Origin of the sequence: Flammeovirga agarivorans (assembly GCF_012641475.1) — a bacterium.
Classification (GTDB): Bacteria; Bacteroidota; Bacteroidia; order Cytophagales; family Flammeovirgaceae; genus Flammeovirga; species Flammeovirga agarivorans.
The window spans coordinates 230,686-316,005 of sequence record NZ_JABAIL010000007.1 but is presented as its reverse complement, the minus strand read 5'-3'; the positions used below and the strand labels follow the sequence as shown (position 1 = coordinate 316,005).

At 33.1% G+C, this 85,320-nt stretch carries 67 protein-coding genes and 1 riboswitch (1 of these 68 only partly in view); of the genes, 17 read left to right on the top strand and 50 right to left on the bottom strand.

Annotated features, from left to right (window positions below; translation table 11 throughout):
• From HGP29_RS21345 to HGP29_RS21315, 7 genes are all read right to left on the bottom strand, one after another.
• A partial coding sequence (locus tag HGP29_RS21345) for a hypothetical protein (RefSeq protein ID WP_168884468.1) occupies positions 1-220 on the bottom strand: 220 nt, incomplete at its 3' end.
• A 423-nt stretch (positions 221-643) separates the two neighbouring features.
• Positions 644-1,297, bottom strand: coding sequence for a hypothetical protein (locus tag HGP29_RS21340; RefSeq protein ID WP_168884467.1), 654 nt, complete (start codon positions 1,295-1,297; stop codon positions 644-646).
• A 599-nt stretch (positions 1,298-1,896) separates the two neighbouring features.
• Complete coding sequence (locus HGP29_RS21335; RefSeq protein ID WP_168884466.1) at positions 1,897-2,325, bottom strand: hypothetical protein; 429 nt, start codon at positions 2,323-2,325, stop codon at positions 1,897-1,899.
• Positions 2,326-2,576: 251 nt separating this feature from the next.
• Positions 2,577-3,137, bottom strand: coding sequence for a hypothetical protein (locus tag HGP29_RS21330; RefSeq protein WP_168884465.1), 561 nt, complete (start codon positions 3,135-3,137; stop codon positions 2,577-2,579).
• A 324-nt stretch (positions 3,138-3,461) separates the two neighbouring features.
• Positions 3,462-4,229 carry a hypothetical protein gene (locus HGP29_RS21325; RefSeq protein ID WP_168884464.1) on the bottom strand — a complete coding sequence of 256 codons (768 nt, stop codon included), beginning with the start codon at positions 4,227-4,229 and terminating at the stop codon, positions 3,462-3,464.
• 84 nt (positions 4,230-4,313) lie between these two features.
• Positions 4,314-5,165, bottom strand: a complete 852-nt coding sequence (locus HGP29_RS21320) for a patatin-like phospholipase family protein (RefSeq protein ID WP_168884463.1) — start codon at positions 5,163-5,165, stop codon at positions 4,314-4,316.
• A gap of 166 nt (positions 5,166-5,331) precedes the next feature.
• Entirely contained in the window at positions 5,332-6,735 is a 1,404-nt protein-coding gene (locus HGP29_RS21315; RefSeq protein ID WP_168884462.1) for a sulfatase-like hydrolase/transferase, read from the bottom strand.
• A 163-nt stretch (positions 6,736-6,898) separates the two neighbouring features.
• Here HGP29_RS21315 and HGP29_RS21310 point away from each other — a divergent pair, with 163 nt between their 5' ends.
• Positions 6,899-7,885, top strand: coding sequence for a helix-turn-helix domain-containing protein (locus HGP29_RS21310; RefSeq protein WP_168884461.1), 987 nt, complete (start codon positions 6,899-6,901; stop codon positions 7,883-7,885).
• Between the two features lie 67 nt (positions 7,886-7,952).
• Here HGP29_RS21310 and thiD read toward each other — a convergent pair whose 3' ends face one another.
• The 10 genes from thiD to HGP29_RS21260 form a co-directional block, all read right to left on the bottom strand.
• Positions 7,953-8,759, bottom strand: a complete 807-nt coding sequence (gene thiD, locus HGP29_RS21305; RefSeq protein WP_168884460.1) for a bifunctional hydroxymethylpyrimidine kinase/phosphomethylpyrimidine kinase — start codon at positions 8,757-8,759, stop codon at positions 7,953-7,955.
• Complete coding sequence (gene tenA / locus HGP29_RS21300) at positions 8,747-9,400, bottom strand: thiaminase II (RefSeq protein ID WP_168884459.1); 654 nt, start codon at positions 9,398-9,400, stop codon at positions 8,747-8,749. The genes thiD and tenA overlap by 13 nt, the downstream gene beginning before the upstream one ends.
• Before the next feature lie 351 nt (positions 9,401-9,751).
• Positions 9,752-10,042: a transposase gene (locus tag HGP29_RS21295; RefSeq protein WP_168884458.1), complete on the bottom strand. Its 291-nt coding sequence runs from the start codon at positions 10,040-10,042 to the stop codon at positions 9,752-9,754.
• Positions 9,987-10,193: a transposase gene (locus HGP29_RS29130; protein WP_168884457.1), complete on the bottom strand. Its 207-nt coding sequence runs from the start codon at positions 10,191-10,193 to the stop codon at positions 9,987-9,989. The genes HGP29_RS21295 and HGP29_RS29130 overlap by 56 nt, the downstream gene beginning before the upstream one ends.
• A 178-nt stretch (positions 10,194-10,371) precedes the next feature.
• A complete protein-coding gene (locus HGP29_RS21285) occupies positions 10,372-11,295 on the bottom strand; it encodes a helix-turn-helix domain-containing protein (protein WP_168884456.1) in 924 nt (307 codons plus the stop codon).
• A 1-nt stretch (position 11,296) separates the two neighbouring features.
• Positions 11,297-11,806, bottom strand: coding sequence for a hypothetical protein (locus HGP29_RS21280; protein WP_168884455.1), 510 nt, complete (start codon positions 11,804-11,806; stop codon positions 11,297-11,299).
• A gap of 32 nt (positions 11,807-11,838) precedes the next feature.
• On the bottom strand, positions 11,839-12,783 hold the full coding sequence (locus HGP29_RS21275; protein ID WP_211093365.1) for an SDR family oxidoreductase: 945 nt from the start codon (positions 12,781-12,783) through the stop codon (positions 11,839-11,841).
• A 502-nt stretch (positions 12,784-13,285) separates the two neighbouring features.
• Positions 13,286-14,071, bottom strand: coding sequence for a hypothetical protein (locus HGP29_RS21270; RefSeq protein ID WP_168884454.1), 786 nt, complete (start codon positions 14,069-14,071; stop codon positions 13,286-13,288).
• Positions 14,072-14,132: 61 nt separating this feature from the next.
• Positions 14,133-14,438 carry a 2Fe-2S iron-sulfur cluster-binding protein gene (locus HGP29_RS21265; protein WP_168884453.1) on the bottom strand — a complete coding sequence of 102 codons (306 nt, stop codon included), beginning with the start codon at positions 14,436-14,438 and terminating at the stop codon, positions 14,133-14,135.
• Between the two features lie 98 nt (positions 14,439-14,536).
• Positions 14,537-16,288 carry a sulfatase-like hydrolase/transferase gene (locus tag HGP29_RS21260; protein WP_168884452.1) on the bottom strand — a complete coding sequence of 584 codons (1,752 nt, stop codon included), beginning with the start codon at positions 16,286-16,288 and terminating at the stop codon, positions 14,537-14,539.
• A 383-nt stretch (positions 16,289-16,671) separates the two neighbouring features.
• On the opposite strand from HGP29_RS21260, the gene HGP29_RS21255 reads away from it, so the two are divergent.
• Positions 16,672-17,652 (top strand): helix-turn-helix domain-containing protein, encoded by a 981-nt coding sequence (locus tag HGP29_RS21255; RefSeq protein WP_168884451.1) that lies wholly within the window; start codon positions 16,672-16,674, stop codon positions 17,650-17,652.
• Positions 17,653-17,718: 66 nt separating this feature from the next.
• On the opposite strand, the gene HGP29_RS21250 is transcribed toward HGP29_RS21255, so the two are convergent.
• Positions 17,719-18,123, bottom strand: coding sequence for a hypothetical protein (locus tag HGP29_RS21250; protein WP_168884450.1), 405 nt, complete (start codon positions 18,121-18,123; stop codon positions 17,719-17,721).
• A gap of 229 nt (positions 18,124-18,352) precedes the next feature.
• Here HGP29_RS21250 and HGP29_RS21245 point away from each other — a divergent pair, with 229 nt between their 5' ends.
• From HGP29_RS21245 to HGP29_RS21235, 3 genes are all read left to right on the top strand, one after another.
• Positions 18,353-19,684: an MATE family efflux transporter gene (locus tag HGP29_RS21245; protein WP_168884449.1), complete on the top strand. Its 1,332-nt coding sequence runs from the start codon at positions 18,353-18,355 to the stop codon at positions 19,682-19,684.
• A gap of 67 nt (positions 19,685-19,751) precedes the next feature.
• Positions 19,752-19,849, top strand: a riboswitch (SAM-I-IV-variant riboswitch).
• 59 nt (positions 19,850-19,908) lie between these two features.
• Entirely contained in the window at positions 19,909-20,163 is a 255-nt protein-coding gene (locus HGP29_RS21240) for a hypothetical protein (protein WP_168884448.1), read from the top strand.
• Between the two features lie 33 nt (positions 20,164-20,196).
• Positions 20,197-20,364, top strand: a complete 168-nt coding sequence (locus HGP29_RS21235) for a hypothetical protein (RefSeq protein ID WP_168884447.1) — start codon at positions 20,197-20,199, stop codon at positions 20,362-20,364.
• 42 nt (positions 20,365-20,406) lie between these two features.
• Here the strand turns inward: HGP29_RS21235 and HGP29_RS21230 are convergent, their stop codons facing one another.
• The gene (locus tag HGP29_RS21230) at positions 20,407-20,841 is read right to left on the bottom strand and encodes a hypothetical protein (RefSeq protein WP_168884446.1); all 435 of its coding nucleotides are present in this window, start codon (positions 20,839-20,841) and stop codon (positions 20,407-20,409) included.
• Positions 20,842-21,063: 222 nt separating this feature from the next.
• Positions 21,064-22,389 carry a dicarboxylate/amino acid:cation symporter gene (locus HGP29_RS21225; RefSeq protein WP_211093364.1) on the bottom strand — a complete coding sequence of 442 codons (1,326 nt, stop codon included), beginning with the start codon at positions 22,387-22,389 and terminating at the stop codon, positions 21,064-21,066.
• A gap of 316 nt (positions 22,390-22,705) precedes the next feature.
• On the opposite strand from HGP29_RS21225, the gene HGP29_RS21220 reads away from it, so the two are divergent.
• The 3 genes from HGP29_RS21220 (at position 22,706) to HGP29_RS21210 (ending at position 28,460) form a co-directional block, all read left to right on the top strand.
• Positions 22,706-23,410 carry a cytidylate kinase family protein gene (locus HGP29_RS21220; RefSeq protein ID WP_168884444.1) on the top strand — a complete coding sequence of 235 codons (705 nt, stop codon included), beginning with the start codon at positions 22,706-22,708 and terminating at the stop codon, positions 23,408-23,410.
• An 85-nt stretch (positions 23,411-23,495) separates the two neighbouring features.
• A complete protein-coding gene (locus HGP29_RS21215) occupies positions 23,496-26,180 on the top strand; it encodes a cation-translocating P-type ATPase (protein ID WP_168884443.1) in 2,685 nt (894 codons plus the stop codon).
• 99 nt (positions 26,181-26,279) lie between these two features.
• Positions 26,280-28,460, top strand: a complete 2,181-nt coding sequence (locus tag HGP29_RS21210) for a TonB family protein (RefSeq protein ID WP_168884442.1) — start codon at positions 26,280-26,282, stop codon at positions 28,458-28,460.
• A gap of 117 nt (positions 28,461-28,577) precedes the next feature.
• Here HGP29_RS21210 and HGP29_RS21205 read toward each other — a convergent pair whose 3' ends face one another.
• Positions 28,578-28,970, bottom strand: a complete 393-nt coding sequence (locus HGP29_RS21205) for a hypothetical protein (protein ID WP_168884441.1) — start codon at positions 28,968-28,970, stop codon at positions 28,578-28,580.
• A 395-nt stretch (positions 28,971-29,365) separates the two neighbouring features.
• On the opposite strand from HGP29_RS21205, the gene HGP29_RS21200 reads away from it, so the two are divergent.
• The gene (locus tag HGP29_RS21200) at positions 29,366-30,787 is read left to right on the top strand and encodes an MBL fold metallo-hydrolase RNA specificity domain-containing protein (protein ID WP_168884440.1); all 1,422 of its coding nucleotides are present in this window, start codon (positions 29,366-29,368) and stop codon (positions 30,785-30,787) included.
• Complete coding sequence (locus HGP29_RS21195) at positions 30,788-31,669, top strand: Rossmann-like and DUF2520 domain-containing protein (protein ID WP_168884439.1); 882 nt, start codon at positions 30,788-30,790, stop codon at positions 31,667-31,669. It abuts the gene before it with no gap.
• A 39-nt stretch (positions 31,670-31,708) separates the two neighbouring features.
• Here the strand turns inward: HGP29_RS21195 and HGP29_RS21190 are convergent, their stop codons facing one another.
• Positions 31,709-32,560, bottom strand: a complete 852-nt coding sequence (locus tag HGP29_RS21190) for a mechanosensitive ion channel family protein (protein WP_168884438.1) — start codon at positions 32,558-32,560, stop codon at positions 31,709-31,711.
• A 272-nt stretch (positions 32,561-32,832) separates the two neighbouring features.
• Here HGP29_RS21190 and HGP29_RS21185 point away from each other — a divergent pair, with 272 nt between their 5' ends.
• Entirely contained in the window at positions 32,833-33,762 is a 930-nt protein-coding gene (locus HGP29_RS21185) for a sulfite exporter TauE/SafE family protein (protein ID WP_168884437.1), read from the top strand.
• A 40-nt stretch (positions 33,763-33,802) separates the two neighbouring features.
• Here the strand turns inward: HGP29_RS21185 and HGP29_RS21180 are convergent, their stop codons facing one another.
• The 9 genes from HGP29_RS21180 to HGP29_RS21140 form a co-directional block, all read right to left on the bottom strand.
• Positions 33,803-35,362, bottom strand: coding sequence for a sulfatase family protein (locus HGP29_RS21180; protein ID WP_168884436.1), 1,560 nt, complete (start codon positions 35,360-35,362; stop codon positions 33,803-33,805).
• A 10-nt stretch (positions 35,363-35,372) separates the two neighbouring features.
• On the bottom strand, positions 35,373-36,848 hold the full coding sequence (locus tag HGP29_RS21175) for an arylsulfatase (protein ID WP_168884435.1): 1,476 nt from the start codon (positions 36,846-36,848) through the stop codon (positions 35,373-35,375).
• 428 nt (positions 36,849-37,276) lie between these two features.
• Positions 37,277-38,821 carry a RagB/SusD family nutrient uptake outer membrane protein gene (locus HGP29_RS21170; protein ID WP_168884434.1) on the bottom strand — a complete coding sequence of 515 codons (1,545 nt, stop codon included), beginning with the start codon at positions 38,819-38,821 and terminating at the stop codon, positions 37,277-37,279.
• Positions 38,822-38,823: 2 nt separating this feature from the next.
• Positions 38,824-41,817: a SusC/RagA family TonB-linked outer membrane protein gene (locus HGP29_RS21165; RefSeq protein ID WP_168884433.1), complete on the bottom strand. Its 2,994-nt coding sequence runs from the start codon at positions 41,815-41,817 to the stop codon at positions 38,824-38,826.
• Positions 41,818-41,886: 69 nt separating this feature from the next.
• A complete protein-coding gene (locus tag HGP29_RS21160) occupies positions 41,887-43,350 on the bottom strand; it encodes a hypothetical protein (RefSeq protein WP_168884432.1) in 1,464 nt (487 codons plus the stop codon).
• 354 nt (positions 43,351-43,704) lie between these two features.
• Entirely contained in the window at positions 43,705-48,567 is a 4,863-nt protein-coding gene (locus tag HGP29_RS21155; RefSeq protein ID WP_168884431.1) for a sulfatase-like hydrolase/transferase, read from the bottom strand.
• Between the two features lie 353 nt (positions 48,568-48,920).
• The gene (locus HGP29_RS21150; protein ID WP_168884430.1) at positions 48,921-50,804 is read right to left on the bottom strand and encodes a biotin/lipoyl-containing protein; all 1,884 of its coding nucleotides are present in this window, start codon (positions 50,802-50,804) and stop codon (positions 48,921-48,923) included.
• A 415-nt stretch (positions 50,805-51,219) separates the two neighbouring features.
• Positions 51,220-55,221 carry a two-component regulator propeller domain-containing protein gene (locus tag HGP29_RS21145; RefSeq protein ID WP_168884429.1) on the bottom strand — a complete coding sequence of 1,334 codons (4,002 nt, stop codon included), beginning with the start codon at positions 55,219-55,221 and terminating at the stop codon, positions 51,220-51,222.
• A 362-nt stretch (positions 55,222-55,583) separates the two neighbouring features.
• Positions 55,584-56,108: a DinB family protein gene (locus HGP29_RS21140; RefSeq protein ID WP_168884428.1), complete on the bottom strand. Its 525-nt coding sequence runs from the start codon at positions 56,106-56,108 to the stop codon at positions 55,584-55,586.
• A gap of 82 nt (positions 56,109-56,190) precedes the next feature.
• Between HGP29_RS21140 and HGP29_RS21135 the strand changes: the two genes are divergently transcribed.
• Positions 56,191-57,030, top strand: a complete 840-nt coding sequence (locus tag HGP29_RS21135) for a sulfurtransferase (RefSeq protein WP_168884427.1) — start codon at positions 56,191-56,193, stop codon at positions 57,028-57,030.
• Between the two features lie 347 nt (positions 57,031-57,377).
• Here HGP29_RS21135 and HGP29_RS21130 read toward each other — a convergent pair whose 3' ends face one another.
• From HGP29_RS21130 to HGP29_RS21115, 4 genes are all read right to left on the bottom strand, one after another.
• On the bottom strand, positions 57,378-62,066 hold the full coding sequence (locus HGP29_RS21130) for a sulfatase-like hydrolase/transferase (protein WP_168884426.1): 4,689 nt from the start codon (positions 62,064-62,066) through the stop codon (positions 57,378-57,380).
• A 270-nt stretch (positions 62,067-62,336) separates the two neighbouring features.
• A complete protein-coding gene (locus tag HGP29_RS21125) occupies positions 62,337-63,422 on the bottom strand; it encodes a glycoside hydrolase family 53 protein (protein ID WP_168884425.1) in 1,086 nt (361 codons plus the stop codon).
• Positions 63,423-63,526: 104 nt separating this feature from the next.
• Positions 63,527-64,300, bottom strand: a complete 774-nt coding sequence (locus HGP29_RS21120; RefSeq protein ID WP_168884424.1) for a sporulation protein — start codon at positions 64,298-64,300, stop codon at positions 63,527-63,529.
• 53 nt (positions 64,301-64,353) lie between these two features.
• Positions 64,354-65,607, bottom strand: coding sequence for an MFS transporter (locus tag HGP29_RS21115; RefSeq protein ID WP_168884423.1), 1,254 nt, complete (start codon positions 65,605-65,607; stop codon positions 64,354-64,356).
• Between the two features lie 421 nt (positions 65,608-66,028).
• On the opposite strand from HGP29_RS21115, the gene HGP29_RS21110 reads away from it, so the two are divergent.
• Positions 66,029-66,841 (top strand): DUF2490 domain-containing protein, encoded by an 813-nt coding sequence (locus HGP29_RS21110; protein WP_168884422.1) that lies wholly within the window; start codon positions 66,029-66,031, stop codon positions 66,839-66,841.
• 1 nt (position 66,842) lies between these two features.
• On the top strand, positions 66,843-67,718 hold the full coding sequence (locus HGP29_RS21105; protein WP_168884421.1) for an MORN repeat-containing protein: 876 nt from the start codon (positions 66,843-66,845) through the stop codon (positions 67,716-67,718).
• Between the two features lie 3 nt (positions 67,719-67,721).
• On the opposite strand, the gene HGP29_RS21100 is transcribed toward HGP29_RS21105, so the two are convergent.
• Both HGP29_RS21100 and HGP29_RS21095 read right to left on the bottom strand, forming a co-directional pair.
• Positions 67,722-68,537, bottom strand: coding sequence for a putative zinc-binding metallopeptidase (locus HGP29_RS21100; protein WP_168884420.1), 816 nt, complete (start codon positions 68,535-68,537; stop codon positions 67,722-67,724).
• A gap of 160 nt (positions 68,538-68,697) precedes the next feature.
• Positions 68,698-68,970, bottom strand: a complete 273-nt coding sequence (locus HGP29_RS21095) for a hypothetical protein (RefSeq protein WP_168884419.1) — start codon at positions 68,968-68,970, stop codon at positions 68,698-68,700.
• A gap of 914 nt (positions 68,971-69,884) precedes the next feature.
• On the opposite strand from HGP29_RS21095, the gene HGP29_RS21090 reads away from it, so the two are divergent.
• Positions 69,885-70,556 (top strand): hypothetical protein, encoded by a 672-nt coding sequence (locus HGP29_RS21090; RefSeq protein WP_211093363.1) that lies wholly within the window; start codon positions 69,885-69,887, stop codon positions 70,554-70,556.
• Between the two features lie 159 nt (positions 70,557-70,715).
• On the opposite strand, the gene HGP29_RS21085 is transcribed toward HGP29_RS21090, so the two are convergent.
• The 4 genes from HGP29_RS21085 to HGP29_RS21070 all read right to left on the bottom strand — a co-directional run bounded on the left by HGP29_RS21085 (position 70,716) and on the right by HGP29_RS21070 (position 75,169).
• A complete protein-coding gene (locus HGP29_RS21085) occupies positions 70,716-72,083 on the bottom strand; it encodes an ADP-ribosylglycohydrolase family protein (RefSeq protein ID WP_168884417.1) in 1,368 nt (455 codons plus the stop codon).
• A gap of 19 nt (positions 72,084-72,102) precedes the next feature.
• On the bottom strand, positions 72,103-73,101 hold the full coding sequence (locus HGP29_RS21080; RefSeq protein WP_168884416.1) for a GRP family sugar transporter: 999 nt from the start codon (positions 73,099-73,101) through the stop codon (positions 72,103-72,105).
• A 4-nt stretch (positions 73,102-73,105) separates the two neighbouring features.
• Positions 73,106-74,008, bottom strand: a complete 903-nt coding sequence (gene rbsK / locus HGP29_RS21075; RefSeq protein ID WP_168884415.1) for a ribokinase — start codon at positions 74,006-74,008, stop codon at positions 73,106-73,108.
• Positions 74,009-74,152: 144 nt separating this feature from the next.
• Positions 74,153-75,169, bottom strand: coding sequence for a LacI family DNA-binding transcriptional regulator (locus tag HGP29_RS21070; RefSeq protein ID WP_168884414.1), 1,017 nt, complete (start codon positions 75,167-75,169; stop codon positions 74,153-74,155).
• A gap of 158 nt (positions 75,170-75,327) precedes the next feature.
• Between HGP29_RS21070 and HGP29_RS21065 the strand changes: the two genes are divergently transcribed.
• Positions 75,328-75,840, top strand: coding sequence for a PepSY domain-containing protein (locus HGP29_RS21065; RefSeq protein WP_168884413.1), 513 nt, complete (start codon positions 75,328-75,330; stop codon positions 75,838-75,840).
• Between the two features lie 42 nt (positions 75,841-75,882).
• Here the strand turns inward: HGP29_RS21065 and HGP29_RS21060 are convergent, their stop codons facing one another.
• The gene (locus HGP29_RS21060; protein ID WP_168884412.1) at positions 75,883-77,001 is read right to left on the bottom strand and encodes a BamA/TamA family outer membrane protein; all 1,119 of its coding nucleotides are present in this window, start codon (positions 76,999-77,001) and stop codon (positions 75,883-75,885) included.
• Between the two features lie 179 nt (positions 77,002-77,180).
• Between HGP29_RS21060 and HGP29_RS21055 the strand changes: the two genes are divergently transcribed.
• Positions 77,181-77,786: a DUF1684 domain-containing protein gene (locus HGP29_RS21055; RefSeq protein ID WP_168884411.1), complete on the top strand. Its 606-nt coding sequence runs from the start codon at positions 77,181-77,183 to the stop codon at positions 77,784-77,786.
• A gap of 64 nt (positions 77,787-77,850) precedes the next feature.
• On the opposite strand, the gene HGP29_RS21050 is transcribed toward HGP29_RS21055, so the two are convergent.
• The 8 genes from HGP29_RS21050 to HGP29_RS21015 form a co-directional block, all read right to left on the bottom strand.
• On the bottom strand, positions 77,851-79,653 hold the full coding sequence (locus HGP29_RS21050) for an AMP-dependent synthetase/ligase (RefSeq protein ID WP_168884410.1): 1,803 nt from the start codon (positions 79,651-79,653) through the stop codon (positions 77,851-77,853).
• Between the two features lie 220 nt (positions 79,654-79,873).
• Positions 79,874-81,391: a sigma 54-interacting transcriptional regulator gene (locus tag HGP29_RS21045; RefSeq protein WP_168884409.1), complete on the bottom strand. Its 1,518-nt coding sequence runs from the start codon at positions 81,389-81,391 to the stop codon at positions 79,874-79,876.
• A gap of 12 nt (positions 81,392-81,403) precedes the next feature.
• Positions 81,404-82,504 (bottom strand): vWA domain-containing protein, encoded by a 1,101-nt coding sequence (locus HGP29_RS21040; RefSeq protein ID WP_168884408.1) that lies wholly within the window; start codon positions 82,502-82,504, stop codon positions 81,404-81,406.
• Between the two features lie 92 nt (positions 82,505-82,596).
• Positions 82,597-83,406, bottom strand: a complete 810-nt coding sequence (locus tag HGP29_RS21035; RefSeq protein WP_168884407.1) for a hypothetical protein — start codon at positions 83,404-83,406, stop codon at positions 82,597-82,599.
• A gap of 212 nt (positions 83,407-83,618) precedes the next feature.
• Positions 83,619-84,113: a hypothetical protein gene (locus HGP29_RS21030; RefSeq protein WP_168884406.1), complete on the bottom strand. Its 495-nt coding sequence runs from the start codon at positions 84,111-84,113 to the stop codon at positions 83,619-83,621.
• A gap of 68 nt (positions 84,114-84,181) precedes the next feature.
• The gene (locus HGP29_RS21025; protein WP_168884405.1) at positions 84,182-84,655 is read right to left on the bottom strand and encodes a YdeI/OmpD-associated family protein; all 474 of its coding nucleotides are present in this window, start codon (positions 84,653-84,655) and stop codon (positions 84,182-84,184) included.
• Positions 84,655-85,110 (bottom strand): TspO/MBR family protein, encoded by a 456-nt coding sequence (locus HGP29_RS21020; RefSeq protein WP_168884404.1) that lies wholly within the window; start codon positions 85,108-85,110, stop codon positions 84,655-84,657. The genes HGP29_RS21025 and HGP29_RS21020 overlap by 1 nt, the downstream gene beginning before the upstream one ends.
• Positions 85,111-85,114: 4 nt before the next feature.
• Positions 85,115-85,320: the final stretch of a hypothetical protein gene (locus HGP29_RS21015; protein ID WP_168884403.1), read on the bottom strand. Its footprint extends 226 nt past the window's final position; only the last 206 of its 432 coding nucleotides appear in the window; its start codon lies beyond the right edge, outside the window; the stop codon is at positions 85,115-85,117.

Sequence of the window (85,320 nt, the reverse complement as noted above, 5' to 3'; positions counted from 1 at the left end):
CGAAAAGATGAAATTCATTTTGCATAAGTTTTAAAAACACAACTTGAGCTAGTTTATTAGCTTTTGAATAAAATAATATGATTCCCAAATCGTTATAAAAATCCTGATTTGTGTATTCATTAAAATAATCAGGCTTCCCAATACTTGTTATTACTTCTTGACGTGTCTTTCCTAACTGAATTTCTCCAACTGAAATTTTAGGTGTTATTTTTATTATCATGGTCGTAAAAAAATTATTGAATATGTTAACATATGCTTCTCATATTTTTGTGGACTACTCCTCTATTCGTAGTGTTAAACGATAGTGTCACTACGAATTTGTTTATGTCATAAGTTTGAAACTTATGACTATAAAAAAATAAAGGTATTTAATTTATTGAACTCATTAAGGTATTTCTCTCATTTGTAATAAACTGTCTCCAATTAGTTGTTTTTAAATTCAGCTTGTTGGTGTTGTAGTTGAGAGAATGAGGAGTAGGTTTGTGCCTGCAGCTCCTCAAATGAAAATAAATAATAACAAGAAGTGAGTGTAACTCATTTTTTAATCTTTGCTTTTTTGACGTTATGTTATAAGTCAAAGACTTAATCAATTCGGAAGTTCGGAGTGGCACAGCATTTAACACTCCGAACAATTCGAGATGTTTTACCAATTTACATTTTCAGCATATACTTTTTCCGAAATAATAATATTTTCAAGATCATTTTCTTCAATCTCATATTTAAGTCTTTCTGAAATTAAAAAGCAACTCTCAATATCACATCTAATTAAATCAACCTTCTGATTTAGAAAATAAAAGTCTGATTTGATAATATCTATATCAATATTATTTTTAACCAACTTTTTATATAAATCAACCCTATCCTTTTCATTTTTAACTATAAATGAATCAGTCAATCTATTGTCATACCAATCCATTCCATAAAATTTTGTTTTCTCAAAATCTAAAATTTTATAAAAATTATTTACCAAAAAGAGATAATGAAAATCTACTTTTTCTCCTTTAGTAGAAAATACATTCGCTTCATAAAAACGATGTTCTGATAAATTATGTTTTAAAAGGATATCTTTAAATTTACTACTAATAATAAAACCACTACTTAATTTTAGATCAAGTATATCCACATTTCTAAATTTGTCATATATGACAAAATCATTTAGATAAGGCTGAAAATATGGAATGTCATCTAAGCTATTAAATTCACTTAAATCTTTCGTATCAGATTCCTTTATTGTGTAGTCAGGTACCTCTTTTAGAACATCATTATTTACGTCAAATCTAAATTTATAATACTTCATATGTTATAAGCCTCTATATACCTCATTTAAATTACTATATCTATCATCTGCAATATCTGCATCTATTACATGTGTTTGAATTTGATTTCTCATTTTAGTTGCAGTTTGAATTAAAATATTATTTGTTTCTTGTTGTGAAATAGAATTAATACCCCCTGCATCATCGATAGTATTTTCTAATCTTTCAGCTACAACTCTCGTATATTCAGGGTGATTACCATGTATACCAAAGCCTGTATTTTTATCATAAGCCCTCCTCTATTCGTAGTGTTAAACGATAGTGTCACTACGAATTTGTTTATGTCATAAGTTTGCAACTTATGACTATAAAAAAATAAAAGGTATTTAATTTATTGAACTCATTAAGGTATTTCTCTCATTTGTAATAAACTGTCTCCAATTAGTTGTTTTTAAATTCAGCTTGTTGGTGTTGTAGTTGAGAGAATGAGGAGTAGGTTTGTGCCTGCAGCTCCTCAAATGAAAATAAATAATAACAAGAAGTGAGTGTAACTCATTTTTTAATCTTTGCTTTTTTGACGTTATGTTATAAGTCAAAGACTTAATCAAATGGGAAGTTCGGCAATAAGACCACAAAAAAACTATCTTTTTTCTTCAACTTCTCCATACTTATTTAAGTGTTCTTCCTCATTTTTTAATTCATGTAAGTATGAATTTCTAGGTACATATTTAAGTTCTAGATTATACTCATTTTCTTTGGTAATAATTTCAATATTATTAGTGTTTTCCTCCTTTATTAAAATATCACCTTTCTTAATTTTTAGATAATCAATTGACAGAACAAAGTAAATGCTATCATTAGTAGTTGTAACTACATCATAAAAGCCTCTATTATAATAGCTAACCTTTACCTCATAATTAAAATGACTATAATAATTTATTAAGCGATATTTTCTATGTTCATTCTTTGCTTCATATCCACTGTAAATACCAATTACAATCCATAAAGGTATACCTATAATAATCCAAATGAACTTTGCTTTATTACTTATTTTTTGTTCTTGCTGCATCTTATTCTAAGAGTTTGTATAAAGATAAAATTTGTAGTTTTTTTTGTATTCCAAAATTATTTACTGGGTAATACCAATTTCACAAGTACCTCTTCTATTCGTAGTGTCATATGATAATGTCACAACGAATTTGGTTATGCTATAAGTCTAAAAATTAATCAATTCGGAAGTTCGGAGTGACATTTCGTTTAACACCTCAAACAGTGGGACGAAATTAATAGAAAGTATCATGGTTACACTCACGATTCCCGTTACAAAAAATTAAAATATCTTTTAATTAAAATGTCATGTATTTTTTTATTGGTAAATATGAATTCATCTAAATTAAAATCATGTATTAAATGATATGCATTACATAATTTGTAATAAATAAATTGTGATAATTCATCCATCTTTTCAGGATTTATGTTTTTTAATAAATATTTTACATCACCACTTTTCATCAAATTATGTTCAGTTTCAATAAAATCTAATAGCAAAAATAATTCTTCATTTATTAAATCGTATGTAATATTCTTTAAAAATGAAATATCAATTTTTTTTATGTAGAAAAGAATTTCACAAAAAAGATACTTATCATAGTCTTTTTTCTCAATCTTTAATTTTAAAAATTTAAGTAACTCACTTTTTATTTCTTTTGGATATAGGTCAAAACTATTTATTTCCTCAAGAAAAAACCAAAGCACTTCATTGTTTTTTTTTAAAAATAAGAGTTTAATATCTTCTAAAGATAATTGATATCCATCATTAATAAGTTGTTCAATCTCTTGAAAATTTTTTCTATTAGAAAGAATATTTTTTAGTATTCCCATAACATAAATTGACCTTTTTTTTCTACCTATTTTTTTCTTTACGGTTTAATTTTAGACCTTAAATTACTATTCTTATTTTTCACAGTTTCACCCCATGATTTTTTAAGATTTCCAGCACTATCATCAATATTTACTATCTCTTTAACCTATTCGTATTGTTAAACGCAGTTTCACTACGAATTTGTTTATGCCATAAGTCTAAGACTTATTCAATTCGGAAGTTCGGAGTGACACTTTCTTTAATACTCAGAAGAGTTTACTTTAAAAAGATTTAATCATAAAATAAATTAAAAATATACGATAATTTTATGTACTCTGCATTTATTAGTTATTTCTGATAAAAATGACCTTAGCCTTATCTTCATATGAGTCATTTAAGTTATTTACTTCATCTAATTGATGAGAAATTAAATTAATATTTATTTCACCATTAAAAGAACATATGATGATTTTTTTATTTTTATCTCCATTTGACATAAAATCATGAAAATCTTTTTTATTAATATCATCTATATTAACTTTAAATATATTTCTATTCCTTACTGATGGATATGTTTCAAAAAAAGTAAGATTTGCCCATCTATTAATTTGAATAACTACTTTGTCTCTCATTTCTAGTTTAAAGTTATCACATTCAAGGTTTTTTCTGGAATATAATCTTTCAATTAAAAATTTATAAAAATCATTATAATCTGTAATTTCTTTTGTTAGTTTTATATAACACTCTTTATCTAAAAAAGAAATACCTTCTATCTCTTGATATAAAGAGTCTAATGACTGCGGAATTATTGACTGAGAAAAATCGATAACCATAAATGTAGGGTCTTCAATATCATAATATCCTACATAATAGTTACCAAGAGTGAAACCATTATATGATTTAGATCCTGCTAATGCATAAGAAAATTCTTTAGCATTGATATTATAGAATCCAGATACTGAAACAGGTCCATCACTACCTAATTTAACAAGAGTTGGATTACCATTTTCTTTCAATGTCTTCTTATGTTTTTGCCAATTATCTAGATAAAAATATAAAGCAGTAGACAATAATAATGTTATGATACTAAATAGTATTCTTTTTATGTTCATCTTTTCTATACTCTATTCGTAGTGACACTACGTTTAACACTCGAACAGTAATCTATTCTAAAAGTAATTTAGATAACTAGACTCCTACTCTTCCATCCATAGTTTCATCTTGGGAATAAAGCTATTACTGAATTTAATGGCTTCATTATAGATGGCTTCTGTTTTATACACCTGACGTTCCACTCTACCAACATTCAGCTCTTTTTGAGGATAAATCAAAAACGCTTTTCCTTGTTGTTCGAGTACTTTAAGTTGTTGGATGGATTCATTGTATTGCTGTGCTCTTTGAGTCAAGTTCTCATGTACCTTGGGATGTTTTCTGTAAAACCATTTTGAAACAGCTTTAAATTTCATATCAGATTTTACATATCCTTCAGGTCTTGTGAGTACCACTACAATTTTATCTGCTCCATTTTCAAAAGCAACATCATATGGAATAGAATTCGTTAACCCTCCATCTAGATATTCTTCCCCTTTGTATTTTACAATTGGAGAGATGAATGGTAATGAACCACTAGCAGTAAGAATGCTGACAATATCTGGTTTATCTAATTTATTGACGACAAAGAATTCTGATTTCCCTGTATTACAATTACTTACCCCTACATGAAAATCGGCAGAAGTACGGAGTGTATCATAATCATAAGGTAAAAGACGATGGGCAATATCGCCCATAATAAAATCCCATGAAAGGTAAGATCCTTTAAGTAGTAAATGCTTGAAACCTCCATATCGCTTATCATCATTATAAGCGTTTAATTTTTTATTACGCTCTAGTTGTTTGGAAGCAAATGAAGCCCCATACAATGCACCTGCTGAGATGCCAAAAATAGAATCAAAATTTATATTTTTCATCAGAAATGATTCAAGAATACCTGCTGTAAACATTCCTCTTGAACCACCTCCTTCCAACACTAATGCGACTTTGTTTTTCATGGTTTAGTCTCAAAATAAAAATGAGTATCATTTAGATCACTTAAAATTAATAATCCTATTGAATATTTATTCTTTTTAAAATAAAAGTCTCACATTCATTAAAATTACTAATGAATGTGAGACTTAAAAAAACAAATATAATTGACTGCTTTTTAAGAAATACAAATTATTTATCTCTTTCCATTTTTGAGTAATCTAAATTTGGAAATTCTTTCATACTTTCAAAATATGGCAACATAGCCTCTTGGAACTTGAAGAATAGTGGAATTCCACCACTTCGACCATAAAGATTAAATAGTTCTTTTGGATCAGTATTAAGGTTATAGAACTCAGGGATTTGCCCTAGCTTGATAGGCGGTGCTGTACAACTTTGAAATCTTGCATATTTTACAAAGTGAGCTTTGTATTGTGCCCAGCGAACCACTGTCAAATCACCATAATAATATACTAAACGATGATCTCGATTGGAATGCTCTTGTTTTCCTAATAAAAAATCTGTCTGATCAAAACCATCAATTGGACGATCGTCAGGCATTTCAGCTCCTACAATATTGGCAAGTGTTGGCATAAAATCCATGGCATGAAACATTTCTTCTGATTTCCAATTTGATCGGATCTTATTGGGCCAAGACATCATACCAACTGTACGTAGTCCACCTTCCCATCCGGAACCTAATTCACCAGCCCATTGTCCAGGATCTCCATTATGATCTGCTTCTGGGGAATAACGTGTAGGACCATTGTCTGAAAAGAAAATAATGATTGTATTATCACGGATACCTGAATCATCAATAGCTCCTACAATCTGACTTACGTTATAATCAATTTCCATTAGGACATCTGTATACGCACCACCTTTTGATTTGCCAGCAAAATTGGGGTGAGGAACAACTGGATGGTGAGGATTTATAAAAGTAGTAAGCAAGAAGAAAGGCTCTTTTTTGTTCGCATGTTTCTTAATGTAATCAACACTTTTTGCTGTAAGTTCACTATCAATTAATCCTCTTTTTTCAAGTGTCATATCAGCAACTACTTTAGCTTCCTGACCCGCTTTTGCACTTAAGATACTTTGAGGTGGGATTAAATCTTCTTGATATCCAGGGAAAGAACTATCAACTGGGAAACTTGAATTAGAAACCCCATACCATTCATCAAACCCTTGGTTTTGAGGTTGTCTGTCAGCCGTTTCTCCAAGGTGCCACTTTCCATAATTTGCCGTTGAATAACCTACTGATTTTAACATTTCTGCTATAGTCACTTCCATAGGATGAAGTCCACCGGGTTCACCAGGAATAACATACCCAGATGTACCCGAACGGATAGGCATTCGAGCAGTCATAAAGGATGCTCTTGAGGCAGTACAACTTGCATCAATCTGGAAATCTAAAAACTGAATTCCAGATTCGGCTAATTTATCCATATTTGGTGTTGGAGCGCGTAACCCTCCATAACATCCCATATCGCCATATCCTTGATTATCAGTCATCATAATAACGATGTTGGGTCTATCTTGCCCTAGACTTACAATTGTTGTAATACATATTAGAACAATAAAAATTAAATGTTTCATATTTTTAATTAGGATTTTTGAAATTGATAATCACACTTCATAATGATGAGTACAAAAGTCGTTATTGTAATCGGGTTTAATAATTCATATTATTGTCAATAGCATTCAAATAAATATCATAATACTCCTGTTTAAACTAAGAGTATCAAAAGAGGTCGCATTAATGGATAAACGAACATTAGTACTCAGGATCGAAGATGAAATAAATCCACAAGCATTCTACAGTGAGTTTAGCAAAAAATATGGTGGAACCTGGGATGGATCAAAATATTCATTTGATAATGAGATGGGGCATGGAGACTTTTATGCACATACTTATCAAAGTGGTATTGTTATAGTTATGGCCGACTTCAATGTAAAAGTCCCAATTGAAATAATAAATTCACCGAAAAATAAAGAGCGAATTGTGGCTATCCGTATTGGTTTTTATGGAGATATGTTAGGTCACTCCCCAAATACGGGTAATACCGAAGGAATCTCTATTTATGATGCTAACCGCCCTTATAATTTAACTTTCCCAAGCAATAAAACGATCCGATGGATGTCTATTAGAGTTCCATTAGAATTGATTGATGATTGGAAAACGTCTGAAAAACAAAATGATAAATTTTTCAGGAGGCTAAAAGAGGAAAAAGATTGGTTTTTTTACCACAGACTTTCACCGGAAATTGAATCGCTTGTCCGAAATTCTTTTGTAGAAAGAACGGATGTGAGGTTAAATAGATCAATCTTTTATGCAAGAGCCTATGAGATTATCGCTAGATTGATAGTACTAATTGAGAATGATTCTAGCATTCTAACAAATAATAAAATCCATCCAGATGATTTTTCATTAATGCTCAATATCAAAGAACAGATTTTATCTGATTACTCCTTTTTACCCAATCTTGAAACGATCAGTGAAAACAATAATATCAGTAAATCTAAACTCCAAAGAGCATTTAAATCCGTCTTTGGAATGCCTATCATTAAGTTCTTTAATCAACACCGTTTGGAAGAGGCCAACCGGTTATTTAAATACACAACAAAATCCGTTTTTGAAGTAAGTAATGAATTGGGTTTTCATAGTGCATCACATCTTAGTCGCACTTTCAAAAAACAGTTTGGTTATAGCCCGAATGATTTGAGAAGTAATAGTTCAAGTTTATGATAAAATACATTAAAAAAATAGTGCACCATAGTTGAACCTATGATGCACAAGAATTTTATCTCATCCCTTAGATTCCAAAATGGTTAATCGGGCCATTTCCTTTCCCTAATACCTTATCTTTTCCTTCTGAAATAGCATTATTGACATAACTACAGCCTTTCTTCACAGCGCTTTCTAAACCTTCACCTTTTCCAAGGAAAGTTGCAATACTTGATGATAAGCTACAGCCAGTGCCGTGAGTATTGTTTGTATCTACTCTGGGGTTGTTAATGACTGTTGTTTTGTCTGTCGGAAATTCAAAAAGCACATCGTGCATTTCAGCAGTTTCAAAGTGCCCACCTTTCAGCAAGACAGAAGTTTTAAATTGTGCTCCAATTTCTTTGGCAGTGGCTTCAACGTTATTTTGATCAATAGCATGACCAATCAATAACTCTGCTTCTTTATGATTGGGAGTGATCAATGTAACTTTGGGGAATAGTTGTTTTAAACATTCTATAGCATCTTCTGTAATTAAAATATCTCCAGAAGTCGCCACCATAACAGGATCTAATACAATGTTTCGAATATCATATTCCCTAAGTTTTGTAGCAATTGTTTCAATTACTTCACAAGAATGAAGCATACCAATTTTGATGGCACTAAAATCAATATCACTTAATACCGCTTCTAGTTGCTTTTCTAGATGAGTAACGGGAAGAGCAAAAATATCGGTAACTCCTTGTGTATTTTGAGCTGTTGTCGCTGTAATCACACTAGCAGCATAGGCTCCACAAGCCGAAATACTTTTGATATCGGCTTGGATTCCTGCACAACCACCAGAATCACTTCCTGCAATAGTCAATACACTTTTATAAGTTGTTTTTATACTTTCCATGCTTCTTGTTTGTATGCACTATCCCAAAACATCCATTCCAATTTTGAGGCTTTTTCAAACGCTTCATTCATCTTTTCAATTCTTTCTGGAGAAGCCTTACTTGCTAATTTATTGGTAATATCAATCGCTTGTTTTACTGAGTTGGCAAACTCTTCCCCTCCATAAGTATTGATCCAGTCTTGATATGGATTTTCTCCTTTATTACTTTGATTGGCAAGAATATAATCCCCTACTTCTTTGTAAATTGTAAAACAAGGAAGTACTGCAGCCAGACCTTCTTCTAATGATTTTGTATGTACAATTCTCGAAAGGTAACTGATATATAATTCACAAGTAGGAGAAGCTTGAGTCGTTCTTTGTTCACCTGTTAAGAAGTTCTCATGCAAAGCATCTTCTACATGAATAATCCCTGTTGCAGCACCTAAGAAAAACTGTGTATCCTGATCTTCCTCACATCTGATTCCTGTTTCAGCAAGGATCTTTTTATATTCAGCCAAATAGATAGAATCTTGATTGATATAAAAATTAAAGACTTCTTTCGATAGCTTACCTCCCATTAGATCTTTGATGAAAGGGTGTTGATATATTTCTTGTAAAATATAATCAGTTTTTTCACTGATTACTTCATACCAGTTTGACATAAGATGTTTTTAAGTTTTGGTTGTTTGTTAATTTCATTCTTTGTAAAACTTCTAAAAGTATTTTAAGTTTAGATGTCTCAGCCAAAAATAATTAAAAGTTTCTGGACCTTGTAAAGGTGGAATTAATTTGTATTTGAATAATGGTTCCTCTAAAACAATTCCACAATGAAACTCCTTTATTAATGAGTATTATTGATGACAAAAGCAAAGATAACGTACACCATAGTTAAAACTATGGGTAAGTGATAGATAAAACCTTCAAGACTGAAGTCTTCAAGGTTTCTACGAAGTTAACACTTTAGTGTTAACGGAGTTTATCTTTCTTGCCCATAACTTTAGTTATGGAGCCTGTTAGTAAAGTCTTTTAGTTAAATGATCAAACTGTTTAATCTCTTTTTCATAGCTTACTTTTTCATGTTTGCTCCATTGATTATTGATGTAAGCTCTAGTAGACTTAATAAATCTTGGACTAACAGAAACAGCAAAATATCCAATTCCCCAATGGAATTCCTGTTCAAGTATGTCTTCCTTATTGATGATAAAAGCACTCTTTCCTTTTAGCTTTTGAACTATAGATGATATTGATTTAGAAGTAGGAAGTAGGAAGTAGCAATAGACAATGAATATGATCTTTATATCCATTAATTGAATCGATTTGTATTTCTTCCTCAGTACCAATTTTTTTAATTATTGGAATTACCTTATAGTTAAGAATATGCTTATCAAAGAAGGGTAGTTTATTTTTGGTAGACCAAACTATGTGTATCCATATATTATTATTTGAGTGAGGCATGTTGAACCGTTAAGTTAGCTTATAAGAAAGTGAAGTAAATTAATATGTTTGATATAAAAAACCAACCTGCTTAAATAAGAAGTCAAGTTGACGTTTCATTTAATAACAGTATCGATTTTCAGAAATTCGTATGATAGTCTTAGTATCACATGTACACGGAGTGACCTGTACACAAAATCTAATTCATAGTAGCTGATTCAATATATTCTTTAGGACTTAATCCTGTTTTTTTCTTAAATAATCGGGAGAAATACTGAGGATATTCAAACCCTAATTTATAGGCAGTTTCAGAAATAGAAGCATTGGTTCCGAGGAGTAAATTTTTAGCTTCTTCCACCAAATATAAATTGATTTGATCTACAGCAGTTTTTCCTGTCTCTGTTTTAATGGTATCTCGCATATAACGATGACTGACACCTAATTTGTTGGCCATCCATTCTGCAGTTGGAATCCCATTTTCTTCTAACAAGTTGGATTCGAAATAGTCATCTAAGATGTCTTTAAAACGAGTAAATAAGGCTTTATTGATCTCTTTTCGGTTTAAGAACTGACGTTTATAAAAACGATCGGCATACTTTAATAAAGCCTCTAAATGTGTCAAAATAATATCCTTACTAAACTCATCCTGATTATTTTGATACTCTGTTTCTATGGTCTTAAAGATGGTTTTAATTATATTTTCCTCCTTCGGAGAAAGATGCAATGCCTCATTTACATTATAATTAAAGAAGTTATAATTCTTGATTAGTTTTCTAACATTTGTACCTGATATAAAATCCTCATGAAAGGCTATAAACCAAGACTCAGAACTCACAATAATGTCTTTTATGGTATAGGTTTGATTCGGTGAGGAGAAGAACATTGTTCCCGTTTCGCTATCATATTTTGTTCTTCCATAAATTAACTCTCCTGATACTATATTTTTAAGACTGATAATGTAGAATTGGTTAGTGTAACTCACTTCTGTTTGAGAAGAAACGCAATTCTGGATTTCATCCTCACTTAACACCTTACAACCAACAGTAAAAAGTGGGTTTTCAGGTGCAGGTAAGTCTTGAGCCTTATTGAATTCTGTGATGTTATTGAAAACGATATTTTCCATCTTATTTTTGATTAGCAACAAAAGAGTCTAACTCTATTTTATAATTTTCCAACCTTGATTTTGCGTTACTATCAATAACAGTAAATACAATCATTGTTGCCATTACAGCTACACCAGTCGCTTGCCATACTGGTTTCTGCATAAACATCACCATTAAAGCTCCTAATATAGCAATAGCTGGAAATACTTTAAAAGCAGCTGTCTGGTAAGTAGCGATTGTTTTATCTACTCGCTCTATCTCAGAAGCTACAAAAGAAGAAGCATCTTGTTGATAAGCAGTTTCAAATTCACCAACTCTCGCTTTATTAGAGAAAAACAACCCTAATCCAGATGCTAGAAGAAATATCCCAGCTATCGACACAGGGTAAATAAACGCTCGGGCGAATTCAGTTTTTCCCAACTGCCAAAAACCAAGTCCTGTGATGATAAATAAGATTCCGAAGAGAATGAAAAATGAAATCGAAAATGCTTCCGCTCTTCCCCAATCCGTTGCTGCTTTTAATATATCCATTGTATTACTATTTTAACTTGTATAGAATATGTTTAGAAGTTCCACTTACAATTTGTCTCTTTTTCTGATAAAGTCCATAATTTTGTCATCACTTCTTTGTCCAATGCATGAGGTTCCAATTTACATTCCCCTACAGGGCCTGTCCAATAGTTCATACCTGTAGGACCATAAAAAGCTTTTTGTTTTAAGTTTTCTTCGGTAGCACACATTAGCTCAGGATATGCACCTTTTTCTGCCGATTGTACCAAAGGAGAGGCTGCTAATATTGCCCAAGAAATTCTTGTAATCAGTGGAGCATCTTTTTTAATTAGAGAGGTTTTTGATGCACCAGGGTGACAAACATAAACACCAACATTTTTATTTGCTCTTTTTATATGATCTTGTAACTCATAAGCGAACATCATCTGAGCCAATTTACTTTGAGAATATACTGCGTTGGCCTCATAATTCTTGTCCCAATTCATATCGTCAAATTGAATGGTTTTGATTCCCATTTTATACCCCTCACTAGCCACTACTACAATCCTACCATTTGATGCTTCAATCTTATCAAAAAGTAAGTTATTTAATAAAAAGTGTCCATAATGATTGGTCCCTAACTGACTTTCAAAACCATCTACTGTAATTTCTTGTTTGGCAACTTGAGCCACAGCTGCATTACACATTAAGGCATCAATTTTAGGTATTGTCTTATTGACCGCTTCTGCCGCTTTTCGAACAGAATCTAAGCTTGCCAAATCCATTACGATAAAAGAAACCTTTGCACCTTTACCAAATAGTATTTTTAGGTCATCAATAGCTTTTTCAGATTTGGCTGCACTACGGTTAAGCATCACTACCTCTGCTCCTTTGCTCAGAAGAATTTTTGTTGCTTCAAAACCAGCACCTCCGTTTCCTCCGGTGATTACAAAAGTTTTACCTTCTAAGTTGTTGATTCGTTCTGGAGTCCATCCTTTTTTACCAAATTGATTAGCCATGATTATTTCTATTTAGTTTTCATAAATTTTACCTTACAAAGGTCGCTAGTATTGGGTGTTTTACGCTTAAACATTTTGGCATCTGATGTACACATTTTGGCAAGCAACTAGTTTTTGGGTAATGCAATATAAAAATTGTTCGCAAAAGATTGATTTAAAATACTTTATGCTCTTTAAGTTAATTAATATCACATCTTAAATAGAGAAGTTTTATCAAATTGATGATAAAGTAACACCCTATGCTAAAGGCATATATGAAGTAACTATAATAATTTGATATTGTTATGTAGAAGTCTTATTAAATAGAATGACTTTATATAATAACACGAAGGATATTTATGAAGATAGAATTTAATGTATTGCTCATCTAATATAGTCTGTAAAAATACGTTGGAATAAGGATGAAAGCTACAGACCTATACAACTCAAGAAGTTTTTAGAAGAAAACAATTTCAATTGGGATAAATTTGTGGTCAAATAAAGGAGTATTTTGTATTTCAATTTATAATTGAATCCTTATGCTTTCTGTAATCTCTTTTGTAATAAAATTATCGGCTATTGAAAAAAGCAGCATTTCTGTAAAATAAAGTTCCTTCCGTTCATCATTCCAAAGTTTTTGATGGACGGCTTTGATCAATGTATTCATACAACAATATGCCTCATTTTTAGGAATGTATAATTGTTTGTCTCTATTTGAAATGTATTTTTGTTCGATATGGAATGCATCTTCAATATGGTATTTATCAATATGTTTTAAACGTATAAGTACATCCATATCAAAAGCTTTCATCTTTGAATTCCTGCCTAATGGGATGGGGAAAAATTTTGTCCCAGCATTTCTGGATAAGATCAACCAATTTAATGTATAGGCCACTCTTGCATCATAGATAATGCATTCCTCGGGACACATAAATGAAGCCACTTTTGAGTATGAAGCAATACGTTCAAAAGGCTGTATTCCCTTTTCAATAAAGTTATTGATTAATAGTATAGTCTCTTTTTTCGAAGCTGCTCTTATTCCTCCCCACTTTACAATAATCCACATTGAAAGCTCTTCAAATTTGGTTCTATCACTTATATAATAATTATGGAGTGCATGATGAACGATATTTTTTACTTTAACTTCCCTATTGTATATAGACTGTTGTAGTAGATCCGACAATTCGTCCTTTGATATTAATCCAAAATCTACCAATCCTGATATATCTGCATTCCATAAATAAAGTTGTTCTAATTGGTTTTTGTAAGGTGCTAAAGCGTTAGTTATTGCTGTGATATCGAATTTCATGATAGAATAACAGGAAAAAAAATTGGAATAAAAAAACTACACTATAGTGTTGATCTATAAATTAACTCTTGCCTAACAACCTTTCCATTTTTTCTTTGTGGGATTTAAAAATCTTTACTTTCTCTTTACGCTCCTCTAATAAATCATCTCTTTGAAGTACATACTTTTCATTCTCATCAGGAGGAATTCCGCAAGATAATTTCTTTTCACCATCTACTTCAACAAGACAAGAATTGCAGGTTCCAAACTGACGTAGTGTTTTATAACAAGGAGCTGTAATGCTTAATTTGTGTTTTCTGCATACATCAAGAACTGTTTTGTTCCTTGGTCCTACTTCGTATTCTTTATTGTCGATAGTTATTTTCATATAGATATAAATTTTGGCAATTATACTCGATAAGAATTTAACAACATAAAAAAGGCCATCGACTTTTACATCAATGGCCTTCTATCTATCTTTTTTGATTAGTTGCCTTCACTTGCCGCTTTAAAAGCATTCCAACTTTCGTCAACTTGTACCAATTGATGGTCTTTTTCATACTGTTTATAGGTGGCTAACATTTGATCAAATTTATCTTTCATTTTATCCTCTAATGGCATACTTTCAGATGGATCTTTTACTACATCGTATAGATGCCATTGCCCATCACCAAACATACCTTTTCTTACTTTAATCAGCTTGTAATTCCCTTGCATAATGTAAGCATTACCAAACAGTTCAAAGGCATACCATTGTTTATCATTACGGACTATATCAGATTTTCCATCCAAGAATGGTCTAGCAGAAATTCCTGTGGGTGTGACCACTTTCTTTCCTTTATAAGTATCTCCTGGATGTTGGATACCTGCATAATCTAAAATGGTCATCGGTAGATCTTTCACAGACATCACCACATTACTCATTTGTCCTGCTCTAGAATAATTGTCTTTTGAGGCTCCTGGAGGAACTATTATCATAGGTACTCTTACACCACCTTCACCAATAAACCATTTCCACCAAGACAAACCACCAGTTGCTGCATTGGCCCAAGCTGTACCAATGTAATTTGACGAATTGGCTGTACCAATACCTTCAAAAGAAGTATCATAATTATTGGCAATCCATTGCCCAAACACCTGATTTCCTGTATTAGGGTTTTCAGCTTCCATACCTTCTGGCCCATTGTCAGAAAGATAGACAATTAAAGTATTATCCATCTGTCCAGATTCTTTGAGATAATCTAATATCTGTCCAATACGGTTATCCTGATCTTCAATCTCTGCTGCATAAGTAGCAAATACCTTAGCTTGGTACTCTTTTTCTTTTTGACTTAGCTGAGACCATTTCTTTACCAAATCATTTTCGGGTGCTGGTTGTGCACTATGTGAGATTAACCCTTTCGCTTTTAATCTTTCATAGCGGTATTGTTTTAATCCCTCATACCCTTTTTCTAGATAAAATTTATAATGTTTTTCAACTAATTCTGGTGGCGCTTGAATAGGAAAATGAGCAGTAGTAAAAGCCATCCAAGAGAACCACGGTTTCCCTTCAGCTTTTGCCTCTTTTATAAAATCAATCATTTGTTTTGTGTAAAGCTCTCCAGAATACACTCCTTCAGGTCTATTGTATTTCTCACCATTTAACGTCCAATGTTCCTTAAATTTCTTATGCATAAAATCTGGATCAGAAAAAATTGGAGTCATTCTTAAATCGTTCCAGTGATTGGATCCACCCGATAGGATACCAAACTCTTTGGTAAAACCCCATTCTAATGGAGTGTATCCACCTGCTGCTTCACCCCCTAAATGCCATTTTCCTACTTTCAATACTTCATACCCCTCATCATTAAATAATTGAGATAGTGCAACAGCATTTCTAGTCAGATAACCTTCATATCCCGCTTTTCCTTTAGATGCAGGATAGAAAGAATAATCAAAAGAGCCTAGGCCTACCTCGATATTATTACAACCTGTCATTAACATAGACCTTGTTACTGAACAAACTGGTGAAGCATGAAAATTTGTAAACCTTACTCCCGATTCTGCTAAACGGTGAAAATTGGGGGTTTTGATTTCAGAAGCATACACTCCTAAATCTCCGAAGGCAATATCATCACCTATTAGTATTAGTACATTGGTTTTATCTTTTTTATCGGATGACGTCTCTGTATTGGTAGAGCTTGAGTTACAACCGTACAAAACGGTAGCAATCAGTAATAAACTTAAGATGTGTCTCATTTTTATAGTTAATCTATTGAAGTACGTGTTTTGTACTTTGCTTGGGTTTTAATTATTTATTTATTGAAGTAATCACTAACTAAAATAATGAACTTATTGAGTATAGTTGAAGAAATATCAGGAATGTTGTACATAATATATTTATTATCTAGGTACATCAGCATATAATACAAATTCCATAGTATATTCTAATAGTAGTATTCCACTAAGGAGTAAGGTGTCCTATTCATTATCAGCATATTTCATAGTACTTTCAAAAGATATTATTACAACTATATATCAGTTTCTTTTTGATAAGAGTACATTTTGAAATAAATGCATTAACTTAATTATCGTTTTGATAACAAAGAATAATCTATAATTGATATAACGCAGAAACTACAATGCTAAGAGAAAATTTGCATTTAACTTTAGACAAATGGGGTTCTTTCTTTAATTCCAAAAGAAAAGGAGATTTACTTACTTTTGATAATGAATTAGCGACAGGAAGTATCGAAGTTATAGATTGTAATGAGAAAATGGATCTGATTAAGTTTGATGTTACTTTTCATGAAGACTTCCACCACCCTAGACCAAAAGAAGTAGAAGAAGCTCCATTTATTACCCTTGTTTTTGGTGACCCCTTTTTTGGCGGGAACAAAGTAGATGATAATAATGAAGATCAAGTCATCAATCAATTGAATTATAATTCTGTTGGAGCTTTTTGCTCTAACTCCGATTCAAATTTAGATTGGAAGTATAGAACCAATGAACATATCAAACTATTTATTGTTCGTATCTCAAAAGAATACTTCAACTATTACATCCACCAAGACAAAGGACTAACGGCACTAATGTCTCTCGATAAAGTCTTTTTTGTCTATGAAGAATTTGATAATAAAATGATCTTCTTTTATGATGAGGCATTTTCAATGAAATCGACAGAGATTTTCTATAAAGATCGAATGGAAACCTTAGGAAAAGCCATGCTTAATCGCTTCTTTCTCAATGTATCGATTCGTGAAGATATTACTGAATCCAATACGTATAGCTTTAATATTGAACCTATATTTAAAGCACACCGTTTGTTGGAGTCTACAACAGATAAAATCATCCCACTAGAAGAATTATCTCGAGAAGTAGGTTTAAGTGAAAGCCGTTTGAGGTTCTTATTTAAGCAAGTTTTCGGTATGACAATCACTACATTTCATACCAATGTGAGGTTAGAAAAGGCAAAACGATTATTGAGGGAAAGACAAAAAACCAACCTTATGATCGCAATGGATTTAGGTTTCTCCAGTGCCAGTCATTTTTCTACTGCCTTTAAAAAGAAGTATAAGATCACACCAAAAGAATATCAGACGAATTTATCGTCAAATTCATAAAAAAGAAAAAGGTCATCCATAACATCATAGTTTAGGATGACCTTTATTCATTATATATTAAATTAATTATCTAGCTTCTTCGAATATAAACGAGCCCATTAGAAAACCATTGTTGCTAAACTGCTGCATGACAATCTGGTCCTTTGAAAATAAGTTTTTCTTGTAACTGATCATTACAATCACATGTCCATCTTCACTTCTTTCGGTGTAGATCTTTTCACCATTTTCCTTTTTTTGATACTCGTAGGTATTAATATATTTATTATTTGATTCTTGTCCACTAAGAAATGCCAACTCAATACCCTCTTCTGTTTCTTTTGCTTCGACAGCTAAGTGTTCAAACTGTTCTTTTTCTCTCTGAGTGAATTCTGGATATGCACTCATCTCCGCTACCTCAAATCTTGTTTGAGAAAATGATGTATTGGATAAAGCCAAAAAGAATAATATCGATAAGAGTTGTAATAATTTCATAGGTGAATCTTTTGTTGTTTATACCCTTACTAACGACAATATATTAAAAATCAATCACTTGTTTAAATATTATTAAGAAAACATAAACAGTAAGTGACAATTGAATTTTATTGATGATAAATGGTTATGTATAATGAAAAACGATTATATAGTTGCAACTTGCGACTAATATTTATTAATACTATCTATTAATCCTTATTTTTAATATAGATGTTGTTACTACCTAATAATGAAATTACTCATACGTCAATTTACAGAGAGACCTTTTCTATCTTCGATTACTATCACAGTAAGCGAATTATTTATTAATTACTCTCTCCTATTATTTATCACTCATTTATTTGAAGCTTCTGTTGTAGGAAAATGGTTTTTATTCCTCGCGGTTTACAATGTCTCTATTAATATTAGAGAAGGTGTTTTGTATGCTTCATTAGTCAAGTTTTCTTCTGGAAAAGAAGCAGATGTACAATATTCATCCTTCAAAACCGTATTCGTTAGTTTATTACTTATTGAAGGAATAATTGGTAGTATCATTTTAACGGTCGGTTTATTTAATCTATTCCCTGAAATCAGTAGTTTATTGGTCCTCTACCCTATCTACTCAATCACTAATAATAGTTTAAAATGGATAGAAAACATTCATAAGAGTAATAGACAATTACATAAAACTGTACTGATCAATATATTTACTATCATCTGTTTGGGTCTTCTTTGCTATGGTTTATGGCAACTTCAACAACCAAAATTAGAGGATCTAATATGGGGTTTAAGCGGAATGTATACGGTAGTATTTTTCCTATCACTTTCTACACTTCCCATATTTAAGATCATCAAAAGTAAATTTAACCCTAAGACTTTTAAACAAATTATATTCTATGCTAAACAAGGTACATTAAAAGCGATTTTTGGTACGATAGCATCAAGAATGACATTATTTATTTCGGCTGGATTATTATCATTAGAAGTCACAGCAGTATTAGGATTAGCACAACGATATTTAATAATTATACTCGCTTTAGGGAATTCTATTCAATTGATTTTCTATCCTAAAATTGTGGTCTTGTTTGAAAGCGGTCAGCTCAATAAATTTAAGAATGAATTCAAAAAGACGTTGGTCAGAGTCTACTCTTTAATTCTGCCTTTATCTCTGATTTTCATGATAGTGATTAAACCAATTATTATCTTTTTACATGGAGAAGTCTATGCCGATGCCTACTACTTATTAGTTATTTTAATCTTATCTTCCTTATTTAATCCATTAGGGGCCTTCTTTGGTAGTTATACCAATGCTATTGGCAAACCGCAACATTCTACCAATGTAGTCGTACTCAACAGTTGTATTTTGATCGTTTCTTCTTACTTTTTCATTCACTTTTTTGGTGAATTAGGTACGGTACTTCCCTCTTTATTTACTGAGTTTATTGGTTTTATTTTGATCACTTATTACTTTATAAAAAGAGAAAAGATCAATATAGTCTCATTGATTTACTTCTTGCCAAAATGCTATGCTATCTATTTTAGAAAAGGAAAACAAATGCTTTTTCAATACTCCAATAAATAAAACTCTACCAAATCAGTAGATTTTTATAAAATGATTTGGATTAAATAATTTAATTCCTTTAAATTTGTATCAACATCAAGAATCCTTGAATGGATGCCAACCGAGCACTAGCCACGGTGGTAGAATGGATGTGGTCCAGTAGGATGGACAAAAACGCCTACCTTACCATTCTCCAAAATTTTTCTTGATGTCATGAATTTATGTTTCATCGTAAACGCTATTTTATGACATTTACAGAAGATTTTTATCTTAACAGTATCGAAAAGTTATCATCACTTTCAGATGATGAACTCATCCACTCTTTTAATAAAGAGGTGGGAAATCTTGGATGGACCTCCACAAGAGGTGCTTATCTTTCTGCACTCAATGATGCCATTTCTCAACGGAATTTCAAGGGAACTCCTTTAATTATAAAAGGGGGTAGAATGTCGATAAAACGACATATTTCTCTTAGAAACAACCAGCTTGAGTTAGTTTAATTTTCTTTATTTAACTATTTAAAAAAATACATCATGAGTTTAGCACAAGATATATATATCCAATTTTTAGATCACTTTTCATCACTTACTACAGATGAATTAAAAACCTTGGCTCAATCAGCCAATGAGCAAGCAGTATCACATCATAATCATACGATGGTACTTGCTCTACAAGACGTTTTAAAGGCAAGAGGCGTTTAAGAACAGAAAAGAGGTTGTTAAGTACATTAACAACCTCTTCATTTATATTACTTTTCTTTCTTTAGCTAGAAACACATCACAATAGGCTTCTGCTTTTCTTAGTGCAGACCCCATTGTCCTACAAATATCTTGTGGTATTTTTGGGCGAGCTATAATATTTACACCCTGAACAATTACCTTCCCCACCACATTCGGTATCACTATAAATGATTTTTTTAGAATGTGATCAAATTTTGATTCTGTTTCTCTCAAACTTAAACCGAATGCCACTCTCGACTCTGCACTTAACCATTTTAGAGTAGAGACATCTACAACCATTACCACTTCCATATCAAGAAGGGTAAATATCTTGTTCTTAAGTTGTCTATATTCTGCAATATCTGAAACGTTAGGCTCTTCTTTCGTAACAGTTAGTGTAATTATTGGTAGTTGAGATAAATCAAATTTTGCAGCTTTACAATTATATTCTGTCTTCAATGTCTGATAACGTTTATACGATTTAATATTATAACAGAGCTGTTTGATGAATAGTTCATCAATTTACGACAAAATCTATAAATAGTACAATAATAACACTTTATACAACCAACTTAAAATAAGTCAATAATAAAAAAGAGCCCATTCTCAATAATTGAAAACAGACTCTTGGATAATTCTAATACAAATGTAACCAATTACATATAAATTAGAATCTTATATTTAATTTTCTTTATTAAAGGTTTCCATATCCATTAATCCTTCTCTCTTTGAAATGAAGGTTGCAGCTGAAGATACTCCAAATATATTTGTAGCTGTTCTTCCCATATCTATCAATGAATCTACAGAAAGTACAAATGTTAGGACAATTCCCATAACTTCTGGTGTTATACCCATAATTGTCATTGCTGTTATTGCTGCAAATGAAGCCGTTCCTGGTAATCCTGCAATTCCAAAAGAAGAAATCACAACAGAAATAAACATGGTTATTAAAACACTTGGTGAATAAAGTGCCAAGTTACCTCCCATTGCATTCGTTACCCCCACTGATAGTACGATCATAAATACAGGCCACATTGCTCCACATGCATTCATACCCATTGTTGTTCCCAATGATGCGGCAATATTTGCAGTTTCAGTATCAACACCATTTCTTTCTTCTAAAGAATTAATCGTAACAGGTAAGGTAGCTCCACTAGATTGTGTTGAGAATCCGGTAATGATTGCTGGCATTAAATTCTTCAAATGTTTCACCGGATTCACTCCATTCAACATTTGTACTACTAAATGCATTACAAAGATTAATAGCATAGTGAAATAAGCTACAAAGATAAACTTGGCTAAATCGGAGAATAATGAAGGGCCTTTCTCAGCAACCGCCATTGTCATTAACGCTAATACCCCATAAGGTGTCAGTTTAATAATGGTCATTGTCATAGAATTGATAATGATTTTGGCAGCATCTAATCCTTTAATCACCATTCCCATTTCATTAGGCTTTCTTGAATTCATTCTTCTCACTGCCATACCGATCAGCATTGCTACCAGAAGAGTACCTATAATATTATTATCACTGAAAGCTTGGAATATAGAGGTGGGAATATTTTTAGTAAATCCATAAATCACGTTACCAAGTGATGCATCACTTAGGGCATCAATTCTATTGGCATATCCTTCTGAAATATTTTCTGTTGAAAACTTAGAAACATCGATAATTTTATCAAATCCGAAAATGGACGCGGTTCCTAGAGCAATAGCTGCTGCACTTGTTACAGAAATCACAAAATAGGCAACAATTTTGCCTATCCTCTGTCCTACATTACTATCATTACTTAGATTCACCAATGTATGTGAAATACTAATAAATACGATAGGAACAATCATCAACTTCAGAAAACGAATATATATATTAGACACTGTCCTGATATAATGTTTAAGCTCTTGATAGGCTTCTTGAGGAAGAAAAGCATATAAAGCCCAACCAAATAAAATACCCAGTGCAATGGCTGTAAGATTTCTTTTGTGGAATTTAACCTTCTGATTGGACATATAATTCAGTATCCATAGAAGACCAATAAAAATAATTAATGCTATAAACTCGAACATAATAACTACATAAGTAAGTAGTACTCAAAAAGATATCTAATCACTTTTTAAATACTCTAGTATTTTGATAGAAATTTACACAAAAAATTAGTTTCCCTTCGTCTATCCTTCATTATTTAATAATTGTTTGCAGATAAAATCAATTCATAAAAATGAAACACACCCGATACTTATCATCATTTTCTAGTGATTTACATTACCCAAACGGATCTATATAAGTGTTATATTTACACATATAATAACTAAAAGCCCAACAACCATGGAACCGCACATATATAATTACCTAATTCAAAAAGAACTCCGAAGTATACAGGCTCCAAAAGCAAACGGACTCATAGTATGTATATCTAGAAACTTTGGCGTTCAAGCTAGAAAACCAATAGAAAACCTTATTGACAAATTAAACAAAAATGAAGTAGGATATTCCTTATTAAGAAGACCTTGGAAATTAGTAGACTATACCATTTTACATAATATTGCCAAGGAACTTAAAGTAGGAATTCAAGAACTCAACGAATTTACACCTATTGAACATAAAGGGATCATTGAACAAATGATGTACGGTCTAGATTTTAAAAGAAATAAACTAGACGAAAAACTTTCTGATGCATTAAAAACCGTTATTTATTCATTCTTTGAGAGAGGTAATGTTGTTTTTCTGGGAAGAGGAGCAACAAGTTTTACAGCTGGAATACCTAATGCTATGAATATTAGGGTGCATGCATCTGAAGCCTATCGGATCAGGCAGTACGCAACATCAAACGATCTAGACCTTGGTTATGCAAGAGAACGAGTGAAAAGGAAAGACAAAAAGCGAAAACAATTTCTGAATTATATCTCTCAAACCGTTCCTATACCATTTGATTTGGAAATTGACAGAGAAGAATTATCCGACCTAACATTAACGGAATGTCTTTTCTCATTTGTGCGATCTAAAGAAAACGAACTTTTGCATAATGTTTAATGGTCTTGCACTCTCATACTACTTGTTATGGGAGTGCTTTTTTTATGCCTAGACAATTAGAATTTTCAACATAAACACTATAAAAATGAATACTATACAACATTACCACCTCCTTTCTGAAAGGCAGGTGATCGACCGGTTAGAATCAGATAAACATAAGGGTTTAACTTTAGAAGAAGCTGATAAAAGGTTATGGATTTATGGAGAAAATAAACTTACTCCTCCAAAAGGTGAACCCCCTTGGAAGATATTTCTAAAACAGTTTCAACAACCACTTATATATATTTTAATCGTCGCCGGAATTGGTGTTGGTTTCCTTGGTGAATGGATTGAAATGGGTGTTATTTTAGGAGTTGTCCTTATCAATGCTATCATCGGATATTTTCAGGAAGTTAAAGCATTAAAGGCGATTCAAGCGCTAAGTAAAAACCTTAAAGAACACTGTTTAGTACTAAGAGATGGAAATAAACAATCTATCGATACGCACCAATTAGTTCCTGGTGATATTATTTTCTTAAAAGCGGGAGACCGAGTTCCTGCAGATGTTAGAATATTAGAAGCGAAAGAATTAAAAATCGATGAATCTGCTTTAACAGGAGAATCGCTGCCAACAACAAAAAACTGTGGAACTTTCTTAAAAGAAAAGGGTATTGGAGATCAATCGAATATGGCTTTCTCTACTACCCTAGTTACTTTCGGAACTGCGACCGCCTTAGTAGTTGCAACTGCAGACCAAACAGAAATTGGAAAGATTAATAAGTTAATTGCTCATGCAGATGTATTGGTCACACCACTAACAGAAAAAATTGAATACTTCAGTAAAATTCTTCTTTGGATAATTCTTGGTTTAGCCAGTATTGCCATACTCTCAGGGCTATACAGAGGACATTCCATTGTCAATGTACTAATGGAAGGAGTAGCTTTGGCTGTTGGAGCAATTCCTGAAGGTTTACCTGCTGTTGTTACGATTACCTTAGCCATCGGGGTTTCTAGGATGGCCAAAAGAAAAGCTATTATTCGAAAGTTACCTGCAGTAGAAACTTTAGGAAGCACTACAGTAATATGTTCTGATAAAACAGGAACACTCACACAAAATGAGATGACTGTTCAGAAAATAATGGCTGCCCATACAGTTTATTCACTCTCAGGTGTAGGATATTCCCCTTTTGGAGAAATCAGTTTAGATGATAAAAAAGTAGATGTACATTGTTCAAAAGCTTTATTTGAAACTCTCTTAGCTGGAGTACTTTGTAACGCTTCAAACCTTATTCAGGAAAAAGGTACTTGGAAAATTGAAGGTGATCCAACAGAAGGAGCATTAATTACTTCAGGGATAAAATGTGGAATTCCCCTTCATCAAGTAAGAAAAAGTTATTCTCTTATTGATGAAATTCCTTTTGAATCTGAATACCAATATATGGCTTCCTTATATCAAAATGGCAATAGTCAGATAATCTATATTAAAGGCTCTCCTGAAAAGTTACTTCCAAGATGTAAAAACATATTAGATCAAAATGGGAAGACTTCATCTATTGAACATGATAAAATTCAGAAGAAATTAGTTTTGTTTGCTAAAGATGGGTTGAGAGTTCTTGCTTTTTGTAAAAAAGAGGTCCTTAAAAAAAGAGATATAGACCATGAAGATGTGGATACCGACCTGACCTTTTTAGGATTTCAAGCAATGATAGATCCGCCTAGACCTGAAGCAATCTCTGCTGTAGAAGTGTGTCATCAAGCAGGTATTGAGGTGAAAATGATTACTGGTGACCATCAGATTACAGCAACTTCAATTGCACATCAATTGGGGATCATCAATAATAATGATGCATCTTTTAGTATCACAGGAGAAGAATTAAAAGACCTCAATCAAAAAGAATTATCGGAGATTATCGATGATAAACAAGTCTTCGCAAGAGTCAATCCTCATCAAAAACTCATACTAATCAAAGCTTTGCAAGAGAAAAACAATATTGTTGCAATGACGGGTGATGGAGTGAATGACGCTCCCGCTTTAAGACAAGCAAATATTGGTATTGCAATGGGACTAAGTGGTACGGAAGTCGCCAAAGAAACTTCCGATATGATTCTTACCGATGATAACTTCTCCACTATCAAAGATGCTATTGAAGAAGGAAGGAACGTATTTGACAATCTAATTAAATTTATTATCTGGACGATTCCTACCAATGTAACTGAAGGCCTTGTTATTTTAGTTGCTTCTTTACTCGGCTTGATGTTACCGATAACACCACTTCAGATTTTATGGATTAATATGTCAACGGCCATATTTTTAGGTGCAACCTTAGCTTTTGAAAAGCAAGAAATTAGTTGCATGAATAGACCTCCTCAGCCTCCGAATACACCAATTCTTACGCATCAGATGCTTTTTAGAATTACTTGGGTCAGCCTCTATTTAGTTGCATCTATATATTTCCTATTTGACATGCTTATGGATCAAGGAATTCAAGAAGAAAAAGCTCGAACTATTTGTGTCAATTTGATTGTATTTGGAGAGTTATTCTATCTATTCAATACCCGATCGTTAAGACATTCTGTATTCAAAATAGGCTTTTTCAGTAATCCTTGTCTTATCGGTGGTGTAATTATTATGATATTACTTCAGTTAATTTTCACCTACTCCCCTGCCATTAATTCTATTTTTGGTAGTACGCCTATCACTCCTTACGACTGGGCTTGGATTATCGGTTTATCCGCCGTTCTTTATTTATTAGTGGAACTTGAAAAAGGAATTAGAAGATTAAAATATTAGCAGTTGGTACGAAAAACATCATTTGTCACATATTTATATGTTTGACTTTTGATGTTTTTTACTAATTTTAAGAGACTACTTTCATTAAAACACACCAACATGTTCAAGAAGCAACTATTTATTCTTATACCTTTATATTTTTTCATCAGTTCTATCTATGCACAATCCAATAAGATTGTATTTTTTGATAGCCTTTTTAACAAAACAGAAAATATTACTGAAGCATCATTTATGCAGAGAATTCAATATGATGCGAAAAAGGAGTTATATCTCAATAACATCAATAATTTTAAAAAAGGGTATAAATATTCTTCTTTTTACTCTTCAGACAGTATAGGTTTAGTAAAAGAAGGAAAGTACAAACAATGGCATAAGAATGGGAACCTTGCCTTTGATGGAGAAATTCTAAACCGAAGAAAATATGGACCTTGTAAAACGTACTATGAAAATGGGAAATTAATGGATCTGACTGCTTACCCTTTAGTGGAGTTAGGTAAGGGTAAATTAGTAGAGTTTTACGATCCCAATGGTAAACAACTGATTACTAACGGAAATGGCCCTTTTATAAAGTATTGGGAGGACAATACTGAAATGGTTAAAGTAAAAGGACAGTATAAAGACGGCTATAAAATAGGACAATGGATAGGTTATGATAGCCTAGGGAATATCACTTTTGAAGAAGTATGGAAGAACAAGAAGCTGGTAAAAGGTATTAGATATACGGAGAACAATCAACAGAAAGAATATACTCGATTATATGAAAAACCTAAGCCGGTGATGGGCATGTCCGCTTTAAATAATCTCATCATGAAAAATATCGTTTACCCTCCAAATGCAATTAATAAACAATTGATGGGTTATGTGAGGCTAAGTTTTAAAATTGATGATGAAGGGAATACCAAAAACGTAAAAATTCAAAATTCATCCAACACAATATTCGAAAATGAAGCCCTTAGAGTATTTAATCACATTCAACCAAAATGGGAAAAGGGGTTGTTTAGAGGTAAAATTCAAGAAGATAAACTAGTTCGGTATGTTGTCTACTTCCAATATGCTTTCGAAAGAAAATACTATGATTTTGAGTTAAATACTCCTTACCTCCTCACTAAAAATATGTACCCAACATATACTAGAGAAGTAGCCTATTATCAAGGCACTGTATCTAAAATTGGAGAGAAATATAATCATAGCATATCTTACCTTTCAACAGGTCAATTGCATAAAGAATATTCTACGAAAGACCTTAAAGGATATAAGAAAGATGGTTTATACCAAGAATTTTACCCTAATGGTAGAGTGAAAAAAGAAGGGCACTTTGTAGATAGAAAGAAAGATGGATTATGGACTTATTACGATAACTCTGGTAATAAGGTATTAGATATCCCAGAGAATAAAACGTTTAGTAAGAAGAGAAAGTTTGAGAATTATTCAAGCAACAACGATCTTGATGTAAAGGAAATTTTGAATCTAGGTATTGCTGATTCTATTCAATCTAAACTAAATGACTTCCCATACGTCTACCATTTCACAAGCTACCATTCTCCTTTAACAAAGAAGTTGAAAAGAAGCCGTTATTCAGAATATCGACATATCATTAATAAAAGTGGTGAACTCTCTCAGTATACTAAAGAAGGGCAATATTTATTAAAGGATGGCAATGGAATATTAAACTTTTATGATGAAAAATCTGGCTTGGTCATTTTTGGTGATTTTAATAAAATTTGGAATGAAGATCATCTAATTGTTGTGGATACAAGTCAACATGATATTCCTGATTACGAGGAGGATATTTTCTTTCGTGGAAAATTTTATAAAAATAAAGAATATATAAAGTTTACTTCTAGCAGTGAAGCAACTCAACGTATCATTGATCAAAATTATAAACAAGATCCTGTATTGATATTCAATATATCTTCTATCGATAAAGAAGACGGTATGTCACTTTTTATGGATCATTTCTTTAACCCTCTCATTCGTTTTGCTTTGTATGAAGAAGTCTATGTGAGAAAAAATGAAAGACAACCCAATGGCGAAAAGTTTGATTATTGTATTTCTGTCAATCAAGATCAAGAATATTCCTTAACACTTTTAAATGATCAAGGGAGTGAAATTTTACCTCTACTTTCAAAGCATCTGAATCAATCGAATTATCAGCAACTCTTTAAAAATTTAATAGATAGCTTACTTGGAGATTTACCAGAATTTGAAGCATCTGTCAATAATTTTAAAACATTATCATCTTCTATAGACATTCCAATTGCCTATGATCAAGTACGATAAGGATAAAAATGATGGAATAAAAAAATGTCACACTGAGAATAAATTCAGTGTGACATTTTAGATCTTCGTAAACTGTATGCATTCTAACAGAACGAATACTAAAAGATTTATATTTTTTTAATAATTCAATCTAGTTAATTCATTTTGAGAACAATCCAATTGCCAACAAGATGGTCTTAATTGTTCACGATGAAATAACACTCCTTCGTTTCCAACGATATTCAAAGCTTTTCCAGTCTCACAACCTTCCATAATTTTTTGGCGGTAGGATACTCTATATATCGATCGTTCATTATGTTCGATTAGTATATAATCACAACGATACATGGTTTTGTTACCATCTATTATTTCCTCTACATAACATTTTGTGTCTCCGGTAAACTCAACCCTAAGGTTTTGTACACCGTCTACCTCATATACTCCCACTGGGAAATGACTTGTCACCAATCCATTATTAGCACATGAAATCGTTAGTAGGGCAAAGGATAATAAGATAAAAAATTGTTTCATTTAATAAAATAGTGTCTGTATAATCAAAATTGGTGCTTTTAAATTAACGAAAAATGATGAATAATTGATACGTTTTAAGATTTAATAAATGTCATTTTTCATTAGAAATCAAACAATTAATCTAATTCACTATCTATAATCAATCTAAAAAAGTATCGGTATGATGAGGTAATTTGATACCTTGCATATCACAGAAGATCACTTGTATCTGCAACAAAAAGGAGTTTTACGTGTTAAGTTTACCTTGATGAAACGTTTCGTTCTCTGAAGCATCAAAAATAAAATTACTCAGCATCAAGAGTTAAAGAAAAAATTCAAAAAAAATTCTCTTAATATAAATGTTTTGATGCTAACTTTGGAGACAGTTCGTATCCACTATTTCATATAAATATAAAATGAGACTCACTTTTTGGGGAGCAGCACAGCAAGTAACTGGAAGTATGGCCTTGTTAACTTTAGACGATGGCTATCAAATTTTGATTGATTGTGGTATAGATATGGCCAACCTTTCTGAGGCTGATCCACTCTACCCCAATTCGGCTTTTCCATTTGATGTTTCTTTGGTCAATTTGGTAGTGGTAACCCATGCACATTTAGATCACTCCGGTAAATTACCGAATTTATATAAGGAAGGATACGAAGGACAAATTCTTTGTACGTCTGCAACAGCATCACTTACACAAATTTTGCTAGAGGACTCTGCGCGTATTAATCAGAGAAAACTTAAGGCTTACAATAAGAAAAAATCTAAAGGACAATCTGTAGAACAATACTCTTTTATTCCAGAAAACCTTTATACTGAAAGTGATGTATCTGCCACTATGCAAGAGGTAGTACCTATCCAATTTAGTAGACGATTTAATATTAAGCCCGGAGTATGGGTAACTTTCTTGCCTGCGGGACACTTATTGGGTGCTGCACATGTTTATCTAGAGATTGACGATAATGGGGAAAGAAAAACCTTTTTATTCTCTGGTGATATTGGACGTCAAGATTATCCACTATTAAATGATCCGAGTGAAGTTCCTGAAGCAGATTATGTAGTTTGTGAAACTACTTACGGTAACCGTGAACACTCTCAAATAAGTGATTCTACTAAAGATCTTCAAGACGTTATTCAACGTACTTGTGTGGATATGCCTGGGCGCTTGATCATTCCAGCATTTAGTATTGGTAGAACACAAGCCGTATTGTTTGAGCTACACAAACTTTTTGTTGAAGGTAAATTGCCTCCAATAAAAATATTTGCAGATAGCCCATTGGCGATGCAAAGTAATCGTATCTATGAAAACTCAAAGCACCTTTTAAATAAAGAAGCGAAAGATTTTATGGAGGATTATGATAGTCTTTTCAATTTTGAAAATATAGAATACCTTCAGAAACAAAATGATAGTAAGGCTATTTCAAATTATAACGAGCCTTGTATTATCATTTCTTCTTCTGGTATGTTAGAAGGAGGACGTATTCAACATCATATTCAAGCTAATATGGGGAACCCTTATGCTACTGTCTTGATGGTTGGTTTCTCAGCAGAAGGTACTTTGGGAGCTAGACTCCGCGACAATGAAGGGTCACTTCGTATTGGTTCAGAAGAACATACTATTCATTGTAAAATCGAACAAACAGATTCTTTTAGTGGACATGGTGATGTCAAAGATCTTGAACACTTTATCACTCAACAAGACAAAAATAAAGTGAAGCAGATCTTCTTAAACCACGGTGAAGAAGAATCTATGGAAGCGTTTAAAAATAGAATTGAGGCTCTAGGATACAATAATGTTGTTATTCCTAATAAGGGCCATGAATTTATTGTATAAATGAAAAGAGTCACTTTAATTGGAGCCGGTAAAGTTGCTTCACATTTGGGACTAGCATTAGAAGATCAAGGAATTGTAATTGAAGAAGTATACAGTCGAGATCTAAGAAATGCCAAACGTTTGGCAAGACAGTTTTATGATGCTCGTCCGACAGATCAATTAAACTTTTCGAACAGTATTGCAGAAGTCTTTCTGATTGCTGTTACCGATAATGTTATTGATGAAATTGCAAGAAATATCATTCTTCCAAATAGAAAAGCGATATTAGCACATACCTCTGGAGCCACACCCATGGAAGTTCTCGCAGAGGCCACACCCTCAATTGGTGTATTCTATCCTTTGCAAACCTTTTCACATGACAAAACAGTAGATTTTAAAGAGGTTCCTATTTGTATTGACGGTACTTCTGAGAAAACATTAGATGTCTTAGCTGAAATTGCGGTAAAATTAACACCAAAGGTGTATCACTTAAATAGTGAAGAAAGAAAAAAATTACATATCTCTGCGGTCTTTGCCTGTAATTTTACAAACCACTTATTAGAAATGTCATCACAACTAGCGGAACATGCTGGTATGAAACTTTCTGATCTTAAACATCTAGTCGATGAAACCATAGAAAAAGCATTTGCTTTACCTTCACCGAAAGATGGGCAAACTGGTCCTGCCATTAGAAGAGATTATAAAACAATCAAAAGGCATCAAAAAGAATTAGAAAAGGAATTTCCAGAGATGCTTACCACATACAATGTACTTTCGGATTCCATTATGGAACAGGAAGGCAGGTATAAAACTGCAGAACAAATAAGAGAAGAGATTATCGAAGAACATCAACGTAAAAATGATGACCTTGACAATGAACATTTTGATGACTTCGATTTATAGATATAAATAAAAAGCCCTAGAGTTCTTCTAGGGCTTTTTTTAATATTCTTGCAATTCCAAAGGCAAACTTTCTTTTTCACTTTGTAAATGTAAAACACGCTGAGGAAAAGGGATCTCAATATCATTTTGATCTAATGCTATTTTACAAGCCTCTAGGGTTTCAAATCTGAAATCCCAGTAATCGTTAACGGAAACAAAAGCTCTTACTTCTAGATCTACCGAACTTTCTCCAAGGTTTGTTACCACTACTGCAGGTAAACCATCTTGTTTGATAATTCTTTTATCTCTGTTTAAGACATCCATCAATACTCTTCGAGCTTCCTTGATATTTGCCCCGTATGAAATTCCTATGGGCAAGTCTACTCTCGATAAATCCTCAGAAGAAAAGTTTTTAATTACACCACCTGCCAGTCCACCATTGGGAAGAAATACTTGTCGCATTCTTGGAGTTCTGATAGTTGTAGAGAAAAGGCCTATTTCAATAACATTTCCTAAATGTCCATTAGCTTCTATAAGATCTCCTTTTTTAAAGGGACGTAATGTTAGCAGTAATGCACCTCCTGCAATATTGGCTAAAGACCCTTGTAATGCCAAACCAATCGCTAAACCAGCCGATCCTAACATTGCGACAAACGATGTTGTCTCTACTCCTGCCATATCTATCGCCCCGATAAATATGATCACTTTTAAGGCGATATTTGTTAAGGAAGTAATAAAATCGATTAGAGAGTGATTTGTAGATTTCTTCTTGATCTGAACCTTGATCAATTTCGTTAATTTATTACCGATATAGTTACCAATAATTAGGAACATAATCCCTTGTCCCAATTGCAAACCATAACGCGAAAATAATCGAATGAGGTCATCTTGATACTGAGTAATCTCTTCCATGATAATAGTGTAGTTTTATAATTAATGTTTTTGATTTAATAGATAAAATTTACGGTGCTAACTATTTTCAGGATGTCTCATTAATGAAGGTTATACACTAAAAAAATAAAAAAACTTTCAATGAATTTTAACGGAGGATTTATTATTGATCTAGGTTAATTTTTCTACCCAATTATGTGATCTAGATTCTACCTAACAAGAATTAATGAAAGCATTGAAATCGATGAATATTTCAGAATTTTATCACCTAACTAAATAAATTACTGTTTTTAATGATGAACGAGATATCCATCAAACAAATATTCCTGGCACTATTGGTTCTTTCCGGAATATGGTTCTGTATCGCTTTATTTAATTCGTATAAAAATCAAAAAGCAAAGACTAATGTAAATAAAAGAGAAGCTATAGGTTTAGCTATTACAGGGTTCGTCGCGAACTTTTTTGATACTTTAGGCATTGGCTCTTTTGCCATTATGACATCCTCATTTAAAAACTTCAAACTTGTGGATGATAAACTAATCCCTGGTACTTTGAATGTGGGTGTTGCCATTGTTTGTATCACTCAAGCCTTCTTATTTATTGATGCTGTAAAAGTAGATACACTAACATTAATGTCTATGATTGTATCAGCTTTAGGAGGGGCCTTAATAGGTGCTAGTATTGTATCTAAACTAAACAAACAGCACATTCAACTTGTCATGACAATCGCTCTATTTATTATGGGTATTACCATGATCTTAAAGATGGCAGGTTTACTTCCTGGAGGTGATGAAGCTTCTACAGTCAATGGGTTTACAGGTGAGAAATTAGTTATTGCCTGTGTTGCCAATTTTGTCTTTGGTGCATTAAATACCATCGGAATTGGCCTGTTTGCTCCTTGTATGGTCACGCTATCATTACTTGGATTACATCCTTCTTGTATCTTCCCAATCATGATGGGTTCAACTGCATTATTAGTTCCTTTTGCAGGGATTAAATACATCAAAGAAGATGTTCATAATATGAATGGATCTATTTTGATCAATATATTTGGAACAATAGGTGTCTTTGTTGCTTTTTTCTTGGTAAAACAAATGGACCTTGTCATGCTAAAATACCTTGTGATTATTGTAGTAGGCTATACCACTTGGGAAATGGGGAAATCTTATATCAAGTCTAAAGTAGATACTAAAAAAGAAAATCAAAGATTACAAAATCAGTAAATAAAAAAGCCAAGTAATTAAAAACTACTTGGCTTTTTTATTATTTCAACTCTAACTTATTGTCTACACCTTTTTTCCATTCTCCTCTAATTTCATAGAATTCTTCCAACAGCTCTTCTACGACCTCTGGATATTGATGAGCAACATTTTTAGTTTGTGATAGGTCATTTTCTAAATCAAATAACATCAACTCTTCATTGTTACCTAACTCTATATCTACGAATTCATTTCTTTTCTTTCCTTTATAGCTTGGTATTAAAATCCATTTCCCTTTTCTGAAAGATGTTCTTGTAGTAGCTTCTAAAACCAAAGAGGATCTTCCTGTCTTATCCTGTCCTAAAAAAGAGGATAAGATATTTTTTGAATCAGGTCCCTTAATATTACTACCTACTAAGGCTGCCAAAGAAGAAAATAGATCTATCTGGCATACCAGTGCATTGGAAACCGAAGGTTCAATTTTGCCTTTCCAATATGTAATAAATGGAACATGAGCTCCTGCTTCAAATAATGAATACTTACCACCACGTAAAGGTCCTGCAGGTTGATGTTCCCCTACTAACTCCACTGCTTTATCATAATAACCATCATTTAACACTGGACCATTATCTGATGACAAAATGATTAATGTATTTTCTAGGATCCCTTCATTTTCGAGGGTTTTCATTAATTCTCCAATACACCAATCCGCTTCTAAAATTACATCTCCTCTAGGACCTTGACCTGATAAACCTACAAACCTTGGATGTGGTGTTCTTGGCACATGAGGTTGTTGCATCGTATAACTTAAGAAAAATGGTTTATCAGTTTTAGATTGAGTTTGAATATACGACTTTACTTTTCCTAAGAAATGATCTGCCATATCTACATCACTCCATAATGCAGACTTGCCTCCTTTCATGTAACCAATTCTTGGAATTCCATTTACTATCGTATTATTATGCCCGTGGTGCCACATCATTGTCACTAACTCTGGATTGTCTTTACCCGTTGGCTGACCTTCAAAATTTTGATCATAATCTACTTCGATTGGGTCATTCTTATCCAGGTTTACCACATTACCGTCTTCTATGTAAACTGTAGGTACTCGGTCTTGTGTAGCGGCCAAAATATAGGAGTAGTCAAACCCTACATCATTAGGACCTGGATAAATTCGTTGGTTCCAATCTTTGTTTTCACTACCTAAGCCTAAATGCCATTTTCCGATAATAGCCGTTTCATACCCTGCCGATTGTAACATTTTTGGTAAAGTGACCTGAGTCGTATCGATTAACATTGGAGCAGTACCAGGAAGAATTTTAGCATTCTTTCTCCACGGATATTGCCCCGTAAACGCTGCATATCTAGATGGTGTACAAGTGGCAGAAGTAGCATAACCATTTTTAAAATTTACTCCTCCTTTAGCTAGAGCATCCATGTTAGGAGTTGTAAACCCCTTTGCTCCATTGATACTGATATCTCCAAAACCAAGATCATCTAAGTAAATAAAAATGATATTTGGCTTTTTTACTGTTAAATCTTTGCTTGAAGTTGCTTTTTGCTGCTGTTGACAACTGAAGAAAAAGATAGATAAAACAGTTGTAATTAATAATTTGTAATTCATTATATATTCTCTAAATATGTTGATCAAATTTTGGAAATAGTGTAGAAGGTGAATGTGCATCCGACATAATCAGAAGTAACTCATTGACCTTTGCAGGATATTCTTCCGAAAGGTTATTTCTCTCGTACGGATCAGTATCCAGGTTGTATAGTTCTATAACGGAATCAGTAGCTGAAAAGGCCTTTAATTTTACCAATTTCCAGTGACCTTGTCGTATAGCTTGACGTCCACCTTTTTCATGGAATTCCCAATAGAGATGTTGATGATTGGATTGTTTTTCACCTTTTAATGTGGGAACAATTGAAATTCCATCAATCTGATGATTAAAGTTGAGATCAGCAATTTCTGAGAAAGTTGGCATCATATCCCAAAAAGCGGAGACATGATCAGAAACACTCGCTTTTGGAACCACACCATCCCAACGAACAATCATTGGAACTTTAATTCCCCCTTCATATAAATCTCTTTTTACACCTCTTAAACCTCCATTACTATTGAAAAAATCTGGAGCTGCTCCTCCTTCTGTATGTGGGCCATTATCAGAAGTAAAAATAACTATCGTATGCTCTAACAAATCATGCTCTTCCAACTTAGCAATCACTTCTCCTACTTGCTGATCTAAGAGTGAAATCATTGCCGCGTAAGTAGCTTTAGGTTCTGGTTGGGAAGCATATCTAGCAATATTGAATTTATCACTTCCGTAATCTGCTCCCTTTTTATTATTGATAAATGCTTCCTCGTTACCAAATTTTGCTCTATATTTTTGTAATAAGTCACCCTCAGGTAAAAGTAATTCTGCATGAGGTACCAGATTTGGGTAATAAAGAAAGAAAGGGGCACTCTTATGATTATCTATAAATTCTAATGCTTTCTGATGGATTAAATCTCCTGAATAAGTCACCTTATTATTGAAATCATTTCCTTCCAAAAATACCTTCTTATCATTATGCCACAAGTGCTTTGGATAATAACGATGTGCCTCTTTCTGACAATTGTATCCATAAAACTCATCAAAACCCTGATTATTGGGGTCGCCCTCAGAACCTGGATAACCTAGTCCCCATTTACCAAAAGCTCCAGTGATATATCCCTTTTCTTTTAAAAGTTCTGCAATAGTGATACTTTCTTGTGGTAGCGGAACCTGACCTTCTGTAAATTTTTTCGTTGGTTTATTTCCCCGAATGGCTGTATTCCCTGTGTGCAAACCTGTTAGAAAAGTAGACCTTGAAGGTGCACACACAGAACTGCCTGCATAATGGTTTCGAAACAGCATTCCATTTTTAGCTAATAAATCAATATTTGGTGTTTCAATTTTTTCTTGACCATAACACCCTAAATCGCCATAGCCTAAATCATCTGCTAAAATATAAACGATATTGGGTAGGTTTTGTGGATGTGTATTATCTACTGTACTTTTCTTTGGAGATGTACATCCAAAAACAATACAGTAAATAAATAATGAGATTATAAGTTGTTGTTTAATCATTGTTTGCCTGGTTAATAGTTATGGAAGATGAGCAGTTCAATTGTAAAATGTCATGCATCAGTAATTCATTGATATTTTGTTTCAAATACCAATAGGGATCTTTTCTAAGCCATTCATAAATTATTTCTTTTCTAAATTTTAAATTCATTTTAACTCTTTTCACTTGACAATAATGTATATGGATTTTGTGATTCATTTTATAAAGTACAACCGAGGTAAAACCCCGATCGTACTCTTCAGTTTTATTTCTTAATACTACTTCATTGTTGTAGTCACTTTTCTTATGTATAAACTATAACCTTAATAAACTCCGATTGACATCGTATGAATATCATCTATTGGGATAATAATGGTTTGTAATATTTGTACATTTCGCACAACACAAATGATTACTAACCATTATTATTATACTTTATTTTTATATCTATTTACCTAGGATTTTGTGTTAGATTCGGATTCAACTCTAAATCAATATCAGGCAATGGCAATAGATAAAAGTTCTTATTAGATGGATCGCCAATTAATGGATTTTCAGAAGGGTCTCTATCTGATAAAGCATTCTCTAACGTTTCTGTTCTGATCAAATCAAACCATCTTTTTTGTTCGCCAATAAACTCCCAACCTCTTTCATCGATCACATCTTGAGCTGTAAAAGCCATTAAGTCATCTGCGTCTGTTTGATTTGTCGGTACGCCTTTACCTCTTCTTCTTACTTGATTAAGATATTCAAGAGCTTTGGTAGCTTCACCGCCTCCTCCATTTACTTGTGCCTCTGCATAAATCAACATCATCTCTGTAATTCTATACATCGGTAAATCTAAATCAGAAGAAGGAGCAGTTGTTCCTACCTGATCTTCATATGGCAAATCCTTATTTACCGTACCACTATAAAACTTGCTTAAGAATGGATGTTTCCAAGTAAACTCTTCCCACGGAATAGTTGTACCATCTTTGGTCTTCAATTCTGATAAGAACGTAAAATCCTTTCTATTTCCTTCCGGGAACTTGTTGTAATAAGCAATCTCCACATAGATATCTTGGAAACCTCCCAGCTCACCCGGCTTTGTAGTCTGAGAAGCGAATGTTGTAATTAAGCCTGCCCCGGGACAGTTTATTACATTACAGAATTTTAATTGCCAGATATATTCAGTGTTACTATCCTGACGATTATAATCAAAGATTGGTGCAAAATCTTCCTCAAAAGAAAAACCTCCATTATTAATTACGTCCTCAGCTGCTTTTAAAGCCAAAGCATAATTTTCCGTTTCCTTTAAAGGCCAACCAGCCATCGTTAAGTGAACATCAGCTTTTAAAGCTTTTGCTGCCCAATAAGAAACTCTACCTCTTTCCACTTGTTGCTTTGGTAAATGTTCAATAGCAAACTCTAAATCAGAAAGGATTTGTTGGTAAACTTCCTTTACCGGTGTTCTTGCTAAGTTGGCATTCTCTTGACTATAAGATGGATCAAGAACTACAGGTACATCTCCATACAAACGAACTAGCCTAAAGTACGACCACGCTCTTAGGAAATAAGCTTCAGCACCCATTGCCTTTACCGTTGTCTCATCTTCACCTCTAGCAATTAGGTCTTCTATCCCTTGAATTGCAAAATTACTTTGTAAGATTACGTCGTAGGGTAAATTCCATCCCGTACCTGAAATATTGATATCTGAAGAACCAATATTCAATTGATCCCCAGCTTTAAAATCAGCTTTATTACCACCAGGTTGAGAGGTGAAATCATCCGCTCCCATAAATACTGTTCTCGATCTCGCTCCACCTAAAGATCTATTCCAAGCGTTATCGACTAATTGTCTATATGCTGCTGTTAAAGAATGATCCAAGTTTTCTGTCGACTGGAAAAAGTTATTGATCGTTGAGCGATCTTCTGGAGTTTCTTTTAGAATAGATTCACAAGAAGTTGCTAAACAAAAGAGGGCTCCTGCTGCTATAAAATGTTTTAGATGCTTCATTTCTATATTCCAAAATTTAGTCCGAAAGTATATGTAATAGGTAGTGGGAATGACCCTCTGTCGATACCTGGTGCTAAGTTTGACCCTGAATTAGATTCTGGATCGTACCCTTTATAGTTAGTGAAGGTATAGATGTTTTGTGCTCCACCATACACTCTTAATTGAGCTTTGTCCCAAGGCACTTGATACGCTAGTGTGATGTTTTTAATTCTAATAAAACTCGCATCTTCAACAAACAATGAAGATTGTGCTCTATATCTTGCGTTCAACGATGGTAATGAACCATTACGGTCAAAAGAATAACTGTTGTAAATCTCTGTAGATGTCGCATCTAATACTCCAGATCCACCACCAAGTAAACCGTGTTGTGGCAAGTTAAATACATCCACTCCATGTACCCCTTGAATAAAGATATTTAAACTCCAGTTGCCGTAATCTAAATAAGAGTTGAAACCCCAAGTCATATCTGGGTGACCATTACCAATTACTTCCATATCTTCGATAGAAATAGTACCATCACCATTCGCATCATAATAGATCGCATCGCCCACTTCTAAGTTTGGAATCTCTCCTTCAACAGGTGTGTTTGATTTTTTCACACCAACATATCTGTAACCATACAGTTGGCCTACCTCTTGACCTTGAATTAGAATATGAGATTGTCTTTCAAATCCTCTTTCATTGATATTACCCACATACACTGTATCCTGAGGAATAGCTAACACTTCAGATTGGTTATAGTTAAAGCTAAGTGTGTTACGCATTGAGAATTTCCCGCCAGTGGTCCACTTGTAAGTTAATTGAAGTTCAACTCCTTGATTTTGTAACTTACCTGTGTTTGATTTTACTGTTCCACCACCAAGGTATCCTGGCACTACTGAATTAAAATGTGAGTCATCCGTAATCTTATTATAGTAATCTGCGTTCAATTGAATCTTATCGTCTAGCAAACCTAAGTCAAAACCAAAGTTTGTCTGTCTTGAAACTTCCCAACGTAATTCTGGATTTGCTCTATTAGCTCCATTTTCAATTCCTTCCGCATAAGCTAATTCCGTTCCTTGAAAAACATAAGGTCCAATTCTAGGGTTTGTTAAATCTTGAACCTGAAAAGCATTTAAAGAATTTACGTTACCAATTTCACCGTAACCAACTCTAAGTTTTAACATTGAAACTACTTCAGAATATTTTAAGAATTCTTCATTAGAAAGCTTGTAGGCAAAAGCTGCTGAGTAAAAATCGTCCCACTGGTTATCTTCTGGAAGTCTAGATGAACCATCTAATCTTACGGAACCCGTTAATAGAATTTTGTCTTTGTATGAGTAACCTACTCTACCTAAAGCAGATAACATTCCTTCGGGTTCCATCACATTGATGACTTCAGAAAGTGTTCCTTCTTGGTCTTCTCCTTGATCGTATGAGGTAGTAAAAAACTCACTCTTATTTTTACGAGAAATCACCTCAAATACTGCTGTTGCATTTAATTTGTGATCGCTGCTAAATTCTTTATTAAAGTCTAACTGTGCATTACCTTGATACTTGACATTACTCCCTGTTAATTCATAAAATGAAGAAACTGAATTTGGAGTAGCTGGTTCATACCTTGTAAAAGTATCATTATTGATATCTCTATATTGCATCGCACCAAATACTTTAAAACTTAACTCTGGAATAATTTTCTGAGTCAGTGATAAGTTGGTAGCGTAAGTTTTTTGATTCGTATTTCGTAAAATCTCTTCTGATAAATAAACCGGATTTCTTAGTACAGTAGCACCATATCCTTGGAACCCTGTATAATCATTCGTTGTTTCATCATATACTTTTAAGTTCGGAGACCAAGCAGTAGCTGCAGCAACCACATTATCAGATCCATTTTGTCCTCCTTGAGCGGTGTTCATACCTTTCTCTTGAGTAAATGAACCATTGAAATTTAATTTCGTCGAAGATGTTAAATCAGATGAAACCGATAACCTAGATGTATATCTTTTGTAATTTGTATTTCTTAAAATACCTTCATCATTTCTTGCTCCTAATGAGAAACGCATTGTCGTTTTATCCCAACCTTTTGAAAGAGAGATGTTAGCATTATCAGAATGAGCTGTTCTGAACACTTCATCTTGCCAATCTGTACCAAAACCAGGAGTACTTTCAGCCTCTCTAATTTCTAATCTTGAGAAGATCTCATTCGCTCCAGCTTCAAGTTTTTTCTTGTTGACAATTTTCATGTAAGATACAGGATCTAGCAACTCCAATTTGTTATTCAGTTGGGATACTGTGTGGTAATATTCAGCATTAACTTTTAGTGGAGAGTTTTTCTTACCACCTTTAGTTGTTACGATGATCACACCATTGGCTCCTCTTGAACCATAGATCGCAGTTGCCGAAGCATCTTTTAGTACAGAGATATTTTCAATATCGTTAGGATTGACTGCATTGATATCACCATCGATTAGACCATCAATTACATAGATTGGATTACCTGTAAATCCCCTAACGTTTACTTTTGGAGCTGCACCCGGTGCCCCACTATTTTGTGAAACTACTACACCTGCCATTTTACCTTGTAACATTCCTTGAACGTTAGGTACAGGCTGCAAGTCTGAATCTTCGGATGTCACTACACCTGTAGACCCTGTTAAATCTGATTTCTTTTGAGTACCATAACCGATGACTACAATTTCTTCTAGTTGCTCCGCATCTTCATTGATTTGGATCGAAATATTTGTTTGTCCTTTATATGGAATTTCTTGAGTCACATATCCGATTGAAGAAACAACAATGACATCGCTGATACTTAATCCTCCTAATTGAAATTCTCCACCAAAATCACTTACAGTACCTTTTGGTGTGCCTTTTATGATCAAATTGACATAAGGAACAGGCTCGTCATTAACATTGGTAATAACACCTTTTAAAGTACTTTCCTGAGCAAATAGTTGTGTTGAAAATAGAAGAAAAAATAATAGACTGTAAAAAGAGTATTTGGTTCTATTTTTCATAAAAATATACGTTTAGATAAGGAGATATTGCTATCTATTTCAGAGCAATACCTCCATAAATTTCATTTCTTATTGAAGAGAACAGTCACTACCAGAGTTAGTTAATACTCTGTTGTTTAATGAAAGATCGTTACTGTTTTGGGCAGCACTATGTTCTTGGAATAATGTTGCTAACCATGTATCACCTACTCTAATACCTGTAATTGAAGCAGTTGGTGTGTTTACAGTTTGAGTTCTTTCTCTAATAAAGATATTTGTTAAGTCAGTTGGATCAACACCTAAACCACCATTGTAATCAGCATCAATTACAGCTTTTGGTTCAAGGTCACTCATTGATGTTGGAATTTCATCTCCTTCTGCGAAAACATACAATTTAGAAACATCATTGTTGTCGCCCTCAACAAATTCATGACTTAAAACAACCGCGTAAGTCTTCCCTAAAACATAGCTTTCCTCTGATAATACATAAGGATTACCTTCATTTTCTTTAATGATACCGAATTTAAATCCTCCTTTATCATCACTGATCGCTACAACCTTGATCACATTGTTGTTAGCTGAACCTGAAGTTGCATTCGAAAGTGCAATGATATCACCAATACCAAATTCATCTGCTGTTCTTGCTGTTCCTAACTCATCCACTTGAATCAATGCTGACATAAATACATCATCAGTGTAACCATCTGCAGCAAATCTTCTTGATGCACTTGTGTTGTTTCCTTCGTTTTTACCAGCGATACAATTTCCATTCTTTTTGTTCAACCAGTTCCAGAAGTGCCATGATCCATCATTATCAATCACCATGTTTCTATGTCCATCTACAGAAGGGTAACCACTAAATGCTAAGTTTGAATCATCAGATAAACCAACACTTGCTCTTAATGTTGCTCCGTTTAATGGAATTGGTAAATACCAAACATTCATTACTTCATTATTAGGAACAGTAGTCTCAGGATATCCTGCACCAGAATTAGCAGCGTTTACTACAGTGTCAGTATTTAAATCCCAACCCATAATACCAGAGTCTAATGGCATTACATTAGAATAACCTGTGTATTGTTCAAAATACTCAGACATAAATAAAGTACCTTGAATTTCAATCGCTACTTTAGCTACTAAACCAATTTTCACATCTTGTGCTCCTGTTGATTTTAATGCTAAATCACCTGATAAATTTCCTTGGAAACCTGCTGGAGGTACTGCTCTTACATATACGTTAGCATTTGCACCTTCAAGTAGATCTAAAGAAATTTCTAACTCCTCAGCTACAAAGTCTGCATCTTCTATAAGTGATGCTTCGAAGTTTTCTGGAATCTCAATCATTACAGATTCAGATAAATCAAAAGCAGAAATCGCAATTGTTTTTACCTCTGAGATTTCTTCTACATCTAGGTCGCCAAAATCTACTGTAGTCACATCAGCAATGATCTCAGGATTGAGTACTTCTACTTTGTTATCCTCTTCTTCAGAACAAGAGGTGATAAGAGTAGAGAGCATGAATAGATAGAATAAAGAAATAATAATTCGTTTCATTCCGTTTGTTATTTGGTAAATAAAAAATTCAAATTGATGTTTCAAAAGTAGTGGGACCAGTAGGAAAAAAAGGGGGTATATTCATCAACAAGGAAGTAAATAACGTCATTTGTACACTATATGGGGCATTTATGCATAAAGTACGAATATACCCCAGTACTGATTTTTTTAATTGAATAGATCACAAGGCTTTAGAAAGAATTAGGTAAAACTATTCTCGTTTTATTGAAAATGACGAGCGAACATTCTTCTCTTTTTATTGGTTTTAGAAACAGAGCCCATAGAAAGAAATGGACATAAAAAGACCCTTAGACTTTTACATCTAAGGGTTCTATTTTCGGTTATCCCGATTACTTATTTGATAATTACTTTTTGCTCTTTGGTATAAAAATCATTCTCTATTAAAAGTAGGTAAACTCCACTCGACAATTCATTGGTAGGTAGAATGATTCGCTCTACATTACTACCCATTTGATGAACAATCAACTGTCCCATTAAGTCATAGAGTTTTATACTCAAATTAGGAGAAACACCACCCAAATCAATTAAAAAGTTATTCCCTTTTTGAATAGGATTTGGATATACTTTTAATTGATCTTCCAATAAGATTTGATTATTGTTTTTTCTTGACCCTGTAGTTTGTTGTAACTCTCCAATTTCAATTTTATCAATCTGTGGTGAATCATAGAATTTAATAGAGTTTAATCCTTGATTGAGATCTACAATGATTTTATTATCAGCAGAACTACCACCTTGGTAACACCATTTTCCAGTAGATGGTAGTGAAATTGTCTGATCTACTCCATTTACTTCTATTACAGCAGTAACATTTGTACTTGTCATGTAAGTGATAATTAGCTCATATTCTCCATCATTAAAGATTTCTACATCATTAAATGAAACAGCGTTAGCTATACCACCCGTTAACCCTTTTACTGATTTTCCTCCTGAAGAAGTCGCACAATTATAGACCAATGCGGTACCTGATAATACTGCATTTTCTGCTTCCCAAGCTCCTCCAGATGATGGCAGCTCAATATGGATTTTATCAATTATAGGGCTATCAAAAAACTTAATTGTATGATCGCCCCCATCTAAAGTGATATCAAAAGTATAATCTCCCGGTGATCCACCTTGATAACACCATTGGCCAGTAGCAGGTAAAGTTAATGTTTGAACTTCAGCTTCATCTATCTGGTAGTTTAATGTTGCTTCACTTGTTGCATAATAACTTACCGTTAATTGATACGTGGTAGCAATATCCACATTTACACCTTCAAAAATTAATGCATTCGAAGTACCTCCTGTTAAACCTTTTACCATCTCGCCTTCAGAAGCATTTCCACAAGTAGTGATAACCGCTGTTCCAGTTAAAGTAGCTAATTCTGCTTCATAAGTTGGTCCAGGTTGAGGAGTTGGCGGAGGTGGAACTTCACCTTCTTCGAATGAAACTATTTCAATTTTATCTAAAGTGATATTACTTATTGAAATTGTATTTGCTCCTGAAGTTAATGGTTTCACAAATTGGTAGTTACCTGCCACACCACCTTGAGTACACCAACCATTCGTAAATTGAAGTAATACTTCTTCAGCTGGTGAATTGTTGATACTTAGTTGAATCGGCTCAATATCAGGATTCATGTAATACACTTTTAAGATATACTCTTTAGTTTCATCAACATTTACTGTAAATGTAACTGTACCATTTTCGGCTTCCACAATCTGACCTCCAGAAGCCGTTGAACAACTTACTGAGTTTCCACCAGAGATTACAGCATCTTCGGCTTCATAAACTGTAGTTTTTTGTGATAAAGGAACACCAGAACCATTATAAGCACCAATATTTGTTTCTATTGATAAATCAACGGGATTCCCGTAGTAATCTTTTTCTGCTGCAGAAGATACGTCTTTAAAAACCCCCTGCCCCGCATAAGGGAAAGTTGGTTCTTGGAAAGACTCCCCACTTTTCAAGGCTGGACTACCTTCTTTTAATTGATATCCCAATTCATTGTGAGTGCCTTCTCCAATAAACTCAGGGTTTTGTTCAATTCTTGTTGCATCAAGATTCTTCAAACTAGAGTTGAACTCACCTCCAAAGAAAATATTCTTCTTAAAGTTTGTAGTCGTTGCACTGTTTTTATAAAAACCTGAACCGATACCTAGCTTAGAATCAGATTCTAAGAAAATGATGTTATTGATAAAATTAAATTCTTCTACCTCAAATAAAACCTTAGCATTTGTGATCTGATTGTCATAATCACGCCCACCATAGATTGTATTATTGTAGATATGTACATCTCTACTTTTCTTATTATTGCTGGAGAATTTAGAAATCCATAATAATAGATTTTTGCCTCCTCTATCTGTATCTGCATCATTGACACTGATATTATAACGCCAAATAACATTGTCATTATCACCTAATGTTTCACAGAAACCACCAGCAGCATCTTCAGAATAATTGTATTGATACAAAATATTTTTGTTACCATAATCCACATGCATACCACTAGAATCTCCATCTCCTCTTGCATGTTTAGAAATATTGAATTGAGCAACAACACCATCACAACCAAAGGTCCACATACCACTACCTCTTTTTGCCATTCTTGAATCTGAATTCGCTCCGCAGAATTGCATGTAGTTGTTTTCATAGAGAATTCTATTGGAAACAGATAAAATGGCTCCTGAACCTCCTATATCTACAAATTGGTTGTTTCTGATTATAATATCTGTTGACCATCTTCTCACCCAAATACCTGTTCTTTGAAGGTCTGTGAAATAAGAATCTTCGATTATGATATCCTTCGCAAATGATTCTTCTAAATAAATAGCTGTTGAGCGTACACTGTTAAATGGAATACCATCAAGACCTAAACTATAAACTTTATCGAAATATAAGTTAGAGAAATAGAGATGTTCGTTAAATGAAAGCGTATCTGTCTCTTCAATTGCTTTTTCAAACTCTTTGTTGGAATAACCCGTCGGTAACTTACCATTTACTCCTGCTTTGTGTTCTCCTAATTGCTCTGTATAATTTAAAATACCAAAAGCTTTATCATTATCTACCCCTTCCATAGCGTCGAAACGTTCATTACGAATATGTAGATTTTTGAATTCTAGGAAAGATTGATCTACAATCAAAATTGTAGTTAATGGATCAGGAACCCCATCATTACCAGTACTTCCTGATAAAATAGGTAAAGCACCGTTTCCATAATCTTTATAGATGATTGAAGCATTTTCAATACCTGAATAATTACAATCCAATTGGCCAATAAAAGTATCTCCTCTTTTAAAATGTACCCAATCTCCCGGTTGTAACGCTATCGTGTTTAGTTTAGCTATTGATGCTATCGGACTATCCATACTTGTCCCAGAGTTAGTATCATTTCCATTACTACTACTCACATAATAGTTAGTCCCTGTAGTTCTTTGTGTTGTGGTAATTGGAAGAATAACGTCAGTTATTTCTTCTCCACCTGAACCATCATTTACAGATAAAGTTAATTGATCATTAGTACCCACAGCACTTGTAGATTGATACGCAATTTCACCATCATTTACCTGTCTTTGAGTAAATTTATGCCCTATCAATAACTCCTCTCCATCTCTTAAAACTGTACCATTATTTGGTAAGGATGTAATGGTATAGGTTATCACATTTGCATTTTTTATTGGATCTGTAAACTCAATATTAGAAGTCGAAATTACAGATAAAGCATATTCTTCAGCACTTAATGTTTGAACTTGCTTTTGTTCCAATTTTGTCGCTTCCTTAAAAGCTGCATATCGATCAACTATTACCTGACAGTTCTTAGCATTGTTTGCTGTTGGACATACATTCTTTAAGATAGTTGCTCCGTACCATGAAGGTAAATCCAATGTATTGTTCCAATTATTGTAAGCAATTACCAAATCTGATACATTTTGAGATGCAGTACTATAAACATTCGTTGTTTCAGAAATATCTGAGTCCAAATTATAAAGTACAGTGTCATATAAGTTATTTGTGGGATCGGTAGCTTCAAATAACAATTTATTTACCCCATCTGAAGCAATGCCCCAACGGTCTAACTTTCTCCAATAAAGGATAGAATGTAAAGGGGTATTCACTTGATTAGAGGCTTGAACTAAATCTTTACCGTCAAGTTCAGCATATCTAGAATCCGATAGATTTCCTCCTGCTGCCTTGATAAAAGTAGTTGTTAAATCTAGAGAAATAACCTGTTCGTCGTAGGTAGTATTAGATGGAATTTTTGTGTTCCAAGTAGCAAAAAATGGCACTCTTAATCCCCCTTCATATTGACTACTTTTATTTCCTTTTAATACACCATTATCAGTAAGACCAACACCACCATTATCACTTAAGAAAACAAAAAGTGTATTTTCGTACTGTTGTTTTTCTTTTAGTAGATCTATAATACGTTTAACATTATCATCTACATTTTTGATCATCCCATAATAATTCTTCTGGTCACTAGATAAGGAGGTATTAGCATCAAATAAAGCTTTATCTTCTGGTTTTGCCTGAAATGGTCCATGGGGTGCAGTATATGACATAAAAGCAAGGAATGGATTACCTGCATCAATCTCTGATGTCATAAAAGCAAGTGCATCATCTGTAAGAAGATCTGTCAGGTAGAAGTTGTTGTCTGTTGGCTCTACTTCTACTCCATTTTTTCTTAACTTCTTATTAAAGGCTGTCTCTACTTTATTATAGTTTCTTGAACCAGAAAGTAGGCCATAGAAATAATCAAAACCTCTTGCATTAGGTCTATGATGTTCTTCTTCTCCAACATGCCATTTACCAAAAAGAGATGTAGTATAACCTAAATCTTTTAGATAATCTCCCATTGTAGGAACATTAGGATCAATCCCAACATCATGTGAAGTATGATCAGGAGAATTGGAATACGTTACAATATTATACTCAAAACCTATTTTGTTTTGGTACTGTCCTGTAAGCATGCCTGCTCTCGATGGAGCACAAACCGAATTTGTCACATACCCTTGTGAAAAGATGGTTCCTTCAGCAGCCAATTGGTCAATGTTTGGTGAGATGGCTACTGTGGATCCTTGGAAGCCCCAATCCTTATTACCTGCATCATCTACAAGGATAACGACGATGTTAGGTTTAGTCTGAGCAATTGATTTCCCCGCCAGCAGGCACAAGAGTACCTTTAACAGAAATCTCGGAAGTAATAATGATTTCATATTTAATTGTAGTGTAAAATGTTAAGAGTATTCAACTATCAATACTTTTGCTGGTTGTAGTACATGTTGATAGTTGTTCATTTCATACTCATGAAAAGTTAAAAGAGATATCAATACACAAGAAATGCTCGATATCACATATCACAATTATACCCTATAGAGACAGACAATTATGGGGTATTTTATGCAATAGAGGGGGTAAAATGGCTCTTCAATGAAATTACCCATAGAACTTTTACACTATTCTTTACTCAAACAAAAAAAGAGCTGCTCCATGACAAAAATGCCATTTCGCAACTCTTTAGAATTGTAACTAGAAATCGTAAGATCTCTTATTATTCTTACTTAAATATTTATGCTAATTCTAAAGCAGAAATATCTTCTTCTGATGAAACAATATCAAGAATCATTTGACCTGATGCTACCACATCGCCATCTTCAACAAAGATATTGTTTACATAACCACTGAATTCTGCAGTGATCGTATTTTCCATTTTCATTGATTCTAAGATCATAATAGGGTCTCCCATCTTGATCTTATCACCCGTTTTTACAACAACTTCTAAAACTTTACCAGGCATTGGTGAATTGGCTTTTCTACCAAGTTTTACAGGTTCTTGTACTTTTTCAACTACTTTCTCCTTTTTAACCTCAACTGGCTTTTGTGCTTCGAAACGTTCTTTCTTCAAGTTTTTCAAGTAACCTTTAGCCACTAATGGGAATAACTCCAATAAAAGCTCTTCTTCATAGTTTTCAGCTAACTTTACATTACCGAATTCTGGTAATGTAGGGTTGTCTTGTGCTTTGTAGTTACTTGTATCAAATGGTCTTTCGTCTGCATGACCACAGATTTTTTCTCTAAATTCAGGTTTAACAGGAATTGGCGTTTTACCATAATCCCCTTTCACTAAACTCATAAATTGGTTAGAAGTATTAGAATACATCTCCTTACCAGCTTTTAAACTCATGGCTGCATTTACTGCCTGAGCACCAACAATCTGGCTCGTAGGTGTTACTAATGGTGGTAAACCTGCATCCATACGTACTTGAGGGATCAATTTCATTGCTTCGTCCAAGATCTCATCAGAACCTAAAGCTTTTAATTGAGCCACCATGTTAGAATACATACCACCTGGTACTTCTGCCTCTTTTACTTTCGTATTTGGTTTAGGGAAGTTGAAGTGATCTTCAATTTGATGACAAATTGTTAATAATAAATCCTCATTTCCACTATTTACTGCCTGAATAGCATCATCAAATAATTTATCGATGTTAGCAGGTAACGTATCTGTTAGAGGATTGAATGGGTTAGGGAAACTATCGTAGGCATCGAAATCTCTTAATTCTCTACGGATGTCTACAAGTTTTTCATTTATTTCAGCTACAGCTTCCATATTCACATCGATGTTGATACCCAATTTTTGAGCAAAAACATAGATTAACTCAAGGGCTACACCAGCAGAACCTCCAGCGAAGTTCCAAATGTTTGTATCTACAATATCAGCACCACTCATTACGGCACTTAATACAGCAGCCAAACCATAACCTGGAGTACAGTGTGTATGGAAATCTACAGGAATTGTTAGATTGTCTTTAAAAAGTTTTACCAGTTTTGCTACTCTCATCGGTGGAATTAAACCACTCATATCTTTGATGGAGATCATGTCAGCTCCTAGCTTTTGCATTTCTAATGCTTTGTCTAAGAAGTACTGGTCTGTAAATACTGGTTTTGGAAGTGGTTTACCTGTAAAGAATCCTTTAATTCTTTCCATTGTAGTGAAGTGCGGATCAATAGTATAACAAACTGCACAGTCTGCAATACCTCCATATTTCTTCACATACTTGATAGTTGATTTAATATTATTAGTATCATTCAGAGCATCAAAGATTCTCATGATACCTAAACCGTTATTTATTGATGTCTTACAGAAGCCTTCAATAATTTCTTCAGTATAAGGAGTATATCCGAACAAATTACGGCCACGCGACAAGGCTGTCAACTTACTTACATTGCCTACAGACTCATGGATAGTTTTTAGACGAGTCCAAGGGTTTTCACCTAGGTAACGCATTACTGAATCTGGTACTGCACCACCCCAAACTTCCATTGCATAAAAGTTGGCATTTTGGTAATCAGGTAGTAATCTATCTACTTGATCTTGAGTCATTCTTGTTGCAAACAACGATTGTTGACCATCGCGAAGAGTTAAATCTCTTATTTTTAACGTCTTTGACATAATATTTAAGTAAGTATAGTTATAATTCACAACAGCTCTTTTAAGTCTCCTTTTGTTCAATGGTCACCGATATAAAAAAATACAAAACCATCATCCTTGTACACGCACTTAAATAGAGCATCACACTTTGATAAATCAAAAATACAGGTTAGAGATATCTATAATGATGACCTAGTTCGTTGGTTAAAGAATGACTTCACACACCTTTTTTTATATAATAATATCAAATAAATAGAACCTTATTTCGAATTGAGTAAAAAATATTTTCTATAGTTCACTGATTATCAATTGTATTTTATACGATTGATTGATGTCTTAAAAAAGAAACATTTGTCACCTTTATAAAAAAGCACCTCCTATTTTCGTCCAAAATAAGAGGTGCTTTTTTAGTATTTTCTTTGATATAACAGAAAAATTAACTGTTCATTACCAACATTTCTTGTTTTTTCTTCTCTCTATACTCCTTTGGTGATACACCAAACTGTTTAGTAAACTCTTTTTTGAAATACTTGTAATCATTAATTCCGACCATGCTTCCTATCACATACAACTTCTGATCATCTTCTATTAATAATTCAGAAGCTTTCTTTAAACGTATCGATCGAATAAAGCCTGCGATGGTCATTCCTGTTAATCCTTTTAGCTTTCTGTACAGTGTGGATTGACTCATACAGCATTGTTCTGCTAATGTTTCCACAGAGAAAGATTCATTTTCTAGATTCGTATTAATAAATTCAGAGACATCTTGTAAGAATTTTTCGTCTTTATTCTCTGTATTCAGATTAGTGTTTGGCTCAAATCTGACTTTATTTTGGAAGTATCTCTGTACTTTGAGTCGGTTCCTTAACTGAGTCTCAACCTTTGTGTTTAAAACTTTTACATCAAACGGCTTTCTTATATAATCATCAGCACCAGATTTTAACCCTTCTATTTCATGTTTATTATCAGTCTTTGCCGTTAATAGTAAAACAGGAATGTGTGCTGTTGATATATTATCCTTTAGTATTTTACATAGATCAATACCATTCATCTTCGGCATCATTACATCAGTTAAAATAAGATCTGGAATAATTTTAACTGCTAGTTCCTTTGCTTCTGCTCCATTTGCCGCAGTAGTAACCTGATACCTATCTTTAAAGATATCCTCTAAATACTCTCTAATTTCTTCATGATCATCTACGATAAGGAGGCTTTGTTTTTCCCTAGTATTCTCTGTTATAGTTGTTTTCTTTTCACTTACTTCTTCTTTGATACTTGAAACTTCTTTTACCGATTGATTTTCTATTAATGAGTGAGGAATGGTCACAGTGAATTCAGTTCCTTTATTTTCTTCTGATCGGATTGAAATCTCTCCTTGATGTAACTCTACAATCTTTTTAGTTAAAGCTAATCCAAGACCAGTACCCATCATATTAATGCTCTCCACATCCTTAATTTGATAATATCTATTGAAGATTTTTTCTTGCTCAGTAGTAGAAATCCCTTTTCCCGTATCTTTTACCGTCAGTGTTACATGATCAGAATTATTTGAGATGATCATCTTCACTTTACCATCTAATTTTGTGAATTTAAATGCATTGGTTAGAAGATTACATACGACCATTTCCATTTTATCATGATCGAATACAAGATTAAAATCTTTGGCTTTTTTCTCTAAATCAAATTGAATGCTTTTGGATTCTGAGTGGTTTTTAAAATTCAGAAAAATCTTATCAATAAATCTTTCAAAGTTATGTTCTCTTAGATTTAATTGAAGCATTCCATTTTCTGCTTTTCTAAAATCTAAAAGATTATTGATAAGCGTTAGGAGTCGCTGTGCATTATTGTTTATACTGACCACCTTATTTTTCATCACAGGTGTTAGATCCATATCCATGATTTCACTCAGCGGGCTAATGATCAATGTCAGAGGTGTTCTCAATTCATGGGAAATATTAGTGAAAAACATCAACTTCGATTCATTCAATTCATTGTCTTTTTCACTATTAATTTTTTCAATCTTTAAATCGTTTTCTAATTTTGATTTTAATATTATAAAACGCAATACTAAATAGATAACAACAATTAAACTTGATAAATATAAAAGTTTAGCCCACCATGTTAAGTATAAAGGAGGATCTATAGTAAACGTAATCGTTTTTATTGCACTGTAATTTTTTCTATCGTAGGTCGATCTTATTTCTAAATGATATATTGATGGTTTTAAGTTAATTAAATTGATGAGCTGATTATCTCCATTGTCAATCCAATTTTTATCTAGCTCTCTGATCCTGAATTGATAAAAAATAGTGCTATTTGCATGATAATTTGGTGAAACTACTTTAAATGAAAGTGTATTTTCATTATGAAAAAGGTGAATATTGTCTTCAAAATTCACTTCTTCTTCCAATAAGATACGTCCGTTTCTTTCTGCCTGTACTTCAACTCTTTTCTGGTTTACATAAAAGTCTGTAACAAGAATGGAAGGAACCACTTCAGGTTGTAAACTTATTTTTTCTAAATCAAGAACATATAAACCATTAGTACCACCAAAATAGATCTTTTTCCCATCATTATATATGGCATCATTGTTCATGACATTATTGAACCTTTTCTCTCGATCAAAGTTGATGATACTTTTCTCATTTGGGCTTATAGTTCCGATTCCTAAAGTATTACTGAACCATAATCTATTATTATAATCAAAAGTGACACCTTTGATACAGTCATTATTTAATCCATCATCGACTGTAAATACTTTTTCAATTTTAAAACCATTGGAAATGTCTGCTTTAATTAATCCCTGTGCAGTAGACAACCAAAGCTTTCCCTCTTTTTCAAGGTTTATAGATAATATCACAAGTGATGATTTTACTTCATCTTTAATATGACCATAGATGTTATAAAAATCACTCTTATCCTGATCAAAAATTTGTAACCCTCCATAAGAACCAATCCATACCTTTTTAGATCTATCTTTTCCAATTGCACTTACTCTATTATTAACAAGGTTACTATTTTTAGTAGTATAAATGATAGGTTGTTCAAAATTTGGATCTTTTTTTAGGTCAATCACTAATAAACCATTCATTTGTGTACCTATATAGAGGATTTCATTTTCATCTAATAAGACCGAATTCATTCGGAATTTTCTCAAAAAATGACCTAGGTATTTTTTCTGGTTATTTGTATTGTCGATAATATGAATTCCCTTTTTTCCAGCATAGATTATCTTATCTCCCCAAGGTATAACTTTCGTTACTTTTTCTTTTTTATTATCAGGATATTTTTGAAATAGTGTTGAACCTTTAGTCAGATAAGAGAGTCCACCAGACCATGTTCCGCACCATAACGTACCGTAATTATCTTTATAAATTGATAGAATGTTATTATCTGATAAACCAATGTTATTGGTAAAAGTATTATGATAATTCTTGATAGAATGTTCATGAATAAGTTTTACCAAACCTCCATTAGCCGTACCTACCCAAATGTTTTTATCTTGATCAAAAAAGATATCCAGAATAGCTTCGTATTGAGAATTGGTCTCATAATCTTTAATTAATGGAAGCTTCGAAAAATATTTCTGTTCTCGGTCACTAACAAATAATCCTCTTGTCCATGAACCTACCCAAATTCGGCCTTCCTGATCTACTTTTATTGTATTTAGCCCTTTCATTCTGTCCAACGTTTTATCTGAAGGAAAAGATTGAATCACCATATCTGTAGTGGCCATTTTGTACAAACCTTTAGCGGTACCAATAATAATTTGATCCCTAGGTGCATCGTAATACAGCTCCATCACTTCTCCGTATACTTTTCCAGCAGAAATTAGTCGGTCTTCTGATGGATCATATTTATATAGCTTACCGCGTGATGCAAACCATATGTTACCAAAAGTATCTTTAATAAGATGAAGTACTTTAGAGTTTTCAACAAACCTTTTTATTATTCCCTTTTCTTTATTGAAAACAACAACTCCATGATAAAATGTAGAAAGCCAAAGGTTACCATCAGCATCCTCAGTAATAGATGTGATTCTATTGATTGGCCTATTCTTTTTAGTTAAGATATTATCGTAATGTTTAAAATAATCTAATCGACTATTATAATGAGATAATCCCCCACTATTAGTACCTACCCAAATGATACTATCATTTTGAAGATAAACTGCACTAATATTCTCATTCTTTAAACCGGTATATCTTAGAGATGGCCTTTTGACATTAAAGTTCTTACTATCATAAACCACCAATCCACTATTGGTCGCTAACCAAAATAGTTTATTATGATCCTGTCGTATTTTATAGGTGTAATTTGTTGGTAAACCGTTGGAAACATTGAAGTACTCAAACTGATAGGAATCTAAGATTTGTTCAGCATAAGTATCAATAGAAATAATAGACAGAAGATAAAAAAGTAATAGCTTAAATTTCATGTATTAATTATTGGAAACGTATTCGTAGTAGTTAACACAGTTCAATAATAGTAATTATAACACTTATTTAAAAATGTAACAGTTGACCATCTTCATTTTAATAAAAATAAAAAACAAATTTCGTTTGTATTAAATTGAAGAAGGCAGAATAGCAATTATAGAATATGTGTTGTTTATGCATCCAACTAAATTGGACTTTTTATTAGTACAATGATAAAAAATTAACGTAGAAAAAAGTGGGGGTAAATTCTTCAAAAAGTGGGATAAACCTTGAAAACAAGTTAAAAACGCCTATTTCTATTCAAAAACCAAAGGGGAAGTATAGAGAAAAAGTACCTTACCTCTTCTCTACACTTGTTATATTATTGATCCAACAATGGGAAGTATCTTTCTTTAATTACATTCCCATGATGTAATTGATGACCAGCAATTGTAAAGCCAATAGCGAGAACGTTATTCTTAATCCCACTAGCTACACCTTCCTGTAAAAGCATTTCGTCGGTAAAGCTTTTAAACATGGCAATTGTGCCCATTCGTACAGCTTGAAATTCAGCTACCAATTCATCAAAATCTCTTTGATAACCTAAAGCGGTTACTGCATAAGCGTTCTCTTCAAAACCCTCGATTTCTGTTTTGTCCTCTCGGGCAAATCGTAATGCTCTATAGGCTAGAATTCTCTCTGTATCGATAATATGTTGAATAATATCATGCATTGTCCATTTTCCAGTTGCATAGACTCTAGTACCCAGTTCTCTCATCTTTTCAACATTATCCATATTGATGTTAACCAGTGTTTCAGAAAGAACATCTACGACATCTTTATCCTCACATAGGTTGATGTAACGGTCGTAAAATTCTGGCATAAATGGGATATCTTTTTTTTTCATCCGTGATAGTTTTGGTGATCTATTGAAAGCTTGTAAATTCAAACTAAATTTTAATATAATCGATTCAAGTATATAAATCATTATGAAGAATATTATTTCTGCACCTGAACTTCATGAATTACTTCAAAACGAAAAGCTTATTATTTTAGACGCTAGCCAACCTGGTAATAAAGCGGGATTAGTAGCATCAAACCCTGATTTACAGATAAAAGGTGCTCGTACTTTTGATATCAAAAACGACTTTAGTGACACTTCTTCTTCCCTGCCTAATATGTTACAAGATGAGCAGAACTTTGAAAAAGCAGTACAAGCGTTAGGAATCAATCAAGATAGTATTCTGGTCGCCTATGATAATCTTGGAATATTTACCAGTCCAAGAGCTTGGTGGATGTTTAAAACGATGGGCTATAATAATATTTCTGTACTAAATGGTGGCCTTGATGCATGGATAGACAAAGGTTTCCCTACTGAAGCCATCGGTACTTCACAAGTTTTCGATAAAGGAAATTTCAAGGCATCGTTCAATAAAAATGCTGTTGTTGATGCTAAATATGTATATGAGAACGTAAACAAATCAACGGATCAAGTTATAGATGCTAGAGGGAAACAGCGTTTTGATGGAACGGTGGAAGAGCCTCGCCCAGGAATGAGAAGTGGACATATTCCAAACTCACAAAACCTGCCTTTTAAAAAACTTCTTGAAAATGGATTTTATAAAAGTATTGAAAAAAGAAAAGAAATCTTTGATCAACTTAATTTAGATCAGGAGAAACCCTTAATTTTTTCTTGTGGTTCTGGTATTACGGCAGTTGTTGATTTGTTAGGTGCTGAAGATATACTTCCACAAGAGAAAAAAGTATATGATGGCTCTTGGACGGAATGGGGACAATCGAAATATCCTATTGCAACAAATAAAGACTAAGGATTGAGACAAAAAAAGAAGAGGAAACACAAAATGTTACCTCTTCCTTGTATAATCGGAATTATTAAATACACTTATGATGTATGTCTTTCACATCATTGTTGAATCTTATAGAACGTTTTTCACTGTCACGTGAAAAGTTTGTGAACTTTATTTTTGATCACATTGCTAATCTAGAATTATTCTAAATAAGAACCAAGCATTATGTAATGTTAATTTAATTATTTTCTTATTTCGTATTAAAATTCTGATTTCGTTAACGTTATCCTACAAAAAGATATAAAACAAAAAATCCTGAGCTAAACGAAAATGTTTAACTCAGGATTTATAATATAAATGTTTATTCTTTAGTTTTTGATAAACCTCAAGCTACCCAAATTACCTAATTTGATAAAGTAGATACCATTTAGTAATTGGCTGATATCAATCACATCTTGAGCTTTGGTAGTCATCACCACCTGCCCCACTAAGTTCACGACCATTATATCAACTTCATACGGTAAACCATTGATATAGAGCACATTTGAAGCAGGAATTGGGAAAAGTGAAACATCCTGGATATCAATTTCAGCATCAAGAATTGGATTATCATCACTTGGTGTTCCATCTTCAATTGGGTCTTCATCATCGACAGGTACTTCCGGATTTTCAGGAGTTTCTGGTACTGTTACTTCCTCCTTTGAAACATTAAAAGTTACTATCTCAGAAGCGGCATTGTATTCTTCATTACCTAATTGAGAAACAGTAATTTTAACCGTTCCTTCAGCTCCAGTTAGAGTTATAGTTGTTCCATCTAAAGAAGCAGGACCTTCAATTGCATAGGCTAACTCAAGATTTGATGAAGTTGAAGCTACCAACTCAAAATCAGCATCTGTTGTCTTTTTATCTCCAATTGGATCTATTGTTATCGTCTGATCCAATTTCACAATATCATTTGGAGCAGATGATTCTGAACCAGGAACTAAATAATCTGAATAGAAATACACTCCATTAAGTTGAAAACTCCAATTGGAAGGACTTTCATTTTCAACTCCATTTTTCATAAGAATCTTCACATACTTAGTCCCCTCAGGAATTTCCTTATTAGATACAAATGCAAATTTATGAGAATGTCTATATTGATCTATTACTCCTTCGGCATTGATAATATCATTGATGAATAATGAGATAGAACGCATTTCTAATGATTGATAAGTGTTATTATCCTGTGAGACAAGTACTTCAATTTGATAATCTTTTAGTACTGTATCATTGTTCGCGATATAAGTTCCCGAACTATGCAATTCTACTGCTTCAACTCTAATCGCTCCGATATTTTCTACTTCATAAATCACAAAAGCATCTTCAGTTGAGCTTCTCACTAACCTTTTACCATCCTGATGAAAATCTTTACCATCATCATCTGTTAAGTAAGTATTATCTGATTTTTGGAAGTATTTTTCAGATGAAGAAAAGTCATCCGCCTTAATTGGCAAAATAGTACTGCTTGTTCTGTACCTTTTACTTTCGATTTCGAAAATTGATTCATCAACATCTACGACAATATTATCTAGATCCATGATCATATTACGATCTTCTGCTTTATAGATACGAACACTTCCTAATAATGCAGCAGCATGATCTTCTCCATCTCCTTCTAAAACAATTTTAATATATTTTGTTCCTTCAGGGAAATCAGTCATATTTTCATAGGTATAGATATTACTATCCCAAGTATAGCTACCAACGATTTCATTGGTCATCATTTCTTCCCAAGTTGAGTTGTCAGTAGAATAATAAACTTTCCATGTACCATATTCAACTGGGATATTTTGCCATTTTCCTGTATCCTCATTCAATACAGATTTATAGGGAACCCAAGTCTCGACAGTTAATACTCCAGGGTTGGTCACTTCGTAAGTGATAAAGTTTTCTGAAACTCCTGCATTAACTCTTTGTACTAAAGATCCATCATTTTCAATAGGTACACCCCAATCTTTAGAGAATGATTTCCAATTATCACTCTTTTCATAAGCAAGATCTAAATTTTCTAAATGATCATTTAAAGCATAATCCGGACGTAGTTTGTATTCCATCTTCTTTTGGAAAGCAGCCAATACTTCTACATATGCAGGATCATCAATTACATTGATAAATTCATCTTGGTCATATTTGTGATCATACAATTCGTCTTGGCCATCATAACGATTAATATAACGGAACCTTTGACTCTTTATACCATAGTTTTGACGGTCTGAAGTTTTATAGAACCAATTACCTATTACCGATAAAGCTACTTCATCTCCTGTAAAGTCCGAAGAGTTAACATCAAAAAGGAAAGGCTTTAAACTATTACCGTCTAAATCAGCTCCAGCTTCACTAAACTTTGTATCTCCAGTTAGTGAACATAAATCTTGCAATGTAGGATAAATATCTACCAATGATACTGGGTGATTTACTTTTCCGCCATGTGTATTTTTATGGATAGGTGATTTAATGATCAATGGAACTCTAGTCGAATGTTCCCAAAGATTATTCTTGTGAGAATAATCTTTTTCTCCCATCAAATAACCATGATCGCTAAATAACATGATCACTGTATTGTCTTTGTACTTACTATTCTCTACAGCATCAACAACTTTACCGACCATTTCATCAGCAAAAGCAACACTTGCTAAGTAGCCTTGGAAATACCTTTTTAATCCTTCATTCTTATCGATATGACTATGTTCTAGAGCATCAACAATCTCATGTCCTCTATTCGTACGGTCATAAGTAAAATCTTCTCTGTCATCTAAATAGATCTTTGGAAGTTCAATGCTCTCTAAGGGGAACATATCAAAATATTTGTCTGGCACTACAAAAGGCGAATGGGGACGAATGATTCCGACTGCCATAAAAAAAGGGTCTTCACTATCTGCATCGGATAAAGCATTGATATGCTCAACAGCCCAGTCTGTATTTTTCTCATCGGGCATAAGATCTCTGTCCTCTTCAGAAACGTAATTAAATTTCTCTCCTGTAATAGTACTGTACCATCCTTCAATTAATCTATCAAATCCAGAATTGTCATCTAATGTTTGATGTCTCATTGCAGTTGGAATATCAGAAAGTCTTCCGTAAACACCGTCTAACGAACCACCGACATCTGCCATTTGGTGAATAGAACTTGAGTGAATAGCTCCACTTTTTCCATTATAAGCAACTGGACCATAATCTTGAGAATCCTCATGTACATAATCCCACCATTTATCTTCACCTGAGGTAGAGTGAGTAATCTTACCTGTTTTGTAAGTGGTGTAACCATTATCCATAAAGTATTCTGAAATCAATTTTGATTCCTTTAGTACTGGGTTATTCTTCCAGTTACTACCACCTGTACCAAAATGCTGTGAAGTCATAGGTAATATACCATTCAAGAAAGAGGCTCTTGATGGATCACATAGAGGAGCGTTGGAATGAGCATTCATAAATGAAACACCTTGTGTCGCCAATTTATCAATGTTAGGTGTCTTTGTTTTTAGATAACCACCCATAAAGCCAATGTAATCATTTAGATCATCGAGAACGATCATCACTACATTTAACTTCGCTCCAACAATACTTAATTCAAATAATTCTGTAGTTGAAAGATCACCCTCTGTGATTGTTATTTCAACCTTATAAACATTATCTCCATCATGATCTGCAGCTATATCTACACTTGGGGTAGTTACAAATGATAGTTCCCCTTCTGAAGACAAATTAAAAGAGGTCTGATCCTCACCACCTGTAATCTCATAAGAAACATTATTATTGGGAGATAGTGTTTGTAAAGTTAACTTCTCTTGATTTTCAGGGTAATTTTGAAATGGGTCAGTGATAAATATTGGTGGTAATGCTAAAGATCCTACTCCTAAATGTCCAATATCATTATTCGATTTTGTTTGACCTATTGCATCAGTAATAGTACCTGATGCAGTTCCTGATGCATCAGCCAAAGAGGTATTATAAATTGGTAAAATATATAAGCCATTTTCAGCTTGCTGCAACTCACCAAATTTTAAAGCTGACTCGGCTACTTGTGCTTTCTGCAAATAATTTGTCCCGTTTTCAAAAGGTGCTCTATCAGAAGCTGAGTGAACATATGAAATGATATTACCACTTACATTAAAATCTGTATCCGCCTCGTTTGAGATAACAATATCTTCTCCATCGGCTCTTACGTCATCACCCACAATATTATTAAAAAGAATATTGTTATGCATGTTCACTACAATAGTTCTATTATTTGCTTTATCATCATCACTTAAAGCTGAATATAAGTTGATTCCAGCAGATTTATTGACCGCCTCAGTAGAATTATAAGCAAAGGTGTTATTTAAGAAAGTGACTTCTTTAGCATTTGCTCTAACTGAAGCTCCCGTACCAGTACCACCTGCAACGTTACCATAAAAAAGGCAATTTTCGATCACTAATGGGATTAGGTTCGAGTTATTATTAATAGCTCCACTGTGTGTGGCACTCTTGTTATTAATAAACGAGGAATTTTTTACTGTTAGCTCTCTGTTTGTAGAAATAGCTCCACCTTGGCTTTTTGCATAGTTTTCAATAAAATTACAATTTTCAACCGTTAATTGAGAGTTCAATTTGTTGTTATAAATTGCTCCTGCTTGCCCCCCTTCAAAACCATACTTTATGGTAAGATTTCTAAAAGTTACTATTTGCTCATTTTGAGACATAGTAAAAATACGTTGGTTTGAAGCAGGTACTTCACCATTCTCTAAACGTACAAAAGGTGATTCAATATTTCCTTGAACTATAGAAGTGAGTGGTGCATCTCCCTCAATAGTTATAGATTTATTGATAGTAATTCCATACTCTATCACTGTTCCAATAATATGGATGATATCATCATTTGATGCCTGAGCAATAGCATATGAGATCGTCTGAAAAGGAGCTTCTTGAGTTCCATTTTCAGCTGCATCGGTACCATCAGCCTTTACATACCATGTATCGGCATAAATAGACGTCAGCCTCATTATAAAAATGATAGTAAATAGTAATAATCTTCTCATTTGTGTTCAGTAAGTAAACAAAAAATATTAGGCGTATATTTTACACGACTTCAAAAATGAATATCGCGGATTGAGATATAAAAAGTTGTATTTGTATAAATAGAAGTTAATGAAGGGTTAGTTTAGGTCAAAATGAGATTACTCTATTCTCTATTATGAATTTTATATTGGTTTACTGAATGCACAAAGAAGAAGAATACAAACCTATAAAGTGGTATTTTCAATGAAAAATACTGCAGTTATATATCAAATGAGTACTGATTTTTTATCTTATTTAATTTTAAATTCTTCAATTACAGGTAAGGCCTTATTATCAAAATCAAACAACGCCTGGTTTTCCCAAGAAGAACCATCAGTAGCTTCTGTACCTTTCCAAGCAATTAATTCTGCTCCCCAGTAACAAAAACCTAAAGTATATTCTTTAGCTGTAGAAAGCGTTCTGATTTCTTTTATAAAAGCCTTTTGACCTTCCGCACTTGAAGGGTAATCCGGTGTAATCAATTGGTCATCACTACCAATAATATTATTCGTCCAATCATTCCAACCTAAAGTAAATGCATAAGCGGTCTCAGCCACCAGAACATCTTTATCATAAGATGAGGCTAAACTTGATAAGGTTGAACTAAGGTTGGATAATGACTTTCCATGCCATAATGGATAATATGATAAACCAATGATATCGTAATCAAGTCCATACATCTCATTAAAAAACCAGTCGGATCCTTCTATACCTGCGTAATGTAAAATAATTTTGGTATTGGTATTTTGGTCTCGAACAGCTTTGATTCCCGATTTCAGTAATCCTTTGAACTGTTCCATATTTTGAAGGGTGCCTATTGGATGTAATATTCCAGTATTGATTTCATTACCAACTTGAATGTACTCTGGTGACATTGTATTTACAATGGAAGAAGTATATTCATAAACACTGTCTTTTAATGCTTCGTAAGACAGGTTTTTCCAACGTTCTGGAGTTTCCTGATGTCCAGGGTCAGCCCAAGTATCAGAGTAATGTACTGTCAACCATATTTTAAAACCCATTCCTTTTAACTCTTGAGAAAAACGTTGTACTTCATCAAAAGTAGAATGATTAGAAACAGGATCAACCCACAATCTTAAACGCACTGTGTTTACTCCATGATCACTTAAGTAAGATAAGAAGTTAATTTCAGTGCCCTCTTCATTATAAAATACAGGGTTGGTCAGTTCAATTTCAGGGTAATTTGAAATATCAACAGCTGAAATTTTGTTTGTTGTCTCTTCCTCTTCGACTTCATTTTCAGTACTATCTTTACATGATACAAGTAAAGAAAAGAGGAGTAGGTAAATTAAGTATATATTTTTAATAGCTTTCATTATCTGCAAGGTAATAAATAGAGTCTACCTTTCTGTTTTATAAAATACAATAGATTTAAATGCTTGATAAGATTATTATTCAACATCTTACCAAGCATTTACTACTAAATATTCTCTGTAATTATTTGATAAAACATCTCGACAAGTTTTTGTTGTGAATAATGTTTGGACATATGTAAAACCAATTTAAAGTTCCTTTCATCATAGCCAGCCATTTCTTGCAACCAATTCCCTCTTTTGTCTATTTCTAATAATACATATAATTTATCTTCAGCGGCAATAAACATCACTTCCAGTTCGTCAATTTTTCCTCTGAAATGACCTCCATTAGGCTTAAACTCCAACTCTTGGACGACAGGAAGTTCAGTAGGAATTCCATAGCCTGCTCTTTCGCATTCGGTCTCTGCTAAGTACAAACCTAATTCCTCAAATGCATGCATACATTGCTCCTGCAACGGATGAGGAGCTATTAATAAATCATCACGGTCAGATTTATCAATGGCATTATCGATATCAACTAATGTTTTCATGTATACTTTAGAATCACCAAAAGAAACGGGTACATCATTTGGTAACTTCAAATCAAATTCAAACACCTCATCGACCTCTTTTTTGATGGTAAATGAGTCTGCGATAGCATAACGCCATAGCTCAATTTCTTGATGTGCTCTATTATTCTCAGTATCCTCATCTTTGATATAAACATGAGCATATAATCTAATTTCAATTTTATTGATATTCTGGTCTACATTTCCAGATTTCAAGTACACTTTACCTGTTATCTGTTCTCCGGCGTGAACTTGTTCTTTATCAAAAATGGTATCGACTTTTAAACTCCCAATTCCTACACTGGCAAGAGCTTTCTTAAAAAATGACATATCGTTTGTTTAATTTATTACTCAATTGAATTTACATCTTTTCTAAATGGATTCTAACTCTTCTTCTTATTTTTGTGATAAAACATCAGTACTGTGAGGTATAACACTAAAAGCATTATTCCTACGATCACTAATGCCTCTCCAATAGAAAAATGGTCTGCCAAATACCCAAACAAAAATGAAAGTACAGCGGTAGCAATGGTACTAACAAAAGATTGAATAGATAAAAAGGTAGTAGTCATATCAGAAGGTGTATCATCCATGATATAAGAAAAAATAAATGGTTTTCTTAAACTATCTATGATATAAAGAAGAGAAAAAGAAATTAGTGACAATACCACAAAATTGAATTCATAAAAGATACCAGAACAGATCCCTACCACCAAGCCTGCAATTAATGTAACTGTAATATAAGAAGGTTGATCACTAAAGCCCTTTGTAATTTTTTTCGCATTAATCGATGTTGTTGAATTCAGAAAATAGATAATAAAATAAAGTACCCCCACGACTATACCTATCCTTTGATGCTCTGAACCTATGTCTTTAATAAAGACTAAAGACAAAGCAAACGTGGCCATTATTGGTTGGATAAAATCTTTTACTGCACCAAGAAATGAAGCCAATGTTGTAGAATTCCCTATAACCTTTATTAAGTGTGGATTTTTTAACGCAGTCAACATTTCTGAATTAAAACTTTCTGTTTTCTTTTTCTTAGATGCTTTTCCTGTATTCAATTCTTTTGGGTAGGTAATGATATTAAAGAAGTTGATGACATATGGTACAATGGAAAATAGAAAGATGTTATTGAAATGCTCTGTATTGAAAACCAACACCCCTGCCACCAAAGATGAGATAGCACTCCCCATTTGAGCCCAACCTCTTGTATGTCCAAAATAATCTGCCTTTTGATCTTCCCATCCTTTAATTTCTAAATATGATAGGATAATCGCCTTATGTGTACCACTTCTTAATGTTTCTGCCAAACCAAAAAAGGTAAATGATAAGATCAGAAGATAGAAATTAGGGTAAAGGTAGATGATAAGAAAAGAGATAATGTAAGCTAAAAAAGCTAATGACAATGACTGCTTCCTTCCCATTTTGTCCGCTAAAATCCCTGTAGGTACTTCTAAGAAAAATGCCACTAACTTTCGAATACCGTATAACACTCCAATCTGAGTATAACTCACCCCTATTCCGGAGAGATAGATAATCATAAAAGGGTCAAAAAACCTGAGATTCTTAAGAAAACCATAAGCAGAAAATCTCCAATAAAGAATATCTTTCTTAAACGTAGTATTTTGGGTCATACAATAATTTACTTTGGGTGATGATATAAGTTAATGAAAAGAGTATTGATAGACAGCATATTGCTGAAAATTTTAATATGAATGTTATTGCGTCATAAAAAAATTAACATATCAGATCTTACATTATTCAACTATTTTGCATGTATTCAAAACATAACAAAACATACAAGGCGTTTTGATTTATTTTTAACAATAAAAAGGTGATTATCATGAAATTTTATCATGTAAAAGCTTACTAACTGAAAACAAAAAATATTGTAAAAAAACACTCTTCACAATCAAATATCTATCGAACAACAATACATTTGTATAGATCGTTGCTATTCAATTTCTGATACAATGATTATTTAAACTTCAACCAATACACTCTTCACAAAGTTGAACTCCTAAACTTAACGACTGTCTAACTTCATTAATTAATATGCTAAAAAAACTACCAAGATTCATTCTAATTTTAATTAGTTTATTATCTACAATTTATACGTATGGACAAGATGCCCCAGAGTCTAGTTTAGAGGAAACTGGAATATGGACGGGTGCATACATTAAAGTCAGGTTTTCTGAGAAACTTGGTTACTATGGTGAGCATCATTATAGGGTGAGAAATGATCTTGATGATGTTAATTCATTCTATGGTAGACCAAGACAAATCTACAATAGAGCAGGTCTTAATATTTTCTTTAATGATTATTTTGAGGCTGTAATTGGACCTACTATGGTGGTGAATTTTTCTCCGGAACCTGGTAGTGACCAATATGAACCATATACTATTGAACATAGAATCTGGCACCAATGGCTCTTAAAAATGCCTATGATGGGTAGAGTAAAAATCTATCATCAATTTAGATTTGAACACCGTTGGAAAAGAGATAATAATATCGGTGCAGAGCATGATTATACCAATAGATATAGGTATAAGATGTTTGCCTACATTCCAATCAATAAAAAGAAGATAGAAAAGAATACACTTTATTTCTCCCCTAGTTTCGAAATCTTTATGCATTCTGGGGCTTCGATTGCCTATAATCCATTTGAAGACTTTAGAACATACAATGGGTTTGGTTACGTCCTAAACAACCAAATCACATTCTTTGCAGGTCATATGTGGACGTTAGGACAAAAGAGTTCTGGATACCAATATAAAGAATCTCACATTCTTAGGTTCAATATCTTTATTGGTCTAGATACTAGAAAAAACAGTAACAAAATGCCTAAAATTAACCTTGGATATTAATATGAAAAAGATACTAATTATCATCCCGTTATGTTTTATTCTATCCATTATTTCTCTTTATGTTTCTGAGCATATAGATCAACTGCATATCAAAATAAAGACACTAGAAAAAGAGGATCTTGAATATAAAGTACTCACTTTAAAAACCACTGCAGATTCATTATTGATTGCTCATCAATACGATACTGCTCTATCATTGTATCATAAAGTCGATAGCATTTATCAATCGGATAGTTATACAGAAAATGCATTGCGTTTCATCGAAGACCAAAAAGTACCTTTCGAAAAAATCAATGAGCTTGAAAAACGGTATTACACCAACCAAAAATATATCTATCGACTAAAGCAAAATCAAGTGGAATTATTTGATAGTATTAATGTGTATAAAACTACAAATCACCTACTCACATCGGATAAAGGAAAACTTGAGCTTGACCTTCAAAAGAATAAGAAAACTATTAAAAACCTTCAGAAAGAATTAGTCTCTCAAAATAAAGACATTGAAAGACTCGATATTCAAAATTATGATGGAGCTGAGATTAAATACATTGGTGAGGTATTTAATGGGAATGCTCATGGTTTTGGGTATGCGGTTTTTGAAAAAACAGGTTTCTATGAAGGACTTTGGGAAAACAATAGAAGAAATGGACAAGGTGTTTATACCTGGGAAAATGGTGACCGCTTTGAAGGAAATTATAAAGCTGGTATAAGAGACGGTTTTGGCGTCTATTTTTTCAAAAGTGGAGAAAGATATGAAGGGTTCTGGAGTAATAATTTAAGAGAAGGTTTTGGTGTTTTATTTAATGATAAAAACGAAGTAATATTTGAGGGCATCTGGAAAAAAGATAAACCGAAAAATAAGAAACTCACTAAATAGATATTAATCATCCATATTGAGGGACTTTAAATGTTGTCTCATCTCAGTTCTGTAAGCCACTAAATCGGGAAATTGATAAAAGAAATTTATCTTTTTATCTTTGATGGAAGTGGCTTCATTTTTTTCATTCAAAATAAAATAAGACCAAGATTCTGCAAAGTCTTCCTCCGGCGATTCTACAGCATAGTCATTGATAAACTGATCTTGGTAATTATCATAAAAGCCTAATAAAAATTTTTGTCTTCTTCGGGATCCTTTCATCGCTATTTCATCCCATTCCAAGAGTAAATCACCTTTCCAAAATTCAGCAACATATAAACCAAGATAACTGTCTTTTTTGGCATAACCTTCTGTTGTTAAATAACCTCTTTCGTCATCTTGATATTTATCCTCCGTTGGTTCTACCTGCTGAATATTCAAAGATAATAAATGTCCAAACTCATGGATTATAGTATGATCCATATCTTCCAACATAGATGGATCATTACTTGTTAAGTCATTATCTATATAATCTAATTCTATTTGCCAATTTTTATTCGATTCATCTAATGGATTCATCCCTCCTAAATCCTCTTCTTTCCCATCAGTATATAAACGAAATGCTACAACATATTGAGCCAAAAATTCATTGGGTAAAACCTTTTTCATATACTCCCAGTACACCTTTGCTTTATTATCTTCAACTGTTCCTTTATCTAATTTGATAGAGCCATTATTTATTTCCCAAACCGCTAATGTTTTTCCAATTTCTTTTTTCTGAGCATGTACCTGAAGAAGAGGTAATAAAAGTAATATTAAAAATTGAGGTAGATTTTTCATGGATAATTTAATTTGGTATCGTATTAATGATGTCGTGATAAGATTGATGGTATTCGAATAACATCAATATAAAAACATTTGTTCTTTGTAGAGGAAGAAAATAAGAAATAAAAAAAGCCACCCTTTTACAGGTGACTAATTTTAAATGTGTATTACATTTTTATGAAGCAATCCAATAAGATTGCATTGTATTTGTGTCTAATTGTCTCATATTGGATGAATCTAATTGACAAATAAAATTGATTAGTCTGTCATCCAGTTCTTTATCTTTTATTACCCTATCATCAATACTATTACTAATGAAGTCTAAAGCTAATGAAATAGCTGGTATAAAAGATTTTGGGAATGCTTGTACTAGAGTGTCACTATGAACTTGGTTCATCAATTGTACAGTATCTTCAGTTTCAATAATTGAATACTTGATAGTTTGCATGATTCTTAAAATTTACTCCACTGCTAAACTCTTCCAAGCTTAGAGATGGAAGGTGTGACATAGTATCACCTCTTCGGCAATACGAAAACGAATCGAGAATGTGTGATCTATAAATCAGATCAATCACTGTGCATTAAATACACCTATTATTTAGTTGACTACTGGAAATAGTGGAATCGAATAAATTAATCGTTCTACACTATTTAGAAGAGAAAAAATTCTACTTATTTAATGGTGGTACTCTTTACCACTTCTTTGAAATAGTTTGTTTGATTTATGAATCGTTCACTCTCTAGGAAGAAGTCTTTATTTTTGGATTTTGATTAAAAATCGTTCTTCCTTTATAATTACTGTCTACTCTTATTCAACAGTTTATTTTTGATAATCTCTCTTAGATGTTTGTTTTGATGATTTATAAAACGGCAAAGTTGAAATTTAGATGTCTGTTTCACATTGAATAACACCATAACCAAAGTATTTCGCTATAATTTAACAAATCAATCCTTTTTTATCATTTTCCACCTTCAAAGAACAACAACAAATATGAAATATTTTAATAAATAAATATTAATTTTTAGATGATTATTTAGAAAAATAAAATTAGAATATTTCAATAATGGTTTTCAATTGTGAAGATATGTAATCATATGTAACGTAGTTTCTAAAAGAGTTATATATTTGAATCATCGCCGGTTAATTTACTAATCGACAAACTAATCAAAATTGCATCATCTTAATTTACTATGAATAATTACATATCTGTTGAACAAGCTTTGTCGAAAGGACGAAAACAGATTCTTTATCCTATGTTATTTATAATCATAGTTGGAGTAAATATATTATTATCTTTATTCCTATTTGTTTTTAAACACTTCGACATATTAACTATACTAACATGCCTTACATTTCCCATCTTGACGGCAGTACTATATTTAGCGTATGCCATCCCTAGATGGAAGTTATGGGCTTATACAAAAGTAGATGATCTTAATGGTCTGAAACAAAAAGTAGCGGTATTTGGAATATTTACGGATAATCATCCGTTTTGGAATCAAATAGCCATTCTTTCCCCGAAAAAGAAGCAACTATTGGAACAGGTTTGTAATAATAATAAATCTAACACTGTCTATTTTAAGTACTCGAACTTACCTTCTTACACAGTGTTAGAAAATAAAAATAGTGAACCTTTTCTAAAAACAATGATTGGTTTAGCTTTATGCTTAACCGGTATTTATCTATTGCTACAGGAAGAATACCCTATTGATTTTATCATCCCCACTATTGCCTTAATATTTGGGGTTTTCATTAGTATATCGAGTATAAAATTATTGTTTTCGAACAAGACTATCGTTGTACTTTCACACCAAGGAGTAGTTATAGATAAAGAATTAATCCCTTGGAAAAATATTAGTAAAATAGAAGCCAATACTAAACCTATTGGTGAAACTTTTAGAGACTATTTATTATTAATTACAAATGGAAATAGTTACGAATTATCTATAGATCATTTAAACTATTCTGTAGAAGAAATCAATGAATTAATAGATTTATATTGTTCAAAAGCATTATCAAGTGGATTATATTAATACTTCCATAAATGGAGATTAATAGATTTTGTTGGTCGTTATATAAAACATCACTCATTACAAAAAGCACAAGAGATTATCATACTTATTTAAATTACATCATCACAAGAAACATTTTCGACAAAAAAAGGTAGAGTTATTAACCCTACCTTTTTTTATTTATTGAGGTATATACCAAAGATCATTCTCTAAATCTACACCACCTTTCATCTGTTCTTGAACTACTCGGTCAACGATAAACATTCCAATCTTGGACATATTATTAAAGTTATCTACAGAATCATTCTCGAAGGTAAATCCTTTTCTTGTTCTATGAATATCAAAACGGTCTGAGAATTTACGATTGAATGCTTGTTCAACACCTTCTTTGCCAATCATAAACCCAATCATACCAGCCCATGTGGCTGTAGGATTATCAGAATCCCATCCTGCAAGGCTACCAATTTTAATGGTTTCTTTTAGATCACCTTCACCATAAAACAAGCTAACTAAACTGGCTCCATAATTAATACCAGCAGCAAAGCAACCATTACAGTATAATTCCTGTGACGTTACATTATAACCATCTTCTTGATTGACTTGGTATTTTTCATAAAGGCCGTCTCGAACTTCTTCCCACTTTGTACCTTTATCATATTCGCTTTTTACATACTCATACATTTTAAAAACGTAGGTATCTTTTGGCATATCTTTGCTGGCCTCTTTAGCCATCCAAAGCACTTGTTGCTTCAAGGGTAACTTCTGATCTACTTTAGAAGCTAAAGAATACATTTTTACATAAAATTCTGAAATAATCTGTGCATCCTCTCTCGCTGTAGTTTGTATCGGAAGCTCAGCCATTTTAAGTGCAATATCTGGCCTTGATGGAGCAAAGAAACCAAAAATTTCAGTAGTTAATTGAGCATCAATCATATTGTAATGCTCATTGTTTTTAGGATCTCCTGTTGCTGGAGGAATTACCCCATCATACATTAGGTCAAAAGCTTGTTGGTTCGACACCCATAAATAGTTTTCTTCTTCTTTATGAATATGTTCCATCCATCCTTTACGAATATCCTCTCCCGATAGCATTGTTTTCCCTAATGTATACAGTAAATGTTGGTAAATATATTCAATATCTGTATCATCATCTGCTCCCCATATCTCATCCTCATCTTTAAAAACAAAATCAATTGTTTCGGACAAATCACTAGGTACCCCTTGCCCCCAAATAGAAGGTTGGTCTGGTTTTCCCCAATCATCTCTGGTATAAAAATCACCCGTTTTAATTTCTCCGATATTTCCAATCTTATCCATCTCAGTCACTAAACCAGTCCAATTACCAATACATTGTCCTAGCCAGAAACCATAGAGTTTATCCTTATACTCCGATCTTGAGATCTTTAAGTCACTTTCTTTTGGTGTATAGGAAGTATGATAATTTAATTTGGGATCCTTGATCACCTCTTTATGATTCTCTTTTGTTGAACATGATGAAAATACCATCACAGAAGCAACAATCGGAAGATACTTTACTATTCTTTTCATTTAATGTATTATTTATTGGTTATAGTTTTGAATACACAATCAAGCCTAAGCCTACTATAAAAAGCAGAAACATTAGATTTAATATTTTATTTGTTCCTTTTGGTGCAGTTTTAAATTCCTTCCAAATATAGACACCCCAAAACGCGGCCACCATGGTAGCTCCCTGCCCTAATCCATAAGATACTGCAGGGCTTGCTTTTTCGGAAGCTAAAATGTTTAATCCCATGCCTAAACCCCATATCATACCTCCAAGAATGCCTATAAAGTGTAACTTTGGTGTTCCCATTGAAAAGTACTCTTTGTAAGAAGTTTTCTCTCCTGAAATTGGTTGATACATATTTATCGTATTAAACACGAAGTTTGAGATAAACAATCCAATAGAGAAAATAAATAGCGCCGAATATGGAGTCAGTTTTCCTGTCTCAGGCTGTTCAAAGTTTAGGCTCATCGATTCCGCTACAAAACCATAGAAGAAGCCCATAGAAACCCCAGCTATTAAAGCGATAATAATTCCTTTTTTGCTACCACTTTGTTTATTCGGTAATTTACTATATGCCAATGCATTAAGAATAATTGCAGTGATAATCAGTACAACACCTATAAAAATAATGTATTGGTTGGCACTTGGATCTTTTAGGTAATTATCGATCACACCTATTACTAGAGCAAGGCCAATTCCTACAGGAAAAGCCACAGCCATTCCTGTAATATCAATGGCGATAACTAATAACAAGTTGGCAATATTAAAAATAACACCTCCTAAGAATGCATTGAATAAAGCAGCAGATTCAGCTTGAGTTATATCATCAATAAATCCTCTCCCTAATTCTCCACTTGAACCTAAAGTAAAAGCCATTAATAAAGACAATAGGATAACTCCAATTGAATAATCCCAATAATACAATTGGAAGCTCCATTTTTGGGAAGCTAGTTTTTGTGTATTCGCCCACGATCCCCAACATATCATGGTCACGAAACATAGCATTACTGCTAAAGAGTAACTTTCAACTATAAACATGATATTAATTATTAAGTTCTTCTAGTGATGGAATAGATGCCTGAGCACCTGCTTTCGTTACTGAAAATGTTGCTGCTCTTGTTCCAAATTCAATACAAGCTGACAAAGGATAATTTTCTGCAAGGTGTGCTGTGAAAGCACCGTTAAAAACATCACCTGCAGCTGTGGTATCTACCGCTTTTACTTTTTGTGCTTCGTAATAGCCTTTCAACTCTTTTGATGACACATAACACCCTTTACTACCGAGTGTGACAATCACATTTTCAATCCCTTTTTGATGTAATTTCTCAACTGCTTCCTTTAATCCTTCTTCGTTATTAATTTCTACTCCAGTTAAAAGAGTCAATTCAGTCTCATTTGGGGTGATATAATTTACTTTTGATAAAACCTCATCACTTAATGCTTGGGCAGGTGCCGGGTTTACTATAACCATAGCACCTTTCTGATGAGCTACTTCAATACTGTGTTCAATGGTTTTGATAGGCACTTCTAGTTGAAGTAAAACAATGGTGTCTTTACTAAAAAGGTGACTTACTTTATCAATACGATTGATATCTAAGTCATTGTTCGCACCAGGAACCACCACAATACAATTTTCTCCATGATCATCTACATTAATCATCGCTACTCCAGTAGGTTGATCAGATGAAGATATATAATCAGTATTGATTCCTACTTTTTTGTAAGATTCCTTGGCCACTTTACCAAAATCATCTTTACCTACACAAGCAATAAATGTGGTTTCTCCTCCTAACTTGGCACAAGCAACAGCTTGGTTTGCTCCTTTTCCCCCCTGATTTTGGAAAAATTGTGAACCAATAATCGTTTCGCCTGCTCTTGGTAATCTATTGCTTCGCGCAACAAGATCAGTATTAGAACTACCTATTACAATAATTTTCTTTTTCATTTCAAACTTCAAATAGTTGCACAATCGTTTGTTCTGTTGATATAAAAAGAAGACGCATTAGTAAAAAAAGCGTCTTGTACAATCGTTTGTGCTACAATTATAAATAGAACAAGTTGAAAAGGAAAATTAGTTGTCACATTTACACTAAATAAAAAGTTTTTTAACACTTTTCCTTTCAACTAAGGTCGTCATAATAAAATCATTATTTGGCTGATCTTCCTCTTGAATTAATTTATATAACATTTCAAAGGCTGATTTACCCATACTTTCTTTATCCTGTTTGACAGTTGTTAGCGCTGGGTTGATAAAATCTGAATATTCATGTTCATCAAATACAATGAGTGATATATCTCCCGGAATATCTAATTGTAATGACTTAGCAGCCTTTAATACACCCAAACCAATTGTATTACTTAAGGCTATTACGGCAGTGAAAGTCGGGTTTCTCTCCCATAAATCTATGAATGTTTTGGAAGCTTCCTCGATATCAAAAGAATGTCCAGTAATGTTTTCCTGAGCTTCTGAGAGTTTATTTTTTTTTAAAGCATCCAAGAATCCTCTCACTCTCATCTTAATGGGTTCACTTTGTTTTCCTTGTAAGAGAGTAATATTTCTATGTCCTTTATTAATCAGGTATTGAGTAGCAATAAAAGTCCCTCCATAATTATCTGATGTAATAAAAGGTATTTTACTTGTATTCAGATATCTATCAATAAAAACTATAGGACAAGATTTGTCAACAACCTTTTCATAATAAGAAATATCTTCGCTTGTAGGGCAAAGAATGATTCCGTCAACATTTCTAGATTTTAATTGATCAATTGCTTTTTTCTCTTTTTCGAAATCTTCATCTGAATCCATCAAGAGGATGGAATAATCTAGGGCTGAGGCTTGTTTTTCAATGAATTTAGCCATAGTACTAAAGAATGGATTGGCAATATCGGGAACTAATAAACCAACAGTAAAAGTCTTAGATACCCTTAAACTTTGGGCAACTCTATTGGGTTGATAACCCATTTTCTCAGCATATTCAGTAACGATTTTGATCGTCTTTTCACTAATTCTATACTCTTTTGCCTTACCGTTTAAAACTCTTGAGATTGTTCCTACTGATATATTTAAGTCGTTTGATAATGACTTTAGATTTACTTTTTTATCCACCTCTTCTTATTCATTTCAAAATTCTATCGATAAAGTTAGCTGAATTAATCTTGAATCAAATAGAAATCAATTCTGGTACTCTAAAATTGAGATTCATTTTGATATATTTGATGTTTATTCAATACTAAACTTATTCAATTCAACTTCTATCAATTATCATGAAAAATAATACATCAAAGTGGATGAGAATTATTCATCGCTACCTTGGTTTTTTTCTTGCAGGTATTATGGCTGTCTATGCACTAAGCGGTGTGATTCTTATTTTTAGAGATACTGATTTTCTTAAAAGAGAGATTCAATATGAAAAAACTGTAGCTCCTCAACTTAAGAAAGAGGAATTAGGGAAAGCCTTATCGATACGTCGACTAAAAGTAGAAAAACAGGAAGGTGATATTATGTACTTTAGGAATGGTACTTATAATGCATCTACCGGAGAGGCTAAATATTCATCTAAGAAATTACCCTTCTTTATAGATAAGATGACACACATGCACAAAGCTACATCTAAATCACCTTTATACTTTTTAAACATCTTTTTTGGCGTATCCTTACTTTTCTTTGTGGTCTCAACATTTTTCATGTTCGCACCAAAAACAAAGATCTTTAAGAAAGGACTATATTATACTGCAGGTGGGATAGTATTAACTATTGTCGTCCTGTTTTATGAATAATAGAAATAACTGTCTATATCATGGTGATGATATAGACAGTTACTAAAATGCTTCTCTAGTAGTTAACCATAGACCTTGTTGGTCATAATTACCAAAACCGTAATCTATTCTAAAGTTCAGTTTCATGTCTTCAACTAATTGGAAACGGATACCGGCACCTACTGTATATTTTACATTTTCAAAGGCATTGGTGCCATTACTACCATAAACATTACCCACTCCTGCAAAACCAACAACTCCTAACCGCCAAAACAAATGTCGACGGTATTCTACTTGAGCCATATAATAGTTTTTATCAATAAATCGGTTAGGCTGAGCAATACTCCTCATTCGCTTAGAACCTCCTAAGGTATTAAGGTAGTAAAATGGAATATCGCCATCTAACATATGAAAGGCAGCAAAAACACCAATCACATTCTTATTATTTTTTATACTGAAGAATTGACTAAACTCCGTAAAAAAATACCAAAAGTTATAATCATTCCCTGTAAATGAAAGATAGGGTGTAAAAGCAATTGCAAGTAATCCTCCTTTTGTTGGATAAACGATATTATCTCTGGTATCTACTCTTATTTCTGGTCCAATTCCCATACTGAACCCACCATTATACCCTTCAACAGTGGCATTTAAATAAGTGTCTTCCACATCCGTTATTTCATTATATTGGATATCATATCTTGCTCCAAAAAAGAAGGTGTCAGATATCTCATATTGCACTTCACCAAAACTGGAGAACCTTCTATTAAAATAATTGACTGTATCGGAAGGTACTGCTTCATTTATACCATAGTATACATTCGGTACATATTGATAGACACCAGTGAAGTACATGTTCCATTTACCTAAGCCAAACATGATTAGACTAGCATCTACATTAAATAATCCTTTGGTCGAAACTAATATAGAAGGAATAAAAGTGGTTGGTCTGTTAAACCTTGTATTTTGCCTCTTCTCAGGATTCTTTTCTTTAAAAGTAAATACAGGCATAAGACCAGCAGAGAATCCTTCCTGTTCACTAAACCCTGCCATTGGGTATGTAACTATGTTCACATTTTCTCCATGGAAAGTAATAACATCAATTACTTTATCTACAAAATTGTGTTCCTGTAATGAGTCTGAATATGTCTCTTCCTGTCCATATGTAAATTGTACAGACAGCATTATTCCTATAACTAAAAGACATTTTTTAAGCATAATTTTTTGAAAGGCAGATAAGATAATGAGTTCTTAAGTTATGATAGTCAACGGACTAAGTTTCTTTATTAATTCTATTATATAAAAATATAGCTTTTGTGGTGTAAATCATATTATTTTAAAAAAATAAACTAAATGAATATCTAATGAAAAAGGTTGTATCATTACTATTATTCTTACTCTTTAATGCTCATTGTTTTGCTCAAGACTATTACAAAGAGATTGAAGAATATCAAGAAGAATTAAACACAGAATATAGAACAAAAGGTGAGTCTCCTTTAAGTGAGAAGGATCGATTGGCTTTTAAAGAGCATGAGTTTTTTCCTATTGATTCTACCTACAAAGTAGAAGCTAAATTTAAAAGGGTAAAAGGTAAACCCTTTAAGATGAAAACATCTTCTAAAAGTAAACCTACCTACGAAAAGTATGGAGAACTGACTTTTACCTTGCAAGGAAAGAAATATAAACTGACTGTATTCCAAAGTCATCGTTTGAGAGCAATGGAAGAATATAAAGATTACCTTTTCTTACCCTTCATGGATAAAACAAATGGTTTTACCACTTATGGAGCAGGAAGATATCTAGAATGTAGAATTCCTGAAGGCAAAACGATCATTGTAGACTTTAATAAGGCTTATAATCCATATTGTGCTTATTCTGATGGATATGCTTGTCCTATTCCTCCAAAAGAGAATTTCCTAGATACAGAGATTAAAGCAGGAATTAAGCTTGATCAAAAAAATAAACACTAAAAAAATCCCTCATGAAAACTTATAGAATCATGAGGGATTTTTTTATTGATAGATGAAATTGAGATTAATGTTTTGTTGAATACATTTCTTCAATTTCATTCTTATAATTTGCATCGATTGTCTTACGCTTTAATTTTAAAGTCGGTGTCATCTCCCCTTTCTCTTGTGAGAATTCACTTGGAAGTAGGGTGAATTTTTTCACCTTTTCAAAATTAGCTAAATCGTGTTGTAATTTTTCGATTCTAGCAGTATACATACGAATGATTTCATTATTTGAGATTAACTCTAGCTTATTATTAAAGCTAATGTTATGCTCATTCGCATACTCTTCTAATATTTCAAAAGAAGGTACAATTAACGCTGAAACAAAGTTTCTCGCATCTGCAATCACTGCAATTTGCTCTACAAAATGATCTTTACCAATCTTTCCTTCAACAAGTTGAGGAGCAATATACTTACCGTTTGAAGTTTTCATCAACTCCTTAATACGGTCAGTAATTAATAGATTACCATACTCATCAAATGCTCCTTTATCTCCAGTTTTAAAGAAACCATCTTCTGTAAATACCTTTGCCGTTTCCTCAGGTTTATTGTAATATCCTTTCATCACAACATCTGATTTAACTAAGATTTCGTCGTTTTCACCTAATTTAATCTCACAGCCAGGCATTGCAGATCCAATTGTTCCTACTTCAAACTTACTGTAAATATGCCAAGCAGATACTGTTGCAGTAGTTTCCGTTAAACCATAACCTAAAATTACAGGAATACCAATCGAATGGAAGAATTGACCAATCTCTGGATCAAGCTTTGCACCACCTGCAGGCATAAACTTGATATTACCGCCCATTAGTTTTTGGAACTTACTCAACACTAATTTAGTGGCAAGATTAAACTTCATCTTATCAAAAGCACCTAAAGATTCACCTGCTTGTTTAGCATCAAAAGCCTTACGACCCATACCAACAGCCCAATGGAAAAGTTTTTGTTTACTTGGCGAAGCCTTTGCTACTTTTTCATGAATAGCAGAATAAATCTTTTCATAGAATCTTGGTACAGCACACATTACTTGTGGCCTTACTTCTACCAAAGCTTCTTTGATTAACTTAGTATCTTCAAGGTAACAGTTTACACCACCTTGCCAGAAAACATATGTAGACCATGCTCTTTCAAAAACATGAGATAAAGGAAGGAAACTAAGGTTCACATCCTTGTCTGTGAAAGACACTAAATCAGTATGTGCATTAAATTGAGAAACCATATTGTTGTAATCTAACATTACTCCCTTTGGTTCTCCAGTAGTACCCGATGTATAGATTAAAGTAGCTAAATCATCGAATGAAGCTTCAGCAACTCTTTTTTCTAATTCCGCTTGCTCATCTTGAGTACCCGTCTCGATAAAATCACTCCACAAAATTCCACCTTTGTGATGGCGTAAATGTGTTGTTTCTTTCATCGCAACAACATACTTCAACGAAGGGCAGTTATCAAAAACTTCGATAGCATTGTCATATTGTTCTTGATCACCAACAAACAATACTTTAATCTCAGCATCATTGATAATATATTCTGCCTGAAGTGCAGTATTCGTAGCATAAATAGATACACTCACTGCTCTAATTTGTTGTGAAGCAAAATCTGCAACTGTCCAATTAGGCATGTTTTGAGCATAAATACCCACTTTATCTTGAACTCCTATACCGTTTTTTAATAACGCTCTAGAAATATAGTCGATTTCCTTACCGAAGTCTGTCCATGAGATACTTTCCCATAATGCGTCTGCTACTCTGTAACGAACAGCATCACGGCTGTTATATTTGGAAACTTGTTCTCTGATTCTATGAACTAAATGTGGCTTTGTAGACATGTTAAATTTATATCTTTTCTCTTTTCACTTGATCGAATGATTGACTTTCAGTCTTCATCAATACCTCCAACAACTAAAGTTGTTAGTTTGTGACAGAAAAAAATTTAAAGAATGATAATTTTCTGCAATAAAAGTGAAATTTACATGAAATGGTAATAAAAAAAGAAACACTTGCCGGAACAGGTGTTTCTTTTACGTATAATTTTCTTCTAATAATTAATTACTCGTCATCTTCCTCATCGAAATGAGAACTTGAAAAGTCCATCATTCCAGAAAGTAAATCTGAAAATGTCGTTTTAGAAGCTAAGGCATGTTTACTAAGTTGACTAAATTCTGCCAATCCATGTAAAACAAATTCCATTTGGTAATATATTTCTTCTTCAGATAAACCTTTGTGAGTATTTTCTACTGTAGCGCGCAAAGTTGGAACGTTATCAAGTTTACTTTTATATTCTTCATAAGAAGTATCATTCAAAAGATCTACTTTATTCGCATCTCCAAACCAGTTTATAACATATTGGTACGGATTATCTTCAGATTTTCTTACCTTTTCAGGTGATGGGTAATTTTCTAAAAATTGCTTTCGAATTGCTTTGCTTAATAAGCTTTGGGCTACTTCTCCTGCTCCTTCTTGCTCACCTTCATAGACTAGCTCTATCTTACCCGTAATGGCTGGTATTGTTCCTATCATATCAGAAACACGCACATAGGTATTATCTTCACCATTAATCAACATTCTTCGTTCTGCTGAAGAATATAGATTTTCCATTGCTGAGATTGTTAGCCTCGCAGAAACTCCACTTTTTTCATCAACAAATTCACTTTCTCTAGCTTCAAAAGCAATCTGTTCAATTAGACTCCTTGATAAGTCATTTATAGATACTTGATTAAGTTGTGCTTCTTGTACTTTAGCCTCCTGTTTGGTAATCTTTTTACCGATCTCCAACTCTTTTGGATAATGAGTAATAATTTGTGATTCAATTCTATCCTTAAGTGGAGTTACAATACTACCTCTATTGGTATAATCTTCAGGGTTAGCTGTAAATACAAATTGGATATCTAAAGGCAATCTAATTTGAAAACCTCTAATTTGTATATCACCTTCTTGCAAAATGTTGAAAAGAGCTACTTGAATCCTAGGCTGCAAATCTGGAAGCTCATTAATCACAAATAGTCCTCTATGAGACCTCGGTACTAGTCCGTAATGAATCACTCTCTCATCAGAATAACTTAATTTATCTGTTGCCGCTTTGATTGGATCTATATCACCTATTAAATCCGCAACTGTAACATCCGGAGTTGCCAATTTTTCTGAATATCTATCTTCTCTTTTCCACCAACTAATAGGGGTATCATCTCCTTTTTCTTCTAATATTTTCTTTCCAGAATAAGATAAAGGCTGAAAAGGATCGTCGTTTAGTTCACTCCCTTCTATCACCGGAATAACATCATCTAAAAGATGTACCATTAATCTGGCAATCCTGGTTTTTGCTTGTCCTCTCAACCCAAGTAAATTGATGTTGTGTTTTGATAATACTGCTCTCTCCAATTCAGGTATTACAGTATCCTCATAACCCCAAATCTCAGGGAATGGATTTTCTTTATTTTTTAGTTTTAATATAAGGTTATCTCTTAATTCGTCTTTTACTGACTTTGAAGTATAACCACTTGCTTTAAGTGCACCTAGAGTGGTGATTGCTTGTTTTTCTTGTGTAGAAAGTTGAGTGTATGTATTCATTCTTAATTATTATTACATTCGCTTTTTCTTATTTCTTGCATAATCTTCAAAGATCATATCACCTAATCCCTGTAGGCCACTATAGTAGGCATTACCATTATTCGCCTCAGTAAATTCTTTAATGAACTCCTTGAGATATGGATCTGAAGCAATCATAAATGTCGTTATAGGGATTCTAAGTCTTCTACATTGACTGGCCAATGTCAGACATTTGTTCACGATCTTACGGTCTAACCCAAAACTGTTTTTGTAATATCCGCCTGCCTCCTTAAGACAAGAAGGTTTACCATCAGTGATCATAAATATTTGCTTGTTGGTGGTCTTTCTTCTTCTCAGAAGATCCATTGCCAATTCCAACCCAGCTACAGTATTTGTGTGGTAAGGGCCTACTTGTAGATAGGGTAAGTCTTTGATTTTAATTTGCCAAGCATCATTTCCGAAAACAATAATATCTAAAGTATCTTTTCGGTATTTTCGCTTGATCATCTCGGCGAGCGCCATAGCCACTTTTTTTGCTGGAGTGATACGGTCTTCACCATACAAAATCATAGAGTGTGAGATATCGATCATCAACACGGTTGACGTTTGTGTACGATGCTCTTTCTCTATTACTTCTAAATCATCTTCGTAAATAGAAAAATTATCTATACCATGATTGATTTGGGCGTTGCGTATAGAATCGGTCATTGAAATTTGACCTAACGCATCACCAAATTGATAAGGCCTACGGTCAGAAGTCATCTCCTCACCTTGGGTTCCGGTAAAATTAGTTTTATGATTTCCTTTTTGTCCTTTCTTTAACTTCCCAAAAATTTCTTCCAAAGCTCTTTGTCTAATGCTTTGTTCACTTTTGGGTGTTATAGTAAAAGAACCTTCTTGATTATTTTCTTCGATGTAACCTTTATTCTTCAAATCGTTGTAAAAATCACCCATTCCATATTCGTTATTGGTGATATTGTATTGACGATCAAGATTATTCATCCAATTCATGGTCTCACTTACATCACCTCCTGTGATGTTGATCAACTCAAGAAATATTTTTAATAATTCTGAAAAGGTATCTGCCCCCTCAATTTCTGGGGGTATATATTCTGTGAAACGGTATCCGATCATAAGAGAGATAGTTTATTGATCAATTAAAATAACTAATCCCTCTAAGATTTGTTCAATAATGAATTAAATTTATTGAAATATCGATTAGAATTTTATTGTACAGGAAACAAGTGGATGTTTTCTAAGACAAAAGTCGTTTTTAAAGTGTTATCAACGTATAATCTGTCTTCGTTTATTTCGTCGATGTGTATGTGGAAGTCTAAACCAAGTAGTCCATGATGGTGAATCAGCTGGGAAGCATTATCTGTGTAAAGAATAACGGGTAATCCATATAAATTGAGACCTACGTTCCTTATTCTTCTAGGTTTTCGGAAACTGACTAGTTGTATTCGTTCTTTCAACTCTTCCCTTTCAAACTGTTCAGCATGTAATCTTTTCTGTGATGGAAATAAAGAAATAAGCTCTTTATTTAAATCCGATTGATTGGATATGCTGGTGTAATAGTTGAAATAGGTATCAAAATTATCCACTGAGGAGCTGGTACTCGCGATGAAAAACAACATGCCGGATAGACTTAGAAAGGACCTATGAAGTACCCTATACTTACCATGTGCATGGTACATTAACAAAAGTGAAATGAATAATAATAGGAAAGAAAATACAATTAACCATTTGGAATGAATAAACATTTGATATACCCTATTATTCATCTCTTTTATTTTGTTATCCTCAACCATGATGTATTCAAGGTCGTTGATAGACAGATCTGTAAGGGTTATCGTCGTGATTTCTCCAGTTAATTTTTCGACAAATACTTTCGATTCGTCTGAAGCCAATAGTTTACCTCTAAGAATAATGTTACCTTCGGTTCCTAACCAATTTCGATAGTCTAAATTAGTAGTATTTCCAAGGCATAGATTGATGTTAGTGATAAACAGTAATAATAAGTAATAGTGTTTCATTGTAGGATAAATAAATTCACATTTATCTTTCGATTACATAGCGATTAGTCATTGTATGTATTTACAAAATAAAGGTAAAGATAATACTCAATGAAATCTGTATTTTTAGCTCATTATATTTAAATAGTGCAATAAGATACTACTTACGTTCAAATTGCACTATTTAAATAATTTCAACATAATTGGTTAATAATAAACAATATTTTATTAACTTAGAACAGTTGTTGTAAAGTCCCTAATAAAATAAAAGCTGAAGCTACAAAACCGTAAATATAGTGATTATCAAAGTGTTGTATTGCATGACCAGATAAATTCAGTATTCCTCTATGATTAATTGGAAGGTTGTTAGTGAAAAACTGACCATCAGAATTAATAATATTCTCTTCTTCTTGGTTTTTGATAAGCCACTGCTTATTGATTAAGTTTTTAGAGTACCAATAATATGTTTTATCATGGATTTTTATAACCGCTTTATTTCCTAAAAGGTTAACTCGAATACTACCCACTTTTTTATATTCATCGGTAAGAATATTAATAGTAGTATGTAAGCGGACTGTAAATTTAAAAATGTACTTTTTTTTACCCCATGTCCCTATTAGTTTGTGAAGCCATTTTTTTTCGATCAAACTAGAGACGAAATAATCATCTTCATATATGGTCTGATCTTCTTCATTGGTTTTTGACAGTGATATACTGGATCGTATCATGGATATTAGTTGATGGTTGTTCAATACCAATATAAGAAAAAAATAGATTCCATGAAAAATCTTGAATTTTATTTAACGCTTTGATTATTAGTTAGTAATTGATCAATCAACTCATTAATACGTGTAACTTGTACATTTTCATCACGGTTATCAAAAATCCATTGAACATAGTCCTTTTGCCGGCTTTTAGGTAGTTTAACAAAACATTGTTGAGCCTCTTTAGAAATTTCTGATAGTATTGATTCAAGTTCAGAAGTATTTTGAATATGTGCATCATCACGATAAAGGTGTATGAGGACTTCATCTCCTTCTCCTTTCTTTAACTTTTTCCTTAATTGAGCATTTAATGGTAAAAATAGAAAGCCATCACCCTTAGGCATCAGTTTCACCTTATCTAAAGCAATATCATCTACAGATCCACTAACTGTAGTCCAACCAAAGTGGGTGTTCTTTTTAGCTTCTATCTCGGGAACATCTACAAAATGCCACCCTCCTTTACCTTCAAATCTTTGAATAATTAGTTTTTTCTTTACTTCGTTCATTAGTTATAAATAACAACATAGGCATTTAAAGAGACCGCTATAGTTATCCATACCACATAAGGAAGGATACCAATCGACCACCATTTTAATACTTTTATGTATTTTATTAAATAATAATAGATCAATAAGCCTAACAAGGAGATAATCAATAAACCGAATATAGTTTTATGATAATAAAAAAATACTGGATTCCATCCTACATTCAATACGACTTGTAATGAAAACAACCTTAGAAAGGAATTTCGATCTATCAAATCATATAATTTCATTAGGTAAATGGAGAACATAATCATGATTGTTGTCCATGCGGCTCCAAATACCCACCCTGGAGGAGTCCAAGGTGCTTTTGCCAGTTCTGTATACCACTCGGAGGGTACCCCCGCTCCTGTAAAGAAGCCTCCAATTGCAAGGCCTCCAAAATTGATGACTAAAAAAATGATGAGTCTTATGATCATACTGTTATTCGTACATTAAAGATTTATTCCATCCATCTAAATGTAAAACAACCGGAAATGTTTCATCTTTTATCGGTTTTAAATCAATTTTAGTTTCTCTTGTGATATACGCCTCACACTGTTCACTATTCTCTAAAACAAACTTCAAACTTCTCTGAGGGGGATAAGATTCCATAATTAAACCAGCATCAACCACATAGAATACCCAAG

Excerpts from the sequence above, each read along its gene's own strand:
- HGP29_RS21340 (WP_168884467.1), bottom strand. The coding sequence starts at position 1,297 with ATGAAGTATTATAAATTTAGATTTGACGTAAATAATGATGTTCTAAAA.
- HGP29_RS21335 (WP_168884466.1), bottom strand. The coding sequence starts at position 2,325 with ATGCAGCAAGAACAAAAAATAAGTAATAAAGCAAAGTTCATTTGGATT.
- HGP29_RS21330 (WP_168884465.1), bottom strand. The coding sequence starts at position 3,137 with ATGGGAATACTAAAAAATATTCTTTCTAATAGAAAAAATTTTCAAGAG.
- HGP29_RS21325 (WP_168884464.1), bottom strand. The coding sequence starts at position 4,229 with ATGAACATAAAAAGAATACTATTTAGTATCATAACATTATTATTGTCT.
- HGP29_RS21320 (WP_168884463.1), bottom strand. The coding sequence starts at position 5,165 with ATGAAAAACAAAGTCGCATTAGTGTTGGAAGGAGGTGGTTCAAGAGGA.
- HGP29_RS21315 (WP_168884462.1), bottom strand. The coding sequence starts at position 6,735 with ATGAAACATTTAATTTTTATTGTTCTAATATGTATTACAACAATTGTA.
- HGP29_RS21310 (WP_168884461.1), top strand. The coding sequence starts at position 6,899 with ATGGATAAACGAACATTAGTACTCAGGATCGAAGATGAAATAAATCCA.
- thiD (WP_168884460.1), bottom strand. The coding sequence starts at position 8,759 with ATGGAAAGTATAAAAACAACTTATAAAAGTGTATTGACTATTGCAGGA.
- tenA (WP_168884459.1), bottom strand. The coding sequence starts at position 9,400 with ATGTCAAACTGGTATGAAGTAATCAGTGAAAAAACTGATTATATTTTA.
- HGP29_RS21295 (WP_168884458.1), bottom strand. The coding sequence starts at position 10,042 with ATGGATATAAAGATCATATTCATTGTCTATTGCTACTTCCTACTTCCT.
- HGP29_RS29130 (WP_168884457.1), bottom strand. The coding sequence starts at position 10,193 with ATGCCTCACTCAAATAATAATATATGGATACACATAGTTTGGTCTACC.
- HGP29_RS21285 (WP_168884456.1), bottom strand. The coding sequence starts at position 11,295 with ATGGAAAATATCGTTTTCAATAACATCACAGAATTCAATAAGGCTCAA.
- HGP29_RS21280 (WP_168884455.1), bottom strand. The coding sequence starts at position 11,806 with ATGGATATATTAAAAGCAGCAACGGATTGGGGAAGAGCGGAAGCATTT.
- HGP29_RS21275 (WP_211093365.1), bottom strand. The coding sequence starts at position 12,783 with ATGGCTAATCAATTTGGTAAAAAAGGATGGACTCCAGAACGAATCAAC.
- HGP29_RS21270 (WP_168884454.1), bottom strand. The coding sequence starts at position 14,071 with ATGAAATTCGATATCACAGCAATAACTAACGCTTTAGCACCTTACAAA.
- HGP29_RS21265 (WP_168884453.1), bottom strand. The coding sequence starts at position 14,438 with ATGAAAATAACTATCGACAATAAAGAATACGAAGTAGGACCAAGGAAC.
- HGP29_RS21260 (WP_168884452.1), bottom strand. The coding sequence starts at position 16,288 with ATGAGACACATCTTAAGTTTATTACTGATTGCTACCGTTTTGTACGGT.
- HGP29_RS21255 (WP_168884451.1), top strand. The coding sequence starts at position 16,672 with ATGCTAAGAGAAAATTTGCATTTAACTTTAGACAAATGGGGTTCTTTC.
- HGP29_RS21250 (WP_168884450.1), bottom strand. The coding sequence starts at position 18,123 with ATGAAATTATTACAACTCTTATCGATATTATTCTTTTTGGCTTTATCC.
- HGP29_RS21245 (WP_168884449.1), top strand. The coding sequence starts at position 18,353 with ATGAAATTACTCATACGTCAATTTACAGAGAGACCTTTTCTATCTTCG.
- HGP29_RS21240 (WP_168884448.1), top strand. The coding sequence starts at position 19,909 with ATGACATTTACAGAAGATTTTTATCTTAACAGTATCGAAAAGTTATCA.
- HGP29_RS21235 (WP_168884447.1), top strand. The coding sequence starts at position 20,197 with ATGAGTTTAGCACAAGATATATATATCCAATTTTTAGATCACTTTTCA.
- HGP29_RS21225 (WP_211093364.1), bottom strand. The coding sequence starts at position 22,389 with ATGTCCAATCAGAAGGTTAAATTCCACAAAAGAAATCTTACAGCCATT.
- HGP29_RS21220 (WP_168884444.1), top strand. The coding sequence starts at position 22,706 with ATGGAACCGCACATATATAATTACCTAATTCAAAAAGAACTCCGAAGT.
- HGP29_RS21215 (WP_168884443.1), top strand. The coding sequence starts at position 23,496 with ATGAATACTATACAACATTACCACCTCCTTTCTGAAAGGCAGGTGATC.
- HGP29_RS21210 (WP_168884442.1), top strand. The coding sequence starts at position 26,280 with ATGTTCAAGAAGCAACTATTTATTCTTATACCTTTATATTTTTTCATC.
- HGP29_RS21205 (WP_168884441.1), bottom strand. The coding sequence starts at position 28,970 with ATGAAACAATTTTTTATCTTATTATCCTTTGCCCTACTAACGATTTCA.
- HGP29_RS21200 (WP_168884440.1), top strand. The coding sequence starts at position 29,366 with ATGAGACTCACTTTTTGGGGAGCAGCACAGCAAGTAACTGGAAGTATG.
- HGP29_RS21195 (WP_168884439.1), top strand. The coding sequence starts at position 30,788 with ATGAAAAGAGTCACTTTAATTGGAGCCGGTAAAGTTGCTTCACATTTG.
- HGP29_RS21190 (WP_168884438.1), bottom strand. The coding sequence starts at position 32,560 with ATGGAAGAGATTACTCAGTATCAAGATGACCTCATTCGATTATTTTCG.
- HGP29_RS21185 (WP_168884437.1), top strand. The coding sequence starts at position 32,833 with ATGATGAACGAGATATCCATCAAACAAATATTCCTGGCACTATTGGTT.
- HGP29_RS21180 (WP_168884436.1), bottom strand. The coding sequence starts at position 35,362 with ATGAATTACAAATTATTAATTACAACTGTTTTATCTATCTTTTTCTTC.
- HGP29_RS21175 (WP_168884435.1), bottom strand. The coding sequence starts at position 36,848 with ATGATTAAACAACAACTTATAATCTCATTATTTATTTACTGTATTGTT.
- HGP29_RS21170 (WP_168884434.1), bottom strand. The coding sequence starts at position 38,821 with ATGAAGCATCTAAAACATTTTATAGCAGCAGGAGCCCTCTTTTGTTTA.
- HGP29_RS21165 (WP_168884433.1), bottom strand. The coding sequence starts at position 41,817 with ATGAAAAATAGAACCAAATACTCTTTTTACAGTCTATTATTTTTTCTT.
- HGP29_RS21160 (WP_168884432.1), bottom strand. The coding sequence starts at position 43,350 with ATGAAACGAATTATTATTTCTTTATTCTATCTATTCATGCTCTCTACT.
- HGP29_RS21155 (WP_168884431.1), bottom strand. The coding sequence starts at position 48,567 with ATGAAATCATTATTACTTCCGAGATTTCTGTTAAAGGTACTCTTGTGC.
- HGP29_RS21150 (WP_168884430.1), bottom strand. The coding sequence starts at position 50,804 with ATGTCAAAGACGTTAAAAATAAGAGATTTAACTCTTCGCGATGGTCAA.
- HGP29_RS21145 (WP_168884429.1), bottom strand. The coding sequence starts at position 55,221 with ATGAAATTTAAGCTATTACTTTTTTATCTTCTGTCTATTATTTCTATT.
- HGP29_RS21140 (WP_168884428.1), bottom strand. The coding sequence starts at position 56,108 with ATGAAAAAAAAAGATATCCCATTTATGCCAGAATTTTACGACCGTTAC.
- HGP29_RS21135 (WP_168884427.1), top strand. The coding sequence starts at position 56,191 with ATGAAGAATATTATTTCTGCACCTGAACTTCATGAATTACTTCAAAAC.
- HGP29_RS21130 (WP_168884426.1), bottom strand. The coding sequence starts at position 62,066 with ATGAGAAGATTATTACTATTTACTATCATTTTTATAATGAGGCTGACG.
- HGP29_RS21125 (WP_168884425.1), bottom strand. The coding sequence starts at position 63,422 with ATGAAAGCTATTAAAAATATATACTTAATTTACCTACTCCTCTTTTCT.
- HGP29_RS21120 (WP_168884424.1), bottom strand. The coding sequence starts at position 64,300 with ATGTCATTTTTTAAGAAAGCTCTTGCCAGTGTAGGAATTGGGAGTTTA.
- HGP29_RS21115 (WP_168884423.1), bottom strand. The coding sequence starts at position 65,607 with ATGACCCAAAATACTACGTTTAAGAAAGATATTCTTTATTGGAGATTT.
- HGP29_RS21110 (WP_168884422.1), top strand. The coding sequence starts at position 66,029 with ATGCTAAAAAAACTACCAAGATTCATTCTAATTTTAATTAGTTTATTA.
- HGP29_RS21105 (WP_168884421.1), top strand. The coding sequence starts at position 66,843 with ATGAAAAAGATACTAATTATCATCCCGTTATGTTTTATTCTATCCATT.
- HGP29_RS21100 (WP_168884420.1), bottom strand. The coding sequence starts at position 68,537 with ATGAAAAATCTACCTCAATTTTTAATATTACTTTTATTACCTCTTCTT.
- HGP29_RS21095 (WP_168884419.1), bottom strand. The coding sequence starts at position 68,970 with ATGCAAACTATCAAGTATTCAATTATTGAAACTGAAGATACTGTACAA.
- HGP29_RS21085 (WP_168884417.1), bottom strand. The coding sequence starts at position 72,083 with ATGAAAAGAATAGTAAAGTATCTTCCGATTGTTGCTTCTGTGATGGTA.
- HGP29_RS21080 (WP_168884416.1), bottom strand. The coding sequence starts at position 73,101 with ATGTTTATAGTTGAAAGTTACTCTTTAGCAGTAATGCTATGTTTCGTG.
- rbsK (WP_168884415.1), bottom strand. The coding sequence starts at position 74,008 with ATGAAAAAGAAAATTATTGTAATAGGTAGTTCTAATACTGATCTTGTT.
- HGP29_RS21065 (WP_168884413.1), top strand. The coding sequence starts at position 75,328 with ATGAAAAATAATACATCAAAGTGGATGAGAATTATTCATCGCTACCTT.
- HGP29_RS21060 (WP_168884412.1), bottom strand. The coding sequence starts at position 77,001 with ATGCTGTCTGTACAATTTACATATGGACAGGAAGAGACATATTCAGAC.
- HGP29_RS21055 (WP_168884411.1), top strand. The coding sequence starts at position 77,181 with ATGAAAAAGGTTGTATCATTACTATTATTCTTACTCTTTAATGCTCAT.
- HGP29_RS21050 (WP_168884410.1), bottom strand. The coding sequence starts at position 79,653 with ATGTCTACAAAGCCACATTTAGTTCATAGAATCAGAGAACAAGTTTCC.
- HGP29_RS21045 (WP_168884409.1), bottom strand. The coding sequence starts at position 81,391 with ATGAATACATACACTCAACTTTCTACACAAGAAAAACAAGCAATCACC.
- HGP29_RS21040 (WP_168884408.1), bottom strand. The coding sequence starts at position 82,504 with ATGATCGGATACCGTTTCACAGAATATATACCCCCAGAAATTGAGGGG.
- HGP29_RS21035 (WP_168884407.1), bottom strand. The coding sequence starts at position 83,406 with ATGAAACACTATTACTTATTATTACTGTTTATCACTAACATCAATCTA.
- HGP29_RS21030 (WP_168884406.1), bottom strand. The coding sequence starts at position 84,113 with ATGATACGATCCAGTATATCACTGTCAAAAACCAATGAAGAAGATCAG.
- HGP29_RS21025 (WP_168884405.1), bottom strand. The coding sequence starts at position 84,655 with ATGAACGAAGTAAAGAAAAAACTAATTATTCAAAGATTTGAAGGTAAA.
- HGP29_RS21020 (WP_168884404.1), bottom strand. The coding sequence starts at position 85,110 with ATGATCATAAGACTCATCATTTTTTTAGTCATCAATTTTGGAGGCCTT.